Origin of the sequence: Pandoraea apista, assembly GCF_001465595.2 — a bacterium.
Taxonomy (GTDB): Bacteria; Pseudomonadota; Gammaproteobacteria; order Burkholderiales; family Burkholderiaceae; genus Pandoraea; species Pandoraea apista.
The window spans coordinates 3039584-3154926 of sequence record NZ_CP013481.2; the positions used below are offsets into that span (position 1 = coordinate 3039584).

General features: G+C 63.9%; 95 protein-coding genes (2 of these 95 running past the window's edge). 37 read left to right on the forward strand and 58 right to left on the reverse strand.

Annotated elements, in window-relative coordinates:
• Positions 1-168: the beginning of a DMT family transporter gene (locus AT395_RS13975; protein WP_058375206.1), read on the reverse strand. The gene continues 357 nt to the left of window position 1, outside the view; the window shows 168 of its 525 coding nt (coding positions 1-168); the start codon lies at positions 166-168; its stop codon lies beyond the left edge, outside the window.
• Between the two features lie 97 nt (positions 169-265).
• Here AT395_RS13975 and AT395_RS13980 point away from each other — a divergent pair, with 97 nt between their 5' ends.
• Together AT395_RS13980 and AT395_RS13985 are read left to right on the forward strand one after the other, a co-directional pair.
• Positions 266-1174 (forward strand): LysR family transcriptional regulator, encoded by a 909-nt coding sequence (locus AT395_RS13980; protein ID WP_048629525.1) that lies wholly within the window; start codon positions 266-268, stop codon positions 1172-1174.
• A gap of 197 nt (positions 1175-1371) precedes the next feature.
• Entirely contained in the window at positions 1372-2667 is a 1296-nt protein-coding gene (locus tag AT395_RS13985) for a DUF2252 family protein (protein ID WP_053086398.1), read from the forward strand.
• 20 nt (positions 2668-2687) lie between these two features.
• On the opposite strand, the gene AT395_RS13990 is transcribed toward AT395_RS13985, so the two are convergent.
• The 3 genes from AT395_RS13990 to AT395_RS14000 all read right to left on the reverse strand — a co-directional run bounded on the left by AT395_RS13990 (position 2688) and on the right by AT395_RS14000 (position 4849).
• Positions 2688-3152 carry a nuclear transport factor 2 family protein gene (locus tag AT395_RS13990; RefSeq protein ID WP_042118549.1) on the reverse strand — a complete coding sequence of 155 codons (465 nt, stop codon included), beginning with the start codon at positions 3150-3152 and terminating at the stop codon, positions 2688-2690.
• Between the two features lie 127 nt (positions 3153-3279).
• The gene (locus AT395_RS13995; protein WP_048629526.1) at positions 3280-3951 is read right to left on the reverse strand and encodes a glutathione S-transferase; all 672 of its coding nucleotides are present in this window, start codon (positions 3949-3951) and stop codon (positions 3280-3282) included.
• Between the two features lie 136 nt (positions 3952-4087).
• The gene (locus tag AT395_RS14000) at positions 4088-4849 is read right to left on the reverse strand and encodes a sulfite exporter TauE/SafE family protein (RefSeq protein WP_224787431.1); all 762 of its coding nucleotides are present in this window, start codon (positions 4847-4849) and stop codon (positions 4088-4090) included.
• A gap of 162 nt (positions 4850-5011) precedes the next feature.
• Between AT395_RS14000 and AT395_RS14005 the strand changes: the two genes are divergently transcribed.
• Positions 5012-5986 (forward strand): LysR substrate-binding domain-containing protein, encoded by a 975-nt coding sequence (locus tag AT395_RS14005; protein ID WP_048629527.1) that lies wholly within the window; start codon positions 5012-5014, stop codon positions 5984-5986.
• Here the strand turns inward: AT395_RS14005 and AT395_RS14010 are convergent.
• The 8 genes from AT395_RS14010 to AT395_RS14045 form a co-directional block, all read right to left on the reverse strand.
• Positions 5919-6791 carry an AraC family transcriptional regulator gene (locus AT395_RS14010; RefSeq protein WP_048629528.1) on the reverse strand — a complete coding sequence of 291 codons (873 nt, stop codon included), beginning with the start codon at positions 6789-6791 and terminating at the stop codon, positions 5919-5921. The two genes, AT395_RS14005 and AT395_RS14010, sit on opposite strands and share 68 nt — an antisense overlap.
• Positions 6792-6827: 36 nt before the next feature.
• Positions 6828-7634, reverse strand: coding sequence for a trans-aconitate 2-methyltransferase (gene tam / locus AT395_RS14015; protein ID WP_042116063.1), 807 nt, complete (start codon positions 7632-7634; stop codon positions 6828-6830).
• 39 nt (positions 7635-7673) lie between these two features.
• A complete protein-coding gene (locus AT395_RS25915) occupies positions 7674-8582 on the reverse strand; it encodes an anti-sigma factor family protein (protein WP_072632835.1) in 909 nt (302 codons plus the stop codon).
• Positions 8575-9327 carry an RNA polymerase sigma factor gene (locus AT395_RS14025; RefSeq protein ID WP_082164850.1) on the reverse strand — a complete coding sequence of 251 codons (753 nt, stop codon included), beginning with the start codon at positions 9325-9327 and terminating at the stop codon, positions 8575-8577. The genes AT395_RS25915 and AT395_RS14025 overlap by 8 nt, the downstream gene beginning before the upstream one ends.
• 38 nt (positions 9328-9365) lie before the next feature.
• Complete coding sequence (locus tag AT395_RS14030; protein ID WP_072632836.1) at positions 9366-9752, reverse strand: cupredoxin domain-containing protein; 387 nt, start codon at positions 9750-9752, stop codon at positions 9366-9368.
• A gap of 25 nt (positions 9753-9777) precedes the next feature.
• Positions 9778-10677 (reverse strand): metallophosphoesterase family protein, encoded by a 900-nt coding sequence (locus AT395_RS14035; RefSeq protein ID WP_042118559.1) that lies wholly within the window; start codon positions 10675-10677, stop codon positions 9778-9780.
• A gap of 224 nt (positions 10678-10901) precedes the next feature.
• Positions 10902-11834 (reverse strand): M23 family metallopeptidase, encoded by a 933-nt coding sequence (locus AT395_RS14040; protein ID WP_058375207.1) that lies wholly within the window; start codon positions 11832-11834, stop codon positions 10902-10904.
• Positions 11835-12082: 248 nt separating this feature from the next.
• Positions 12083-13234, reverse strand: a complete 1152-nt coding sequence (locus AT395_RS14045) for an acyltransferase family protein (protein WP_048629530.1) — start codon at positions 13232-13234, stop codon at positions 12083-12085.
• A 285-nt stretch (positions 13235-13519) separates the two neighbouring features.
• Between AT395_RS14045 and AT395_RS14050 the strand changes: the two genes are divergently transcribed.
• Complete coding sequence (locus AT395_RS14050) at positions 13520-14200, forward strand: phosphatase PAP2 family protein (RefSeq protein ID WP_042116065.1); 681 nt, start codon at positions 13520-13522, stop codon at positions 14198-14200.
• A 210-nt stretch (positions 14201-14410) separates the two neighbouring features.
• On the forward strand, positions 14411-16348 hold the full coding sequence (locus tag AT395_RS14055) for a PHA/PHB synthase family protein (RefSeq protein ID WP_082164851.1): 1938 nt from the start codon (positions 14411-14413) through the stop codon (positions 16346-16348).
• On the opposite strand, the gene AT395_RS14060 is transcribed toward AT395_RS14055, so the two are convergent.
• Positions 16330-16920 carry a hypothetical protein gene (locus tag AT395_RS14060; RefSeq protein ID WP_042116067.1) on the reverse strand — a complete coding sequence of 197 codons (591 nt, stop codon included), beginning with the start codon at positions 16918-16920 and terminating at the stop codon, positions 16330-16332. The two genes, AT395_RS14055 and AT395_RS14060, sit on opposite strands and share 19 nt — an antisense overlap.
• Positions 16921-16979: 59 nt before the next feature.
• A complete protein-coding gene (gene phbB / locus AT395_RS14065; protein ID WP_048629531.1) occupies positions 16980-17723 on the reverse strand; it encodes an acetoacetyl-CoA reductase in 744 nt (247 codons plus the stop codon).
• A 706-nt stretch (positions 17724-18429) separates the two neighbouring features.
• On the opposite strand from phbB, the gene AT395_RS14070 reads away from it, so the two are divergent.
• Genes AT395_RS14070 through AT395_RS14085 form a run of 4 tightly spaced genes read left to right on the forward strand, consistent with a single transcriptional unit; the run spans position 18430 to position 25023 of the window.
• Positions 18430-19614: an efflux RND transporter periplasmic adaptor subunit gene (locus AT395_RS14070; protein ID WP_042118564.1), complete on the forward strand. Its 1185-nt coding sequence runs from the start codon at positions 18430-18432 to the stop codon at positions 19612-19614.
• Positions 19611-22796, forward strand: a complete 3186-nt coding sequence (locus AT395_RS14075; RefSeq protein WP_042116071.1) for an efflux RND transporter permease subunit — start codon at positions 19611-19613, stop codon at positions 22794-22796. The genes AT395_RS14070 and AT395_RS14075 overlap by 4 nt, the downstream gene beginning before the upstream one ends.
• On the forward strand, positions 22793-24376 hold the full coding sequence (locus AT395_RS14080) for an efflux transporter outer membrane subunit (RefSeq protein WP_048629532.1): 1584 nt from the start codon (positions 22793-22795) through the stop codon (positions 24374-24376). Before AT395_RS14075 ends, AT395_RS14080 begins: the two co-directional genes overlap by 4 nt.
• Positions 24373-25023, forward strand: coding sequence for a TetR/AcrR family transcriptional regulator (locus AT395_RS14085; RefSeq protein ID WP_048629533.1), 651 nt, complete (start codon positions 24373-24375; stop codon positions 25021-25023). Before AT395_RS14080 ends, AT395_RS14085 begins: the two co-directional genes overlap by 4 nt.
• A gap of 30 nt (positions 25024-25053) precedes the next feature.
• On the opposite strand, the gene argE is transcribed toward AT395_RS14085, so the two are convergent.
• The 4 genes from argE to AT395_RS14105 are packed head-to-tail and all read right to left on the reverse strand — an operon-like array spanning position 25054 to position 28610.
• A complete protein-coding gene (gene argE, locus AT395_RS14090) occupies positions 25054-26217 on the reverse strand; it encodes an acetylornithine deacetylase (RefSeq protein WP_042116074.1) in 1164 nt (387 codons plus the stop codon).
• Positions 26210-26887, reverse strand: a complete 678-nt coding sequence (locus AT395_RS14095) for a DUF1028 domain-containing protein (protein WP_048629534.1) — start codon at positions 26885-26887, stop codon at positions 26210-26212. Before AT395_RS14095 ends, argE begins: the two co-directional genes overlap by 8 nt.
• A gap of 9 nt (positions 26888-26896) precedes the next feature.
• Positions 26897-27334 (reverse strand): RidA family protein, encoded by a 438-nt coding sequence (locus tag AT395_RS14100; protein ID WP_048629535.1) that lies wholly within the window; start codon positions 27332-27334, stop codon positions 26897-26899.
• A gap of 10 nt (positions 27335-27344) precedes the next feature.
• On the reverse strand, positions 27345-28610 hold the full coding sequence (locus AT395_RS14105) for a flavin-containing monooxygenase (protein WP_048629536.1): 1266 nt from the start codon (positions 28608-28610) through the stop codon (positions 27345-27347).
• Between the two features lie 191 nt (positions 28611-28801).
• Between AT395_RS14105 and AT395_RS14110 the strand changes: the two genes are divergently transcribed.
• The 6 genes from AT395_RS14110 (at position 28802) to AT395_RS14135 (ending at position 35438) form a co-directional block, all read left to right on the forward strand.
• Complete coding sequence (locus AT395_RS14110; RefSeq protein WP_042116078.1) at positions 28802-29731, forward strand: LysR family transcriptional regulator; 930 nt, start codon at positions 28802-28804, stop codon at positions 29729-29731.
• Positions 29732-29901: 170 nt separating this feature from the next.
• A complete protein-coding gene (locus AT395_RS14115) occupies positions 29902-31050 on the forward strand; it encodes an aromatic ring-hydroxylating oxygenase subunit alpha (protein ID WP_042116079.1) in 1149 nt (382 codons plus the stop codon).
• A 25-nt stretch (positions 31051-31075) separates the two neighbouring features.
• On the forward strand, positions 31076-32257 hold the full coding sequence (locus tag AT395_RS14120) for an ABC transporter ATP-binding protein (RefSeq protein ID WP_048629537.1): 1182 nt from the start codon (positions 31076-31078) through the stop codon (positions 32255-32257).
• Positions 32258-32259: 2 nt separating this feature from the next.
• Positions 32260-33306, forward strand: a complete 1047-nt coding sequence (locus AT395_RS14125; RefSeq protein ID WP_042116081.1) for an ABC transporter substrate-binding protein — start codon at positions 32260-32262, stop codon at positions 33304-33306.
• 23 nt (positions 33307-33329) lie between these two features.
• Positions 33330-34583, forward strand: a complete 1254-nt coding sequence (locus AT395_RS14130; RefSeq protein WP_048629627.1) for an ABC transporter permease — start codon at positions 33330-33332, stop codon at positions 34581-34583.
• 27 nt (positions 34584-34610) lie between these two features.
• Positions 34611-35438 (forward strand): ABC transporter permease, encoded by an 828-nt coding sequence (locus AT395_RS14135; protein WP_042116083.1) that lies wholly within the window; start codon positions 34611-34613, stop codon positions 35436-35438.
• A 47-nt stretch (positions 35439-35485) separates the two neighbouring features.
• On the opposite strand, the gene AT395_RS14140 is transcribed toward AT395_RS14135, so the two are convergent.
• Positions 35486-36739, reverse strand: coding sequence for an MFS transporter (locus AT395_RS14140; RefSeq protein ID WP_042116084.1), 1254 nt, complete (start codon positions 36737-36739; stop codon positions 35486-35488).
• Between the two features lie 298 nt (positions 36740-37037).
• On the opposite strand from AT395_RS14140, the gene AT395_RS14145 reads away from it, so the two are divergent.
• The gene (locus AT395_RS14145) at positions 37038-38297 is read left to right on the forward strand and encodes an NAD(P)/FAD-dependent oxidoreductase (protein WP_042116085.1); all 1260 of its coding nucleotides are present in this window, start codon (positions 37038-37040) and stop codon (positions 38295-38297) included.
• Between the two features lie 92 nt (positions 38298-38389).
• Here the strand turns inward: AT395_RS14145 and AT395_RS25845 are convergent, their stop codons facing one another.
• The 8 genes from AT395_RS25845 to bcsB all read right to left on the reverse strand — a co-directional run bounded on the left by AT395_RS25845 (position 38390) and on the right by bcsB (position 53208).
• A complete protein-coding gene (locus tag AT395_RS25845; protein ID WP_048629538.1) occupies positions 38390-39325 on the reverse strand; it encodes a universal stress protein in 936 nt (311 codons plus the stop codon).
• 46 nt (positions 39326-39371) lie between these two features.
• Entirely contained in the window at positions 39372-40367 is a 996-nt protein-coding gene (locus AT395_RS14155; RefSeq protein WP_042116088.1) for an aldo/keto reductase, read from the reverse strand.
• A gap of 118 nt (positions 40368-40485) precedes the next feature.
• The gene (bcsG, locus tag AT395_RS14160) at positions 40486-42114 is read right to left on the reverse strand and encodes a cellulose biosynthesis protein BcsG (RefSeq protein ID WP_048629539.1); all 1629 of its coding nucleotides are present in this window, start codon (positions 42112-42114) and stop codon (positions 40486-40488) included.
• Between the two features lie 129 nt (positions 42115-42243).
• Positions 42244-44901, reverse strand: coding sequence for a UDP-forming cellulose synthase catalytic subunit (gene bcsA, locus AT395_RS14165; protein ID WP_048629540.1), 2658 nt, complete (start codon positions 44899-44901; stop codon positions 42244-42246).
• A complete protein-coding gene (locus AT395_RS14170; RefSeq protein ID WP_042116152.1) occupies positions 44898-45674 on the reverse strand; it encodes a cellulose synthase operon protein YhjQ/BcsQ in 777 nt (258 codons plus the stop codon). The genes bcsA and AT395_RS14170 overlap by 4 nt, the downstream gene beginning before the upstream one ends.
• 77 nt (positions 45675-45751) lie before the next feature.
• On the reverse strand, positions 45752-49645 hold the full coding sequence (locus AT395_RS14175; protein ID WP_048629541.1) for a cellulose synthase subunit BcsC-related outer membrane protein: 3894 nt from the start codon (positions 49643-49645) through the stop codon (positions 45752-45754).
• Positions 49618-50844, reverse strand: a complete 1227-nt coding sequence (gene bcsZ / locus AT395_RS14180; protein ID WP_053086399.1) for a cellulose synthase complex periplasmic endoglucanase BcsZ — start codon at positions 50842-50844, stop codon at positions 49618-49620. The genes AT395_RS14175 and bcsZ overlap by 28 nt, the downstream gene beginning before the upstream one ends.
• Positions 50845-53208, reverse strand: coding sequence for a cellulose biosynthesis cyclic di-GMP-binding regulatory protein BcsB (gene bcsB / locus AT395_RS14185; RefSeq protein ID WP_048629542.1), 2364 nt, complete (start codon positions 53206-53208; stop codon positions 50845-50847). It abuts the gene before it with no gap.
• Between the two features lie 288 nt (positions 53209-53496).
• On the opposite strand from bcsB, the gene AT395_RS14190 reads away from it, so the two are divergent.
• The 4 genes from AT395_RS14190 (at position 53497) to AT395_RS14205 (ending at position 57806) form a co-directional block, all read left to right on the forward strand.
• Positions 53497-53763, forward strand: a complete 267-nt coding sequence (locus tag AT395_RS14190) for a hypothetical protein (RefSeq protein ID WP_124988600.1) — start codon at positions 53497-53499, stop codon at positions 53761-53763.
• A 6-nt stretch (positions 53764-53769) separates the two neighbouring features.
• On the forward strand, positions 53770-54423 hold the full coding sequence (locus tag AT395_RS14195) for an HAD-IB family hydrolase (RefSeq protein ID WP_048629543.1): 654 nt from the start codon (positions 53770-53772) through the stop codon (positions 54421-54423).
• Positions 54424-54445: 22 nt separating this feature from the next.
• Positions 54446-56422, forward strand: coding sequence for an FUSC family protein (locus AT395_RS14200; RefSeq protein ID WP_048629544.1), 1977 nt, complete (start codon positions 54446-54448; stop codon positions 56420-56422).
• Positions 56423-56642: 220 nt separating this feature from the next.
• Positions 56643-57806, forward strand: a complete 1164-nt coding sequence (locus tag AT395_RS14205) for a methyltransferase (protein ID WP_048629545.1) — start codon at positions 56643-56645, stop codon at positions 57804-57806.
• A 120-nt stretch (positions 57807-57926) separates the two neighbouring features.
• On the opposite strand, the gene AT395_RS14210 is transcribed toward AT395_RS14205, so the two are convergent.
• Positions 57927-59216, reverse strand: a complete 1290-nt coding sequence (locus AT395_RS14210; protein ID WP_072632838.1) for a TIGR03862 family flavoprotein — start codon at positions 59214-59216, stop codon at positions 57927-57929.
• A gap of 313 nt (positions 59217-59529) precedes the next feature.
• Here AT395_RS14210 and AT395_RS14215 point away from each other — a divergent pair, with 313 nt between their 5' ends.
• Complete coding sequence (locus AT395_RS14215; protein WP_048629546.1) at positions 59530-60267, forward strand: class I SAM-dependent methyltransferase; 738 nt, start codon at positions 59530-59532, stop codon at positions 60265-60267.
• Positions 60268-60319: 52 nt separating this feature from the next.
• Here the strand turns inward: AT395_RS14215 and AT395_RS14220 are convergent, their stop codons facing one another.
• The 6 genes from AT395_RS14220 to astD all read right to left on the reverse strand — a co-directional run bounded on the left by AT395_RS14220 (position 60320) and on the right by astD (position 65096).
• Positions 60320-60511 carry a DUF2964 family protein gene (locus AT395_RS14220; protein WP_042116161.1) on the reverse strand — a complete coding sequence of 64 codons (192 nt, stop codon included), beginning with the start codon at positions 60509-60511 and terminating at the stop codon, positions 60320-60322.
• 170 nt (positions 60512-60681) lie between these two features.
• Entirely contained in the window at positions 60682-60891 is a 210-nt protein-coding gene (locus AT395_RS14225; RefSeq protein ID WP_042116162.1) for a DUF2964 family protein, read from the reverse strand.
• A gap of 173 nt (positions 60892-61064) precedes the next feature.
• Positions 61065-61367 carry a DUF1488 family protein gene (locus AT395_RS14230; RefSeq protein ID WP_042118598.1) on the reverse strand — a complete coding sequence of 101 codons (303 nt, stop codon included), beginning with the start codon at positions 61365-61367 and terminating at the stop codon, positions 61065-61067.
• Between the two features lie 202 nt (positions 61368-61569).
• Complete coding sequence (locus AT395_RS14235) at positions 61570-62136, reverse strand: NADPH-dependent FMN reductase (protein ID WP_048629547.1); 567 nt, start codon at positions 62134-62136, stop codon at positions 61570-61572.
• A gap of 70 nt (positions 62137-62206) precedes the next feature.
• Positions 62207-63565, reverse strand: coding sequence for an N-succinylarginine dihydrolase (gene astB / locus AT395_RS14240; protein ID WP_048629630.1), 1359 nt, complete (start codon positions 63563-63565; stop codon positions 62207-62209).
• Between the two features lie 49 nt (positions 63566-63614).
• On the reverse strand, positions 63615-65096 hold the full coding sequence (gene astD / locus AT395_RS14245; RefSeq protein ID WP_048629631.1) for a succinylglutamate-semialdehyde dehydrogenase: 1482 nt from the start codon (positions 65094-65096) through the stop codon (positions 63615-63617).
• A 210-nt stretch (positions 65097-65306) separates the two neighbouring features.
• Here astD and astE point away from each other — a divergent pair, with 210 nt between their 5' ends.
• The 4 genes from astE to AT395_RS25585 all read left to right on the forward strand — a co-directional run bounded on the left by astE (position 65307) and on the right by AT395_RS25585 (position 70209).
• Complete coding sequence (gene astE, locus AT395_RS14250) at positions 65307-66371, forward strand: succinylglutamate desuccinylase (RefSeq protein ID WP_052765641.1); 1065 nt, start codon at positions 65307-65309, stop codon at positions 66369-66371.
• Between the two features lie 372 nt (positions 66372-66743).
• Positions 66744-68522, forward strand: coding sequence for a hypothetical protein (locus AT395_RS14255; RefSeq protein ID WP_048629548.1), 1779 nt, complete (start codon positions 66744-66746; stop codon positions 68520-68522).
• A gap of 132 nt (positions 68523-68654) precedes the next feature.
• A complete protein-coding gene (gene ydiK, locus AT395_RS14260) occupies positions 68655-69824 on the forward strand; it encodes an AI-2E family transporter YdiK (protein WP_224787434.1) in 1170 nt (389 codons plus the stop codon).
• Positions 69825-69951: 127 nt separating this feature from the next.
• Positions 69952-70209, forward strand: coding sequence for a hypothetical protein (locus tag AT395_RS25585; RefSeq protein ID WP_125939987.1), 258 nt, complete (start codon positions 69952-69954; stop codon positions 70207-70209).
• 133 nt (positions 70210-70342) lie between these two features.
• On the opposite strand, the gene fahA is transcribed toward AT395_RS25585, so the two are convergent.
• Both fahA and hmgA read right to left on the reverse strand, forming a co-directional pair.
• A complete protein-coding gene (fahA, locus tag AT395_RS14265) occupies positions 70343-71617 on the reverse strand; it encodes a fumarylacetoacetase (RefSeq protein ID WP_048629549.1) in 1275 nt (424 codons plus the stop codon).
• 100 nt (positions 71618-71717) lie between these two features.
• On the reverse strand, positions 71718-73037 hold the full coding sequence (gene hmgA / locus AT395_RS14270; RefSeq protein ID WP_048629550.1) for a homogentisate 1,2-dioxygenase: 1320 nt from the start codon (positions 73035-73037) through the stop codon (positions 71718-71720).
• A 113-nt stretch (positions 73038-73150) separates the two neighbouring features.
• On the opposite strand from hmgA, the gene AT395_RS14275 reads away from it, so the two are divergent.
• Positions 73151-74056, forward strand: a complete 906-nt coding sequence (locus tag AT395_RS14275) for a LysR family transcriptional regulator (protein ID WP_042116170.1) — start codon at positions 73151-73153, stop codon at positions 74054-74056.
• 25 nt (positions 74057-74081) lie between these two features.
• On the opposite strand, the gene AT395_RS14280 is transcribed toward AT395_RS14275, so the two are convergent.
• From AT395_RS14280 to AT395_RS14315, 9 genes are all read right to left on the reverse strand, one after another.
• Complete coding sequence (locus tag AT395_RS14280; protein ID WP_042116171.1) at positions 74082-77447, reverse strand: hybrid sensor histidine kinase/response regulator; 3366 nt, start codon at positions 77445-77447, stop codon at positions 74082-74084.
• Positions 77448-77491: 44 nt separating this feature from the next.
• Entirely contained in the window at positions 77492-78166 is a 675-nt protein-coding gene (locus AT395_RS14285) for a response regulator (protein WP_039365914.1), read from the reverse strand.
• A 218-nt stretch (positions 78167-78384) separates the two neighbouring features.
• Positions 78385-78954: a hypothetical protein gene (locus AT395_RS25590; RefSeq protein WP_156219755.1), complete on the reverse strand. Its 570-nt coding sequence runs from the start codon at positions 78952-78954 to the stop codon at positions 78385-78387.
• Positions 78955-79362: 408 nt separating this feature from the next.
• Positions 79363-80214: a sulfite exporter TauE/SafE family protein gene (locus AT395_RS14290; protein WP_231606154.1), complete on the reverse strand. Its 852-nt coding sequence runs from the start codon at positions 80212-80214 to the stop codon at positions 79363-79365.
• 258 nt (positions 80215-80472) lie between these two features.
• A complete protein-coding gene (locus AT395_RS14295) occupies positions 80473-81762 on the reverse strand; it encodes a CaiB/BaiF CoA transferase family protein (protein ID WP_048629551.1) in 1290 nt (429 codons plus the stop codon).
• Between the two features lie 254 nt (positions 81763-82016).
• Positions 82017-82994, reverse strand: coding sequence for a magnesium/cobalt transporter CorA (gene corA / locus AT395_RS14300; RefSeq protein ID WP_042116173.1), 978 nt, complete (start codon positions 82992-82994; stop codon positions 82017-82019).
• Between the two features lie 74 nt (positions 82995-83068).
• Complete coding sequence (locus AT395_RS14305) at positions 83069-85774, reverse strand: bifunctional acetate--CoA ligase family protein/GNAT family N-acetyltransferase (RefSeq protein ID WP_042116174.1); 2706 nt, start codon at positions 85772-85774, stop codon at positions 83069-83071.
• Positions 85775-85916: 142 nt separating this feature from the next.
• Positions 85917-86402: a DNA starvation/stationary phase protection protein Dps gene (gene dps, locus AT395_RS14310; protein ID WP_042116175.1), complete on the reverse strand. Its 486-nt coding sequence runs from the start codon at positions 86400-86402 to the stop codon at positions 85917-85919.
• Positions 86403-86522: 120 nt separating this feature from the next.
• Positions 86523-87095: an HdeD family acid-resistance protein gene (locus AT395_RS14315; protein WP_042116177.1), complete on the reverse strand. Its 573-nt coding sequence runs from the start codon at positions 87093-87095 to the stop codon at positions 86523-86525.
• 569 nt (positions 87096-87664) lie between these two features.
• On the opposite strand from AT395_RS14315, the gene AT395_RS14320 reads away from it, so the two are divergent.
• The 4 genes from AT395_RS14320 (at position 87665) to AT395_RS14335 (ending at position 92491) form a co-directional block, all read left to right on the forward strand.
• On the forward strand, positions 87665-88192 hold the full coding sequence (locus tag AT395_RS14320; RefSeq protein WP_042116178.1) for a Csu type fimbrial protein: 528 nt from the start codon (positions 87665-87667) through the stop codon (positions 88190-88192).
• A 15-nt stretch (positions 88193-88207) separates the two neighbouring features.
• Positions 88208-88966 (forward strand): fimbrial biogenesis chaperone, encoded by a 759-nt coding sequence (locus tag AT395_RS14325; protein WP_053086400.1) that lies wholly within the window; start codon positions 88208-88210, stop codon positions 88964-88966.
• 118 nt (positions 88967-89084) lie between these two features.
• Positions 89085-91517: a fimbria/pilus outer membrane usher protein gene (locus AT395_RS14330; protein WP_167370732.1), complete on the forward strand. Its 2433-nt coding sequence runs from the start codon at positions 89085-89087 to the stop codon at positions 91515-91517.
• Positions 91514-92491: a Csu type fimbrial protein gene (locus AT395_RS14335; RefSeq protein WP_048629553.1), complete on the forward strand. Its 978-nt coding sequence runs from the start codon at positions 91514-91516 to the stop codon at positions 92489-92491. The genes AT395_RS14330 and AT395_RS14335 overlap by 4 nt, the downstream gene beginning before the upstream one ends.
• Positions 92492-92523: 32 nt before the next feature.
• Here the strand turns inward: AT395_RS14335 and astA are convergent, their stop codons facing one another.
• From astA to ilvB, 6 genes are all read right to left on the reverse strand, one after another.
• Positions 92524-93588: an arginine N-succinyltransferase gene (astA, locus tag AT395_RS14340; protein ID WP_042118614.1), complete on the reverse strand. Its 1065-nt coding sequence runs from the start codon at positions 93586-93588 to the stop codon at positions 92524-92526.
• A 225-nt stretch (positions 93589-93813) separates the two neighbouring features.
• Positions 93814-95055, reverse strand: a complete 1242-nt coding sequence (locus AT395_RS14345) for an aspartate aminotransferase family protein (protein ID WP_048629554.1) — start codon at positions 95053-95055, stop codon at positions 93814-93816.
• Positions 95056-95267: 212 nt separating this feature from the next.
• On the reverse strand, positions 95268-95990 hold the full coding sequence (locus AT395_RS14350; RefSeq protein WP_042116186.1) for an amino acid ABC transporter ATP-binding protein: 723 nt from the start codon (positions 95988-95990) through the stop codon (positions 95268-95270).
• The gene (locus tag AT395_RS14355) at positions 95974-96726 is read right to left on the reverse strand and encodes an amino acid ABC transporter permease (protein ID WP_039365933.1); all 753 of its coding nucleotides are present in this window, start codon (positions 96724-96726) and stop codon (positions 95974-95976) included. The genes AT395_RS14350 and AT395_RS14355 overlap by 17 nt, the downstream gene beginning before the upstream one ends.
• A gap of 149 nt (positions 96727-96875) precedes the next feature.
• The gene (locus AT395_RS14360; protein ID WP_197088097.1) at positions 96876-97655 is read right to left on the reverse strand and encodes a basic amino acid ABC transporter substrate-binding protein; all 780 of its coding nucleotides are present in this window, start codon (positions 97653-97655) and stop codon (positions 96876-96878) included.
• 196 nt (positions 97656-97851) lie between these two features.
• Entirely contained in the window at positions 97852-99681 is a 1830-nt protein-coding gene (ilvB, locus tag AT395_RS14365) for a biosynthetic-type acetolactate synthase large subunit (protein ID WP_058375209.1), read from the reverse strand.
• A gap of 172 nt (positions 99682-99853) precedes the next feature.
• Here ilvB and AT395_RS14370 point away from each other — a divergent pair, with 172 nt between their 5' ends.
• The 3 genes from AT395_RS14370 to trhA all read left to right on the forward strand — a co-directional run bounded on the left by AT395_RS14370 (position 99854) and on the right by trhA (position 101755).
• Positions 99854-100366, forward strand: coding sequence for an Lrp/AsnC family transcriptional regulator (locus tag AT395_RS14370; RefSeq protein ID WP_048629556.1), 513 nt, complete (start codon positions 99854-99856; stop codon positions 100364-100366).
• 158 nt (positions 100367-100524) lie between these two features.
• On the forward strand, positions 100525-101082 hold the full coding sequence (locus AT395_RS14375; RefSeq protein ID WP_042116189.1) for a peroxiredoxin: 558 nt from the start codon (positions 100525-100527) through the stop codon (positions 101080-101082).
• Between the two features lie 28 nt (positions 101083-101110).
• Positions 101111-101755, forward strand: coding sequence for a PAQR family membrane homeostasis protein TrhA (gene trhA, locus AT395_RS14380; protein ID WP_042116190.1), 645 nt, complete (start codon positions 101111-101113; stop codon positions 101753-101755).
• Here the strand turns inward: trhA and AT395_RS14385 are convergent.
• On the reverse strand, positions 101746-103353 hold the full coding sequence (locus AT395_RS14385) for an ATP-binding protein (RefSeq protein WP_167370733.1): 1608 nt from the start codon (positions 103351-103353) through the stop codon (positions 101746-101748). The two genes, trhA and AT395_RS14385, sit on opposite strands and share 10 nt — an antisense overlap.
• A 409-nt stretch (positions 103354-103762) precedes the next feature.
• On the opposite strand from AT395_RS14385, the gene AT395_RS14390 reads away from it, so the two are divergent.
• Positions 103763-105406, forward strand: a complete 1644-nt coding sequence (locus AT395_RS14390; protein WP_048629558.1) for a methyl-accepting chemotaxis protein — start codon at positions 103763-103765, stop codon at positions 105404-105406.
• Between the two features lie 130 nt (positions 105407-105536).
• Here AT395_RS14390 and AT395_RS14395 read toward each other — a convergent pair whose 3' ends face one another.
• Together AT395_RS14395 and AT395_RS14400 are read right to left on the reverse strand one after the other, a co-directional pair.
• Positions 105537-105821, reverse strand: a complete 285-nt coding sequence (locus AT395_RS14395) for an acylphosphatase (RefSeq protein ID WP_042116194.1) — start codon at positions 105819-105821, stop codon at positions 105537-105539.
• A gap of 104 nt (positions 105822-105925) precedes the next feature.
• Entirely contained in the window at positions 105926-108514 is a 2589-nt protein-coding gene (locus tag AT395_RS14400; protein ID WP_048629559.1) for a PepSY domain-containing protein, read from the reverse strand.
• A 356-nt stretch (positions 108515-108870) separates the two neighbouring features.
• Between AT395_RS14400 and otsB the strand changes: the two genes are divergently transcribed.
• The 3 genes from otsB to AT395_RS14415 are packed head-to-tail and all read left to right on the forward strand — an operon-like array spanning position 108871 to position 111965.
• Positions 108871-109692 (forward strand): trehalose-phosphatase, encoded by an 822-nt coding sequence (gene otsB, locus AT395_RS14405; RefSeq protein WP_082164854.1) that lies wholly within the window; start codon positions 108871-108873, stop codon positions 109690-109692.
• On the forward strand, positions 109689-111110 hold the full coding sequence (gene otsA, locus AT395_RS14410; RefSeq protein WP_042116198.1) for an alpha,alpha-trehalose-phosphate synthase (UDP-forming): 1422 nt from the start codon (positions 109689-109691) through the stop codon (positions 111108-111110). Before otsB ends, otsA begins: the two co-directional genes overlap by 4 nt.
• Before the next feature lie 45 nt (positions 111111-111155).
• Entirely contained in the window at positions 111156-111965 is an 810-nt protein-coding gene (locus tag AT395_RS14415; protein ID WP_042116200.1) for a crotonase/enoyl-CoA hydratase family protein, read from the forward strand.
• A gap of 58 nt (positions 111966-112023) precedes the next feature.
• Here the strand turns inward: AT395_RS14415 and AT395_RS14420 are convergent, their stop codons facing one another.
• From AT395_RS14420 to tmk, 4 genes are all read right to left on the reverse strand, one after another.
• Positions 112024-112698 (reverse strand): ankyrin repeat domain-containing protein, encoded by a 675-nt coding sequence (locus AT395_RS14420; RefSeq protein WP_042116201.1) that lies wholly within the window; start codon positions 112696-112698, stop codon positions 112024-112026.
• Positions 112699-112763: 65 nt separating this feature from the next.
• Positions 112764-113546, reverse strand: a complete 783-nt coding sequence (locus AT395_RS14425) for a TatD family hydrolase (protein ID WP_042118626.1) — start codon at positions 113544-113546, stop codon at positions 112764-112766.
• Positions 113547-113575: 29 nt separating this feature from the next.
• Positions 113576-114616 carry a DNA polymerase III subunit delta' gene (gene holB / locus AT395_RS14430; RefSeq protein WP_042116202.1) on the reverse strand — a complete coding sequence of 347 codons (1041 nt, stop codon included), beginning with the start codon at positions 114614-114616 and terminating at the stop codon, positions 113576-113578.
• A 143-nt stretch (positions 114617-114759) separates the two neighbouring features.
• Positions 114760-115343 carry the 3' portion of a dTMP kinase gene (tmk, locus tag AT395_RS14435; RefSeq protein ID WP_042116204.1) on the reverse strand. Its footprint extends 79 nt past the window's final position, so only the last 584 of its 663 coding nucleotides appear in the window; its start codon lies off the right edge, out of view; it ends in the stop codon at positions 114760-114762.

Genomic DNA, 115343 nt, shown 5'->3' on the forward strand with positions numbered 1-115343 from the left:
GAGACTGACCAGCAGCGAGGCGACCGTCGCCCATAGCGGATGGCCCAGTGCGCGACCCAGCGCGGCATTGCTGCCCGCCTGAAACGGTACGACCGCCCCGGCAAGCACGGCGATGGCCAGCGGCAACACGGCGGCGAACGGGAGCGCAGGGGTAAGGGGGGTATTCATGAGGCGTCCTCTCTATATGCAAATATCGCTTGCCATCAGCGTGCACCATCCATTTGAATAATGGAAATTCTTAATTTGCACACAAACTATTCGTCACATGGATGATCTTCGCCGGATTGATCTGAACCTGTTGCTTACGCTGCATGCGCTGCTGGCCGAGCGGCATGTATCGCGCGCGGCGCTCCGCCTGCATCGCAGCCAGCCGGCAGTGAGTCATGCGCTGGCCCAACTGCGGGGAATCTTCGACGATCCGCTGCTTGTGCGGCGCGACGGCAGCCTGACATTGACGGCGCGTGCGCTCGAACTTCAGCGCCCGCTCGAAGACGCGCTGGATCAGTTGCAAGGGCTGCTGCATGCACCGGCGTTCGACGCGCGCGGCGCCCGGCGCACGTTTCGCGTCGCACTGTCGGACTACGGCTCGCGCGTGGCGCTGCCCGCGCTGACCCGGCGACTGCGCGAACGCGCCCCCGGCGTGGATCTGGCGTCATCGCAAGCGAGCCGCGAGGCCATGCTCACGCAATTGCTCGACGGCGAGATCGACCTGGCGTTAGGGGTGTTTCATGACTTGCCGGGCGAACTGCAAGCGCAAACGCTCTTCAACGAATCGTTCGTCTGTGTGGCCGACCGTGCCACATTGCCCGCACGCGGGGGCCTGTCGCTGGCGGAATGGCTCGCGCGACCGCATGTGCTGGTGGCCATGCGCCCCGGCCCGGACAACGAAATCGATCAGGCCCTCGCGGGAATCGGTCACGCGCGACGCGTTGCCGTGACCCTCCCGCACTGGAGCATTGCCCCGGAATTGATTGCCGGCACCGACCTCGTCCTCACAGTGGCGGAACGCTCTGTCGCGCCATTGCGTCACGACCGGCAGTTGCGCCGCTTCGCTGCGCCCTTCTCGATCCCGCCGTTCTCCTTTCAGGCCGTGTGGCATGCACGCCGCGATGTCGACCCCGCGCACCGCTGGTTGCGCGAGCAGCTTGTCGAGGTGTGTTCCGAGGCCCGTTGAGAAGCAGAGTCGCCCAGCGCCCGTAGACGGTAGGCCGCAGTTCGTGGTTGGTGGTTGGTGGTTCATCGGTCGGAAACGACGCGCTACGACAACACTCGCCGGCGTAGCCCACACGCCGCCGCTTGCCACTCGGCGGACGTTTGGCCGACACTGGGCGCACTGCATCGCCCCGGTGGCATGCGCTCAGGGAGCGTTGAATGGCGAACGGCAAGCGTGTCAAGAAGAAGCAATGGGCCACGCCGGCGACACGGCTGGAACGGCTTACCCGCGAGCGCGAGCGCAAGATGGCGCGCTCTCCCCATGCCTACGTACGCGGCAGCACCGCCCGCTTTTACGAGTGGCTCGACAAGGCCGATGTCAATCTGCCACAAGGTCCCGCCATCTGGATTTGCGGCGATTGCCATACCGGCAATCTCGGTCCGCTGGCCGACGCCCACGGTCGCGTCGACGTGCTCATTCGCGACCTGGATCAGACTGTCATCGGCAATCCCGTACACGACCTGATCCGGCTGGCCCTCTCGCTGGCCAGTGCGGCGCGCGGCTCTGCCCTCTCGGGCCTGACCATCATCCAGATGCTCGAAGCGCTCACTCATGGCTACGCCTCGGCGTTCGAGCGCGACCCAGATGCCGCGAGCGGCGATGCACCGCGCAAAACGAAATCGCGCAAACACCACGCAAAATCGAAGACCGGCAAAACGGCGAAGGAAGAGGAGACGCGCCCGGCCGTCGTCGACCTCATCATGCGCCGCGCGGTCAAGCGTTCGTGGAAGCATCTCGCGCTTGAGCGTATTGAGGATATTCGTCCGAAGATTCCACTGGGCCGCCGCTTCTGGCCGCTCAGCAAGACAGAACAGAAGGACATCGACGCCCTGTTTCAGGTCGACGCCATTGCCAGCCTCGCGACGTCGCTGCGCGACCGCCCCAGCGACGGCCGCGTCGAAGTCCTCGACGCCGCTTACTGGGTCAAGGGTTGCAGCTCATTGGGACGCCTGCGTTACGCCGTGTTGCTCGACGTGGATGGAGGCGTGGTGCAAGGCGACGACCTGTGCCTGATGGATCTCAAGGAGGGGGTGAAGGCGGCTGCGCCGCGCTATGCCGGCGTCCACATGCCGCGCGACAACGCCGAACGCGTGGTCAAGGGGGCTCGCCATCTCTCGCCGTCGCTCGGCGAGCGCATGCGGGCGGCGCGTCTCATGGACCGCTCCATTGTGATCCGGGAACTGCTGCCGCAAGACCTGAAGCTCGAAATCGATACCCTCACCCGCGACGACGCCGCCGAGGTGGCCCGCTATCTCGGCCGTGTCGTGGGACAGGCGCACGCGCGGCAGATGGACAACGCCACCTGCCGCGCGTGGCAAGCCGATCTGCTACGCAACCGATCCAAGTCCATCGACACGCCGGTGTGGCTCTGGAACAGTGTCGTTCAACTCACGAGCGAACATGAAGCGGCGTATCTGGAACACTGCAAGCGGCTATTCTCGGGCGAGGCATAACTCGCCCGTTGGCAAGCCGATCAGAACATCGAGTTGCCGCTGACGGTCTTGGCCGGCACTTGCTGCGCCACATCCCAGTGCTCGACGATCTTGCCCTTGTCCAGTCGAAAAATGTCGACGATAGCAATGGGCAGATCTCCCGGATGGGGCACCTTGCGCACGTGCAGGATCACGTAATCGCCATCTGCGAACGCGCGGACGATATCGCTGTGCGAGTCGGGCTGATTCTTGCGCAGGAAGTCCAGAAACTTGCCGAACCCCTCCACACCGTCGGCTGCGTTCGGATTGTGCTGAATGTACTGGGTGCCGAGGTACTGGCGCGCAGCCTCGAAGTCCTTGCGATTCAGGCCGGCGTCGTAGAACGCCAGCACGGCCTGCTTGTTGGCCGCCATCTGCGCAGCCGACACGGTGGGCGCCGCGCTGGCCGAGGAACTCAGCCCTTCGGCACCGGCGGCCGACAAAGCGGCCCCGGGCACAGGCGGCATGCCTTCGGCGGCATGAGCGGAAACGGTCGTAATGACCGAGGCGGCCGCCGCAATGGCAAGCCACGAAGCGATGGGCGTTTTCATGGAGTTCGAGTGAGGTCGGGTTGACGTTGCATTGGTGATGCGATCAGCTTAGCAGTTCATATGGTCCGCCACGCGCCAGCGCACGTTGATACGCCTCTCGCGCATGGATCCGCTTAAGGAAGTCGTCGATGGCCGGCCACTGCCGTTGTCCGTCGGCGCGTGCGGTCGCGGCTTCCAATGGGAAACTCATCTGAATGTCCGCCGCGCTGAAGCTGTCGCCGACCAACCAGCCGGTCTTCGTCAACGCGTCGTTGACATACCCGAAATGCAGTTTCAATTGCGGGTCCACGAAGCTCGACTGCAACGTCTCGCTGATCTTGCGAGCCACCGGCCGTACGAAAAACGGCATGGGCGCGCTCGCAATGCGCAGCGCCACGAGCTTGAGCAGCAACGGCGGCATGGCCGACCCTTCCGCGTAATGCAGCCAGTAAGTCCAGCGCAGCCGCTCCGGTGTGTCTCTCGGCGGCACAAGCCTGCCCTGACCGTAGCGCTCCACAAGGTACTCGATGATCGCCCCCGACTCGGCCAGCGTCAGTTCGCCATCGGTCACTACGGGCGACTTGCCGAGCGGATGCACCCGACGCAACTCCGGCGGGGCGAGCATGGTCTTGGCGTCGCGTTCGTAACGGCGCAGTTCGTACGGAACGCCCAGTTCTTCGAGCAACCACAATACGCGCTGCGAGCGGGAGTTGTTCAAGTGATGAACCGTCAGCATGGTGTCTGGCTCCGGCGGGAAATCCGCACGCCATTGTCGCCGCAATACCGGGTTTGCGGGAAGCTTGCCAATCGGCCCCGTCGGTCCCGTCGGTCCATCGCGGTTCGCCTATGCCCTGCCCGGGCGAGTCTGTTCTTCAGCGCCACGCGGCGCTGAGCATTACGCCGCCGGAGACGACGAGCATCGTATCGAGCAAGCGCTGAAAGACCGCAGGGGTCAGGCCCAGCACGAAGCGCTTGCCCAGCACGGTGCCCAGCATCAGCGTGAGACCGACGATCAGCCCGTTGGCCCACGCCTCGGGCGGCAATGCGCCAAGGTCGGAGAACATCAGCACCTTGGCGACATAGATCAGCACGGAACTGGCCGATTCCGAACCGAGGAATGCCCCCGCCGACAGGCCGTACGCGGCGAACGCCGGCACGCTGAGCGGCCCGGTGGAAAGCACAATGCCCGTAAGGAAACCGATGAACGCACCGGCGGCCGCCAACTGCCAGAGCGCGAGCCGCCATTGTCTGCGTTGCAGATAATGCCGTGCCGGTACCATGCCAATGAAGAACAGGCCCAGCGCAATATCCACGGCCGTGGCCGGCAAACTCCACAAGGTACGCGCGCCAAGTGCCGCGGCCGGGGCACCTGGCAGCGAATACGCCAGCACGGCGCGCCAGTCGATTTCGCGCCACCAGGCCATCACCTTCGAAACGTTGCCGACGATGGCTGCGACCGCCATGATCGGCACCGCCTGCTTCGGGCCATACGTGTAGACCAGCACCGGCAGCAGCATCATCGACGACCCCGTGCCGACAACCCCACTCACTGCCCCCGCCGCCGTACCGACGACCGCAATCATTGCCATGCCCCACGCGTGTTCCGCGATTTGCCCGAATACCGCTGCCAACATGCACGCCTCGTCGTTTGCCCGCACTCTCACGCCTTATCGCCCCACGTGAGCCATGGGCGTGACAATAAAGCATGATGAAGACTCACACCATCGACAAATTGACAGGGCTTCTGTGATAAAAAGTCACAATTCCACAGTCATTTTCCCGATGAGAGTCAAAATATGTCGCGTCGCCAGTTACCCCCACTGCATGCCTTACGGGTGTTCGAGACGGCGGCACGCGCAGAAAGCCTGAGTGCAGCAGCGCGGGAATTGTCGATCACCCACGGCGCGGTGAGCCGTCAGATCGCACTGCTTGAGGATTGGCTCGGGCAGACACTCTTCGTCAGGCAAGGACAGCGCAACGTTGCGACGGACCACGCGCGCGCGTTCGCCGCCGAGATCAGTGCGGCGTTCGACCGGATCGACGACGCCGCCGTGCGCTTCGGTAAGGCGCCGCAAACGCGCATCGTACGTGTCAATGCACAAACCACGCTCGCGATGCACTGGCTGATCGCGCGGCTGCCCGCGTTTCACGCGGCATATCCCGATGTGCAGGTAGTCGTGACCACATCGAGCAGTGCCGACCCGGCGTTTCGCGGCGGGTTCGACGTCGCGATCCGCCGCGACCCGCCGCCGCGTCCCGAGTGGCTGCCTTACGAGAAAGCGGTCTTGTTCACCGAACAGACGAGTGTCGTCGCCGCGCCTGCGCTATTGAACGCAATACCCCTGCGCCGGCTGAAGGATCTCGCAAAACACGCTTTCGTCGCGACACAAACCCGTGTTGGCGCATGGGAGGACTGGTTGAGCGCCGCTGGCATGCCCGCATTGCGACCGTTGCGATTTCATCGCTTCGATCACTACCATGTGAGTTTGCAGGCGGTCGTGGACGGGCTGGGGTTGGGGATCGGCTGTACGCCGACGCTCGATCGCGAACTGGCCGCCGGGCGTCTGACCATGCCATTTCCGGAGATTCAGGTGGAAGGGGCAACCTACGTCACGCTGGTACCGCGCGACGCCGACAAGTCCCGGCCGTTACGGGACTTCCTGGCGTGGGTGCATGGCACTGCCAGCGCCACGACCGTTGCGCTTACCCCGGCGGCCGCACGCTCCACTTCCCGGGCGACACGCCAAACGCGCGCCGGAAGTGGCGGGTAAAGTGCGACAGATCGTTGAAACCCTGCGCCACGGCAACGTCGGTTGCCGACGCACCTGCCCGCAAGGCGGGCAATGCGCGTACCAGACGCAGCTGATTGCGCCAGGCATGCGGCGCGAGGCCCGTTTCGCGCGAGAACAATCGTGCGGCGTGAAAGGGCGACAGATCGACAGCCTCGGCCAGCGCGGTGAGCGATAACGGTTCGGTGAGATCGGCCGAGAGTCGCGCCTTCATCGTCTCGACGCGCACGGCGTCGCGATGCATCGCCATCTCCGGCACGCGTGCCTGCGCGTGACGAATCAGCATCATCGACATCGCCTCGATCAACACGCTTTCCGCCACTAACGGGTCTGCTCCGTTCTGCAACAGCCGGTGGGCGGCAATCAGCCGCTGCATGGCCTGGTCGTCGTGGATAACGTTCTCGCCAAACCACGGCAAGGCATCGTCGGGTAACACCAAACCCGGTAGCGGGCTGCGCAGCTGACGCTGCACTTCTTGCACGAAACCGACCGGCAGATAGAACACCCGATAGCGCCAGCCGAAATCCGTCTCTCGCGCACCGGTATGGACTTCGCCAGGATGAATGATGGCGACCGAGCCGGCATCGGCCACATGCTCACCGCCCCGGTAGGCGTAACGTTCCGCGCCCTCGACAATGCACGCGACGGTGTATGTATCGTGCCAGTGCGGTGCGAAGGTGTGGTCGTTGTATTCGGCCGTGAGCATGTCGCCGCCCGGCACCAGCGACGAGCGCCAGTACAGGGGAGCGTTACGGAACGGTTGAATCGGTTGGTACAGGGCACTCATGCCCGCTACTTTACACCGGGCGACGCGTCGGTTCGATCAGCGCGTGGCCACCACGAAAAGCCTCGGGAACGGCAGCAATACCGTACCGTCGGCCAGCGCCGGGTAAGCCTTCGCGATCTCGTCGGTATAACGCGTCAAAAACGCCTCGCGCGATGCCTCGTCGAGCTTCGCGAGAAACGGCCGCAATGCGCTGCCTTTGAACCACTCCACGACTGCCGGTGCGCCGCCCGCGAGCGGATGATAGTAGGTGGTGCGCCAGATATCCACGCGCGAGCACTGCGCGCGCAGCAACGGGTAGTAGAACGTTGCCCCATGGCGCGCGGTGCGTTCCGTGCCCTTAAGCGTTGCCGCCCAACGCGGGTCGGCCGCCACTTCACGCATGAGTCGGTGCGCAGGCTCGTCGAGATTGTCCGGGGTCTGCACGGCCAGCGAGCCGCCAGGCGCAAGACAATCGATCAGCCGCGGATACAGGGTCTCGTGATCGGGCAACCATTGCAGCACGGCGTTGGCGAGTATCACGTCGAACGGGCCGTCTTTCCAGTTGGCGATATCCGCAACGTCGAAGCGAAATTTCGGCAGGCGGGCGCGCGCGGCATCGACCATGTCCTGCGAGCTGTCCAGCCCGAGGACTTCCGCGTGCGGGTAACGCGCGGCGAGCACTTCTGTGGAATTGCCGGGACCGCAGCCGATATCGACTACGCGTGCGACGTTGCGATCGTCAAGCGTCGGAATCGCGGCAACGAGATCGCGCACGGGACGCGTGCGCTCATCTTCGAACTTCACATATTGCGCGGCTTGCCACGCAGGATTCACGGGGGCATTCGGCGAGGGGACTTGCGACATGACAGGCTCCGGCGAGGTGAAACAACAGCCGTCACGATATCAGGTCGCGGCCTGCAATGCCTCAACGAACACGCGCAGGTGCGATGCCTCGGCATCGGTAATCGCCCAGTACGTCATGCCACCCCGCCGCCAACGCGCTATGGCATACCCATCTGCGCCGGAGATCGTCGGCGCCGCCGCTCCCTTGTCGCGCGCAGGGAACGCATACAGATCGATCGGATGTTTGTCCGTTCGATAGACGAGCACGGCCACGGTGCGTCCGCCCACATAATCGAGCCGTCCGCCCTCTAGCGGGAAGCCCTTCGCGGAGAGATCCACGACAGGCGGCGCGTAATCGATGCGTCCGTTGAACCACGGCTTGACGGTGTGCTGATCGGTCGAGACCACGTCGATAGGGTGTTGCGAGAGCAGCGCACGCACATGACTCGCCACGATCTCCTGGGGCTGCACGCCGGTCGTCGCCTGTATCTCCTGCGAGTCTTGCGGCGGCGCAGGCGGACGCGCTACCAGCAACGCCATCGCCACCGCCAGCCCGCCGAGCAACGCCCCGCCCGCTCCGCCGAACAGCCACGGCGCCAGGCTCTGTCCCCAGGGGGCTTCCGTGCGCTTTTCGGGTTTTTCGGGTCTGCCTGACCTCGCCGGTCTGACGTCGGTCAGGGTGTCCGGTTTCACGTCCTCCTTTGTGTCCTGCTCAGTACCGGTCACCGGCAACGCCGCCGGCGAAGTCTTCACGCCGGCCGCAGGGCTTGCGTGACGTTCGGCACGCGCCAGTTCATCGCGCAAACGGTCTCGCAACGACTGCGGGGCATCGTTACGCAGCGAACCGTCGCGCAGCATCTTGCCCAGCGTTGTGACCTCGCCAGCGGGGGCGGCCAGCGTCGTGCCGCCCTTCCCCTCAGTCATCTCGGCCGCACGGGTCGTATCGTTGGGCTCATCGGGCTTATTCATCGCGTCCTCCCCGGGTGGTGCCGTCGAGCGGCAGGCGTGCGAGATGTGTGATTTGCGCCGACGGCGCATTCGGCACATTCGGCTCGTTCGATGTCACGGCGGCGGGCTTGTGCGCGGCGTCCTGCGCGGCACGTACGGCAGCGGCCAGCATCTGTCTGCCACGCGCCAGACGCGACATGACAGTGCCCGCAGGCACTCCCACAATCGTCTCGATTTCCCGGTAGCTCATGTCCTCCATCTCACGTAACACCAGCACCTCGCGGAAGACCACCGGCAACGTGGCCAGCGCGTCGCGCACCAACGTACGCTCGTCGCGGCGGACTGCGAGCATCTCCGGGTCGCCGGGCCCCGTGTCATCCCATCCCGGCAGACTCGCATCGCCGTGCAGGCCGTGTGTCGCCTCGTCGAACGGTGTGCCGTCTGCCGCATCGGAGCGGCGGCGCCACTCCGTGAGCCAGGTATTTCGCACAATGGCCAGCAGCCAAGCCCGTGCGTTCTCGCCGCGAAAGCCGTCGAAGAAGCGCAACGCCCGCAGGTAGGCTTCCTGCACGATATCGTCGGCATCGCTCGCGCTGCCGGACAACCATCGCGCAAGGTTGTACGCCGCATCGAGGTGCGGTAACGCCAGAGCTTCGAACCGTCCCGGCGCTTGCGCGCCAGGCTTGTCAGCGTCGGTCACCGGGGCCTCCCGAAGACGGGCATCGCAGTGCCCGAGTAGATCGGTCTGACGTCGCAATTGCGACATCCATGCGCTCATTGAATCACATCTGCCCTGAGTGACGGCTATTTCACGACGATCACGCCGGTCATGTGGGGATGAATCACGCAGTAGTACGGATATGTTCCCGGTTTGTCGAAAGTAAACGAGAAGGTGCCATCGGTGTCGAGCGCCCCCGACGCAAACGCTCGCGGGTTGCCCGAACTGGTCACGGTATGTGGTTCGTCGTCGTGGTTGGTCCACGTCACGCGCGTGCCTGCGCGCACAGTGAGCGTGGCAGGAGAGAACGTGAAATTGTCGATGTGAACGGCATTGGCAGCGTCGGCCGCATTCGCCAGCACAGGCAGCGTCAGCGCGAGGGTGAGGGTGAGCATGCCTGCGGTCACGACGGCCGCAGGCGTCAGCCCTATGCGCCGCAGTACGCTGCGCGCGCTCAGGAAGATCGGTTTCATGGAAGGTCTCCGGGCGCAGCGAATCTCAAGACGCCAATGTGGTGTCGCCGAGCAACGGCGCGCCGTCGAGCGTTGTGAAGTCGACGCGACGAATGCCAAGCGTTTGCCGCAGTTGCGAGGCGTCGACCTTCAGCGGCCCCGGGCCCGGGCCATCGCCCGGCGCGGGTTGCGGGAATGCGGTAGACATCGCGGTCTGCAAACGTACGTTGCCCTCCACCTTCTGCAATACCTGATGGATATGGCCGTTGAGCACCGTGACCGAACCGAACGGCCGCAGTAAGGCCAGCGCGCGCTCGCCGTCGTCGGTGCCCCAGCCCCATGCGGGATAGACCGACCACAACGGCATGTGCGTGAACACGACAAGCGGTGTGCTGTGGGAGCGCCCCTTGAGATCGGCGGCAAGCCACGCGAGTTGCGCATCACCGAGATACCCCATTCCGCCGGCCTTCAGATTGAGCACATTCACGAGTGCAACGAAATGCACGCCCCGTTGATCGAAGCTGTACCAGCCAGAACCGTGGGTGTCCGGTGAAAAGCGCGTGAAGAATGCATGGCCGTCGTCGCCGATGACGTCGTGTTCGCCGGGCACGTAGCGAGTCTCCAGCCCCGCCCCGTTCACGATCTGCTGCGCGATGTCGAATTCCTCGGGGCGAGAGAGATGGCTGACGTCCCCGGTATGGAGCATGAATGCCGGACGCTCGGCCGCCCCCCGAATCCGCTCGATGGCAGACTGAAGCGTGGCCGCAGGGTCGGGATTGGGCGCTTTATTGAAACCGATGTGGCTGTCGCTGATCTGCACGAATGTGAGTGCATGGCTGACCGGCATTTCCGCTGCGGCGGCAGCCCTCCCCAGCGATACGCCGCGCGGCACGCCGCCGTCGAGCGTCCACAAGATGCCGGCGCCCGCCCAAGCGAGACAGGCCATTGCCCTGCGCCGCGATATCGTTGGCGATACCTCACCGGCGGGCACCGGGCGGGCATCGTCAGACGTGACCTCCGGCTTGTCGTTCTCGTTGCGACTCATGACACACCTCCGCCCGATAAATGCGCTACCCGGCCCGCCACCATGACGGGTTTCGGGAGCGCCGTTATCCGTAATACCGGCAGGTGTGTCTTTTTATTCCCGGCAGGCGGGTATCGATGTCGGCGTCAGAGCGGCGAATACTGCCAGCGCTCGGTTGCCCCTGCCCGCCCCGGCGCATGGCACGACAACGGGTCTTCCAGCAAGCCCTGGCAGGCGTGGCCGACGGCAGCATTCGCCTCGCTCGCAAGCGCCGAGCGGCGAAGCAACGGGCGCGGGTCGACAGGCACGCCCCCTCTGCGAAGTTCGAAATGCAAATGCGCGCCTGTCACCATTCCGGTCTTGCCCACCGCGCCGATCACGTCGCCTGCCCTGACCGTCTGGCCGACGCGCAGTCCGCGAGCGGCGGCCGACAAATGCGCGTAGATCGTTTCGTTGTCGTAGCGGTGCTCGATCACCACGTAGCGACCGAACCCCCGACGCTCGTAGCCGATGGTCTTCACCACGCCCTGCGCCACCACGCGCACTGGCGCGCCGTGCGGGGCAACGAGATCGATCCCCGTGTGCGAGTGTTTTACCCGCCGCACGGGGTGGTATCGCGTGCCGTAATCGGACGAGATGCGCGAATACGTCACCGGCATCGCGAGCAATCTCGGTGCACGCGGGGTCAGCGTCGATGTCGTGGAAAGCGGATTCGATCGCGCCGTGAGCGCCACGGTGCGACAGCGCACGGCATTGGCGGTGACCGGCATTGGGTAGAACGACGTTGCCTTGCCGCAGACCGAATAGCGCGGCGTGGTACCGCCGCCCGATAGACTGGCGCTCGGAATGGAAGGTACGGCATGTAAGAGCGCAAATGACGGCGTCAGGCGCGGGTGCAGACGCAGTGGGTCACTCGCGTCGCCCGCGCTGGCCATCGCGGGCAGCGACAGGGCTATGCACAGCCAGACACATGCGGCACGCCAGCGAGAGCGATGGCCCTCGCCCCGCCCCAGCAGGCCTCGCGCACCGTCGTCCAGCGCGGCGCACGTACGCTTGAAGGAAGGAGAAGAGAATGACATCGCTCGAAGAAATGATTTCGGAAACGACGCAGTCTACGGGGCTAACGAGCGGAAATTAACGGGAAATCACTCAATGTTGGGCGCCGCAGCGGCCTAAACACCACCATTTGGGAACGTGCCTAGCGCAGTCGCTGCCCCCTGCCGATGCGAGCGCCCTGAATCGGCATCGCGTCCGCCAGGCATGTGCGCCCGACGGCGGGCCTGGCGGCGTCAACGTAGTCCATCGGCAGTGTCATTCGGACGCAGGACTACACGGCACCGGCCGTCGCCGGCATGGCCTGACGGCGCAGCAGACATCGGGCCGCCGGGCCACTGACATAGCGGTGCAATACGCCGCCGAGAATCGTGCACACCACCAGCACCGGCAGGTAGACGAGGAATGTCCAGCGCATGTCGCCGCCCATCATCGCGAGATAGGCAGGCGTCACGGCCAGCACGACAAACATGTGGCTCAGATAAATCTCGTAGCTCCAGCGCCCCATTTGGGTGAGCCAGCCGAGGCCGCGCGGCACCGCACGCGTCGATCCATGGGCGGCAACGAGCCAGAGTGCGGCGCTTGCGCAGAGCCACAACATGACAAAGTCATGCAGCGCTGCCCACAGCACATCTCCGAAAAAGACCACTGCGATCAAACCGGCAACGCCCACCGCGCCGGCAACCCGCGCGGTGCTGCGCGGCAGCGTGACCCGCTGCATCGCCAATGCCGTGAGGACTCCCCATGCGATCGCCGCCATGCCGGGCAAGTAAGCCTTCTCTTGCCAGATTTCGTTTCCTTGCAGCGCGGCGCGCGTCCACGGCAACGACACGGCCAGTGCCACGAGTGCCAGCACACGCCACGGGCCTCGCAGCACCAGACAGACAAGCGGAAAAGCCAGATAGAAACACGCTTCAATGGACAGCGACCAGAGCACGTCCCACGCACCGGGCAGCCAGTTCGTGCGGCCCTCATACCAGTTCAGCGTCATGGTGAGCGCCGCGCTCAGCGCACCGGCGAGCGATTGCCCCGGCTTATTGACGATGAAGCCCGGCACCGCCATCCAATGCATGACGGCGAGCACCGCCAGCAGCAATAGCAAGAGCGGAAAGATGCGCACGGCCCGTAAGGCGTAGAAGTTGCGCCAGTGCAGCGCGTCGAGCGAACCGTAACGCGCGAGAGAACGGCGTGTGATCACGAAACCGGAAATGACGAAGAACACGAACACGGCTTCGTAACCGTTGAAGCTCAAGCCGTTGATGACGCGCTTCGGCAGCACCTCCCCAAGCAGGCTCGGGCCGAGCGGCAGGCGAAATCTGAGCGCCAGGTGATGCACGACCACGAAAAGTATGGACAAGCCGCGCAACAGATCGATAGCGTCGTTGCGCGTGCGGGGCGGCGTCTCAAGCGCCGGGTGAAAAGCCATGAAATCTCCTCGGACGATGTGTCGGGGCGCCACATCCGCGGCCATCCTACTACGCCGTCGGTACACGAACACCCGTCGAATTCAACAGGGGCTGCCGCCTGTGCAATGCCCCCGTAATACGCATTTTTCCGAACGGCAAAAACGCATCGAACGATCCGCAGAAAGCGGTGTCTGACGGGATCAGCCCGCGCTGCCTTGAGTCGGAATTTGGTTCCGGTGCGGTGGCGCGCGTAAGATAGCGTATTCGCCCGAGGCGCCCTGCCATCGGGCCGTCTCTCGGTTGTCATGTCTAGTTCCTGGATCACTATTACCAATTTCGGCAGCGCCGCCGTGACGGTACCCGCAGCTGCCGCCCTGACTCTTTGGTTGCTCTCCGCCCGTGCGTGGCGCGTGGCGTTTGCCTGGGTGGCGCTGTTCGGGGCGGGCGCGCTTGTGGTTGCGGCCTCCAAGGTCATGTTCCTCGGCTGGGGGCTCGGTGTCCGCGAACTCGACTTCACCGGGGTGAGCGGCCATACGATGCTTGCGGCAACCGTCTATCCGGTGATTGCCTGGCTGCTCCTGCGTCGTCTCGCGTGGCCCTGGCGGGTGCTAGGCATGGCCGCAGCGGTCGCGGGCAGTGTGGCCGTCGGCGCCTCTCGGGTCGCACTCTCGGCGCACTCGATTTCGGAGTCGGTAGCTGGTTGTGCCGTGGGTTTTGCCGTATGCGCCGCGTTTGCGTGGTTCACGCGCCACGACGAAGCACCGAATCTCAAAACCCTGCCCATGGCCGCGAGTCTGTTCGTCCTCGTGATGTGGCTGCACGGAGAGCAAGTGCCAACGCAACGCTGGATCACCCATATTGCGCTGACCCTTTCCGGGCGCGAACAGCCATTCCGGCGGATCAGTTGGCTCGCACGCAAACCCTCGCCACCGCCTGCTGTGCCTGCGCTTCCGCCCGCAACGGCGATCCCCTCGCCCGCCCGGTGAGCCGTCTTCATGTGCGATGACGACACCCGCACGCAACTTGTCGCAGATCACGGAACTCATACGTGCTGTGCGTTATATTCTTCGAAACGCCAGATAGCGCTTTGACGTGACGGCACGGTGCACGCCGCGCATTGCCGTCCTCCCGATCTGCTTTCTTGCCGCACACAGCGCCCGTTCCGATGCCTGCGGCAAGCCCGAACGGAGCCCGCCATGCCTGCTCGCAGCGCCAAGACGTCCCCGTCGAAGTCCGAATCGTCGCTGAGCGCCTCCCGTGCGCGAGGTGCGCCCAAGACGACCCGCTCGCCAACGCGTCGCGCCACGCCGCACGGTCCGGCACCGGCCGACGCCGCAAATACTGTGGCCCCGCCGCAGTCCCTTGCTCCGCCGCCGGAGGCCGCTCCCCAACCACCTGCGACGTCGTTTACCGATCACCTCGATCGGGCCGCGATGGCGACGACCGCCCGCTTCACCGGCAATGTCTCGCCTGCGGCTGTCGCGCTGGCCTGGGCGGACTGGGCCATGCACGCCGCTACGGCACCCGGCCATCAACTCAATGTTTTCAAAGCGTTTGCCGCCATCGAAAAACCCACTGCGGGGCAAGCGGCACAACCGGCACAAGCGGCACAAGCGGCGAAAGCCAGCGGACCACCTGACACGGACCGGCGTTTTCGCGATCCCCTGTGGGACAACCCGCCGTTTTCGTGGTGGCGCGATCGTTTTCTGCGCACCCAGCACTTCGTCGACGAGATGACCGGAGAAATTCCCGGCGTCGAACCACATCACCGCGACGTGGTGCGCTTCATGACAAGACAATGGCTCGACGTCTTTTCACCGAGCAACCTCTGGTGCCTGAACCCCGAAGTGCTCTCCGCCATACGCGAGACCCAGGGCCAAAGCCTTGTGCGTGGCGCCCAGCGTTGGGGGTCCGATCTGCGCGATATTGCGGCGGGCCATGCGCCGGGGGCTGGACCGGAGGCGTGTCAGGCGTTTCGCGTTGGTCACGAGATCGCTGCGACGCCCGGCAAGGTCGTCTATCGCAACGCGTATTTCGAATTGCTTCAATACGCGCCGGCACAGGCTCAGACGTGGCGCGAACCGGTATTGATCGTGCCGTCTTGGCTGCTGAAGTACTACATTCTCGATCTGCAAGCCCAGCATTCCCTCGTGCGCTATCTGGTGGCGCAGGGTCATAGCGTTTTTATGATCTCGTGGCACAACCCCGGCCCGGAGGCGCGTGATCGGGGACTGGAAGATTATCTCGACGAAGGATTGCTCACGGCGCTGCGCGAGGTGGGCCGCTTGACCGATAACGCACCGGTGCACGCCTGCGGCTATTGCCTCGGGGGCACGCTGCTTGCGATTGCGGCAGCCACATTGGCGCGTGAGAAGGGAAAGAACAACGGGCACCCTGCGCTCGCCAGCATCACCTTGCTCGCCGCCCAGACCGACTTCAGTGAACCGGGCGAGTTGGGGCTGTTCATCGACGCGAGTCAGGTGGCCTATCTCGAAGCGATGATGTGGCGGCAGGGATACATCGGCGGGGAACAACTCGCCGGCACCTTCCAACTGCTCAATTCGCGCGACCTGATCTGGTCGCGGCTCATGCACGACTATCTGCTTGGCAAACCGGCGCAGACGACAGACTTCACGGTGTGGAATGCCGACACCACGCGCATTCCTGCACGGTTACATAGTCAATGTCTGCGTGAGTTGTATCTGAACAATGCGCTGGCGACTGGCGCGCTGAAGGTCGGCGGACAGCCGGTGGCGCTTTCGGATATTCGGGTGCCCATGTTCGTCGTGGCGACCGAGCGCGACCACATTTCACCGTGGCGGTCCGTCTACAAGATGCATCTGCTGTACCACGGCGATCTCACGTTTGCTCTCGTCTCAGGCGGGCATAACGTGGGGGTGGTTTGCGAACCGGGACATGCCCGCAGTCATCATCGCGTGGCCACGCGCGCAGCCGGTTCGGCGTATCCCTCCCCCGAGGAATGGTTTGCAACGACACCCGCCATGCCAAGCTCGTGGTGGCCCGCATGGCAGGCATGGCTGCTGGCGCAGGGCGGCGGCAAAGCCATTGCCGCCGCCTGGCCACCGGCACAAGCGCTGGAAGACGCGCCCGGGACTTACGTGCTCGAGCGATGAGGGTGAGCGCCGCCGCGCTTGGGCGGTACCCGGCCGTTGAGCGGCGCCTGTTGCGACACGGCCGCCTCGGTCGCCTGTGCAGCTTCCGTCGACATGCGACGCCACGCATCCATCGTTCCTTGCGTGGCGTCGTTGAACGCCTGGAACCACTTTTGCAGCGGCGCTTCGGCTGCCTTCGCGGCCTCACCGGCAGAGGTGCCCGCCCCGATCAGATCGGGCAGCGTCATCGCGCCGGCCATGCCGTGCTGAAGTTCTTCGCCCGTCTTGCGGCAATGTTCGGTCCAGAGCATTTGATTGTTGGCGCACACCGCCAGCCACTCCCGCCAGAACTCGTTTTGTAGCGCGAGTTGCCCGTTCACGAGTTGCAGATGCGCCGTAAAAAGCGCATTGAAGTCTTTGGCGCCACCAAGCGACTTTGCCGCTTCGGCATGCGCCTTGAGCAATGCGCCGTCGCGCTCCACTTGCAACTGATGCGTGCGTTGCGCAGCTTCCAGAAAAATGCCATAAGCGCCGAGCGCACTCGCAGTACCGAGTTTGACCAGCGTTAGTGCCGGATTCGTTTCCTTGGACATCGTGAATCTCCTGAGTAATGGACTGGGACTAGGACTAGCGGATTAGCTGTCGCGGTGCGTCACTCCATATGCATGCCACCGTTGATGGCAACGTTGCTGCCGGTGATGAATCCCGCATCGTCCGACACCAGAAAGGCGATCAGCGCGGCGACTTCATCCGGCCGCCCCAGTCGTCCGACCGGAATCTGCGGAAGAATGCGCGATTCGAGCACCTCCTGCGGCACGGCAGTGACCATCTTCGTCGCGAGATACCCCGGCGAGATCGTGTTGACGGTGACACCCGCCTTGGCGACCTCCAGCGCCAACGCTTTGGTGAACCCGTGCATGCCGGCCTTCGCGGCCGCGTAGTTCGCCTGACCGAAGGCGCCGCGACTTCCATTGACCGACGAGATGTTGACGATACGGCCCCAGCCGCGCGCGACCATGCCGCCAAAAATCGGCCGGGTCATGTTGAACACGCTATCCAGATCCGTACGCAATACCGACTGCCAATCCTCGGAAGTCATCTTGCGCATCGTGGCGTCGCGCGTAATGCCTGCATTGTTGATGAGAATGTCCACCCGGCCGGTGTCCGACTCGACGGCTTTTGCGCACGCTTCGCAAGACGCGAAGTCGGCTACGTCGACACGATAGGCCGCGAAGTCGCGGCCCGTCTCGCGCATGCGCGAGACCCAGCCTTCGCAATCGCGATTCGAGGGGGAACAAGTCACCGCAACGCGGTACCCGGCGTCGGCAAGGCGCACGCTGATGGCCTCGCCCAAGCCACCCATGCCGCCTGTGACCAATGCTATTCGTGCTGTCATGGCTATCCGTCTCCGGCTAACGTCAATCGTTAAACTTCGGATACATCCAGCATAGTCGTGAACTACCGACTTGCTGCTACGCGAGCTCCCCTTGACACACCTTTCGCTTGATTTCGGTCAACCTCCCGCGCTCACACCGTACTGACTGCGCGAAAAAGCTCGCCGGCGGCCTCTGCTTACGGCGCCGCTCGCGTCGTGAAATGCCGGGATCTTCGCTACGATGTCGCCAGTCATTGCAACTGGCCCGAGTGCGACTCAATGCGTGCGACAACGTTCCTCGGATGTGACAATTTGTCCCGGACGCCACCTCCCCTGAATCGGCGACGCAGCGCCTCGCATGCGTCAAATGGCATGCAATGCCTGCACGCGCCGCGTGTACCTTCCCTAGGTATCGTATTCCAAAATAACTGGGCGGTCGGGCTTTCGCCCATCGTCAAAAACAATCCAATGACGCGCCCCTATCGATAGTCATAGGGTGAGCGAATTTACCCCCCGATGCGCCGTTGCAGAGCGTCGGCAATCCATATATCATCGCCCGTAGATTTTTTCCGGATCGCGCCGTTTTGCCGATCGTCAGGCCGTCAGATGGTAACGCCGGGCGTCACTTTCCTGTGACTGCCCGATTGTCGACGCTTGCCCGGCGAACGTGGCGCGAACTTGTTGTCTTGTCTCCCGGATGTCTCACTTTCAGAGTCACAAGCGCATGATGCCTCTTCCGCCCGATATCGCACCACGCCGCCGGCTCGCGCTGGCCATTGCCACTGCCGCCATTACCGCTGCATCGTTGGCCGCCTGTTCGCGCAAAGCCCCGCCGGAGGCGCCTCCGCGCCCGGTCGTGGCCGTTGCCGCCAAGCTTGCCGAGACGACACCTATCGCGTCGCTGCCCGCGCAAATTGAGGCGCGCTATGCCACGCCGCTGTCGTTTCGCGTCGCGGGCAAGATCATCGACCGGTCGGTGCGGCTCGGCGATGCCGTGAAGGCAGGCCAGGTCGTCGCCCGCCTCGATCCGGCCGATCTGTCGAAGAACGCCGCCAGCGCTCGCGCACAGCTCGACGCCGCCCAGCACCAATTGGACTACGCAACGCAAACCGTCACGCGTGACCGCGCGCAGGCGCGGGAAAACCTGATCGCCCCTGCGCAGCTCGAGCAATCCGAGAACGCGTATGCGAGTGCATTGGCACAGCGCAATCAGGCGAGTCAGCAAGCCGCACTGGCGGGCGACCAGTTGAGTTACGGCAATCTCAAAGCCGATCGCGACGGTGTCATTACCGCCGAGCAGGCGGATACCGGCCAGAACGTGAGCGCGGGTCAACCGGTATATCAATTGGCATGGACGGGCGATGTGGATGTGATTGCCGACGTGCCCGAAGCCGCGCTCAGCGCATTCCGTATCGGGCAAATGGCGACCGTCTCGCTGCCGGCCGTCCCCGGCAAGACATGGCAGGCGCGCGTGCGCGAAATCGCCCCGGCGGCCGATCCGATGAGCCGCACCTATCGCGCCAAACTCTCTCTGCTGTCTCCCGGGCCTGACGTCAAACTCGGTATGACGGCGAACGTCGCCTTCGCACAACCGTTTGCCGCACCGGCACCTGCAACCACGACGGCCTCGGGGGCAGCCGCCCAGCCACCCGTGGCAAATGCTCAGCCGATCACCCTGCCTTCGACCGCGCTCTTCCACGACGGCGATCAACCCGCCGTGTGGGTCGTCAAGCCAGACGACACGCTGGTGCTGCGGCGCGTGAAAATTGCCCGTTACGGCGAGCGCACCATCACCGTCGCAGGCGGCATTCAGCCCGGCGAGCGCATCGTCTGGCAAGGCGTTCACACTGTCACGGCCGGCGAAAAGGTCCGCGTGATCCCGCCCCTGCACGCTGAGGACTTTGCGTCATGAGCACACTGGACGGGAAGCCGCCCGTGCCCCAGCCATCCTCCGCCGAACCGCAGGATTACCGCCACGAAGAAGGTCGCTTCAACCTCTCCGCGTGGGCTCTGCGGCATCGCGCGCTCGTGATCTTCCTGATCGCGATGGCGACGATCTTCGGCATTCTCGCGTACTCGCGCCTCGCGCAGTCGGAAGACCCGCCATTCACGTTCCGTGTGATGGTGATCCGCACGTTCTGGCCCGGCGCGACCGCCAAACAAGTGCAGGAACAGGTCACCGACCGGATTGCTCGCAAGCTTCAGGAAATGCCGTCGATCGACTTCCAGCGCAGCTATTCGCGCCCGGGCGAGTCGCTGTTGTTCTTCGCGATGAAGGACTCGGCGCCCGCGAGCGAAGTCCCCGAGGAGTGGTATCAGGTCCGCAAGAAAGTCGGCGATATCGCCTACACATTGCCGCAAGGTGTGCAGGGACCGTTCTTCAACGACGAGTTCGGCGACGTCTACACGCACATCTTCACGCTCGAAGGCGACGGCTTCGGCCCCGCCCAGTTGCGCGATTACGCCGACTCGCTGCGCACCGTGCTCCTGCGCGTGCCGGGCGTGGCGAAGGTCGATTACTTCGGCGATCAGGACCAGCGTATCTATGTCGAGATCAACAACACGCAACTGACGCGTCTGGGCATTTCGCCGAACGAGATTGCGCAAGCCGTGGGCAGCCAGAACGCGGTCTCGCCGGCGGGCACCATCGAGACGCCCAACGACCGGCTGGTCGTGCGCCCGAGCGGCCAGTTCCGCAGTGTCGACGAACTTGCCGACACACTCATTCGCGTGAACAACCGCACCTTCCGCCTCGGCGACATCGCCACGATCAAGCGAGGTTACGTCGACCCGCCCGTGTCGCAAATGCGCTTCGGCGGCAAGCCGGTTCTCGGCATCGGCATCACCATGCAGAAGGGGCAAGACGTCGTTCACCTCGGCAAAGCGTTGACCCGCACAATGAGCGACCTGCGCGCCCAGTTGCCTGCCGGCCTCAAGCTGACCGAAGTGGCGAGCATGTCGCAGTCCGTCTCGCATTCGGTCGACGACTTCCTGGAAGCCGTGGCCGAAGCCGTCGCTATCGTGCTGATCGTGAGCCTCGTGTCCCTGGGATTCCGCACCGGCATGGTCGTGGTGATCTCGATTCCGGTCGTGCTCGCCGTCACGTCGCTGTTCATGTACATCTTCGACATCGGCCTGCACAAGGTGTCGCTCGGCACACTGATTCTGGCACTCGGCCTGTTGGTGGACGACGCCATCATCGCGGTCGAAATGATGGCGGTGAAGCTCGCACAGGGCTGGAATCGCAAGCGCGCCGCCGCCTTTGCCTACACCAGCACGGCATTCCCGATGCTCACCGGTACGCTGGTGACGGTATCGGGCTTTCTGCCTATCGCGCTCGCCAAGTCGAGCACCGGCGAATACACGCGCTCGATCTTCGAAGTCTCGGCCATCGCGCTGCTTGCGTCGTGGCTGGCGGCTGTCGTGCTCATTCCGCTGCTCGGCTACAAGCTGCTGCCCGAGCGGCCGCGCGAAGCGCATCACGCCGACGATCACGAGCATGAGGTGTACGACACTAAGTTCTACAACCGCCTGCGCGGCTGGCTGACGTGGTGCATCGAGCGCAAGATCGTCGTGCTCGTGATTACCGTGGTGCTGTTCCTGATCTCGATGGCCGGTTTCTCACTTGTGCCGCAGCAGTTCTTCCCGAGTTCCGATCGACCGGAACTGATGGTGGATCTTCGCTTGCAGGAAGGCGCATCCTATCAGGCGACGCTTCGTGAGACGGAGCGTCTGGAGAAAATGCTCGAAGGCCGCAAGGAGATCGACCACACGGTAAGCTTCGTCGGCACTGGCGCGCCCCGCTTCTACCTGCCGCTCGATCAGCAACTGCCCACGCCGAACTTCGCGCAACTGGTGATCACTGCCAAGTCCGTGGAAGATCGCGAGGCACTCGCGCAGTGGCTCGAACCGAAATTGCGCGACGCCATGCCCGGCGTACGCACACGTTTGTCGCGCCTGGAAAATGGGCCGCCGGTCGGCTTTCCCGTGCAGTTCCGTGTCAGCGGCGACGACATCGGCACGGTGCGCAAGATTTCCGAACAAGTGGCGGAGGTCATGCGGGCAAACGGCGACACGCTCGACGTACAGTTCGACTGGGACGAGCCGTCGCAGCGCTCGGTGCGCTTCGAAGTCGATCAGCAGAAGGCTCGTGCGCTGGGCGTGAGCTCGACGGACATTTCGAACTTCATCGCCATGACACTCACGGGGTACGACATCAGCCAATATCGTGAGCGCGACAAGCTGATCTCGATCACGTTGCGTGCACCGAAAGCCGAACGCGTCGACCCGGCGAAGATCGCCACGCTCGCCATGCCCACACCGAACGGCCCGGTGCCGCTGGCCACGCTCGGTCATGTGGTGAACGATCTGGAATACGGTGTGATCTGGGAGCGCGACCGTCAGCCGACCATCACCGTGCGATCGGACGTGCGTGCCGGCAAGCAGGGGATCGACGTGACCGAAGCCGTCTACAAGAAACTGGACGGCATTCGCCGCGCGCTGCCGGTCGGCTACCGCATCGAGATCGGCGGCTCGGTCGAAGAGTCGGCCAAGGGACAATCGTCGATCAACGCGCAAATGCCGATCATGATCATTGCCGTGCTTACGCTGCTGATGATTCAGCTTCAGAGCTTCGCACGCACCATGCTCGTCGTTCTCACCGCCCCGCTCGGCATGATCGGCGTGGTGGCCACGCTGCTGCTGTTCGGCAAGCCCTTCGGCTTCGTGGCCATGCTGGGGGTGATCGCCATGTTCGGCATCATCATGCGTAACTCGGTGATTCTGGTCGACCAGATCGAGCAAGACATCGCTGCCGGTCACCCGCGCTTCGACGCGATCGTGAGCGCCACCGTGCGACGCTTCCGCCCAATCACGCTGACCGCGGCAGCGGCCGTGCTGGCGCTGATTCCGCTGTTGCGCAGCAACTTCTTCGGTCCGATGGCGACCGCGCTGATGGGCGGTATCACCAGCGCCACCATCCTGACCGTGTTTTTCCTGCCGGCGTTGTATGCCACGGCGTTCCGCGTGCGCCACCACGAGCGCGCGTCGCAACCCGCTGCGCCGTCCGGCAGCTCGCAAGGAGACCGCTCATGACGCGCTTCATCCTGCGTGGGCGCTCGCGCTCGCGCCAGTTCATCGTCGCGCGCCTTTCGCCTCTGGCTGCGCTGGTGCCGCTCGTGCTGGCCGGCTGTTCGTTCGCGCCGAGCGACAAACCGCCCGCGATGCCCTCGCCGGCTCACTATGGCGTGAACGCGCTGCCCGCCAACACCGTCAGCGCTCAAGGCACCTCGCAACAGTTCGACGTCGGCGCGCCGCCGGTGAAGGCGTGGTGGCAGGCGTATCGGTCAGACAAGCTCAACGCGCTTGTCGATGAAGGTCTGCGCAACAGCCCTAACCTGGCGTCCGCCAATCATGCGTTGCAGGCAGCACGCGAACAGTTGAAGGCCCAGATCGGGGAGTCGCTGTTCCCGTCGATCGACATCGGCGGCCAGGCGGCGCGCGAGCGCAATCTGGGAATTCCGACGTTCGGCCCGCCGACCGCGCTCTACAACATGTTCGTCGGGCAAATTCAGGCGCGCTACACGTTCGATTTCTTCGGCGCGTCGCGCTTTGCGAATGCGTCGCTGGCGGCCCAGGTCGATCAACAGGCGTTCCAGTTGGAATCGGCACGTCAGGCCCTCGCGGCAAACATTGTCTCGGGCGCGATCGGCGCGTCGGTGCTTGGGGCGCAGGTCAAGGCGACCGAGCGTCTTGTCGAACTGGCGCAGGCCGATGCCACGGACATGGCGCGCCGCGAAGCGCTCGGCGCGGTATCGCGTGCCGATGCGCTGGCGTCGGCGCAAACGGCGGAATCGCTGGCAGCGTCGCTGCCGGGCTTGCGTGCGCAATGGCAATCCACTCGCCACGCACTGGCCGTACTGCTCGGCCGCACGCCGGATCAGGCCCCCGACGATCTCTCGCTGGGCGAACTCAAGGTGCCCGAGAGGGTGCCGGTCGCGGTGCCGTCTACCTTGTTGCAGACACGCCCGGATATTCAGGCAGCCGAGATGGCGTTGAAGGCGGCATCGGCCGAAGTGGGCGTGGCCACCGCCCAGATGTTCCCGAGCCTGTCGCTGACGGCTTCGATGGGCAAAGGCGGCTTTAACTGGCCGACAGTGATGTCGAACGCCGGGTCGCTGTGGAGCATTGCCGGTTCGCTGACACAGCCCCTCTTCCACGGCGGCGCGCTGCTTGCGCAACGCCGCGCGGCAAAGGAAACGTACGAGGCCGCCGTCGACCAATACAAGCAGACAGTGCTTACCGCGTTCAAGAACGTGGCGGACACGCTGGCGTCGCTCGAAGCGGACAATACGTCGCTGCTGCACGCCGACAATTCCAGTGCGGCGGCCGAGCAAATCTACCGCGACACGGCAGCGCGTGTGCGTCTGGGCGCCCTGCCCGTCTCGGCCGCGCGCGCTCGCGAACAGCAGTACTGGAACGCCTATATGACGACAGTGCGTGCAACCGGCGCGCGTTTGTCGGATACTGCGCTCCTGTTTTACGCGATGGGGGTACCGCCGGAACCGGCTGCCGACGCCGCCGCGCCTGCCTCGCCCGAGACGGCGATACCGGCGCGGGCGTCAGCGGCGGACTCGCCGGCGGTACGCCCCGCGCAAGATGTAGCCCGAAGATGACAGCCACACCGATTACGCGGGGCCGACGCCCCAAACACCTGCCTGACGGCCGCGCGGCTTTGCTGAGCGCGGCCATCCATGCCTTCGCGCAGCTCGGCTACGACGGCGCGAACCTGCGCGGCATCGCTCGCGCTGCGAAGGTCGACGCGAGCCTCGTACGCGTGCATTTCGGCTCGAAAGAGCAGTTATGGCGTGCGTGCGTCGACACGCTCGAAGCCGCGCTTGCCGGGCCCGGCGAACATTTGCGTGCGCTGTCGCTCGACACGTCGCGCCCGGTGACGGACCGCCTCAAGGAAGCGATTTCCGTCGTCGCTGCACATGCCATGCATTACCCGGAGCACAAGCAGTTCATCGCGCAACACGCGTCCGAGACCGGCGAGCGTGGTGCGATCCTGCACCGGCATCTGGTCATGCCCGTGTACGAGTGTATGGAGCCGCTGATCACGCAAGGCATGCAGGCCGGCGTGGTACGCGCGGAGCACCCCGAGATGTATTTCTGTCTGCTTGTGCACGCGCTGCATCCGCCACCCGGCTCGCCCGTGCTGATGCAGTTGATCGCCCCGGAAGTGGGGGGCGAGGCGTTTGGCCCCGCGCTTCTCAAGCAGGTCGAAATGGTGTTCTTCGCAACCCCCGACAAGAAGCGCTGACGCAACGGCCCGCGTTCCCATGACAACGCGTCACGATGCCGTCGTCAGATGCGCCGCCAGGCGGCGCAGCATCGCGTCGCAACCCGCCAGTTGCTCGACGCTCACGAACTCGTCGGGCTTGTGGCCCTGATCCATGCTCCCCGGGCCGCACACCACGGTCGGAATCCCTACCTCGTTGAACAGGCCGCCTTCGGTGCCGAACGCCACCGTGCCGAAGTCGTCCGATCCGCTCAGCGTTGCCAGCAAACGCGCGGCGTCGCTGTCGGGTGGCGTCGCCAATCCCGGATAGGCCGACAGCGGAATCAGACGAATGCCGGTGTCTGGCTTGATCGCCTGCATGCGGGGCAACAAGTCCTCGTCGGCGTAGCGTTGCAGAGCGTCCGCGACGCGATTCGCATCGAAACCCGGCAGGGCCCGCACCTCGAAGTCGAACTCGCATTCGGCCGGCACAATATTCAACGCACGGCCACCCTTGATAACGCCTGTCTGAACCGTGGAGTACGGCGGATCGAATCGCGTATCGTGATGCTCCGGTTGCGCGAGTTCGTCACCGATTTCCTCAAGGCAATTAATGAGCTTCGCGGCGTACTGGATCGCATTGACCCCATATGGCGCATACGCGGAATGACACGGCGCCCCCTTCACGCAACAGCGCATCGCCAGTTTGCCTTTATGACCAAGCACCGGTTTGAGGGCCGTGGGTTCGCCGATCAGGCACAAGACCGGCTTGTGAGGGCGCTTCGCGATCTCCGCAAGCATCGGCCGCACGCCCAGGCACCCGATCTCCTCGTCGTAGGAGAAGGCTAGATGCACGGGCATCTGCAATTCGCGTCCGATGAAATGCGGCACTGCCGCGAGCACCGACGCCAGAAACCCTTTCATGTCGGCCGTGCCGCGACCGTAAAGTCGTCCGTCTTTTTCGACGAGGCGGAACGGATCTACCGTCCACGCCTGTCCGTCGACAGGCACCACATCGGTGTGTCCCGACAGCACAATGCCGCCGCGATCCTGCGGGCCGATGGTGGCAAACAGATTCGCCTTGGTACGCTCGTCGTTGTAGAACAGTTCGCTTTGCACCCCCTGCTGCCCGAGGTAATCGCGAATGAACTCGATCATTGCCAGATTGGAATCGCGGCTGACAGTCGCGAATCCGATCAATCGTTCGAGCAGCGTGCGACTCGACAGCTCATTCATCGCCCGGCACTCCGTAGCTCGGCGCGGCCGTGGGATTCAGAGCGCGGGTGATGTAATCCTGCATTTGCGGCCGATACGCCTGCCATAGGCCGTCGAGCTTGCCGATAGGATCGTCGTCGGCCCAATCGACGCGCAGATCGACGATGGGCCACACCAGATCGCCCACGATCTTCAACGCTGCCGAGTGCACCGGCCCGGCCTCCCCGCCGCTGGCCATCGCGGCGTGCATTGCGGCCAGCAATCGGTCTGCCAGTGCGCCGGACGTGCGCTCGAACGCCGGCACCATCGATTCGATGACCGCGCGGCTCGTCAGCATGTTGCCTGCCGCGACACATTGCTCGCCCGCCACGGCGTGATACGTGCCAAGCGCCTGATCACCGCTGAAGAACGCCGTGCGACCTTGCGCGTCGACCACCGCGACCTGCCTGTACTCGCGCCATTCGCTCTCGGCGAGCGCGCGCTGCAATGCCGTTGCCGGGTCGATATTGCCTTGTGCCAGGCGCTCGAGAATTTGAGGCCCCAGCGCGGGCAGCGTAACGTTTTGCGTGGCAACCGCACCGACGTTCGCGCGCAACCACGGACACCGAGCCCCCACGGCAATGCTCGACGAACTGATCGCAATGCCGAGTTGCCCGGTGCGTGCGCACCGTCCCACGATAGAGAAAGTCATATGCGCTCCTTATGCGCCGGAGGGCGTCCATCCGTCGGGAATCACCGCGATGACGTCGATTTCCATCAACCACTCGGGCTGTCCCAGCGCGACGACCGTGAGTCCGGTGGAGATTGGAAACACCCCCTTGAGCCACTTGCCCACTTCACGGTAGACCGGCTCGCGAAAACGCACGTCGGTCAGATAGGTAGTGGTCTTGACCACATGCGACAGGTCGCTGCCCGCCTCTTCGAGCAACTGCTTGACGTTTTTCATCGCCTGCTCGGCTTGAGCACGCGGATCGCCCAACCCCACCAGATTGCCGTCGAAGTCCGTGCCGATCTGACCGCGCACGTAGACCGTATTGCCAGCGCGCACGGCCTGACACAGATCGTTATCGAGCGATTGATTCGGGTACGTATCCTTGGTGTTGAACATGCGGATACGAGTATGCGTAGGCTGGCTCATGGACGGTTCCTCAGTTCGTTGGTGTGTCGTAGTAGGCGAGATATTTGCGTTGGGTGGCAATGTGATCCGCGATATGTCTTGCGTCGTGCCACACCCCCCAAATGAATGACGAGCCGCGGCGCGACAGCCATGGCAGTCCGAGGAAGTACACGCCCGGCTCCTTCGAGACACCGCGTTGATGCCTGGGCTTGCCGTTTTCATCGAAGGCGTCGACCTGCAGCCAGCCGAAATCGACGGCATAGCCGGTAGCCCAGACGATCGACGTCACGCCTGCTTTTTCCAGATCGAGTTCCAGCAGCGGATGCGTGAGGCATGCCGGATCGGCAGGAATGACTCGCGCCTCGGGCTCCTCGGGCAATTCGAGACCGTTGCGCGCGGCATAGGCGTCGGCTGCGTCAAGGAGCGACAGATAGTTTTCGTCTCCCCTGGCGATGTTGTCCGCGAGATCGGCCTGGAACCGGGCAACACCGTTCTCGAACGATTGCGTCAGGCCGGTGAGCGTGACACCCTCGTGCGCCAGCCGCCGGAAGTCCACCGTATGCCCACCGCGCGCACCGCTGACGGCAATGGTCACGTGTTCTTTGCCGGGGCGCATGACTTCCGCATCCCACTCGCCGAGCACGCCCAGCCACCAGCAGAAGTCACGCCCGCGATACCCGCGCGGCGGCCGGTCATGCGGGCCGACCGACAGATAGACTTGCCGGCCGGCGCGGTTCAACTCGTCGGCGATTTGCACGCCCGACGATCCGGCGCCCACGACGATCACGTTGCCGGACGGCAATTGCTCCGGATTCCGGTAGTCGGCGGAATGTATCTGCGTGAGACGCGCGTCTCTGGGCGCGATCGGCGGAATGACCGGACGCTGGAACGGTCCGGTCGCCACCACCACCCGCAGCGCTTCGAGCGTGCCGTCCGACGTCTCGACGGTGAATCCCGGACGCCCTGCGTTGCGCACAACCTTCGTCACCTCCACCCCTGTGCGGATGGGGGCTTCGATCTTGCGCGCGTAGTCGACAAAGTAGTCCGCCACCTGCTCCTTGGACGCAAAGGCATCGGGATCGACGCCCGCAAACGTCATGTTGGGGAACCGGTCGTGCCAAGCCGGGCCATTGGCCACGAGCGAATCCCAACGTCCTGTGCGCCAGCGCTCCGCGATACGCGAGCGCTCCAGCACGAGATGCGGCACGCCGAGCTTGCTCAGGTGCTCGCTCATCGCCACGCCGGCCTGACCGGCGCCCACGACGAGCGTATCGATTGACGTTGTTTGCACTGTCATGGCTTGCGTCCTTCCGAAGGCAGATTGATTGCGACGCCCCACATACGGGTGGGTCATTCGCGGCAATCTACGCGCCTCGACAGAATCCGAAAAATATATTTAAAAAATGCAAGGCATCGGATTTGACTATGCAGACTTTTTTTTCGGTTTCACAATGCCTTCGAACCATGCCGCCCAATGGAGCGATGCCGATGGACAATCAGCCCCTGCGCTACTCGCTGCGTCAATTGCGCTATTTCGTGGTCACGGCGGAGGTTTTGTCCTTCACCGCAGCGGCCAAACGGCTGCATATTTCGCAGCCCTCTATCTCTACGGCGCTCGCCGATCTCGAAGTGTCGTTCGGCGTGCAATTATTCATCCGGCATCACGCGAGCGGCCTGTCGCTCACCCAAGCGGGGCGCGACCTGCTCGGACAGGCCCGCAACCTGCTCAAGACCGCCGAGGAATTGCAAATGACCGCCAAAGAGATGGACGGCGGCATGACGGGCTCCATTGCGCTGGGCTGCCTCGCCTCGCTCGCGCCGCCGCTGATGCCCGGCCTCATCAGTCACTTCACGCAAGAGCACGCCGGCATCTCGTTTCGCACGGTAGAGGCGCATCAGGACGGGCTGCTGCGCGGCCTGCACGACGGCTCGCTCGACATCGTGCTCACCTACAGCCTCGATCTGAGCGAGGACATTGCCTTCACGCCGCTGCTCTCGCTGCCGCCCTACGCCATCTTGCCGCGCACGCACCGGCTGGCGCGCGCCCGCAAGGTCTCGCTCGCCGATCTGTTGCCGGAGCCCTACGTCATGCTCGATCTGCCGCACAGCCGCGAATACTTCGCCGCCTTGTTCGACGCTGTGGGCAATCGCCCCGTGCCCGCGTTCCGGTCCTCGCAGCCGGAAGTGGTGCGCGGCATGGTGGCGAACGGGCTGGGCTACAGCCTGCTGAATTTCCCGCTCAAGTCGAATCGCACGGTGGACGGCGAGGAGTTCGTCGTCAAGCGCTTCAAGGACAACGTCAACGCCACCATGTTGGGTATTGCCCAATCGCGCACGATGAAACCGCGCCGGGTCGTGGAGCGCTTTGCCTCCTTTTCCGAGAACTACATCCGCCGCCTGCACCTGTCGTCGCAATGACACGCGGCGCCGGCGCCCATTGACGGCTGCATAGGGAAAACCTTTGCCCTGTATCCGAAAACAATATTTTGGCTGGCAATTTGGCTTGATAGATTGATGTTCATCTTGAGTGCGGTGCGCTAAGGCCTGGGCTTTGCCTGATGCGTTCCGGCGAATGAACGGAGGGCTTCATGGCTGACCAGACAGAGACGATCGCAGTGCAAACGCTGATCGACGCGCTGCGTGCAGGTGGCGAACGCTCATTCGACGACGCACGGGCCATGCCGCCCGGTGTGTACACGTCGCCTGAATTTCTCGCAAGAGAACAGCGCGACATCTTCGCGCACGAATGGCAGTGCGTGGGCCGGGCAAGCACGCTTGCCGAACCCGGCGACTACCTCAGCGCCCAGATCGGCGACCAGCCCATCGTCGTGGTGCGCGACGAGCAAATGCAATTGCGCGCCATGTCGAACGTCTGCCTGCACCGCATGTCGGTGCTGCTCGAAGGCCGTGGCAACGTCAGGCGAATCATCTGCCCGTATCACGCATGGAATTACTCGCTCGACGGCGCGCTCAAGGGCGCGCCGATGATGGACCAGCAAGCTGGCTTCTGCAAGGAGAGCTATCGGTTGCCGGCCATTCGCTGCGAGCAATGGCAAGGCTGGATCTATGTAACGCTCGATAACGACGCGCCGCCTGTCGGCCAGCAGCTCGCCGGTCTCACCGAGCTGATCGCGCCTTACGGCATGACCGACTACATCGAAACTTTCTATGAAGAGCACGTCTGGGATACGAACTGGAAAATCCTTGCCGAGAACTTCATGGAGAGCTATCACCTGCCGATGCTGCACCGCGCCACGGTAGGCCCGCATTCGAAGCTCGAAGAAATGGAATGCCCGCCCGGCCACCCGGCGTTCAATTACCACTGGATCACCAAGGAAGCCACGCTGCCCATCGGCAACGCGCATCCCGGCAATACACGGCTCGAAGGACACTGGCGCAAGACCACCGCCCTGCTCGCCATCTACCCGACGCACCTCGTCACGCTCACCCCCGGGTACTTCTGGTATCTCGTGCTTCAGCCGCGCGGCGTCGAGCGCGTGCATATCCGCTTCGGTGGCGGCCTTTCACCCGAGTTCATTGCCGATGAGCAGGCCAACGCTCACATGGTCACGCTCAAGGCGCTGCTCGACGAAGTCAACGCCGAAGACCGGCGTGGCGTGGAGGCCGTGTTCCGAGGCGTACACGCGCCGCTCGCCAGGCCGGGGCATCTGAGCCGGCTGGAGCGCCCGAACTACGATTTCGCCCGCTACCTGGCCGCCAAGCTGGCGCAGCCCTAAGTTTCGAAGACAGGACGCAATCACGATGTCGACCTCATCCTTCATTTCGTTCTCGGGCGTGAGCAAGTCTTATGACGGCGTGCAATGCGTTGTCGACGACCTGAACCTCGACGTGAGCAAAGGCGAGTTCTTGTCGCTGCTCGGCCCGTCCGGCTCGGGCAAAACGACAACGCTCATGATGCTCGCCGGTTTCGAGTCGCCCACGCACGGCGAAATTCGTCTGGACGGCAAGCGTCTGGACGACAAACCGCCACACCGCCGCGACATCGGCATGGTGTTTCAGAATTACGCGCTGTTTCCGCATCTGACCATTGCGCAGAACGTCGCCTTTCCGCTTTCCGTGAGGCGGGTGAGCCGCGCAGAGCAAGACATCCGTGTCAAACGCGCACTCGACATGATCGAGTTGTCGCACCTCGCCAATCGGCGGCCCGCGCAACTCTCCGGCGGACAGCAGCAGCGCGTGGCCCTCGCGCGTGCGCTGGTGTTCGAGCCGAGCGTCGTGCTGATGGACGAACCGCTCGGCGCGCTAGACAAGCGTCTGCGCGAAACGATGCAGTACGAGATCATGCGGCTGCATCGCGAACTGTCGCTCACCATTGTCTACGTGACGCACGATCAGGCCGAAGCGCTGACGATGTCGGATCGCGTGGCCGTGTTCTCCGACGGACGCATTCAACAGGCCGCCCCACCCAGTGAACTATACGAGAACGCACAGAACGCGTTCGTTGCCAACTTCGTGGGCGAGAACAATGGCCTGACGGGACATGTCGTGAGCGTGCATGACGGCTGGGCGACGCTTGCCCTGTCGGACGGCAGCCTGATTCGCGGCCGCTGCGAACAAGGACTGGGCGCCGGCGACGACGCGATGCTTGCGCTGCGCCCCGAGCGCGCGCACATTCCCGGACCGGACGGCCTGAGCACCGATCCGCAGAACAACGTCGTACGTGCCCGCGTGGATGAGATCGTGTACTGCGGCGACCACCATCGTGTGCACCTCACGCTTGGCTCGCGCGACGCCATCGTGGTGAAAGTTCCCAATACCCAGCGCCATGCCTTGCCCGGCGCCGGCGACACCATCGACGTGGCGTGGCGTCACGACGATTGCAAGATTCTCGCCGTATGCGCGCCGCGCACGGCACAGACGATCCGTTCTCCCAACCCGCTTTCCCCGTCCCTCATCTTGACCGCACCTGCAGGAGCCAACTGACCATGCGCACTCCCATCAAAACTCATTGCGCCGCCTTCGCGGTCCTCGCGTTTGCGGCCGTCACATCACACGCAGCGGAAACGCTCAGTGTGGTGACTTTCGGTGGCGCCTTCGAAGCAGCCGCGAAGAAGGCGTGGTTCGAGCCGTTCACGCAAGCGACCGGCGTGACCTTCGCCACCGAGTCCTACGACGGCGGCCTGGCCAAGCTCTCGGCCATGGAGCAGGCCAAGAACACGACGTGGGATCTGATCGACCTGGAAACCAACGACGCCATCACGGCCTGCGACGAAGGACTGCTCAGGAAATTCGACAAGAAAACGCTCGGCAAGACCAGCGACTTCATTCCCGGCTCGATCAGCGAATGCGCGGTCGCGAGCATGGTGTGGTCCACCATCTATGCCTATGACACCAGCAAGCTGAAAACGGCGCCGAGCACCGTCAACGACTTCTTCGACCTGCAGAAATTCCCGGGCAAACGGGGGCTGCGCAAGTCGCCCAAGGTCACGATGGAGTGGGCGTTGATCGCCGACGGCGTCGATCCGAAAGACGTGTACAAAGTGCTTGCTACGCCCGCGGGCGTGGACCGCGCCTTCAAGAAGCTCGACACGATCAAGAAAAATATCGTGTGGTGGGAGTCTGGCGCTCAGGCACCGCAACTGCTCGCGGACGGTGCGGTCGTGATGGTGCAGGCATACAACGGCCGCATCGACGACGCGGCCAAGAAGGACAAGAAGCCGTTCAAGGCTGTGTGGGATGCGCAGGTCTACGACTTCGAATGGTGGGGCGTGCCGACAGGGGCAAAGCATGCCGATACGGCAGCGAAGTTCATCGTGTCGGCGTCGCAACCGAAGGCGTCGGCGGATCTGTCGAAGTACATCGCCTATGCGCCGCCGCGCAAAGACGCCGTGGCATTGGTCGACAAGCAGCGTCTGGCCGATATGCCAACCGCGCCGGAGAACTTCAAGCGCGCCGTGCAGATCAACGCGGGCTTCTGGGCCGATAACGCCGACGCGATCAACAAGCGCTTCCAGGTCTGGCTGACGCAATAACGCCACAGCACGAGATGACCGATATGCCCGCATCGATTCACGCCACATCGCCCGGCGCGCCGGCAAGCGCCGAAGGACTCGCCGCTTACCGCAGTGTGCAACGGCGCGCGTCGATGCGGGCGCTGATGCTCGCGTTGCCGTTGATCGTGTTTCTGCTCTCCACGTTCATCGCCCCCATCGCACTGCTGCTGGCCCGGAGCGTGCAGAATCGGGAAATCGCCGACGGCATGCCGCAGTTCGCCCGCGCGCTGGATGCATGGGACGGCAACGGGGTGCCCGGCGAGGCGACGTTCGCCCAACTCGCCGCCGGTCTGAAGCAAGCGAGCGAGAGCGGACAACTCGGCACCATTGCCCGGCGCATGAACTTCGCCCAGCCGGAGTTTCGCGGTCTGCTCATGCGCACGGCTCGCGCCGTCGGCGACGACGCACCGCCCGCCTGGAAGCCCGCGTTGATCGAGATCGACGAACGGTGGGGCTCATCCGAGACGTGGCATTTGCTCAAGCGTGCCGCCACCTCACCCACGCCAGACTATCTGCTCGCCGGCATGGACGCGCAGGTCACGCCGCAGGGCGCCATTGCCTCGCTGCCTGAGAACGCCTCCGTGTATCGCGCAGCGTTCATGCGGACCATTTCCATCAGCGCCACCGTGACACTACTGTGCCTCGTGCTCGGCTACCCGGTCGCGTGGCTGCTGGCGAATCTGCCCGAGAAGCAAAGCAATCGCCTGATGCTGTTCGTGATCGTGCCGTTCTGGACATCGCTGTTGGTTCGCACCACGGCGTGGTACGTGTTGCTGCAACCTGGCGGGGTCATCAACAGCCTGCTGTCGGGTCTGGGCCTCACCACCCACCCTGTGCCGCTGATCTTCAATCGCACGGGGGTGCTGATCGGCATGACGCATGTGCTGCTGCCGTACATGATTCTGGCGATCTACTCGGTGATGAAGAGTGTGCCGTCCGTGTACATGCGCGCGGCGAAATCGCTTGGCGCACATCCGTTCACGGCATTCGTGCGCGTGTACATCCCGCAAACGCTGCCCGGCGTGGGCGCCGGGTGTTTTCTCGTCTTCGTGCTGGCGCTGGGCTACTACATCACGCCATCGCTGCTCGGCGGGGCCGGCGACGAGATGATCAGCCAGCTCATCGCCATGCAAACCAACACGCAACTCAACTGGGGACTCGCGGGTGCGCTCTCGGCGTATCTCGTGATCTTCACGGCGGTCTTCTACTTCATATTCAACCGCATCGTCGGCATCGACCGGCTGCGCTTCGGTTGATTCGTTCGCGTCATAGGAGACACCCCCATGGCGGATAAACGCAATACCGTACTGACGGAGCGCGTGGCGTCGCGCTGGGTGCGCGCACATACGGCGCTCACCCTGTTCTTCCTGATTGCGCCGATCCTCGCGATCGTCCCGCTCTCGTTCAACGCGGGCTCGTACTTCTCTTACCCGCTGAGCGGCTTCTCCCTGCGCTGGTATCAGCAGGCGTTGACCAGCCCCGACTGGCAGCGCGCGCTGCTCAACAGTCTCGGCATCGGTGCGGCATCGACGTTGATTGCAACGTGTCTGGGGACACTTGCAGCGCTCGGCCTGAGCCGTTCGCAGTTCCCGATGCGCTCGATCATCATGCCGATCATCATCTCGCCGATGATCGTGCCCATCGTTGTCGTGGCGGCGGGGTTCTACCTGATTTTCGCGCCGCTCGGACTCGTGAACTCCTACCCGGGCGTGATTCTGGCGCATGCGGCATTGGGCACGCCGTTCGTCGTCATCACTGTCACGGCCTCGCTGCTGTCGTTCGATCAGAGCTTGCTGCGTGCGGCGTCCGGCCTCGGCGCCACGCCCTGGGTCACGTTCCGGCGCGTGACGCTGCCGCTCATTACACCTGCCGTGGCCACGGGCAGCGTGTTCGCCTTCGCCACGTCGTTCGACGAGGTCATCGTGATCCTCTTCATCGGCGGGCCGGATCAGAAGACCGTGCCGCGCCAGATGTGGAGCGGCATTCGCGATTCAATCGATCCGTCGATCCTCGCGGTCGCTACCATGCTGATCGTGTTCGCCGTGCTGCTGTTCGCGAGCATCAACTGGCTGCGAGGACGGGCAACGGCGGCGAGCCAGGCGCTGAACTGATGCGCCGGCGTGTCGTCGTTACCCGATTCGCAGACCTTGTGCGAGGCTTAGCGCACAGTCGACGCGCCCGGCGGCAAACCGTCGGCCGCCGCGTCGCTCCCGGTGCCAAGCACCACACCGCGCCGTTCACGCCCGAAGTAGACCATCACCGAGATCACCACGGCCACCGTGCCGGCCACGAGCGCCATGGCCAACCCGAAATTGCCGTCGTGCGCCTTGGCAATGCTCGCCTGCAGGTTGCCGTTGACCGATGCGAGCAAGTTCCCGAGCTGATAGACGAGTCCCGGGAACGTCGCACGAATCTCGTCGGGCGACAACTCGTTCAGGTGCGCCGGGATCACACCCCACGCGCCCTGCACCGAGATCTGCATCAGGAATGCACCGATCGCGAGCAGCACGGCACCGCTGGAGAACGCCCACAGCGGCAGCACCGGCAGCGCGATGAGCGCGGCGATGATAATGGCCCGGCGACGGCCGATCTTCTCGGAGATTGCGCCAAAGAACAGCCCGCCGATAATCGCGCCAATGTTGTAGGTGATGGCGATCCAGCTCACCGTGTGGGTGTCGAACTTGTGCTGCACTTGCAGAAAGGTCGGATAGAGATCCTGTGTGCCGTGCGAGAAAAAGTTGAACGCCGTCATCAGCACAATGGCGTACAGCGCCAGCTTCCAGTCTCGGGTCAGTACCTGAAGGAAGTTCGCACGCGGCGCAGCGCGCTCCGCCGCCCCGCTCTTCCAGGCAGGCGATTCCGGAACATGCCGCCGGATGTAGAGCACGAGCAGTGCGGGCAGCACTCCGACAAAGAACATACCGCGCCAGCCGATGCTGTCATAGAAAAGCCCGTACACCACCGAGGCCAGCAGGTACCCGCTGGGATAGCCCGCCTGCAAGAGGCCCGAGACGATACCGCGCGCGTGCGTCGGCACGCTCTCCATCGTGAGCGCAGCGCCCACCCCCCACTCGCCGCCCATCGCGATACCGAAGAGCGCGCGCAGGATCAGCAGCACCGTCAGACTTGGCGCGAAGCCCGAGGCAAGTTCGAGCAGCGCGTAGAGCAGCACGCTCGCCATCATGGCCGGCCGCCGCCCGAATTTGTCTCCCAAACGCCCGAAGATAAAGGCCCCCACCGGGCGCATGGCCAGCGTCAGCAACAACGCAAATGCCACGCTGCCCAGTTCGGTATTGAACTCCTTCGCGATGTCCTTGAGTACGAACACCATCAGGAAAAAATCGAACGCGTCTAGCGTCCACCCAAGATAGCTTGCCGTTACCACATGCTTCTGTTCACGTGTCCAGGACATGGCGTCTCCTCCGTCGGTGGCAATGTTGCGCGACGAAATTACTGTACGCCTTAATTCGGGAGACCATGCAAGTCGATGAAAACGGGCCGAAACCCCGCATAAATACTTGAAAGACAGCTTTGCGACGAAGGTTTTACCTGACCAAACACTCCGGATTCCGGTCAGTTTCCGGACGTTGCGCAAATCAGGGGGCATTGCGCCGGATAGCCCGACGGGGCGGCCACCTTCGCGGTATTCAAGACGCCGCCCGTGCGCCGATGCATTACACTGACGGCCGATTTCTCTCGCTCTCATCCTCATGTCCGAACCTACTTCCACCACTGTCATCCTCGGCGCGGGTCAGGCAGGCGGCGAAACCGCCCTCGCGCTGCGTCAACTCGGTTATACGGGCCGCATCGTGCTCGCCGGCAGCGAAACGCATCTGCCCTATCGTCGTCCGCCGTTATCGAAGGCATTTCTGGCCGGTCAGGCCGACGAAGCCAGCTTGCTGATCCGCCCGGCCGATGCCTGGGAGAAGGCCGAGATCGATGTGCGCCTCGGCGTAACGGCCACGGCCATCGATCGCACCACCCGCACCGTGACGTTCGACGACGGCCAAACGCTCGGTTACGACCATCTGGTGCTGGCCCTCGGTGGCCGCGTGCGCCCGCTGCCCATGCCGGGCGGCGATGCGCCAAACGTCTATTACCTGCGCAACATTGCCGATGCCCAGCGTTTGCGCGACGCGCTCACACCGGGCAAGCGTGTCGTGGTGATCGGTGGCGGTTACATCGGACTGGAAGTGGCGGCAAGCGCCGTGAAGGCGGGCACCAGCGTGACGGTGCTAGAAGCGGCGCCGCGCCTTCTGGCGCGTGTCGCGGAAGCCGATCTCGCCGGGTTCTTCGCGACGTTGCACCGCGAGAACGGGGTGGATGTGCAGGTCGGCGTGGGCGTCACGGCGCTGGAACAGGACGCCGCCGGTCAGGTCGTGGCCGTCGTGGCGGGCGACAAGCGTCTGCCGGCCGACGTCGTGGTCGTCGGCATCGGTTTGATTCCGAACACCGAACTCGCACAGGCTGCCGGTCTGGTGGTGGAGAACGGCATCGTCGTGGACGAATTCGCTCGCACGAGCGATCCGGCCATTCTGGCCGTGGGTGATTGCGCGCATCACGAGCATCCGGCGCTGGGCCGCCGTATCCGTCTGGAATCGGTGCCGAGCGCCAGCGAAATGGCCAAGGTGGCCGCGAGCGTGGTGCATGGCGACACGCCGAAGGCCGTGGCGACCGCACCGTGGTTCTGGTCCGATCAGTTCAACGCGAAGCTGCAAATGGTCGGCATGACCGAGGGCCACGACGCGGTGGTCGAACGTCGTCTGCCCGACGCACAAGGCGCAGCCGTCTTCATGCTGTTCTACCTGCGCGATGGCGCCGTGGTCGCTGCGGCGAGTATCAACCGTGCGCAGGAGTTTCTGGCGGCGCGCGAACTCGTGGGCCGCCGTGCTGTGATCGATCCTGCCCGTCTGGCCGACGCCGCCACGCCGCTCAAGACGCTGCTGGCCGAACTTGGCCCCGCGGTCTGACAGCGAACGGACTTATCTCGCGTGACGCCCATCACGCGCCTCACGCGCGTTGGGCACGGTCGCCCGGCGCGCGTCACTGTCTGCCACGCGCCTCACGTTAAAGGCGCATGCGCTGGCAGCAACAATACCGGGCGGCCCGCGTGACGGGCCGTGTCTTCTGCCACGCTGCCTAGCGTGAAGCGTCGGAAGCCTCGGCGGCCATGTGTGCCGAGTACGATGACATTCACGTCGGCGTCCTTCCCGGCGGCGATGATCTGATCGGCAACGCCCTCGCCCACCGGCTGAATCTCGCGCATCTCGATCTCGCCGGGCACCCCGGCCTCATGTAGCCTTTTCGTCGCCCAGCTACGCACCTGCTCTCCTACCGCGCGCACTGCATCGAGCAACGGTTCCGGATCGAAGCCGGCAAGAAACGGTCCCGGCAAATCCAGTACGTGCACCACCCGCAGCAACGCCCCATGCGTGCGCGCCAGCGTCAGCGCATATTCGAACGCGCGACGCGAGGTCTCGCTGTCGTCCAGCGCCACGAGAATGCGCTCGTAATGCCCGCCCGAGCGCAGCGGCAAATGCGGCCGCGCCTCGCCCGCCACCAGCATTACGGGCACCTCTGCGCTGCGCAGAATCTGCTCGGCAATACTGCCCAGCATGGCGCGACGCACACCGCTACGGCCATGCGTGCCGACAATGATGATGTCGGCGCCCCACTCGTAAGCCTCTCGCGTCATCGCCTCGGGAACGGTCTCGCCCGTGGTGCGCAGATCGAGCAGGTGCGCCTGCGCGTCGAACCCCTCCTCACGCAGATACAGCACCGCCCGGGCAAGATCTTCCTCGCCCTCGCGCTGCATGTCGCGGCGCACTTGCTCCAGATCGATGAGCTTGCCGAAAGCCGCCGTCAAAAAGTTGACGGGATCCTCCACCGTATGAATTACGCGGATCGCGTCGCCGTTGCGTGCGAAGGCAGCAGCCTCGCGCAGCGCACGGCGCGAAGATTCGCTACCGTCGGTTGCCAGCAGAATGCGTTTTGTCATGATCGGCCTCGCGTGAGGAGTCCAAGGAACAACAGCGACGCAACGCTTATCGGGCTGCGTCGCCCCAGCGATAGGCATGCGATGCTTCGTCGAGCTTCGCCTTGAGGTCCGGCCCGAGCGTGTAATCGATGGTACCCAGTGTCTCCGTCAGTTGTTCGACGCGGCTCGCCCCGATGATGGCCGAGGTCACGACGGGGTTTGCGAGCACCCAGGCGAGTGACAGACGCGTCAACGACTCACCGGCATCTTTCGCAATGTCCTTGAGCGTTTCGATGGTCTCGAACTCGCGCTCGTGCCAGTAGCGCTGCTGATACATCGCGCCGGCTTTTCCGACCGTTGCCGTGAAGCGGCCTTCGTTCGGCGTAGCGTCGTGCCGGTACTTGCCGGTCAGCAGTCCGCCTGCGAGCGGGTTGTAAGGAATGACGGCCAACCCTTCTTCACTCGCGAGCGGCAACAGTTCGCGTTCGATCTGGCGGAACAGCAGGTTATAGCGCGGCTGCACCGACACGAAACGCGCGACGCGCAGCACGTCGGCACGGCCCAGCGCCCGGGCGAGGCGATACGCGAGGTAGTTCGACACACCGATATAGCGGGCCTTGCCCGATTTGACGATCGTGTCGAGCGCTTCGAGCGTCTCGTCGATCGGCGTATCGGTGTCGTCCGAATGCAGTTGGTAGAGGTCGACGTAGTCGGTACCAAGGCGGCTCAGCGAGGCATCGATGGCGTCCAGCAAGTGCTTGCGCGAGGCGCCCTTGTCCCACGGCGACGGCCCCATCTGCCCGCACGCCTTGGTGGCAACGATGAACTTGTCGCGCCGCCCCTTGAGCCAGCGGCCCACGATCTCTTCGGTGCGCCCGGCGAGCGAGGTATCGGCGCCGAGCGGATAGACGTCGGCGATATCGATGAAGTTGACACCTGCGTCCGACGTGCGGTCGAGAATCGCGTGGCTCGCGGCTTCTTCGGTCTGAAGACCGAACGTCATGGTACCCAGGCACAGGCGAGAAACGGTCAGGCCGGTGCGGCCGAATTTCGTGTATTGCACGGTAACTCCCGGAGTGTTCGAATCAGGCAATAGCAAACGGCGATGCAAGACTGCGCCGCCCGCTTGCGCGGGCGAGACACACAGTATGCGCGATTCCGGAAAAAAACGTGAGCGTGCGTTATTCCAGCGACTTCAGGTCCAGCCAGACGCCGTCTGCGCCACGAATGAGCATCTTGCCGTCGTACTTCATGACGGTGGTTTGTTCGTTTGCAGACACAAAGGCCGTCTGCGGCAGGTCGTTGGCATATTGCGCAAGATCCGGGGTCCCCGCGAACGGATTGTTCGCCACCAGATGCGAGACGAGCGTCATCAAGGCGAGATAGCTCGTGGGCGTGGAAATCGTGATCGGCGAGCCGTGCGCCGCCGTCGCATCGTTGCCGAAACCCACCAGTTTGACCGCGACCGGCACATGCGTGATCTCAGGCAGCGGAATTTCACGCATGCCCGAGATTTGCAGCTTGCTGCCGCGCAACGCAGCTCCGTGCTCCGGCACGAACACTACGACGGCCTTGCGGCCCGACTTCGCAATGGTGTCGATGAACTGGCTGAAGTCGTCGAACATCGCCTTGGCCCGCAGCGGATAGCTTTGCGCACTGGTGAGCTTCGAGCCCTCGAAACGATTGCCGTCATGCAGCGAGATCGTGTTGTAGTAAAGCGCCACGCGCTTGTCAGGCAACGTCGTGCGTTGCTTCCACCACGATTGCAGCACGTCGCCGTCCGAGCGGATCGGGGTTTCGTCGAATGCACGCATGGACACCCGCGTGTGCGTGTTGTCAAACGGCGTAATGCCCTGAACGTTGAAGTTCTGCTGCACTTCCTGCATGAAGTTGTCGAAGTGCCCGTCGTGGTTCATCGCGAGTGTAGGCGTGAAACCAAGATTCTTCAGATCGCTCATCACGTAGCACTGCGGGCCGGCGGGATCGTATAGCGCCTTGTGCGTTGGCTGACCGCAGGCGGCACGCAACACGCGAATGGCGGCCGGGCCGCTGTAACTCGCCGCCGAGTTGAAGTTCTTGAAAACGAAGTCGAAGCGCGAGAGCAGCGGCTGGTTGTTGAGATTGTCGACGTCGAGATCGTCCTGTGCGAGCGAGCAGACGTGCAGAAAGATGATGTCGAAGTCCGGACCCGCCCCGGCCTGCGCCGGCAACGAGACAGCGCGCGTGAGTTCGCGCGTGTAAAAGCTGTTGAGCGCCGCATTCGGGTTCGCTCCCGGCGGCACGTCGCCGTCACCCGTCAGGAACTCGCTTGCCCCCGCGCCTACGGCCGCACCGGCCGCACCAGCCGTTACCGCCGAACTGTCGCCCTGCGCGGCCACCACCGGCGAGACCGATACCAGCGTCCCAACGCGCAACACGCCCGGCACGATCAGGAGGGCCAGCAGCACGAAGGTCGTCACGCGCACCCAGCGATTCACGATCCAGTAGGCAAGCACCATGATCGCGAGCAACAACCAGTCTCTCGCCGACACAAAGCGCCCGAGCAATTCGACGATGTACGAGAAGCGGAATTGCAGCAGTGCAGGCAATTGCTCGATGAAGCGAGCGAACGGCGGCAGGTTGGAGTCGTAGTAAAGCAACGCCGCGCCTGCCGGAATAGCGATCACCTGTCGAGTGATGCGCGCCCAGCGCGGACGCAGCCGGATCGTGAGCAACACCGCGAAAATGAAGTTCGGCAGCACATGAAAGCCGATGATGCCCGCCCACAGCAGCAAAAGCTTCAGGATGAAATAGAGGTTCCAGATGCCCATCGTATGGTTCCTTGGCGCCGGCGTCGTCCGGCTCACGTCCCGCCCGCTTCCGAATGATTGCTTTCCTTCCTTGATGCGTTCCCCACGTTGCTGCGTGTGCCGCCCGCTCCCCTTGCACGCTCTGCCGGCTTACGTCTGACGCACGCCACGCAGGCGATTCTGCCAGCGCGTGACAAGCTTGCTCAACAGATAGTTCGCCAGCACCTGATAGCCGCGCAGCCCCATTGCCAGCATCTCGAAGAGCGCCTTGACCGGCTCGTCGCGAGCGCGCTCGGCGTCCCAGTCGCGCCAGGCATCGGCGCGGCCGAACGTAAATTGCACGAGGTGCTTGTCCTGCTCCGCCGTCAGCGGCAGGAACGAGAGGAACACGTCATGGCCGCGCGCACCGACCACGCTCACCGGAAATCCATATTCGTTCGCGCCGCGCGCCAGGGCGACTTGTGCTTCGCTGCCCACGCTCAGATCGATCGGCACCGGCAGTTGCAGCGCCAGACCGCCGCCCGAGAAGTCGCGTGTGTGGCACGCCAGGGCGCGTCCGTCCGGCAGATAGAGCGTGGCCGGCATGCGCATCGACACCCGGTGCGTGCGGCGTACCTGCTTCACCTCGGTCGCCACTGCCACCGCAGCGCCCAGTACCGCCAGATTGAACGACACCCATGCCAGGTTGAAGACCAACGCTCCGGTCTCGTGCGCCGGTCCGTAGAAGTAGCGCACGATGCCCGCGAGAAAGCCCAGCACATTGAAGCCCAGCAGCACCAGATAGGGTTTGGAGATAGTCCAGTCGAAGAAGCTCTGTTCGATCAGACCGCCCTTGGCCGTCACGTTGAACTTGCCATAGCGCGGGTTGATGAACGCTACGGTTGTCGGCAGCGCCACGTACCACGCCAGCACTGCCTCGTAGACATCGGACCAGAACGAATGACGATACTTGCCCTGAATGCGCGAGTTGGCAATGTTCGCATGGGCAATGTGCGGCAATACGTAGGCACAGATGCTGAGCGCAGCCGCCTGCACAATGTGCAGACCGAAGAACAAGTAACAGATCGGCGCCATCAGGAAGACGATGCGCGGAATACCGTAGAAGAAGTGCAGCATGGCGCTCGCGTAACAAATGCGCTGACCGATCTTCAGACCGCGCCCCACGAACGGGTTATCGACGCGGAAAATCTGAGCCATACCGCGTGCCCAGCGAATGCGTTGCCCCACGTGTCCGGAAAGCGACTCGGTCGCCAGACCGGCGGCCTGTACGACCTTGAGGTACACCGTATTCCAGCCGCGGCGGTGCATCTTGAGCGCGGTGTGGGCATCTTCCGTCACGGTTTCGATGGCCACGCCACCGACGTCATCGAGCGCGGAACGGCGCAACACTGCGCACGAGCCGCAGAAGAACGAGGCATTCCAGAAGTCGTTACCGTCTTGCACGATGCCGTAAAACAGACGCCCTTCATTCGGCACTGCACCGCGTGTCGCGAGGTTGCGCTCGAATGGATCGTCGGAAAAGAAGTGGTGCGGCGTCTGTACGAGTGAGCAGCGTGCGTCCTTTAGGAACGCGCCCATCGTCGTTTGCAGGAACGAGCGCACGGGAATGTGATCGCAGTCGAAGATAGCGATGAACTCGCCCTGCGTCTTACCGAGTGCGTGGTTGATATTGCCCGCCTTGGCATGCCGGTTATCGGGGCGAGTCACATAGTGCACCCCCGCCTGCACGGCAAATTCGCGCATTTCCTCGCGCCGGCCATCGTCGAGCAAGTAAATGTTGAGCTTCTCGGGCGGCCAGTCGATCCCGCAGGCGGCATAGACGGTCGGGCGTACGACATCGAGCCCCTCGTTGTACGTTGGAATATAGATATCGACGCTCGGCCACTCCCGCGTGTCGGGCGGCAGCGGCGTAATGCGACGGTGCAACGGCCAGACCGTCTGAACGTAGCCGAACAGCAGGATCAACCAGGTGTACACCTCGGCAGCGACAAGGGTGTAACCGGCCACGGCTTCGGCCGTAGTATCGAATGCCAGCGACTGGGTGAGGCGCCACCACACGTAACGGATCGTCGAAATCAGCGACAGGCCGATCAACACGAGTACGGAATACTGGCTGTCGAGACGACGGAACACCAGCGCGAGGGTGAGCGTGCAAATCGAGAAGAGTAGTTGCTCGAAAGGCTCGAACGGCGTGGTCACAATCCAGAACACGCCGGCCAGGCCGAGCACAGCGACAACGGCGGACGTCACACGCCACCGCATCACCCGTTCGAGCTGCTTGTCGAAGCGGTGCGCGAGCTGAGCAGGCGTATCGGGCGGAATGCCGAAGAGGCTCTGCACCAGCCACAGCCGCAAGCGTTCGTTGCAGTGCCGGAACGCGAGCCACGCCGTGTAGGGCGGAAACGCGGGACGACGGTCGGCCCGGCGCCAGAACAGCGCGCCCAGGACCTGCCCGAAGCTTGCATCGGCCGGCACATCGATACGACGCGTGACACGCTCGTTGAGCCATGCGAACGCACGGCCCGGATAATCGGGCCGGCCCCGCCGCGCCGGCTGGAACAGCAGGCGTAACCACCAGTCTCGCCACTGGTCGATCTGGCGCACGTCGAGCCGCATCGCCAGATGCGCCACCCCATGATCGCCCGCTCGCGAGATCCACAGCCGGTGACGGGGCGAGCGCACTGTCGCGGCCAGCATCCACTGAACGAGACTCGGCGGGCGTCCGTCCGGTCGTCGGGGCATCTCGAGACGCACCACCAGCGTTTCGCGCCCGAGCCGATAAAGAGAGCGTAGCGCGTCGCTGATCATGTGTCGCCCCTCCCCGCGCCATCCATAGCGTCGCCGGGGGTTGTCGCGCGCAGTAGCCACGCCGTCAGATGGACGAAATCGAGTGCCGCCTGTGAACCGGGGCCGGCAACAGACAACGTCTGTCCGCTTGCCGCCGCCGTACCGACAGCGTCGTCGCGATGAATACGCAGCGGCACGACGGCCTCGCCCCCTCGCGCTTGCATCAGGTGCAAAATATCGTTGTTGAGCGCGGAACTGGCCGCGGCCAGATTCGGCACCATCTGGAGCCCGCGGCCAGCGCCGGCCGCGATCAGATCAGGCTGCGTGACGTAGCCAGTGGACGTCACGGGCAGCACACCCAATACCAGGTCGGCTGCCGCGATCGCCGCTTGCGCCAGCACATCGGGCAAGCGTTGCGTGTCGATGAGTACCCGTGTGCCCGCCGCCAGCCCGAGCGCGTTGAGCTGACGTCGCAAGCCTCCGATGTCTTGCCGCAGCCACTGGCCAAGCGAGGCCAACGTTACCGCGTCGGTACGGCCGGCGGGCAGCAGCGGCACGCCTGCGGGGGTGTCGCACAACACACTGCGCCAATTGTCCGGCGCGACCCCTGGCGTCAGCACACCTTTGCCGCACGTATCTCTCAGCCCGAGCAGTGCGCCGATGCTGTTCTGCGCGTCGAGTTCCAGCACCGCGACCGGATGCGAGGCATGTGCCAATTGCGTAGCCAGATGCGCAGTGACAGTGCTGCGGCCGGCTCCTCCTGCGCTGGAGACAACGGCGATGAGCGTCAGCATGTGACCTCCCCGGCCGCATCGTCGAATGTGGCGGTAACCGCAAAGGTGTGAGCGAAATCGACACGAGCGCTCATGGGTCAGTAACTCCAGATCGGTTTTACCGGCGAAGGCGGCATCGGCACATCACCGCGCCGGGCGTCGAAGTGATAACGCAAGTAGACAAGGAAGCGATTCGGCGCGTAGTAGTCGGAGCGCTCGAACTGCACCTGACCGCCGATGACCCAATGACGATCGACCCAGTACTCAGCACGTCCGAGTATCGAGAAACCGACACCGAAGCCGCCGCCGGAACCGTACGTCAGATTGCCGCTGGCCGCTTGCAGTGCACCATCCGTCGGGAAATACGGCATGGACTTTTCCTGACTCTGAGAGAACGACACCGAGCCGCGCAAGTAATACGACCAGCGCTGCATGCGTCCGTACCACTCCAGTGGCAGTGTCAGCGAAACATAAGTTTGCGGGCTGTAGTACCCGCCGTGTCCGTAAGTGTAGAAGCGCTCGTTCTGCGCAAAGCTGTCGAAGAACAGCGTGAGCCCTGTATTCAGTCTCATGTCGCGCTTGTAGATCAGCGGCAGATCCACCCCCGCGCGCGCCGACACCTCGGAGTTGTTCAGCACATTCTCGCCCGTGAGCCGCGCCACGCTCGCTTCGGCAAATATGCCCCACTTGGCGAAATCGCGCGACGCATGAAACGTAATCGCATCGCGCCGCACGCCGCCCCATTTACCGTCACCGAATATCTCGGGCAACGGCAGATAAGCGCCGGCGTATGACACCATGCTGCCGGTCATCGGCCTGCGAGAGGCGTCAACCCAGTAGTTGTAGCGTCCGAGATTGCCGAACAGTCGAACCCCACCGGTCACGTAAGAAATGGGAAAACCGATGGGCGTATGGCCGATGTCGGCGCGAATCCAGTCGTTTTCGTACCCAAGCATGAGCGCCTGGCCGTGCGCCTTTTGACGCTTCGTGCCGTAGTCGCCCTGCACGCCGGGATTCGCCGCCCGGAACGCCGGTACGTTGAGGAACGGTAGCGTGCCGAACTCCGACGTGCCATTCAACGGCAAGTCGCCGGAATCTGCGCTGACGTAATCCGTCTGGGCGAATACGTGACCGTCGTAACCGAGGGCATATTGGCCGTACACAGGCACCGCGCGCGCGTTGAACATCGAGATGCCGCCATCGCCCTTCTTCTGATCGATTTCGTAGCCCGCCGCAACGTAGCTATTGCGACGCGATTCCAGCGAGTCGATCGCCGATTCGGCGGACGTCATGCCGTCGTAGCCCGGCAGCGCGCCCTGCACGATCTCTTCCTTGCGCGCCTGGTCGTACCATTCCTTCGCCTCGTTGTAATGGCGCTGGGACTGCGCGATACGGCCGCGCTGCACGGTCACGGCGGACGTCTCGGGGAACTGGGCACGCAGCTTGTCATTCAGGGCGATGGCCTCGTCGAAGCGCTCCATCGAGGTGAGCCGCCGCACGACCGCGAGCTGGGTCCACACGTCGTCCGGCGGGGCCTCGGCCAGTGCGCGATCCAGCTCGCGGTTGGCGGCCTCGTCGTCCTGCATCTCGTACAGCACGCGCACGAGCGACAAGCGTGCGTCCTGATCGTTCGGGTCCTGCCGGATTTGCGCTTCGGCGATCTTGCGCGCGTCGTCATAGCGGCGTTCGTCAAAATAAATGTCGCCCAACGTCGACATCGCGCGCTTGTCGGGCGGTTGACGCGAAAGCAGTGGATCGAGCTTCTCGCGCGCGGTCGTGAAGTCGCCCAGCGCCCGCGCCCGATCGGCCTGACGCAGCGCCAGCCGGTCTTGCAAATCCTGCCATTCGTCGCGCTGATCCGCCCCGAGCGTGGCCGGATCGATGCCCGCGAGGAACGTGCCGAGTTCAGCGTCGCGCTCCGCCGTATTGAGCAATTCCGCGTAGCGCAGTTGCGCGTCAGGCTGCGGTTTGTCCGCGTGAGCGGCAAGCCAGTCGCGCATCAGGGCGAGGCCCTGCACCGGCTGCCCCGCCGACACACGCGCACGCGCCACTTCGCCGATCAGTTCCGGATCGTCGCCCGCCATCGCCAGCGCCTCGCGGTAGTGCTGCTCGCTTTGCGCGTCGTCCCCGATAGCGTGCGCTTCGCGCGCCTGACGAGCCACGTCTCGAATCGCGAGCGTCGTTCGCATACGCTGGATCGACGGCGTGACGTTGGCCGCCGGAATCTGGGCGAGCGACGCCCGTGCGCCAACCTCGTCGTCGATCACGTTCAGGTAGATGGCCTGCGCGTAGAGCATCTGCGCACGGTCGTCGGGCTCGAGGGGCTGCCGCATGCCTTCGGCCATCACGTCACGACCAATTTGCGGCAGGCGCAGCTTCCGATAGAGACTCGCGAGCGAATAGCGTGTCCATGCGTTGCCCGGATCGAGTGCGACGGCCCGTTCCAGCGCTGCGAGCGCCGGGCCGTTGTGACCTTCGGCAATCTCGCGCTCCGCGTCGTCGGACAAAGCCGCGGCCTCTGCCTTGTCGAAGCGGGCCTTGTCCTGCGGGAAGCGACGGCGCAGGTCGCCGAGCAAGCTCGCGAGTTCCGTGCGACGCTGCTCACGCGAATACAAGGTGATCATGCCCCGCAGGGCCGTGTCGTTGTCCGGTTCGATCTTGAGCGCCTGTTGGAAGAGGCGCTCCGCATCGTCGTTGCGCTTGGCGTCCAGCGCGATATCGCCCAATAGCGCCAGTCCATCGGGGTTGCGCGGATCGATCGCAAGCGCGCTTCGCACCCGCCGGTCGGCCTCATCGAGGCGCCCCGCATCGCGCGCAGCACGCGCCTCCGACATTGCGCCCCAGAATTGCGATGTCCGCAGCAGTGAACGCCATTTGCCGGCGTTGTCCGGGTCCTTGCGTAACGCCTGCGCGAACAGTGCCTGCGCGCCCTCATGATCGCCCTGCCGCATTTTCACCAGCCCCAGCGAGCCCAGCAGCTCGCCGTCGTTGGGACGCTTGGCGCGTGCCGCGTCGAGGGACTTCTCGGCGTCGCCGAGCCGCCCCTGATCGAGCGCCCGGATGCCAGCCTGCCGTGCCTTGTACGCCGGATCGTTGAGCATGCGCGCACGGGCGGCCTGTTGTGCGTTCAGCTTGTCATAGGCCGCGCGAATATCGGCGTCGTTCGGCGCCAGCGCGAGATAGCGTTGATACAGCGGCAGCCACGCGAGATTGCCGTCCGCCTTGGACAGCCCTTTCTGCCACAGGGGCAGCAAGGCGTTCATGTCGGCGTTAGGCCGTGCCGCGAGTTCCGCCACCATGCGCGTACCCGCGAGCCGGCTCGACGGCCGGTCGATCATCAACTCTGCCAACGCCTGCGACGCCCGCGTGTCCTCCGGCGACACCTTCGCCAGATTCGCCAGTCCCTGCTGTGCCGCCGGCCAGCCGTTGGTGGCGTTCGCCTGCGCGCGGTAGTACTCCACGCCAAGATTGCCGGTGGGAGGGCCGTCGGGAAAGAGTGCCTTGTATTCGGTGAACGCGGCGTCGGCCTGTCCGCTGCGCTGAAGCAGACGGGCGCGCGCAATGCGGGATTTGTCGACGGTGTTGATGCGGATCACATCGGCCAGCGCTTTCGTCGCCGGGGCGTTCGGATAGCGGGCACGCAGCGTCTGCAATGCCTTGTTCGCCTGCTGCGGATGGTTCTCCTCGATCTCGATCTGTCCGAGCAGCGAGAGGGCATCCGGTTGATCCGGTTGCACCAGCAGCGCCTTCTCCAACGCGGAACGCGCCAGATCATTGCGATAGCGCGCATGCCAGAGCGTCGCGCTCGCGAGCAGATTGCTGACGTCGCGATTCGGTGCCACAGCATTGACCCTGGCGTTTGCGCCGCCTGCATTCCCAGCGTCAGGGGCGTTGGGCGGAGGCGCCGCGCGCACAGGTGCGCCACCTGCGGCCATCAGCAGGCACGTCGCGCAGGCGGAACGGATCAGCGTGTCGCGCAAGCCGCCTCCCATGACACATGCAACGCGCCGTCGGCGGCGAAACGGAAGTGTCCCTCCTGCCAGCCCAGACCGAACAGCGAAAGTACCGAGCTGTAATAGCCCGGCGCCGATTGCGCATCGAGCGAGCGGGCGCGGACCACCTGTCTCTGCGCGAGCGCCGTATCGCCAACCGCCTGAAGCAGCGGGACCAGCGCCGCCGAGAACCCCGCCCCCCCGTCCTGATTGGCGGTACCGTCACGGGTATTGACCCGCTCGGGCGGGGCACCGTGGGCTGCCACATATTTCAACATGCCGTCGAAGGTGTGCCGAAGCGCGTGAAAATCCTCGCCTTCGGGTGCGAGCATGCCGGCCCAGAGGTAGACGCGAATCGCGTTGTAACTACCTTCGCCCTGCGTGTCGGGATCGATCTCGAAGCCACGGCCTGCCCGGTACATCGTCCATTCGGGGGCGAATCCCAGCGGCGGCGCGCTCAGCGTGATCTGCTTGAGCGACGACGCAATGAGTTGTCCCCAGCCGCTCTCAGGGAAGCGCCCCGCCAGACGCCGCACCACCTGCATCGGCACATAGCTGGGATTAAGCCGCCACAAATCCTTGGCCGGATGAAAACCCACGGGCGCCGGAAGCAACGTGCGGCCAAGGCCGGGGACGAAATCGGTCTCCTCCGATGCGATACGCCGGGCCACGAGCGCGCCGAGCGCGGTGTAGCGTCGCACATTCCAGAGGCGTCCCGCTTCGCCCAGCGCGTAGGCGATCCACATATCGGCGTCGCTCGCCGGGTTGCTGTCGAGCACGGCCCACTGTGCGTCGTCCTTTTTCCCCCAGAGCCACGCCGGGAGATGGGCAGTGAGATCGCCCTGCGCCAGATTGTTGATCGTCCAGTCGAGCACCTTGTCGAACGTGGCCCGGTCGTTGGCAATCAGCGCGAAGGTCAACGCGTAAGCCTGACCTTCCGACACCGTGCGCTGATCGCTCATGCTGTGATCGATCACACGCCCGTCGTGACTCAGGAACGCCGCTTTGAAGCGTGTCCAGTCGGGCCAGTCGACGGGCGCGCACCCGCGGTCGCCCGTGGCAGGCGCGGAGGCTGCGGAGGCTGCTGATACGGCCTTCGCCGGCGACGTCAGGCTCGCAACTACCGGCGCCGCGCTGCACGCAGCGAGCGCGCGCAACACGGCACGACGGCGCCGGCCGTAAACATCGGCGCGCTTCACTTACTTCTCCAGACGACGCGACGCGCGGCGCTGCAACCAGCCGAAGCACTTGAGCGCAATCGCGAAGGCCGCGAGCAACGCGACCAGCCCGACCAGAACCGGGTGGCTCGAGAGGTGATAGCGAATGCGGGTCCACCAGCTCACGTCGCCGACGAAATACGTCTGGCCAAGCCGGTACGACTCGACACGCTCGCCGTTGACCACCGCAAGATCGCCGTGAATGGCATCGCGCCGAGTGTTGTCGTCGATGGCATCGACCACACTGAGCAACATATCGTCGCTCGACGCATTGATCGCGACCACCGAGCGCGACCGGCTTACCGGCGACTCGAAGCCGACCAGCGCTGCGAGCGGGCCTTGCGAGAGCGCGTCCATTCGCGCAGGGCCGACACGGCTTGCCGCGAACGCCGAGCCCGTGGCGCCGTCCCCCCGATAGCCTTGCGGCTGGGTGTTCAGCACACGACGTGTCTTGTCGATGATCAGCGGCAGATTCTTGCCCCACCGCATCAGCAGGTCGGCGGCGTCCTTGCCTCCCACGACCAGCAAGTCGCGATCCTTGAAGCGGTCCGTTTGCGTCGTGTCGAGCACGGCGAAGCGGTCTGCATAGGTACCGGTCGAGCGACCGAACTGTCCGAGGGCCGAGAACACCGTTTCGAGTTCCGCCGTGTCGGGCGTCTTCGACATGACAATGGCCGTCTGCGCCAGATCGGCGTACTTCGTGAACGGGAAGCCGCTGCCGACGAAGAAACTCAGATTCGGCATCTCCGCGTAGTGCGGCAGACCGCTGAAATCGATGGTCGAGTCCGCGTCGATGGCCGAACGTGCGGCGTTCGTGATCGTCTGGCTGCACATGCCGTCCTTGTGCGGCTCCATGGCGAACTGGAACGACAGAGCATTGCGCGATGCCACCTGGAAGGCAGGAATACGCACTTCCCTGCGGTCGGCCATGGTGCCGTCGGAGAGCAGTTCCACGAGCATGTGGCTCTTGTCTGCGCTCGCCCCCGCCGCGCGCAGACGATAGGCACGCACGAACTGATCGTTGATCGCCACGCTCATTGACGAATCGTCGGGCTTGACCGGCGGCGTATAGCGGTACTTCAGGTCCATCGGCACGCCAGTGTTTTGCCACGTCAGCAAATCGGCCGGCAAATTGAGCTGAATGCGGATCGGCCACGGCATATAGCCGTTTGCCTGAAGATCGCCCGGATTGTCGACCAGTTCCCCGAACTTGACCGGGCGGTCGGTGCGCACCCAGCGCGGCGCGTCGTAGGCCGGGCGCGGGGGCAGCGGCTCAAGCGCATCGATGCGCGTGGTGTCTCCCGAGAGCGCGGCGCGACCCGAGACAAGCGCGAGTGCGGCCGTCTCCAGATCCTTGGTGTCGCGTCCCTGAACGACCAGCAACTTGAGCGACGGATCGTTCGGGTTCGACATCATGCGCAGCGTGGGCGCGTCGACCTTGCCGAGGTTGAGCGAAGACGGCAGCGTGTCGTTCGTGGCAAACACGACGGCGTGCTTCGAGGGCAACGTATTTACGCTGACGGGAAAGCGCGTACGGCGATAGTCACCCATCGCACCGGCCCACGTTGCCACCACCCCGGCCGCATGCACCATCGCCAGCGACGGCGGCGCGCCGAAGACAAACGGCACCGACTGATCACGGTTGTCGTGACGATCGAAGAAAGGGGCCGGCAGCGTAGCCAAATCGTTACGCAGCGTGAGCGGCTGTGTGCTTGTGACGATCTCGCTTTGCGGGCTGATGTCGGCCCATAGGCTGGAGTGCATCGGGTCCTCGCATTCCATCGTGTAATGGCCGATGAGCACAAGGCGAATACGGTTGAAACCCGAGAGCATGCGCGGGTCGAACGCGATCTCGCGGATCAGGTTCTTGCCGCCGTCCTGCTTGTTAAACGGCAACGTGGCGATCAGCTCTTCGTTCAGATATATCTTGAGTTGCGAGAGATCGGGAATCAGTGCGGGAGAATAGGTGTAGCGCAGCCGCAGCAACGCCGAGGCGACGGTCTGATCGAGTCGGATTCCGAAATTGACATCGCCTGCCCCTTCCGTGCCGCGAAGACGCAGACCGTTCGTCTGCCCCAGTTGGGCGAAGGTGACCGTGCGCTGACTCGTGCCGGGCGCAGCCAGCGTGGGCGCAACGGAATTGCCGCCCCCCTCTGGCGAGGCAGCGGCGCCTGACGCAGCGTCCGTTACGGCGGCGGTGCCTGTCGGCACCGGGGCTTTGCCGGTCCTGCCTCCCGCTGGCGCCGCTCCCGCAAGCATGACTCCACCGGGGGCCATCGCCGCGATCACCAGCAGGCAAATGGTTGAGACCTTCGCGTAACGCGACCAAGACGCTCGAAGCTGCATGTGCGATGCCTCATCTGTTCTTGTGCTGCATTATCGCCATCTCTGCACGCGCTCGCCCGATCGACCCGACGTCTCACCACGTCGTTGTCAGGCAATCCTAAGATTGCCCGGGTCCGGCGGGACAGCTCAGCCCGTGCGTCTCGAAATGGCACGTTGCGCCATGCTAGCCTGCCTGAGTACAAGTAATCAAGCAGGCGTACGCCTCCAAACGTCGCAAGACAGGTACATCGGGCGGCCGGTCAGCAGGGCAATTGCGGTGGGTACGACGCAACGTATAGAATGCCCGGCATGAGCCCGAACGAACCCTCGTCTCCCATTGCCGTGGCGAACATCGTGCCTGAGCCGGAAGCGGCCGACGCGATGATCGAGCATCGGTATCCCTCGGACATCGACCGTTTGCGAGAAGCCATCGGCACCGATGTGCTGCCGTTTTATCGTGACGAACAGGCCATCGTTGCCAGCCGGCAGGCGAGCCAGCGCTGGCCGCATCTTGTCGCGGTCGCCGACTCACGTAGCGCAACGCCAGCGTTATCGCCCGCGTTGCGCCAGAGCTGACACCGCATGCGAGATACGTCCATCATTGCTGCATTCGATTTCGACGGGACGATTTCCACCACCGACAGTCTGCGCGTATTCGTACGCCGCACGGTCGGCACACCCCGCTTCCTGACCGGCGCCATGCTCGCGTCGCCGTGGCTCCTCGGTGCCGCACTGCGTCTTGTCGACCGGGGGACTGCCAAAGCGGCGTTTCTGCGAGCGACGATCGGCGGTCGCACACAGGGCCAACTCGAAGACGATGCCCAACGGTTCGTTGCCGGCCCCCTGCAACATCTTCTGCGCCCGGAAATGCTTGCGCGCCTGCGGCAACACCGGGCGCTGGGACACCGCGTCGTGCTCGTCAGTGCGTCGCCGGGTCTGTATCTCCGTCCCTGGGCCAACGCCGTCGGGGTGTTCGATGCCGTGCTGAGCACCGAACTCGCGTTCGACCCACAGGGCCGTTTCGCTGGGCAATTTGCACAACCGAATTGCTGGGGTCCCGAAAAAGTGCGACGTCTCGAAGCGTGGTGGACCCACGCCCCGCCACGCATACTTTTCGCCTACGGCGATAGCCGGGGTGACAAAGAAATGGCGGCGCGCGCCGATCACGCCTGGATTCGTGGTCAGGGCACGCTCATGCCATTGATTGATACGGACACGCCCGAGCGCGCGTCCTGACGACCACCGGCATCCCTTCCCCATGCCCATGACGCCAGAACCCGGTCGCCGCGTCGCGTGGATGTCACGGCTGGCGCGGCTGGAACCCGTGGCGTTCTCCCGCTGGGACGCCGTGCATGCCGGCCTCTCCGTTGCCGTGCCCACCGCCATCGGTGCTGCCATCGGCCACGGCGCCGACGCGTCACTCTTCGCGCTCGGCGCCCTGCCCGTCATTACCGGCGACCGAACCGGCCCTTATCGTGCGCGAGCACGCTCCATACTGCTCACCGTTGCCACCGGTGTCGTCGGCTTCTTCGCGGGCATGCTTATCCACGACGTTGGCGTCTCCAGCCCGTGGCTTGGGCATGTGCTGCTGCAAGTGGCCATATTGCTGTTCAGTTTCATCGGAACCTTCGGCAACGTGGCCTCTGCGGCGACATTGCAGGGTGCCGTCTACCTCATTGTCGGCTGGGGCCTCGCCCTGCCGCCGCCCGAATGGCGGGCGCCGCTGCTACTTGCCGCGGGAGGTATCTTCAGCGTACTGCTCATGGCGGTTCACTGGTTACGGCACCCCGGCGCAGCCGAGCGAGACGCCGTCGCGGCCATCTACCAGCAATTGGCCAACGTGCTCGACGCGAGCGGCACGCCCAGGGTCAGACTCGCGCGCCGCTCGCTGGAAAATGCCATTGCCGCGGCCTACGACACTTTGCTGACCGCACGCGCGAGCACCGCCAGCGGCTGGGACGTTCTCGAACGCCGGGCCGCACAGATTCTGGCTGCCGAGCCCATCACATCCGCAGTCATCGGCCTGGCCCAGGGCGGCCAGCCCTTGCCTGCGCCGCTTGGCCGCGCCTTGTACGGTGTCGCGCGCAGCATTGCGCGGGATCGCACTGTCGACATCGAGGCGGCCATCGCGGTGGCAAAGGGTAATCAGGCGCCCACGCTGGCGTCGGCGTTGCATCGTGCCGAGCCGATGCTCACGGGGACCGTGCATGCCGCCGAGGCGCCGTTGATTGCATTGGCCCGGCATCAGGCACGAGCCACGGCGCATCCGCGATGGATGCCCAAGTGGCCCTGGCCGGACGTGTGGCGTTATCTCGTGCGCATTGGCCTGTGCGTGCTCGTCGCGCAGGTCTTTATTGCGATCACCGCGTTGCCGCGTTCGTATTGGGTACCGCTCATCGTCGTGGTGATATTCAAGCCAAATTACGGTTCGGTATTTGCGCGGGCATTGCAGAGTGGCGTAGGCAGTATCGTCGGCGTGGCCGTTTCTGCAGCGGTGGTCGCGGTCGACCGCAACGGTCTCGTCAGTCTGGCCGTACTCGTTCCGCTTGCGGCGTGTTTGCCGTGGGCTTTGCGGCGCAATTACGGATTATTCAGTGCGTTGTTATTGCCGATCCTGATGTTGGTCATGGGGGCGTTGCAGCCTGGCAGTCAGGACATAGCGATAGCGCGTTTCATCGACGCCGTGGCTGCGTGCGCGATCGTGTTGCTCGTGGGGTACTTGCCGTGGGCCAAGTGGGAGCGGCGTCAATTGGACGAGCGTGTTGCCAATGCGCTCGACGCGCTGGGCCGGTATGCGGCGTTGGCGGACACGCATGACACCGATGCGGCGTTTGCGGCGAGGCGTGTGGCGTACAAGGCGCTGGACGACACGCGTGTTGCGTTGCAGCGAGCCTTGTCGGAGCCGCCGTTGGTGAGTCGCCGGGCGGCGCGCTGGTGGCCGGCGTTGGTGGGATTGGAGCGGGTTGCGAATGCGATCACGGACACGATTCCGCGGGGGGAAGATCACGATGCGCCGGTGCATCCGGGAGCGGCGATCCTTACGCACATGGCGGCGGCATTGAGACATGGCGGCCCGGCCCCGGAAATGCCGCAAGGATCTGCCCCGGGCATCGATCCGGCATTGGAAGGGGCGTTGAGAGAGGTAATTGGCGTGTTATTCGGCCCGCCAGACGACCGTACCGGGGAAGTAAAAACGGCGTCATCAAAAAACAAGACAGAGACAACTTCGGAGTGAGCGGGGGTGACGCGGGCATAGCGCGGGCATAGCGCGGACATAACGCAGGCATAATGCAGGCTTCCGGCGCATCCAGAAGGAAGCGAAGAAGACGGATCGGTGGCCTCTTTCTGCAGCGAGTTGGGTTTATGTTTGAGAGGCGGAAAGGGGCCACCGGTCCGTCTGGGATAGGTATCCCGAGAAAGGCTTTGCGCGCCGCCACGTTTTTAGAAGACATCGCATGAACATTACCCCGACGCTCGAATGGACCGAAGACGGTCGCCCCGTCACAGCCCGTTGGCGTTCAGAGGCTGGCGTAGCTGCGCCGCGCCGAGTAGAAGTCGTTGACGACACGATCACGGCGGATGACGCATATCACCTGGCGTGCGGAGGCACTGCGATGTTATATCGCGGCGACTATCAGAATGCGCGTCAGTTGATGCAGGCGATGGCGCGACGAGTCGATCGGGTGCCGCATCGTCCGCGGCGCAAGCCGGCGGCGAAGGATGGTGCGGTGAGCGTGAGTGCGGCGGAGTCGTTCCACAAGCATCGCATGGCGCAGGCGCAGCGGGCGCGGATTCTGGGCATGGTATTGATTCCGTTGGAGGGCGACTATGGCATTCCGTTGCGTCGTGCGCCGGACATTCGCGAGGCTTGCGCGGAGGTTTGGGGCGCACCTGACGGGGTATCGTCGGTGGCCTCGTTGCGAGAGATTCTGGGGTTGATCGGTGCGCACGAGTGGCGCAAGAAGGGGGTGACGATCCCGGCGTTGGGGGGTTCGATTCACCCGTGGTACGGTGTATTTTCGCCGGTTCGCGGGGAGTATTTGCAGTTGATCGATCAGGCGCCGCTGCCCGCCACGTCGTTGGCGTTCGATATCGGGACCGGCACGGGCGTCATTGCGGCATTGCTGGCGCGCCGTGGGGTGCAGCAGGTTGTGGGGACGGATCGCGATCCTCGTGCGCTGGCTTGTGCGAGGGAGAATATCTCGCGGCTTGGCTATGAGCGTTTGGTGAAGATCGTCGATGCCGATCTGTTCCCTGAGGGTAAGGCACCGTTGGTTGTGTGCAATCCGCCGTGGTTGCCTGCCAAGGCGAATGCGCCTATCGAGCACGCCATCTACGATCCGGAAAGCCAGATGCTCAAGGGCTTCCTGAACGGTTTGGCGGCGCACCTGAGTCCGGGTGGCGAGGGCTGGCTGGTGTTGTCGGATCTGGCGGAGCATCTGGGGTTGCGCACACGCGAGACGTTGCTGTCGTGGATTCATGGCGCGGGCCTCGTGGTGCTGGCTCGTCACGATGTGCGTCCGCATCATCCGAAAGCGGGCGATGCCACCGACCCGCTGCATGCGGCACGACGCGCCGAAGTGACGTCGCTGTGGCGTCTGGGCGTTCGGCCAGCTTGATTTGATCCCGTTTGATCCCGTTGGATCGCTTGATGCCGTCGGATTCGGTAGGCTCGTGCCGCCGGCTCCGGCGCAGACAAGCCCCACACCCAGCGGTTGCACGGCCGATCGGGAACTCTCTCAGCGCAGGGCCCGAAGATAGGCTGCAGCGCCATCTCCCGCCACACACGCGCTGGCAAAGCAGGCCGTCAGCAAATACCCGCCGGTCGGCGCTTCCCAATCCAGCATTTCTCCCGCACAGAACACGCCGGGCAACGCCTTCACCATCAATGCCGGGTCCAGCGCTTCGAGCGCAACACCGCCAGCGCTGCTGATGACCTCGGCAATCGGCCGGGTGCGTAACAGCGTCAACGGTAAGCGCTTCATCCCGGCGGCAAGGGCTGCCGGATCGTTGAACGCCTCGCGCGGCAGGCACTCGCGCAACAGTGCCGCCTTCACCCCCGCAATGCCCAGACGGCTTTGCAGATGACTCGCCATCGAGCGCGATCCACGCGGACGCGCCACCTCCTCTGCCACACGCTCGGCACGCCAGTCCGGCAGCAGATCCAGATACACCTGCGTGCTGCCGTTGGCGCGGATGGCATCGCGAATCGGCGCACACAGCGCATACACCAGACTGCCCTCGATGCCGTGCGTCGAGATGACGAACTCGCCTTGCCGTGTCGTGCCGTCAGGCAACGACATCGACACTGACTTCACCGGCTGCCCGGCGAAACGCTCGCGCAAATGCGGCGTCCAGTCCGCCTCGAAACCCGCATTGGCGGGCAACAGCGGCGCGACATTCACGCCATGATCCTGCAACCAGGGAACCCAGGCGGCGTCCGATCCCAACTGCGGCCAGCTCGCGCCGCCCAACGTCAGCACCACCGCTTTCGCGCGTACCCGGCGTTCGCCGGCGGGCGTTGCGAATCGCAGGTCGTCCGGACCGGCGGCGGCATGCGGCTCCCAGCCCAGCCAGCGATGACGCACATGCAACCTCACGCCGCCTGCGCGCAATCGGGTAAGCCACGCACGCAACAGCGGCGCCGCCTTCATGTCGATGGGGAAAACGCGTCCGGACGTGCCCACGAACGTATCGATGCCCAAGCGATGCGCCCACGAGCGCACATCGTCCGCGCTGAATCGGCGCAACCATTGGGCGACCGTGTCCGCCCGTTTGCCGTACCGGGCCACAAAGGGCGCTGCGGGCTCGCTGTGTGTCAGATTCATGCCGCCCTTGCCCGCCATCAGGAACTTGCGGCCGACCGAGGGCATGGCGTCGTAGACATCAACACGCCACCCCGCCGACGACAGCACTTCGGCGGCCATCAGGCCGGCGGGACCCGCGCCGATGACGGCAACGTCCACGGTCTCTGCAACCGCAGGGGTTGCAACGTCAGAGGGCGAAGGAGAAATACCGGATGGGGACATGCCTGGGAATGTAATCGTGCAAAAACGGCTGTCGCACAGCGCCCGTCTCAGCGACAGACACGGCGGCGAAGGCCATCATTGTCCCACATCGGTATCGTGCAGACACCCGGAGGCGCCATGAATTTCGCATCGCTCGACCGCTGCCGATCCCAGCGGTTGCGCCGTCGAGCATCACTACCAACGACACCGGGAGTAGCGAATCGCCGCCCCTTTGGCGTTACAATCGCTGCCCGCATTTTGCTTTCGCCCTACCGCACCGTCGTCGGCGTTCACCTTAACGGACGCTGCGCGGGGCATCATCCTGGAGTCGCGCATGTCATCATCCGATCCAGCGTCGATAGGACGCACCGCCTACGCAAGTTTCGCTGAACGCTACGCAGAGATTGCCGTCACCAAACCGCATAACGCCTTGTACGAACGCCCCGCCACGCGCGCCTTGCTAGGCGACACCGCTGGCCTGCAAGTACTCGACGCCGGCTGCGGCCCGGGCATCAATAGCGCCTGGCTCGCCGAGCAAGGAGCGACGGTTCACGGCATCGACGTGACACCGGAAATGATCGTGCTGGCCCGCAAGCGCTGCGAAGGTCTGGCGGCAACGTTCGACGTGCAAGACCTCGGCGAAGCCTTCGCAACGCTCGCCGACAACCGCTTCGACGCCATTGTCAGCGCCCTCGCGCTGGACTACGTGGAGGACCTCGGGCCGACATTTCGCGAATTCGCACGCGTCGCCAAACCCGGCGCAACGCTGGTCTGGTCGATGGGGCATCCCATGCGCGACTGGCTCGACGAACGTACGCGTCGCAATCGCAGCTACTTCGAAACCACCCGTTTCGGTATGTTCTGGGGAGGCTTCGGAGAGCCGAAGCCGTATGTGGAGTCTTACCGGCGCCCGCTCGCGGACATTCTGAATGCCGCTGCGGACGCGGGCTGGCGACTCGAGCGCATGATTGAGCCGCTGCCGTTGCCGGAGATGAAATCCGTGGACGGCCGGCTATACGACGAGTTGTCGCAACAGCCCGCCTTCATGTGCCTGCGGGCACGCCTCGCCTGACCGGCGCGCCAAGGCGACCGTCTGACACACACGCCGACTCACCGCCGACGCGTTACGACTCGTCACGCGCGCCCCATGGGATAAGCATCGTGGCCGTGCACGTTGCGCCGATCAGCACTGCCGCCACGCCATAGCGCGACACCTCCGGCAGGTTGAACAGCAGGCCGTGGATCGTGGCGAAAATGCCTCCCAGCATCACGAACGCGGCGATGGAGGCAATGAAGACGCGGGTATCGGAACACATACGTCACCTCACAGCGAGGTCACGCGCGTTGCGAAGCGATTCAAATGAGGAAATCGACGCGACCGGCTTGTCCAGCCGGGCCGCGCGACTTTCGAACGACTTCGGCGGCGTCCCTCGCTTTCCAGTGTAGGACGCACGGCGCCAAACGGTTAGCGCAAGGTTCGCGGGCCTCAGGACTTCGACTTGGTGTCGCGCTCTTCGTCTCGCGGCCACGGGGTGAGCATCACGACAACGAAGAGAATGCCGAACAACACCGTGACCACACCGCCGTTCATGACGTGGGTCTGGTCGTAGAGCAAACCGTGAATGGTGGCAAACGCCCCGGCCAACGTCATGAAGGCCGCAATCGAGGCAATGACGACGCGGAATTCCGAGCCCATGGCGACTCCTTGTAGTGTTCGGCAAGAGTGCCGCTGACGTAACCTCTTTAGCGGCAACACCAGTCTACGCCGATCCCTACGGCCCGCCTATTGAGTCGTATGCCTAACCATCCCAAGCTTTGACGTCGATCAATTCCGATGCCCGGAAACATTCCCGTGATGGGAATGATCAATCAACGCCGCGCTTCCTGACGCTTGGCCTCCCGCACCCAGCGGAAGTGTCCACTGCGCAGCAGTACGGGGCCGGCAAGCCCCATCGTCAGATATTGGCGCGTGAGCGCATGAATATCGTTGCGCCCGTGTTCGAAGGCATGCAGCAGATCGTCGGCACGCGCCGAGTGTGCGCCGAAGTGATCCTCCAGCGCTTCGGCCGACACCGCGCAATCAAACGGCCGGCCATTGACGACGACGGCAAATTCGATCGTCAGATCTTCGTAATTGAACACGGGACGGTGATCAGGAAACTCGATTTGCATGGTGACACCCCCGGGTTGACGAAAAGATGCGATCGACGTGTCGGCCGACACGTTCCATCCAGCATAGTGCATCGCCAGACAATTCGCGTATCGCATCGCTTATCGGTTCGTCACGCTCGATTGCGGAAGGTTCAGTCACATACATGACCAAATGCAATGCTTCAAAACATCCACGCAAGTCTATGTTTTAAAAGAGCTATCGTTACCCGCCACTCTTCTGTTCTTTCAAGAACGCGACAAAGCCGGCGACAAAGGCGGCCAGTTGTTGACGCACGGCATCGTCCTGAAGGTTGCCATCCCCGTCGAAGACCTTGTTCGCATGCGACACCATCAGACGGCCCTGCCACCACGGGGTGGTTTGGAGCGTACGTAGCACGGGCAGCCAGGCGTTCTGGCTGAGAATCGTGCCGAAGCCGCCGGGCGATGCCCCCATGATGGCTACCGGCTTGCTCTGGAACACCCGCGCGCTATCGGCCGGTGGACGCGATAGCCAATCGAGCGCGTTCTTGAACACGCCGGGCATGCCGTTGTTGTACTCGGGGGTTGCCAGCAACAAACCGTCGGCGTTGGCGATGGCGTCTTTCAACGCGCTCACCGCATCCGGAATCCCGTCGCTTGCCTCGACGTCTCCGTCATAAAGCGGAATGCCGTGCAACGTGCGCACGTCAAGCGTCACCCCCGCAGGCGCCAACGTCTTCGCCGCAGCCAGTAACGCGGTGTTGTATGAGCCCTTGCGCAGGCTGCCGGACAAACCAATGATCGTCGTCATCGAGTCGACTCCTTTCGTCACAGATAGGAAGCAATGGCGGCGGGGCAACAGCTCCGCCGGCAGGTCATGTTCACGCGTCGCGCTGGAATGGGTAAAGGCTGCCCAGGCCAAGCAACCGCGTGAGTTCATCGAGCGCCGTGCGGGATTCGTCGAGCAGTGCCGGATCGGCCAGATCGCTCACCGATAGCCGGTCACGATAGTGGCGCTTCACCCAGTCGGTAAGTGTCGCGAATCGCGCCTCGTCAATCCAGAGTCCTGCGTGCGCGGCGCGACGCTCCGCTTCGGTCAGCACCACCCGGAGCCGCAGACACGCAGGGCCGCCGCCGTTGCGCATGCTCTCACGCAGATCGAACACCCGTAGCTCACGAATCGGCCCGCCACTGGCTGCCAGCGATTCGAGATAACGCCAGACTGCGGGGCGCTCGCGGCACTCTTGCGGGACCACGAGACACATGCCGCCGCCCGCCTGTGCGGCGCGCACCAGCAACTGGCTGTTGAAGAGGTAACTGCCGACAGCATCCTCTATCGAGACCTCCGCGTCGGACACCTCGATCACCTGCAACTGCACGCCTCTGGCCGCCAACCGGTCGTGCAGCGTTGCCAGCACGGCCGCCTGATCGACGAACGCCAGCGCGTGGCAAAACAGCACGTTGCCATTGCCCACGGCAATCACGTCGTTGTGGAAGACACCGGCATCGATGGCGTCGGGGTGCTGCTGCGCAAACACTACGTCTTCCTCAGCCAGTCCGTGCAACCGGGCAATCGCCTGACTCGCCTGCAACGTTTGGCGTGCGGGAAACCGGCGCGGCGCCGTTCCGCTCGCCATATCGTCCCGTCCATAGACGAAAAACTCGATGCCCCGCTCGCCGTACGCGCCGCAAAACCGCGTGTGGTTCGCCGCGCCCTCATCTCCCAAGGACGGCCAACCCGGCAGCGCATCGTGATGCGCGAAGTGCGCCTCGCCGGGGAACGCCGCGCGCAGGATCCGCGATGTCGTGTCGTGCTCGATGGCGCGATGCAGCTTGCTGCACAGATTCGCCGCCGTGAAATGCACCCGGCCGTCGGCTGTGTCTGCCGACGGGCTGACAGTGGCGGCATTGGCCGTCCACATGCTCGCCGCCGAACAGGCGGCCCCCAGCAGTGCGGGGTCGGTGCGGGCGGCCTCGCGAATGACAGCGCGGTCGTCGCCAGCGAAACCGAGCGTACGTAACAACGCAACCGACGGGCGCTCTTGCGGTGGCAATACGCCCTGTGCGTAGCCGAGATCGGCCAACGCCTTCATCTTGGCAAGGCCTTGCAGCGCCGCCTCGCGAGGGTTGGATACGCGATTGGCGTTGTTTGCCGAAGCAACGTTGCCGAACGACAACCCCGCATAGTTGTGCGTGGGGCCGACCAATCCATCGAAGTTGGCTTCGAGGGCAGAACGCATCATGTCAATTCCTGAGAAAACCAAAAGTCAGATCAAACCAATACGACGATCAGGCCGAGCCGAAATCCAGCCCGGGGCTGAGCTGTCCGGGCATCGCGACATGCTCGCTTTCCATCGACGCTATCGGGTAGGCGCAGTAATCCGCCGCGTACCACGCACTGGGCCGGTGATTGCCGGACTCGCCGATACCGCCGAACGGGGCCGCACCTGCTGCCCCTGTGGTCGGCCGATTCCAGTTGACGATACCTGCGCGGATCTCCGCGAGAAACTGCTCGTAACGCGCGGGATCGTCGCTGAGCAAACCGGCGGCCAACCCGTAGCGTGTGCGATTGGCAAGCGCGATAGCCTCATCGAACGCGTCGTAGCGCAGCACTTGCAGCAACGGGCCGAAATACTCGTCGTCGGGCAGCGCGTCGCGCGCGGCAATCGACGTGACGTCGATCAACCCCGGTGTCAGCAATGCGGATCGACCGTCGGGCTGCGCCAACGGCAGAATGACACTGGCGCCGAGCGCCATGAGATCGGCTTGCGCGGCGGTCATGCGCCGCGCCGCCTGCAACGACACCACCGCCCCCATGAACGGCTGCGGCTCCGCGTCATAGCGCCCGACGCTGATGCGTCGCGTCACAAACGTCAGCCGATCCAGGAAGGCGTCGCCCTGTGCGCCGTGCGGCACGAGCAGGCGCCGCGCACAAGTACATCGCTGCCCTGCCGAAAGGAACGCCGACTGAACCGTCACATGCACCGCGGCATCGATGTCGGCGGGCGCATCGACAACGAGCGGATTGTTGCCGCCCATCTCGAGCGCAAGGATCTTGCCGGGCCGGCCGGCGAACTGCTGATGGAGCGCGCGGCCCGTGGCGGCACTGCCCGTGAAGCACAGTCCGTCGATATCGTCATGGGCGGCAAGCGCCGCTCCGGTGTCGCGTGCGCCTTGAACGAGATTGAGCACGCCCGGCGGCAGGCCGGCTTCGATCCAGCACTGAAGGGTACGCTCAGCGACTCCGGGGGCCAGTTCGCTCGGCTTGAAAACGACGGTATTGCCCGCGAGCAACGCGGGAACGATATGCCCGTTGGGTAAATGACCGGGGAAGTTGTAGGGCCCGAAGACCGCCATTACGCCATGTGCCCGATGGCGCACGACGTTCTGCCCGTCCGGTACCGCACTGCGCCGCTCGCCGGTACGCTCGAGATACGCTTTCGCAGAATTGGCAACCTTGGCGATCATCGCCGCCACTTCGGTGCGTGCCTCCCACAAAGGTTTGCCGGTCTCGCGACCGATAGCGTCGGCAAGCGTTTCGGTTTTGGCGCTCACGATGGCGGCGAAACGCTGCAACACCGCAAGACGCTCATCGGCACTTCGCCGCGCCCAATCCCGCTGAACCCGGCGCGCCGCCTGAACCGCGGCGTCGACATCGATGGCGTCGGCCGCATGGCCCTTCCACACAACGTCGCCCGACATGGGATCGAGTGAACGGAATTCAGCCCCTTTGGCGGTGCGCCAGACACCTTCGATGTACAGATCGGTCATGAACGGCAATCCCGGAGGCCACGCCCGATGAAACGGCGTGCGATGCGGCTCATGATGACACGGATTCGACAGACGAAACAATGCGCCTGCCTCCAACGCGTCAGCGAACCCCCGTAAACAGGGCGTCACAAGGCATCGACGACGTCATATGACGGTCGCGCGAGCGACACGCATAGAATACCAATCTGAGTTTTTTGGAGAGCTATTATCATGACCGACGTCAATCGTTCGGCCCTGCGCCACTGGCTAAGCGATGTTCGGGAATCGCGCGATGCTACCCCCGATGAAGGCATCGATCCCTGCGGGGTTCGCTGGCAACGGCACGCCGAGGGCGTGCTTGAGTTGACGCCCGCCAACGCAGGCCATTCCGACGACACCAACGCCGACACCGCAGGGAAATCTCGCGGCGGGCGCTTCGACGCCATTCTGTCTTGCGGCATTCATGGCGACGAAACGGCGCCGATCGAAATCGTCGACGGCATACTGCGCGACATCGCCGACGGCCGTCTGACGCTGCGCGAGCGGTTGCTCGTCATTCTCGGCAACCCGGACGCCGTGCGCGCCGGCAAGCGATATCTCGAGTACGACCTGAACCGCCTGTTCCATGGGGCACATGCGAAGCGTGCCGAATCGCCCGCCGTGCAGCGAGCCCGCGAACTCGAAGTGATCGTGGCTCAGTTCTTTGCCGGGGTCGACGGTGTGCGCAGGCAACGCCGGCATGTCGATATGCACACCGCAATTCGCGCGTCGCTCTTTACCCGTTTTGCAGTCGTGCCGGGCACCCCGGAGCGTCCGCCGAGCGATCAGTGGATCGACGCCCTGGCCGCGGCCGAGATCGAGGCGGTCATGCGCACCGACCAGCCGTCCGTCACGTTTTCGTACTACACCTGCGCGCGATTTGGCGCAGAGAGCTGCACGCTGGAGCTAGGCAAGGTGGCTCCGTTCGGACAGAACCGTCTGGCCGATTTCGATGGGATCGACGCCGCACTGCGACGCTGGCTGTCCGGCGGCGAGATGGCACAGCGCGACGATGGCCGCGTTCTGCAAGCGCAACGCTTTCGTGTGGCCGCCGAGATCGTGCGCCGAACCGACGCCTTCGTTCTCGACGTGCCCGCCGATACGCCGAACTTCACGCCCTACGCTGCGGGCACCGTGCTCGCACGCGACGGCGAGAACACCTACACCGTCTCGCACCCCGAGGAGCGCATCGTGTTCCCCAACCCCAACGTTGCAAACGGCTTGCGGGCCGGAGTCATGGTCGTGCCCGACGCCTGACCGGTGCCCTGTGGCGCGGCGCGTAAGGCCCGCCGCGCAGAATGGCGGGCGTTCGCGGATTTCGGTAGCAACGCGGCGGCCGGTGAGGCGGTAAGCCTACGCAGCGTCGCGAATTAACGACTTCAAACGGCTGTCCGGACGTGGCCGCAGCGGGGCGATGCGCGTAGCATCGCCCGCTTCATTTCGTCTTTTCACGCCTGCGGCCCGGCACTTCGCTGTCGGCCGAGTCCCGCTACCGATGCCATGCCCCACGGATGCTTCCCTTGTTTGCCCTCCCATAGCCCCTCCAGCGTTACCTCTTCAGCGCAAGAACCATCGACACCGCTCGCCGAAGACTTCGCCCGCGCTCAGCAAGCGGCAGTGCATGACAGCATGACGGTCAACGCGTTGCCGTGGCTCGCGGCAGCGTTGCAGACGCGCGCTGGCGTTGGCGTGTCGCGAGAGCCTGCGGCATTGACACCGATATCGATGGGGCGCCGGTCGTCGGCCCCGGCCACTCCGTCATCGCGAACGTCGACGGTCGACGCCCCCGTCTTCGCCATCGATATGTTTGTGGGCTGCGACGCCGATCGCGCACGACGCATCTTCGACTCGCTTTGGCAAGACGTTGCCATACCGGCGCTACGCGCGATGGGGACGTCGCCTGCGTCAGACCATTGGCAGGACACCCTTGAGCAGTTCAGGCAAAGGGGGATAGGCGACACGCAGCAAACTGCCGTCAGCCATGCGGCGCATCCTTGGCACGACACGTTGCACATGCATCTGCACAGACACGCACGGAGGCTCGCGCATCAAGGGTTCGATGTGGCCGACGTGACCGACCGGCTCGAAGTGCTGTTACGCGAGCTGCGGCCGGGCTTCTCATGGCGCTCGTTTTACATCGGCACAATGCGCGACGCCATGCCGTTTGCTGTTGGCTCCGCCCTCATGTCGCTGCTGGCCGAATCGACCGACCCCACGCGCTCGCAAGCATGGCTATGGCCGCCCTTGGCTGCGCTGGGCGTCGTTCTGGTCAACCTGATTGGCATGGCCGGTTTCAACACCACGCAAGTGCGATACCGGAACCGGATCGCACGCACGACCCCTGCACCGGGATTGGAGGGATTGAACGCGATTCTGGCGACTCCATATCGGGCGGCCTTCGCACAGGTACTCGGTTTTGTCTTCTGCTACGGCGTTCTGCGTAACGGCGCCCGTTACGGCATCGAGCGTGTCGTGTCGCACCTCTTGCCGGGTATTCTCACGCGCCGCTTCGGCGACACCTTGCATGCGGCGCTCGAATTGCCGCTGACACCGATTCCCGGCCTTCTGCTGCTGCCCATCATCCACCAGTTGGGAATGACACGGCACAGCGCCAGCCTGCAAGTCCTGACACAGCACAACTTCACGGCGTTGATCGAGGCCGCAGGGCACGCGCCTGCGCGGACAGACCGGCGCTCGTCCGTCAACACTTTTTTCCGCGATTTCTCCGCCTTGCTCCAGTCCACCCCGCCCAGACTTATCTGGTTTGCGCTCACCCTCACGTTTTACTATCTGGCGTGGATGGGCGACTACGCAGCGCACACTCACGCCGACGACGTAGCGCCTGATGACGACCCTCAGGCGCGCAACGTGACATTGCCGACCGCCGGGCCCCGTTCCCCGACGGCAGCGGAGGAAGCTCATGTCTTTGCGGTACTTGACGTCCTTTACGGCGTCATCGGTCTCATTTTCTCGATCAGCGAGACCGCCGCGCAACGTGAGGACATTCGCACGGCACACGAGCGGCGCTCGCCACAGCAAAAGATCAGCACCAGCACCCTCGTGACGGTCGCCGATTCGGGCGTGTCCTCGGGAGACTCGTCGCCAAGGCCTCTTGACAGCCCGAGCAGTCCCAGCCGCCCTGATAGCCCCGGTGACAGCGACGTCAACAACAACGGGCTCCGGGGAACATCATTCGGCTTTCCAGAATCGGATGTGCCGGCCGCATCGGGCGCATCGGGTCACCGAGCCGCCAACGTACCCCAATCGCCCTCAAGGCCGTCCGGTGCCCGGCGGCATGGTGCGACCACGGTGCCCGGCGTGTTATGTCGGGCGACGGAGCCCCGTTGGTGGCGCAGTCCCTCGCCAGATCTCACGGACGACGACGTACAGCAATCGACCCCGCTATAAGGCAGCGGCGCGACACACTTGCCGTGCCCGCCTTCGCGTGGCATCGTGTTTCCCATGCGCACACGGTCTGCAAGACGTGTACCGCTGGACGCGTGACAACACGTGTCTGTCCCCCTGCCTGCCGGAGCACCCATGCTTTCCACGACCCCGAGCGAACTCGCCCGAAACTTGCTGATCATCCTTGTCCTCAGTGCGCTGATGATCGGTACGTTATGGGTGTTGCTCCCCTTTCTACCGGCGTTCATCTGGGCCGTGACGATCGTCGCGTCCACCTGGCCATTGCTCATCGGCCTGCAACGACGTCTGTGGGGCAAACGATGGCTGGCCACCACGGTGATGATCTTCGGCATGCTGGTGATCGTTGTCGCGCCCTTGTCCGCCGCCGTCGGCACATTGATCGGACATGCCTCCGATATCAGCGATCAGGTACACACCATCGGTCAACGTGGCCTGCCGATGCCACCCGACTGGCTCGCCCGCATTCCGGTGATCGGCCAACGCGCGAGCGACGAGTGGCAAGCGCTGGCGGTTGCCGGTCCAGGGGGCCTGGTCTCCAAGGTGCAGCCCTATGCCGTCAAAGCCGCTTCGTGGGGTTTCTCAAAGCTCGGCTCAGTCGGCCTGCTCGTAGTTCACCTCGGACTGACGCTCATCATCTCGGGCATTCTTTTCATGCAGGGCGAACGCGCGGCGCGGGCGCTGATTCGCATGGCGAGACGCCTTGGCGGCGATCGCGGAGAGGAATCGGTACGGCTTGCGGGCATGTCGATTCGTGCGGTGGCGCTCGGCATTGTGGTCACGGCGGTGACGCAGTCGTTGCTCGGCGGTCTGGGACTGTGGCTGACGGGTGTGCCGCTGTCCGGCTTCCTGACGGCGCTCATGCTGGTGCTGTGTATCGCACAGATCGGCCCCTTCCCCGTGCTGCTATCGAGCGTTGCATGGCTTTACTGGCAAGACAGCCCAACACTGGCCACGTTGCTGTTGGTGCTCTCGGTATTTATCGGCATGCTCGATAATGTGATGCGTCCGATGCTCATCCGGCGCGGTGCGGATTTGCCGATGACACTGATTCTCGCGGGCGTGCTCGGTGGCATGCTCACGTTCGGTATCGTCGGCTTGTTCGTCGGCCCCGTGATTCTTGCGGTGACGTACACGTTGCTGATGGCGTGGATCAATGAAGGACTGAACCGTCCGCCACTGGCGCCCAGCGGAGCGCCCGCGGCAACGTCATCGGTGCCGGAGACGTCATCGGCGGTCGATACCACCGCCAAACTGCCGGTAACGCCTGACGATAAGCGCCACTGATGTCTGCGTTGGATAACACAGGCCCGTAACGCAAACAGGACACATTTTTCGGACGGCTTCACCTGTCGCTCTGCGTGTCCGCATGGCTAAATATCTCCCGTATCCACGTGATTCCGGGAGATATCACATGCCGCACGCCCCCCCCACCCACGGACCGCTGACACCGAAGACACCACTCACGCCCAAGCCCCCGGCGCGGCGCTCGCTACGCGTGCCCCGCCGCGCGCGGCTCGGCGATCCGCCCCTGTTACGCCGGGTCGGCGATGAACTCGCCTACACTCCCACGCGCTGCCGCGTGAGCGCGGGCCTCAAGGGCCGTGCCGATCCCTGGTGGCAACGCTTGTCACCGTCACGCCCGGGCCACAACAGCACGCCCGAACCCTGAGCGCGGGCACCCAAAGACAAACGCGCCGGCCGGCGAACCGGCACGACGCGTTGTGCGTGCTTGTCTCTGCTGACCCGGCAAGCGTCCGGCGCTATGCCGGCCGGAGGTACCGCGCTTGTCGGGCTAACCGCAGTTACTGCGCCTTTGCAGGCAGAATCTTGCCCGAAACTTCACCGAAGCCAACACGGTAGCCGTCACCCTGACACCAGCCCGCCATCACGACGGTATCACCGTCTTCGATGAACGTGCGCTTGGCCCCGCTGGAGAGCGTGATCGGGTTCTTGCCGTTCCACGTCAGTTCGAGCAGGCTGCCGAAGGAATCCGGCGTGGGGCCGCTGATCGTGCCCGAGCCCATCAGGTCGCCAACGCGAACATTGCAGCCCGAGACCGTGTGGTGAGCGAATTGCTGAGCCATGCTCCAGTACATGTGGCGGAAGTTGGTGCGGCAGATGGACGTCGGTTGCGCGTCGCCTTCGGCTTGCAGAAGCACTTCCAGCTCAATGTCGAACGCGTGCTTGCCTTGCTGCTGCAAGTAAGACAGCGGCTGCGGGTCTTGCGCCGGACCAGCAACGCGGAACGGCTCAAGGGCTTCCATCGTCACGACCCACGGCGAGATCGACGTGCCGAAGGTCTTCGCGTTGAACGGGCCGAGCGGCACGTATTCCCACTGCTGCAAGTCGCGCGCCGACCAATCGTTGAGCACCACCATACCGAAGATGGCCGCTTCGGCGGCTTCCACGCTCAGCGACTCGCCCAGCGACGTGTTGCAGCCGACGATGAAGCCGGTTTCGAGTTCGAAGTCGAGCTTGCGGCAGCCACCGAAAATCGGACGCGGCTGGTCGGGCAGTTTGATCTGTCCGTTCGGGCGATGAATCGGTGTGCCGCTCACGACCACCGAACTGGCGCGGCCGTTGTAACCGATGGGGATCTCCAGCCAGTTCGGCAAAAGGGCGTTGGCCGGATCACGGAACATCGAGCCCACGTTGGTCGCGTGCTCTTTCGACGAGTAGAAGTCGGTGTAACCCGGCACCTGCACGGGCAAGTGCAGCGTGGCATCGGCGAGCGGCACGAGCGCTTGCGCGCGCAACGTAGCGTTATCGCGCAACGCACCGTCACCATCTGCGGCAAGAAGCGAGGTCAGTCGAGCGCGCGTAGCCCGCCAGGCGGCACTACCCAGCGACACGAAAGCATTGATGGCGGACTGCGCGAAAACGGGGGTATCGCCCGCCTTGAGCACCCCGGCGGCTTCAAGAGCTGCCAGGTCGAGCACCTGATCGCCAATGGCCACGCCTACACGCGGCGTGGGTTGCGATGCGGTACTGAATACGCCATACGGCAGATTTTGCAGCGGAAAGTCCGTCACGCCGGTGTTGGCAGACGCGACCCAGCTTTGCGGGAGTGCAGACATGTGGAGTTCCTTGTTCGAGGTAGTGCGTCGGCCGGCCCGGCACATCGCGTGCATGGGACCGGCCGTATCAAAAGTGAGTGGAGTCGCGGCGCGATGCCGCTTACTTCTGGTTCGGATTGAAGTGTTTCTTCAGACCTTGCCAGCACGTGTAGTAGTTGTCCTGCAACTGCTTGCTCTCCAGCGCGAAACGCGTCGGATGAATGACGGCTGGCGTCTCGAACATGAACGCCATCGTGGCATCGACCTTGTGCGGCTTGCTCGTATCGGCCGCAGAGGCTTTCTCGAACGTGTCCGCATCGGGACCATGGCCGGACATGCAATTGTGCAGGCTCGCGCCGCCCGGCACGAAGCCCTCTGCCTTGGCGTCGTACACGCCCTGGATAAGCCCCATGAACTCGCTGGCGATATTGCGGTGGAACCAGGGTGGACGGAACGAGTTTTCCATCGCCAGCCAGCGCGGCGGGAAGATCACGAAGTCGATATCGTCGACACCCGGTGCATTGCTTTGCGATTGCAGCACCAGGAAGATCGAGGGATCCGGATGGTCGTAGCTGATCGACCCGATCGTGTTAAAGCGGCGCAAGTCGTACTTGTACGGCGCGTAGTTGCCATGCCATGCCACGATATCGAGAGGCGAATGGCCAATATCGGCACGCCACAACGCCCCGGCGAATTTGGCCACCAGTTCGAAGTCGCCTTCGACATCTTCGTAAGCCGCAACCGGCGTCAGGAAGTCTCGCGGATTCGCCAGACCGTTCGAGCCGATCGGTCCCAGATCCGGCAAACGGAACAGTGCGCCATAGTTCTCGCACACATAACCGCGCGCCCGTCCATCGAGCAACGTGACCCGGAAACGTACGCCGCGCGGCAGCACGACAATCTCATAGGGTTCGACCTCGAGCACGCCGAATTCCGTCGCGATGCGCAAACGCCCTTCCTGCGGCACGATCAGCAGTTCGCCGTCGGCATTGTAGAAGAAGCGCCCTTCCATGGACTTGTTGGCGGCATACAGGTGAATACCGCAACCGTGCGCAGTGTCCGGGCCGCCGTTACCGGCCATTGTGACCATACCGTCAACGAAGTCGGTCGGCGTATCCGGCATGGGCAGCGGGTCCCAGCGCATCTGATTCGGCGGCGTAGGCACCTCGCCGAAACGGCTCAGCCAGCGCGATTGCTCGATAGCGGTAAACGGCTTGTGCATGGCGGCGGGACGAATGCGATACACCCACGAGCGACGGTTGTGACCGCGCGGTGCGGTGAACGCCGTACCCGAGAGTTGTTCCGCATAAAGGCCGTACGGCGCACGTTGCGGCGAGTTCTGTCCGATGGGCAGCGCACCGGGCAACGCCTCGGTTGCGAACTCGTTGGCAAAACCGGACAGATAGCCCAGTTCCCCCTGAATTTGGTCTGCTTGGCGCATAAATGGCCTCGTCTCCTGATTTCGAATGAAATCATTGTCCGACAAGCGACCACATTTTGCGATATAAATAGACAAATCCACTATATTCACAATACGAATAATATCGCTGCCACATGATTTCCTTACGCGACGTCGATTTGAACCTGCTGGTTGTTTTTCATGCCGTGCTCACGCATCGAAGCATTTCTCAGGCGGCGCGGGAGTTGGGGTTGTCTCAACCCGCCGTGAGTAATGGATTGGCGCGCCTGCGGCAGACGTTCGAAGACGAACTTTTCACGCGAACCGGCAATGGGATGCAACCCACGCCGTTTGCCGAAGCATTGGCCGAGCCGGTGTCGGCCGCGCTTGCCGGTATCTCGCGGGCAATCAATCATCGTGAGGCGTTCGATCCAGCGAGCAGTCAGCGAGAATTTACGTTGGCGATGACCGACGTTGGAGAGGTGTACTTCATGCCTGCGCTGGTCGATCTGTGTACTCGGCTGGCCCCGGGGGTGCGTGTCAGTACCGTGCGCACGACGCTCCCCGAACTGAAAGAAGCCATGGCGGCAGGTCGCATCGATCTTGCGGTGGGCGCCTTCGACGATCTGACCGGGCCATTCTTTCAGCGCCGCTTGTTCAGTCAGCAATATGTGAGCATGTTCCGCATTGGCCATGCGCTGGATACCCCTCGTGCGGGACTGGCGGAATTTCAGGCGGCACGCCACCTGTTTGTGGCCACCGGCGACAACCCGTATGCACGCGTGAATCAACTCCTCGCGCAGGCTGGCTTCGGTGCAGACGCCAATTTCTGGGTTCCCCACTTCATCGCCGTGCCTTATGTCGTGAGCGCCAACGATCTGGTGGTCACCGTTCCGCAGAAGTTCGCGGAGCGCGCGGCCGCGCCGTTCGGCCTGAGATTCGTCAAGCCGCCGCTTCGACTGCCCGCGCTGCAAACGAACGTGTTCTGGCATCGCCGATACCATCAGGACGCCGGTAATCAGTGGCTGCGCCAGTTGATTTCAGAACACTTCGTCGAGTAGTGAGAGGCAGCACCTGAGGCCGCACTCAGGCGTCGGTGGCAATCGCTTGGCCCTGAGCACGCAACCAGTTGTTCCATGCGACGTCAAGCGCTTCCAAGGCCGCTTCCATCTGTCCAGCGGATGCCTGAGGCGCCAGGTGCTCGACCTGCGCCGCAAGCGACGCCAGCGAACTCAGGCCGAACGCCATGAAACCACCGCGCAAGCGGTGGGCGGAGTGACGCAATGTCTCGCGCGACATCTCGGCCAGCGCCACCCGGCAGTTCGCGATGTCCTGATCTGCGATCTTGACGAACGTGTCGTGCAGCTCCGGTAGCGGCAACCGCCAGTCTTTCGTCGGCGCCGCCTCGGGCAGCGCTTCAGACACGCTGTCGATCGAATGCGAAGACGCGGGCAACGGCGCGATCTCCATACAAAGCGACGGATAGCGGGCCCGGACCAGTTCAATGACACGCAACAGCGAGCGCGCGTCAACCGGCTTGTAGACAACGGCGTCGAATGGCGAGTTCGCCTCCCGATCGTGACGCAGCGTGACATCGGCCGTCGCCACCACCACGGGAACGTGCGGCGCACGCGCCTTGATTTCTGTCGCGAGCGCGTGCCCGGAGAGATGCGGCATGTTGGCGTCGGTGATCACCAACATGTGCGATTCCGCGTCGAACGCATCGAGCGCCTCGCGCGGATCGTGATAACAGTCGACCATTGCCCCCAGCCCTTCCAACTGGCGCGACAACAGCATGCCGCTGATCGGATGATCGTCGGCAACGAGCACGTACCAGCCGGCCAGCGGTCTGACGCGCGTGCGGGCACTTCCCGCGGCCGGCAGATCGCTCTCGGCGCCGCCCCGCGACGGCGCAGTGCCGAGCGCGTCCCAAAGCTCCGCTTGCTGGAACATCGCGATATCGCGTGGCCAGAGGGGCACGCTACCGGCCAGATGATCGACGGGTGTGGCGCGCAGCAGATAGACCTCCGCGCCCGCCATGCCGCGTACCGGCCACTCGTCGGCGAACATGAGCAAGCCGGCGTCCTGCTCGCGGCCACTCCCCGAGGACCATGCCACCGCGTCGTCGTATCGGACGGGTTGGTAACCGGCCCGGCGAATCGATGCATCGAGATACCAATGACGTCGGACGAGTGCGCTGACATAAGCAAACGTCTCTCCGGTCGCGGGCGCCTGTACTGGCACACTGTCCAGCGCCCAGGGCAGATGGAGCGTGAAGCGCATCGTGGTACCCGCCCCTTCCTGACTCTCGACCTGCAACGTGCCGCCGAGCATGCCGACGAACTGATGCGAAATCGCCAGTCCCAGCCCGGTGCCGTGTTGCATGCCGGGCTCGTTGGTACTCTTGCCGAACGGCCGGAACAAATCGGCCAGATCGGCCGCCGCAATGCCGACGCCGCTATCGTTCACCGTAAAGACAACGTCGCAGCCCTGCGCGTCGGCGCGTATGACCATCGCGCTGAACGCCACATGCCCTTTCTCGGTGAACTTGATGGCGTTACCGACGAGGTTCGTCACGACCTGCCCCAATCGCATGGCATCGGTGTGCACCGTGCGGGCGAGTTGAGGGTCGATCATCCAATCGAGCGTGAGCCCCTGCAATCGCGCACGCCCGGTGAACGACAGCCCGACAGCCTCAAGCTCCTTGAACAGCGAACAGTCGCGGGCATTTAGCTCGAAACGGCCGACCTGAATCCGCGAGTAATCGAGCAGATCGTTGATGAGATCGAGCAGGTTACGTGTCGAGCTTTCCATCACGTCGACGTAATACCGATGCTCGTCCCCGAGATTCTGCGCACTCAACAATTCGATCGACGCCAGCGTGCCATACAGCGGCGTGCGCATTTCGTGGCTCACGGTCGTCAGGAAAACGTCTTTGGCGCGATTGGCATTTTCGGCGGCGAGGCGCGCCTTGCGCTGCTCAAGCTCGAAGCGGCGTTGCTCAGTGACGTCGGACAGCGTGCCGATCAGCACCGGCTGCTCGCGAAAGACTGTATCGACAAAGCTCACGGCATAGTGGCGCTCCCCGGCATCGTCGAACGCGCTCAACAAACGTCGCACGGGACGCGCCACCACACCGCTATGCAATTGCCGGTACATGCGCGCCAATTCGCCTTCGCCCAGGTGCCGCAACAGATCGACCGTACCTGCGTACGCCGGATTGCTCATCACCATGGCGGGTTCGAACGGATCGATGATCGCCATGCCAACGGGCGCCGTCTCGATCAGTGTTTGTGTGAACGCATCTCGCTCAAGGAGTGCCGTGGTACGACGACGCGCAGGCTCGATAATGCGTTGACGCATATAACGCATCGCCGCATAAATGCCGGTCGCATAGAGCAACAGCAGCAACGTAGCGCCAATCAACAGCGTTGCGCCTTGCTGTAGCAAATCCGCCGGTCGAACGGCATATCGAACGAACCACGGCGAGGAAGCGAGATGGCGCTCGAAGACTACGCGTTCACCGTCGTAACGCAAGACCATTTGCGCGTCGCCGAACATCGGCAGCGTGACAAGCGTACGCATCGGGCCCAACGGCGAGAGTGGCGCTCCGGCGCTCGCCACGACAAACCCGTCGGGCGATACCAACTGGAGCGCTTCGCCCGTGCGTTCGAGCGTTCGCAAACGCGGCGGAATGATTCGCTCGGGCGCCATGCTGGTCCCGACGTAGAGCATGAGATGTCCGTCAAGATCACGGATCGGCACGAAGCTCGAAACGACCGTCTCGTGCGTGATGGAGTTTTCGTAGTTGTAGGTCCAGAACGGACCGTCGTTGCCAGCATGTACGCGCGCAGCGTAACGCTCAACCTTGTTGATCTCCGAGAGCGTCGAATGCGCGTCGCGCGCGAGCGCCTCTGCGCTCACCGACGGCATGTCGGTCTTGGTGCGGTGTGCCGAGAAAGCACCGTCCGCGGAGATGATGAAGGTTTCGTCCTGCCCGCCGAGTGCGCTCCAGAAATTGGCGTCGAGATTCATGAGGCGAAGCGTGAGTCGTGCCAATACCTCGGCCCGCTCGGGCGGGATATCCGCCAACTTGACGATCTGAAATTCATCGTCCCAACCGGCCCCGACAACGCGCTTCGCGGTGCCAACGGGCATGGCGAGCAGCGGCTTCAGAATTCGGTCGGTGAGCGATTGCGTCACGCCGCCAGGCCGAACCGGACTCGCCAGCGTGGCTTGTGCCATATTGCTGGCCTGCTCATTGAAAATTTCGACGTCGCGAACCTCATGCCCGACGGTGGCAAAGAAGGCCGCAGTCTTCTGGGCCCCTTGCCAGACCATGCCGAACAAGCCGTATGAAACCGCCGCAGCCCAGACCGACAAACCGAAAAGCAATGCCAACAAGCCGCCGCTACGAAGCAGGCGGCCGGCAATCGCAATGTCACGCGTCATCGTTCTGTCGGGCATAGACTCCAACGTCGGTTGGCGAGACGAACTCAGACAGCACTCGGCGCTTCAACTTCGCCGTCGCGAGAAAACTGAACCGGGCTCGATACGTGAAGCTTGAACAGTTCCATGTCGGTACGGCAGCCCAGCTTGCTCATCGCCATACGCTTCTGGTTGTTGATCGTCTTGGCGGAGCGCTTGAGCGCATCGGCAATCTGCGACACGTTCAAGCCGTCCAGATACATACGCAGCACTTCCATTTCCTTGGGCGATAGCGGACGTCGCGCGGTCGGCTTGCGACGCATCTGCTCCTCGAGAATCTGCTCGGCTCGCCCGCCGCGATAGCTCATGCCCCGTCGGCAGCGCTCTACGCACACTGTGATCTCGCGCAGATCGTCGGACTTGGTCATCACGCCCAGCACGCCGCAACTGTCGAGCGCATGGATGATCGCCGGCTGTTCGATCGACGTGAACACGATGATCTTCACGTCAGGATACTTGCGGCGCACGCGATTGATCATGACGAGACCGTCGCCGAAAGTGCCACCGGGCATACAGTAGTCGGTAATCAGCACGTCGACCGAATTGGTCTCCAATGCCTTGAAGAGCTCCGTCGAGTTGGTGACGGGGGGAAGTACATGAAACCCCGGGTCCGGCGAGAGCATTTCACGCAGTGTGGAGGCGATGATCGGGTGGTCATCCGCGATAAGAATCTTTACCATCATTTTGCAGAATCCTTTTAAAAGAAGTCAGCCGTGGGCGCGCGCGATCATTCGCCGTGTCTACGCGTCATGGCTTCCCAAAAGAGGAATGTGCGTCGAGTCGACACACGAATTGGTCACGAATGCATGACCTCGTTTGTTACTGTGCGACCGGGACCTGACAGTCCGACGCATCGCAGTCTCCGCCACGCGCTCCGGGGTCGATCCACCGGTATCACTCGTTATCCGGCGGCATTGGCCGCCCTTGGGTTATCTACCGTCGTCCACGCAGAGCACGTCTTGTGGCCCGTGAGTCGAGAGGTCCCCTCGCCGATGACCGGCTTGACGCAGTACCGAATACGCACACCACGCAACCCCGCCGAAGGCATCATTTCCCGGGCGTGTCCGACCACACGAATACGGGTGGGTCCGGCCGCCGCTTCCCAGAGATGCACCGTATCGGTTTCGGGCCAATCAGCCATCCATCGATACGTTCCTCTGACAACACTGCCGACTTGCGGTGTGCCGCTCATCGCGACCGCCGCTGCTACCGGCCTCATACGGGCTTCAACGTCTCGAGGAGGCGGTGGCGCCACGTCGGAAAGCGACGCGCCGGCACTTTCCATCTCATGCGTTGTGCCTGACACCGCAGCAGTCGATGCCTTGTATTCGCTGCATCCCGCGAGTAAGACGATCACGAAGGTGCTACCCAGATTTGCCAGGGTGACGATGGCGCGTCGGCCCATGGCTCGCCTGATGCGCAGGCAATGGGATGAAGAAGTCGAAAGCGTGTCAGCCTGTGTCGTGGTCATCAATGCAAAGCCCTTCGCCTCGCCGCGTGACACATCGACGTTACGCGTCGTCTTGCGACCAGCAGAAATATAGGATAAATCTACAAAGTCCAGCCTATTTGGATCTGCTTATAGGAAATATCCTAGATCAAATTAGGCGGATCACCTGACGGAACCTAAGTGCCACCCGCAACATGCGGTGTTTTCATGCGGGAACAACCCGATTCATGTACCGCTCATGCATGTGCCACGTTCAAATGGACAGGCGGATGACCAAAAGATTCATTCGACGCGGTGTGCGCGTGTCAACCACCATTGACGCTGGGCAAGGTGTGCAGATTCACCGGAGGCAGGACGTCACCCGGATAACGTGGCGATTCCTGATAGTGACGAATGCGCCCCGCATGACAGTGGAATTGCCGTCGGGCGTCAGACGCCAAAGGCCTTGAAGAACATGCCGAGCGCGACGGCAGCCATGAGCATAGAGAAAAGCTGCTGTAGTTTCGATGCCGCAAGACGCGGTGCGAGCGCACGTCCGAGCAACATGCCGATAATGGCACCCGCCACGAACATCCATCCCTGAGTGCCCGGGTGCATGCCGTGCCACCAGGCGTTGGCGACGGTCCCGGCAGAAATCAGTGCAATGACGAAAAGCGATGTCGCCACGACGCCGTGCACCGTGATATCGGTAAAGCGCCGCAACGCAGGGACGATCACGAATCCCCCCCCTACGCCGAGCAATCCCGATGCAAAACCGGATACGGCACCGATGCCGCTCAGTGTGCCCGCGACGCGACGCGTCCAGTGCAGTCGCCCCGTTGCGGGATCCAGACGACACGGCGGCAATGGCGCGCAGTTAGCCGATTCCCCGTTGCCAGCGGCCTTGGCTGCGCCCGAAGCACCGCTGCGCGACGCACGGTACATACGTGTGGCCACGATCAGCATAGCGATGGCGAAAAGGCCGACGAGCCAGCGCTCCGGCAACCGGTGTGCCATCCATGTACCGAGCGGCGCGACGCAAACCCCCACCCCCGCCATCAGCATGGCGGCGCGATAACGCACCAATCCGGCGCGCAGGCCCTGCGCGCTGCCGACCGCGGCGCTCGCACCGACGGCGAGCAACGCGACTGGTCCGGCCTGCGGCACGCCCCATCCCAGCCCGAAGACTAGCGCCGGCACGGCAAAAATGCCGCCGCCAGCCCCCGTCAATCCCAATACAAGACCGACGGCAGCGCCCAACAAGGCGGCCATCGGCGAAGCACCCGAGAGTTCGACAAACATGGGCGGAAATCCGGCAAAAAGTGACTTATCGCTCAAATCACTATTAGTCATAAGCTTATGACCATGAATTATATAGAGATTATGGGCAGCAGAAAAGCCCAGCCCGGCGGGGCCACCGGGCGGAAAACAGGCTTTTGAGATACGGAGCGCAGACCACGGCACTCACGTCACGGCACGACGTTGGCAGACGCAGACCGGCAACGCTATGGCAGCGTCAGCCGTGTCGCACGCTCCGAAACGATTGGAAGAGGAAGGGAATCACTGACTTTTCGGGGCGTCGATGGGTCTCGCCCCCGGCCCATCGCCGGTATCGAGTTCGGCAAGAATGTCGCCCGTATGCGCCCCCGGTGCAGGCGGGTCCACATGGGTGACCGGACTTTGTCCGTTGAGCCGCATCGGAGAGACGATCGTATGCGTTGCCTTACCGCCGGGCAGCACCATCGGCCGCACCCACCCCATGTGCGCCACCTGCGGATCGGCAAGTACGCGAGAGTATGTGCTGATCGCAGTGCATGGCACGCCGACCGCGATCAGCCGGGCTAGCCAGACACCTCGATCCTCGAGTACGAACACCGCTTCCAGCACATCTCTCAACGCGGCCTGATGACGGGCGCGCTCAAGAGCGTTGGCGAATCGGGGGTCGTCGAACAGATCCACACGATGCACCAGCGCGCAGATCGCCTGCCAATGCGCCTGCCCGTCCAGATCCATGCCGAAGTAGCCGTCTCTGGCCCGGAATGTGGGCCACGGAGCCACTGGGCCACCGAAGCGCACCGCGTCGTCCGACGCGAGTGGCGACACTTTGCCGTGCGCGGCAACCTCTGCCTGCCCCGGCCGGGACAGCCCGTCCGTTGGGCCAGACGCCTTCGTAGCCAGACCTGCCGCAGGCACCAGCCCCGCAAGGTGCGCCGCCTGCGCGCCCTCGTCGCCAGCACGCAATGCGGCGATGGCGAGGGTCGCGCCGAGCATCGGCACATCGATATGAACACCACGGCCCTGGAGTTTCGCGGCGACCAGTGCCGCCGACACGGAAAACGCCGCGTAAAGTCCTGCCGCCAGATCGGCCACAGGCAAATCTCGCGGCGGTTCGAGCCCGCTTGGTGCCGTCCCCAGCATACCGCGCAGGGCCTCTAGCGCCGGCACGCCCGGCTGCGCCGCAGAGCGCGGCCCATCCTGACCGAATGCGGAAATCGATACGTAGACCAGATGCGGCTGCACGGCGCTCAATGCGTCGTAGCCGAGCCCTGCCCGCGCGAGCGTGCCCGGCGGCAGACATTCGATAACGACGTCGGCTCCGCGCACCAGCGTGTGAGCGAGGCTACGGCCTTCAAGGGTGAGCAAATCGAGTGCGACGGAGCGCTTGTTTCGCCGCAGGCCGAGCTGCGCCGGCTCTCCCGACAGGGCTGCGCTATCGCTGATGATGTCGTCGACCGGATCGTCGACAAGAATGACGTCTGCGCCCATGTCGGCCAGCAGCAAGCCGCAGTAGGCCCCCGCCGCGCCACGGCAGAATTCGATGACGCGGATCCCCGAGAGTGGTGCGTTCAATATCTGACCCCCAAATTTGCCTGGCCTTTGTTGTAATTCTTGATCCTTGGCAACCGTCTGGCGCGGTGTTGAAGCATTCTAGAGCAAATATTCGACGCCGGTCACTGCGGAAAATAGGAGGCCGCCGCCCCCCGTTGCCATCGGGCAACAGGCGTTCGCGCGGTGACTCTCAGGACATGTCAATGACATAGACGCCGACTGTCATTCAGGGTGACGAAACGTCGTTCTGCGAACCTTTCGCCGCCCGTCCTGCGTCATAGCCAGCCGGCCTTGCGGAATTTCAGGAACAACAGCAGATCGATAACGATCATGACGGCAATACACACCGGATAGCCATACTGAAACTTCAACTCGGGGATATCGGCGAAGTTCATGCCGTAGATCCCGGCAATCATCGTCGGCACGGCGAAGAGCGCCGCAAACGACCCCAGCCGTTTCGTCGTCTCGTTCTCCGACAGCGAGATCATCCCCAGATTGACTGACAACGCGGTCGTGACCATTTCGCGCAGCAGATCGATGTTCTTCGTAATGCGCTGCAGATGATCGAACACGTCGCGGAAATACTCCTGCATGCCGCCGCACAATTTGGGCGCCATCGCACCGAACAGCTTGCTGACCGACTCCATCAGCGGCACACAAGCGTGCTGAAGCGTGATGAGCCTGCGCTTGAGTTGATACAGATCCTCAATGATCGCCCGGCCTTTCGCAGGTTCGTTCGGCGTGAAGATCTGCTCTTCTATCGCTTCAAGTTCTGCTTCAAGATCGTTGAGCACGGGGAAGTAACTGTCGACGATGGCGTCCATGAGCGCGTAGAGCACGAAGATCGAGCCCTGACGCAACAGCAGCGGCTCCTTCTCGGCACGAGCCCGCACCGCACCAAGCCCCTGAGTCGCGTTCGAGCGCACTGACAGCACATAATTGTGCCCGACGAAAATCGCCACTTCGCCGATGGAGAAATCACCCTCGGCGTCCTTGTTCAGCACATGCAGCACGGCAAAAAGCGAGTCGCCGTACTGCTCGATTTTCGGACGCTGGTGGCCGTGCTGCGCATCTTCGACGGCGAGATCGTGCAAGCCGAACTCATGCTGCATCAGCGCAAGTTCTCCCGGCCCCGGGTCCTTGAGCGCCACCCAGACAAAACAACGGGGGCGCTCGAGATAGTCCGAGATTTCATCGGGTTGCAGGTCGGCAATCTTGCGGCCATCCTCATAGGCCACACAATTCACTAGCATTCGTCTTCCTGTGCGAGGCGGCCGCCCTGCCCCGGCGCGAGCGCCAGAGACTTCGGGGGTGCCGGCCACGACCGTCACGCCTTGCGTGTCTCCTGCGCCTGCGCCGTCTGTTGCAGCGGCAGCCGGATATGAAGAATGCCCGCCTCCATTTCCTTGTCTTCGACAAATCCGAGATGACGGGCGAGTGTCAGCATACGCGTATTTGCCGTGAGGACATAGCCGATGAGTTCCCCAGTGCCTCGTTTGCGGCTGTAGTCGACTATGTGTTCCATGAGCGCACGGCCGAGGCCGCGCCCCTGCGCTGCCGGGCTGACCGTCACGGCAAACTCCGCCACGGTATTGTCGGGATCGGCCAGCGCCTGAACCACACCGAGCAGACGCGTATTGCCCGCCTCGTCCTTTTCCGTAGCGACGAAGGTCATTGCCCGGTCGTAGTCGATCTGGGTGACGCGCGCCATCTGCGAATGCGACAACTCCTTGATCAGGCCGAAGTAACGGAACTGCACGTCCTGCGGCGTAAGCGTATGGAAGAACGCGCTGTAGGCAGGCTCGTCCTCCGGCCGGATCGGACGCACGCGCACTGGCCGGCCGCCGGCGTCGATCGTGCTTTCGAGTTCCTGCGGATACGGGCGGATCGCAAGACGTCCGTGCCCCGGCAAGGCAGGCGCACGCGCCACGATACGAGCGTCGAGGGCAAGCACACCATGTGAATCGGCGAACAGCGGATTGATGTCGAGCTCGGCGATCTCGGGCACGTCACACACGAGTTGAGAGAGTTTGACGAGCGTGAGGTAGATTGCCTCGTGATCGGCGGCAGGCCGGTTGCGGTAGCCCGCGAGCAGCTTCGACACACGCGCACGCGCCACCATGTCGCGTGCGAGGTTCAGGTTCAGCGGCGGCAGACCGATGGTGCGATCGGCGATCACTTCGACCGCAGTGCCGCCTTGACCGAACAGCAGCACCGGACCGAACACGCTGTCCGTTGCCACACCGACGATCAGTTCGAACGCTTCGGCGCCATTGGCCATGCGTTGCACCGAGTAGCCGGTCACGCGCGCCCCCGGTTTCGCCGCCAGCGCACGTTTGCGAATCTGACAAGCGGCCTCGCGCGCCTGTTCGGCCGATTCGATATTGAGCACAACCCCGCCCACGTCAGACTTGTGCGTGATGTCCGGCGAGATCAGTTTGACGGCGACGGGAAAGCCAATACCCTGCGCCAACTCGCCCGCTTGTTCCGGCGTCTCTGCGACGAGTGTTTCCACCACGGGAATGCCGTAGGCGGCGAGTACCCCCTTCGCCTCCGGCTCGGAGAGCAACGCCCGCCCCTCGCGCATTGCACTGTCGACGATGGCGCGCACACGCGCCACATCGGGCGCGAAGCCCGGCGGAATCGACGGCGGCGTCTCCATCAGCAGCGACTGGTTGCGGCGATAGTTGACGGCCTCGAGAAACGCCCGCGCGGCGTTCTCCGGGGTGTCGTACGTCGGCAACCCGGCTTCCCGGCAGATCCGGCGAGCGCGCTCGGCTGTCTCACCACCGAGCCAGCAGGTAAACACGTTCTTAGACGGCTTGGGCAGCGCCGCAAGTGCATTCGCAACGTCCAGACTCGGCATGACCGCCGTGGGCGCCTGAATGAACAGCACGGCCGCCGTCTCCGGGTCTTCGCAAAGCGCCGCGAGCGTGGCGGTGTAACGCGCGAGATCGGCATCGCCGCCAATGTCCACCGGGTTGACCCGGCCAAGCGTTTTGGGCAACGCGGCGTCGAGTGCCTCGCGCGTCTTGTCGCTCAGATGGGCAAGCTTGCCGCCATCGAGCACGAGCGCGTCGGTCGCCATCACCCCCGCCCCCCCGCCGTTGGTCATGATCGACAACTTGTCGCCGTAGAACGGGCGCAACCGTGCGAGCGTCTCGACTGCGGCAAACAGTTCGTCTGTCGTATCCACGCGCAACATGCCGGCTCGGCGAATTGCCGCGTCGTAGACATCGTCCGACCCCGCCAATGCCCCCGTATGAGACGCCGCTGCCTGCGCCCCCTCGGGCACACGCCCCGACTTGATGACGACCACCGGCTTGTTGCGTGCCGCGGCGCGCGCAGCGGACATGAATTTTCGCGCATCGCGAATCGATTCCATGTACATCAGAATGGCGTCCGTGCCGGGATCGCTCGCCAGATAGTCGAGCATGTCGCCGAAGTCCACGTCGGCGCTGTCGCCCAGCGAGACGAAATGCGAGAAACCGATTTCACGGGCATCCGCCCAGTCGAGCACGGCGGTCGTCAGTGCGCCCGATTGGGACACAAAGGCAAGCTTGCCCGCGCGCGCGCCCATATGGGCGAAGCTGGCGTTCAATCCGATACCGGGACTCAGCAGTCCGATGCAATTCGGGCCGAGAATACGCAGCACATGAGGCTTCGCGTTCTTGAGCATGCGCTCCTGCAACGTCACGCCCTGACGATCGCGCTCGCGCGCAAGCCCCGAGGTGAGCACCACCACGGCGCGCGTGCCGCGCTCACCCAGTTCGCGAATGAGATCGGGCACCGTCGCCGGCGGCGTGCAGATCACGGCGAGGTCCGGCGCTTGCGGCAAATCGGCGACATCGCGATAGCACCGGAGATTCGCAAGCGTCGAGTACTTTGGATTGACCGGATAAATATCGCCTTTGAAGCCCCCGTCGACGACGTTTTGCAGCACGGTCGTGCCCACGCGCCGTTCGCGATTGGACGCGCCGATCACGGCGACCGATTTCGGCTGGAACATCTGACTCAGATTACGGGTGGTCATGGCGACTCCGGGAGATCGGGAGAAAGGCACGCGAACGCGCACCCCGGGCAGTGCCGGCGCGCGCGTTCGTTGTCACGAGATGAACCGTCGGACTGACGGCAAGGCGAACGGGCCCCCGAACGGGCGCCCGGTGACATGGCGATCAATCGCCTCGCAGGTGGGCTTCGACTTTCCACAGGTGGTCGTCAACGCCCCGCGAGATTTCCGTGAAGACGTCTGACGTGGTGGCATCGCCAATTTCCGCCGAGGCGTCGATCAGGCCGCGAATGATCTCGCCATATGCCGCGAGCGCTTCCGCCAGTGCCGCCGCGTGATCGAGACCTCGTTTGAACTCGTTCTTGTAAGGCGGCAATTCGGTCTTCTGAGAGACGGTTTGCACGCGGCCGTCGGCCACACCGCCCAGCGCCACAAGACGCTCTGCGCAAAGATCGGCCCATTCGATGGCCGCGTTGTAGACCTCGTCGAACAGCAGGTGAAGCTCGATGAAGCCCGGGCCATGTACGTTCCAGTGCGCCTGCTTGGCCTGACGCTGAACGTCGATGCCGTTGACCAGTCCGCGATTGAGCTGGTTGACCGACTCGATACGAATCTTTTCACCGAGGGTGTTACGCGTATGATTCAGAGCCATTTGACACTCCTGACGTCTGGCAGCCCGCAGGCTGCCGGGGGAAAGCCGTCGGCGGCGGACGAAACACTGGCCGCCCGCGCGGACGAAGAGGAACGTGCGTACCCCGGGGCCACAGTCAGACTACGACCGCAGATGCCCTGAAGGTGCCTGCGGTGCACCGTGCGCGACACCCCGCAACTTGAAACCGGCCATCACGAGCAATACGCCCCAGACGATGGCCCAAGACCCGATGGCCCAGATAAGCGCGAGCGCGCCTGCGCCCGGTTGCCACATGATGAAGATGGCGAACAGAATGCTGAACACACCGGAGAGAATGACCCACAGTTCGCCCTTGACCTCGCGACGCAACGCGATGCCGGCGGCCACCTGCAATATGCCGGCGACAAAACTCCAGGCCACGATATAGATGAGCAACGCAACGGCGGTCAACGCCGGGTTGAGATAGGTCAGGACACCGATGACAATGCCCGCAATGCCTTGTAGCAGAGGCAGCCACCAATCGGCATGCTCCTGACGCGCACTCCACGCCGCACCGAGCGAGAAGATACCGTCGACGAACGAAAACGCGCCGAAACACAACACCAGCACCGCAATCGTCACCCCAGGCAATGCAAACGCCGCGATACCGAAAATCACGGCCAGCACACCGCGCAACACTAGCAACCACCAGTATTTCGACAGAAGTCTGAGCATGGCATCCCTCTCGTGAAATATCCGCAGGTAGCGAACACGCGCAATGACCGTCCTATCACACGTTTGGTGTGAATGGCGGCAGGGCGCGTCAAGAGGTCATTCTAGAGACTGCTTTGTTGCGAGATCAAGTGAAATATGTGCGATTGCTTGTGCCATCTGCACGCGCTTTGATTAACGTCATGCCGCTTCGCGCTTCTCGTCTCGCTCCCGTCCCGCTCCCCTCCCCATCTCACGCACGTTGACTGCCCGGGACTGCGGCATGGTGCCGCAGGCGAAATGCGGAACTCGAAACGCGGAACACCGACACGCCACGCGTTGATTCACAACACCGTGCGCACTGCGTCACCCCAAAACGTGCGCTTTGCGCGTATGCAGACGATACTCGGCGGACGGCGCCCCGACAAATCAATAGGATCATTCCGAAAGTCCTGCGACCACGAACATTCCGGGCGAATGCCTTTATAGACTACGTAAAAAGCGTCTTCAAATAACGCGAGTATCACCGTCAGTTACGTATTCCCGATATCACGCCATCGCACGTTAAGGTAGGACTCCAAAGGAGAATGACAATGAATCGATCGCTGCTATATCTCGCCTTTTCCGCGATGGTGTGCGGACTTGGCCAAGCCGCCCCCGCGCACGCTGCCGTCTATTCGAACGGAACCGCAACGGCGCAGATGCGCGTGCAGTTGACGATCCTTCCCGGCTGCACGATCGCGGCCACGCCCATGACCTTCAATGCGGTTCAGGGGTCGGCCACCGGTCCGGTGGCCAGCACGTCGTCGCTCACGGTGATTTGCACCGCGTCGACGGGCTACAACATCGGCCTGAACGCCGGCACGGTTCCCGCTTCGACGGAGACGAATCGTCTGCTCGCCGGCACGCTCTCGGGCAACACCACCACGATTCCGTTCGGTCTCTTTCAGGACTCCGGCTACGGCACACCGTGGGGCAACACGCAGGGCACGAATACGCTGAGCGACTCGGGCACCGGTGTAGGCAAGGTGTACACCGTCTATGGACAGGCCACGCTGTCGGCCACGATGCCCGAGCCGGACGTCTATTCGTCGACGGTCACCGCGACCGTGTATTTTTGAGACGCGGAATCGATCATGACCCCATCGAGACCGGTCGTTCGCCGTCCAACAGCCTACGCCTGCGGCGGCGCGTTCGTGGCCCTGCTCACCCTCTGCGTAACCGACGGTAACGGCGCGACGCTGCAAGTCTCGCCAGTCATCGTCAATCTCCCGCCCACGCAGCCCGCCACCACGCTCACGCTGGGCAACTCCGGCGATCTGCCGGTTCACGGCCAGTTGCGGCTGTATGCGTGGACGCAACGCAATGGCGACAATGTCCTCACACCCACCGACGCGCTCGTCGCCAGCCCGCCGATCGTGCGCATCGAGCCGGGCGAGCGGCAGATCGTAAGGCTCGTACATGTCGCCCGCAAACCCGAGCGCCGCGAGCAGAGCTACCGGCTGCTGGTCGACGAACTCCCGTCTGCCGAGGCCACCGTTGCCGATGGGGTCTCTATTCGTCTGCGGTACTCGCTGCCGGTCTTCGTGCAAGCGAGCGACGCACATGCGCCATCGCTGCGTTTCGACGTGCGCATCGCCCAGGGCGAGGTTGAAGTACACAACAATGGCGAGCGGCATGCGCAGCTCGGCGCAACGCGTGTGCTGGATGCCGCAGGGCGCAGCGTGGAAGTGACCCGTGGGCTGCTTGGCTATGTGCTCGCCGGGCAATCGCGGCGCTTCCCCGTGCGCTGGCCCGCTGGCGCACCGCCCATCGCCCCGTTCACGGTGGAGTCGCGCATCGACACGGTACCGATGCGATTTGCCGCAGGTCCGGCGCCGGATGGCGAGCGCTAGCCGTGCTCGCGTACGCCGCCCCCGTGCCGTCGTCTCCCCCCGCTCTCCCGCTACCCTTGAGCGGTGGGCGAAGGCCGCCTCCGGTGCCGTGGTCACGGCGGCTGCCACCTCAATGACCATGGGCATCACCTCCCTTGGCAAGACAGGCGAGGTGCACGCCGCCTCCCCCACCCCTGTGACAAACGACGGCCGCCCCCCGGCGAGAGATGCCGCCGTCGCCACGCGCCTCGACGATGCCACGCTTCCGGCTGCGAGCGCGTTCGCACCGCCCCGGTTCCCTGGCGTTTCCCATCTGGATGGGCGCTACGTGCTTGACGTGATCGTGAATGGCGAGTCGACGGGACAATTGGCACCCGTCGTGCGCCAGCGGGGGCGATGGTTCGTTCGCGCAGGCGATCTGCGCGCGCTTGGGCTGTCTTCAAGCCGCCTGCCGACAGCCGACGGCACAGAAGTCGCCCTCGATGCGCTCGACGGCGTCGAAGCGACGTACCACGCCGCAAATCAGTCGCTCGCGCTACAGGTGAGCGATGCCTGGCTCACGCCCCACCGGCTTGCCAACCCGCCCCCTGTTCTCGTGAACGCAACGTCAGGCGCGGGCGTACTCGTGAACTACGACGGCTATGTTCAGCGCGACCGCTTCACACGCGCGTCTGTCTGGAACGACATCCGGGGCTTCTGGTCGGGCGGCACGGTGCATCAGACCGGACTCGTCGAGCATTCTCCGTGGCGGCGCGGATACCGCCGCTACGACACCTGGTGGCAACACGACGATCCGGCCCGGCTAACCACCTGGGCGGCGGGCGATCTCATCACCGGCTCACTTTCCTGGACACGCTCCGTGCGTATTGCCGGCCTGCAATGGCGACGCAACTTCAGCCTGCGCCCGGATCTCGTCACGTTCCCCATTCCTGCGTTGCGCGGTAGCGCCGTGGTGCCGTCGTCGGTCGATCTGTACCTCGACGGTGTGCGGCGCATGAGCGGGCGTGTTCCACCGGGACCCTTCGTGATTCAGGAGGCACCGGGGCTCACCGGCGACTTGCAAGCGAGCGTTGTGACACGCGACGCGCTCGGGCGCGAGCAGATCACCACGGTCCCGCTCTACGTCGATCCGCGGCTGCTGGCTCGCGGACTGTCGAGCTTCTCGGTGGAAGCCGGCCTGCCGCGCGACGATTACGGCGTGCGCTCGTTTTCCTACCGCCGTCATCCCGTTGTGTCGATGGCTACGCGTTACGGCGCGACCGACGGCCTCACGCTCGAAGCTCAGGCGCAAGCCGGGCGACGGCTCGCGCTGGGCGGTGCCGGTGCCCTGATGGCGTTGGGCAGACGGGGCGTTGTGAGCGCGTCGGGCGCGGTGTCTGGCGGCCACCGCACAGGCGGTCAATGGAGCGTTGGCTATCAATACCTGTCGCGACGCCTCAGTATCGACGCGCAGATGATTCGGACTGCCGGGCGTTACCGGGACATCGCGTCGCTCGACGGTGTGCCGGCGCCCACCGCCAGCGACCGCGTGAGTGTTTCCCTACCGTTCGCGCGCGGCAGCACGGCGTCGCTCGCCTGGTTCGCGCAACGCGCGCCGCGTCAGCCCGCGACCCGTGTGTTATCGGCCAGCTTGTCACTGCCGGCGGGTACGCGCGGCATGCTTTCCGTGGGCGGGTTTCGCGACTTCGCGCGGCGCGGGTCTCATGGGGTGTTCGCCATGCTCAGCGTCTTGCTGGGTGGTGGCGCGCTCGGGAGTACGTCGTTCAATCGGCAAGACGGGCAGACGCAAACCTGGGTGGCCGCCAGCCGTACACCGGATTACGGCGGCGGCTGGGGTTGGCAGGTGCTGGGGGGACGTGCCTTCTCGCAACGCACCGCGCAAGGCGAATTGCAGTATCTGGGCCGTCACGGCCAGATCTCGGCGCTCGCGCAACAGGTGGGGCATCAGACAGGCACCTCGCTCGGCGTGACCGGCGCGCTCGTCGTCATGAACAACACCGTGCACGCCACGCGACGCACCTACGACGCCTTCGCGCTCGTGAGCACCGACGGTCAGTCCGGCGTTCCGGTACTGCGCGAATCGGTCGCCATCGGTCGTACGGATTCGCGGGGCTACTTCCTCGTGCCGGATCTGAATGGCTTCGAAGCGACGCGAATCGACATCGACCCGACGCATTTGCCTGCCGATCTGGCAGTCGCTACAACGGAGCAGCGCATCGCGCCGCAAGCGGGCAGCGGCGTATTCGTTCACTTCCCCATACGCCGCTACCGTGCGGCACTCGTCACGCTCGTGGACGCCACAGGCCAACCGTTGCCCCCGGGCACCCCGGTGCAACATGTGCAAAGCGGTGCTGTCACCGTGGTCGGCTACGACGGCGAAGTCTTTGTCGACGCCCTTGGTCCGGATAACACGCTTGAATCCCGCGACGGACGCCAGCGATGCCGCGCATCTTTCGACTGGACGGCGCCGCGCGAGGGCCGCATGACCCGCCTGGGGCCGCTGGAATGCGTTGCGTTCGGCACGTTGGCTGACGAGCGCTCCCCGCAAGGCGCGCAGGAGGACCGCTCATGACCGACGTGTCGCGCAGACGACGGGGGTGGCAACGCTGCCTGTGGGCCACCGGCCTCACCCTCCTGAGCGCTGCGGCGCAAGCGCAAACCTGTTCGCTCGGCACGCCGATGCTCGCGTTCCCGGCGTTCAGCCCGATCTCGGGCGCCGCGCTGACAGCCACGGGCACGATCCCTGTGTCGTGCACCTGGCCCCTGCTTGGCGGCAATCCGAACGTCAAAGCGTGCCTCGCGCTCAACGCGAGTCAGCCGCTCTCGCTGAGCAATGCCGGCAACGCCATCACATTCGGAATCTTCACTGACTCCGCGTTCTCGAACACATGGGGCACCGCCCCCAGCAGCGCCATTGCCATCACGATGACACGCCCGCTCCTTGGTGGCACGTTGACACAGAACGTGAATTTTTACGGAAGAATTGCCGCCGCACAGACGACCGTGCCGACGTCCGGCAGCAGCAACACCGTCTACACGCGGGTCTTCACATCGGGGGAGATGAGTTTGCAGTATGCGTCGTACGGCTTGCTGTCTCCCGCCCCCGCCTGCGGCAGCGCCATGACCGCTGCCCCGGGCACCCCCTTCAGCGCCAGTGTGACGGTCATCAACAACTGCACCATTGCCGCCGCCAACATCACCTTTGCAACGCAATCGGCGCTGACCCGTCCGGTCGCCGGCGCGGGGCAGCTCACGGTGCAATGCACGAACAACGACGCGTTTCGCGTCAGCCTGTCCGCTGGGCTGCTGGGCACTGTCACCTCACGCAGCATGACCGGCCCAACGGGCAGCAGGGTCAGCTACCAGCTCTATCTGGACAGTGGCTACGCCACGATCTGGGGGGATGGCACATCGGGAACGTCGCAACTGTCTGCGGTGGGTACCGGGATCGTGCAGTTCATCCCGATCTACGCCCTTGTGCCGTCGCAATCGACACCGGCCCCCGGCATCTACACCGACAGCGTGACAGCAACGATTCAGTTTTGACGGCGTGGCTCAGGCCGGCGACTCGCCGCAGCTCATATCGCCTCGGCGCGCGGCGGTTTGAGCGGCAGGACCTGAATGCGATCGCCCTGCTTGACGCCAAGCGCCTGCGCCGCGAGCGGACTGAGGGTGAACGCGCGCCGCTCGGGACGCCCTGAGACCAACGTGGCGCGGAATCCGTCAAGGGCGAGGCGCGCGACGAGATACGGTTCGGTGTGTGAGACCGCAGATGCAGGGCTGCCGTCGTCGACGGCGTTCGATGCGATATTCACGCTGAGGTAGCGGCTGTCGCGCGCAGCACGGAGGTCGGCAACGCGGGCTTCGAGCACCGGGCCGCTGTCGAAAATGTCGACGTGCGCCCCCGAGCGCATGCCTTCCTGTTCCAGCAAACGTCGCGCCGGGAGGGTGTCTCGATGCGTCACGCCAATGGCGGCTTGCGCCTGCGCGGAGAGAAAGTCGACATAGATCGGATACTTCGGCATGAGTTCGGCGACGAACGACTTCTTGCCGATGGACGTCAGGTAATCCGCCTGATCGAAATCGATCTTGAAGAAATGCTGGCCCAGCGACTGCCAGAACGGGCTCTGCCCATCGTCGTCGAAATAGCCGCGCAACTCGGCACAGACGTGCGGGCCAAAACGCTCGGGAAATTGCGCCATAAACAGGAAGCGCGCTTTCGAGAGCAACGCGCCGTTGCCCGCCCCTCGCCACGCCGGATCGAGCAACAGCGAGCAAAGTTCGCTGTAGCCGGTCAGATCGTTCGAGAGCGAGAGCGTCAACATCCGGGACCAGACGTTCAACTCACGGCTCGCGTGCACGATCGTATCCTTGCGATACGTGTAAAACGGCTGCTCCAGCCCAACGGCGGCCTCCAGCCCGCATACGCCCGCGATTTCGCCGGTCGATACGTCTTCCATCACGAACAGATAGCCCTGCTCGCCCGTGGGCGCGTGCCCTTGCAGCGTAGCCGCAACGCGCGCCAGACGCGCTTCGAGCGCCGCCTGATCCGGCTTGAACGACGTCATGCCCGGCCCGGCCAATGCGGCCAGCTTCAGCAAGGCGGGAAGATCGTCGGGCCGCGCGAGACGCACCACACGCAGTGAGGTCGCCGTGCCGTCGCCCGGCAGATCCGGAGAGACCGCCGGGGCTGATGGCGCTCCCGAGGCCATCGCGGCAGACGCTTGCGGGGAAGTCACCATTTTCGATTGACGGGTCATGAGCGCATCCAGCGAAGTCGGTGAAACAAGGGCCGGAGCGACGTCATCCGCCGGTCCGGCCCGAGGGTCTGTGCGCGAACGCTCAGATCGAGGTGAGGTGAAGCGCTATCAGGCTGCCTTCGCCGTCGCAGCGACGGCCGCCACTGCCTTTTCCAGCGACGCCAGACCGGCATCGATATCGGCGAACGGGATATTCAGCGACGGCGCGAAACGCACCACGTCACCGCCGGCCACGAGCAGCATCAGGCCATTCTTCTCGGCTTCCACCACGATGTCTTTGGCGCGACCGGCAAAGGCCGGCTTGAGTACCGCCCCGATGAGCAGCCCCATGCCGCGCACCTGCTCGAACACGCCATGACGCGCGTTGATACCCTCAATGCCCTTGACGAAATGATCGTGACGGGCCTTCACGCCGTTCAGCGTCTCGGCCGTATTGATCAGTTCGAGCACACGCCCGGCGATGGCCGTGGCAAGCGGATTGCCGCCGTACGTGCAGCCATGCGTGCCCGGCGAGAAGCTGGCCGCGATCTTGTTCGTGGTGAGCATGCCACCGATCGGGTACCCGTTGCCCAGCGCCTTGGCAGTGGTCAGAATGTCCGGCGTCACACCATATTGTTCGTAGGCGTACAGCGTGCCGGTACGGCCCACGCCCGTCTGCACTTCGTCGAAAATCAGCAGGGCGCCGTGCTTGTCGCACAGGGCGCGCAGCCCCTTCAGGAAGGCCGGATCGGCCGGCAGCACACCGCCCTCGCCCTGCACCGGCTCGACGATGACCGCTGCGGTGGCGTCGGAAATCGTCGCCTCGACCGTCTTCAGATCGTTGTACGGCAGGTGCATGATGCCGGCGGGAACCGGACCGAAACCTTCGGTGTACTTCGCCTGACCGCCCACGCTGACAGTGAAGAGCGAACGGCCGTGGAACGAGTTGAAGAACGAAATGATCTCGCTCTTTTCCTTGCCGCCGCGCTCGGCGGCGTGATCGTAAGCGTAGCGGCGCGCGAGCTTGAGCGCGGCTTCGTTGGCTTCGAGCCCCGAGTTGCAGAAGAATGCCTTGTCGGCAAACGTCGCCTCGGTGAGCGCCTTGGCCAGACGCAACACCGGCTCGTTGGTGTAACCGTTGCCGATGTGCCAGACCTTGCGCGCCTGCGCTTCGATGACCTTCACCAGCTCAGGGTTGGCATGGCCGAGCGCGTTGACCGCGATCCCGCCGGTGAAATCGACATACTCACGACCTTGCTGGTCCCACATGCGCGAGCCTTCGCCGCGCACGGGCACCATCTGGGCAGGGGCGTAATTGGGCACCATCACGTCGTCGAACGTCTGGCGGGTCACAGCGATTGGCTGGCTCATGACTACCTCGTGAAATCGGAGTGCAATCTTCGATTGCGGGGCAGGCCCGGACAAAGGTCACTGCCCTGTGAAAAAACCTGGCTGGGGGCTCAGGGTGCCTGCGACGCGCCGTCTGCGAACCACCTTCAGCACGGCACTCGGCGCGCGTACCCTCGCATTGTAATCAGATGCGACGCGCGGATATACCTCTGCGCGCGTCGCAATCGTGAGAATTACAGGACTTTGCGCAAGAATTCGCGCGTGCGTTCGTGCTTCGGGGCCGAGAAGATTTGCTCAGGCTTGCCTTCTTCCATGATCACCCCCTGATCGATGAAGAACACACGGTCGGAGACATCGCGCGCAAAACTCATTTCGTGAGTCACGACCACCATGGTCATGCCTTCGTAGGCAAGCGACTTCATGACTTCGAGCACTTCCCCCACCAGTTCCGGGTCGAGCGCCGAGGTCGGCTCGTCGAAGAGCATGACCTTGGGCTGCATGGCAAGCGCGCGTGCAATGGCCACACGCTGTTGCTGGCCGCCGGAGAGCTGGTTCGGGAACGCGTCGATCTTGTCGATCAGGCCCACCTTGCGCAGCAATTGTTCCGCGATGGTCACGGCCTCACTGCGCTTGATGCCGTTCACCTGCATCGGCGCGAGCACCAGGTTCTCGAGCACCGACATGTGGGGGAACAGGTTGAAGCGCTGAAACACCATGCCCACGCTGGCGCGCATGGCATTCATGTCGGTTTTCGGATCTTCCACATGGAAGCCGTTCACGAGCACCTCGCCCCCGCTCACCTCTTCCAGCCCATTCAGGCAGCGCAGAAACGTGCTCTTGCCCGAGCCCGACGGCCCGATCACACACACGACTTCGCTTTCTTCGATGCGGCACGAAATGCCGCGCAGCACGTGCGCCTCGCCGTACTGCTTTTGCAGGTTATTGACGACGATCACCTTTGCCGTACCTCGTTTCAAGATGTTGAACAAATGCCGACAGCACCAGCGTGATCACCCAGTAAATGAGCGAAATCGTCAGATACGGCTCCCAGTAACGGGCGTAGGCACCGGACACGGTGCGCGCCGCGTAGGCCAGTTCCGCCAGACCGATGGCCGACGCCAGCGACGAGTCCTTCACGATCGCAATGGCGTTATTGCCCAATGGCGGCAGCATACGGCGAAACGCTTGCGGCAGTACGACCTTGCGCAGCGTCTGCATGTAGGTCATGCCCAGCGAGCGGGCAGCTTCGGCCTGACCGCGATCGATCGATTGAATGCCGGCGCGGAAAATTTCGGAAACGTAAGCCCCGGCATTCAGCGAGATCGCCAGCACCGCCGACATGAACGCCCCGTATTGCGAGCGGATTTCACGCGCCAGATCACCGCTCACGAGCAGACCGCCCGACGGGTTGATCAACAGCGGCATCAGCGCGAAGTGGATCAGCAGGATCTGCACGAACAGCGGCGTGCCCCGGAAGAAGCTGACGTAGAAGCGAACCGGGTATTGCACCGCGAAGCGCAGGAAATACTTATAGAAGCCGTGACGCGCTTCGGCCAGACGGCCGACGCCAAGCACGAGCCCAAGTAACGTGCCGGCGATCACACAGATCACCGTGCACTTGAGCGTCATCAGCGTGCCCTCGACGAACAGGGGCATGTACTCGCTGATGATGTTCCACTGGAACCCACCCATGAAGCACCTTTTTACAAAATGAAACGAACCGGCTGCCCGGCAGAAAAACGCTCGCGGCCCGGGGGTTGACGTCGATAAACGACGATCAGCTCACGGGCCGCGAGAGGCCAGATATCTGGCGCGCGTGGCGCGAATCTTACACGCGTTGCTTACTGTTGCGGCAGCGTCGGCACGTCGGCGTCGAACCACTGCTTGTAGATCTTGGCATAGGTGCCGTCAGCCACGATCTTCTTCAGGCCGGTGTTGATCTTGTCGAGCGCCACCTTGTTGCCCTTCTTCACGGCAATGCCGAAGTACTGGCGCTTGAACTTGCTGTCGTAGACCAGCTTGAACGGCTTTTCCGGATGGCTCTTGATATAGAACTTGATCACGCCGACGTCGCCCACTGCGGCGTCCACGCCACCGCGATACAGCTCTTCGAGCATCAGCGGCGTGTTGTCGAAACGGCGGATGGCGGTGCTGGCCTTGCCCAGTTCATCCGAGACGGCGATGTCGCCGGTGCTCGAGTTGACCACGCCCACTTGCAGCTTCTTCAGATCGGCCAGACCCGCGACCTTGGCGCCCGGCGAGGTGATGATGACCTGATCGGCCGGGAAGTACGGGGCCGAGAAGTCGACCATTTCACGACGCTTGTCGGTAATGGTGATACCCGAAATGATGATGTCGCGATCGCCCTGATCGAGCGTAGCGAAGATACCTTCCCACGGCGTGCTGACCAGCTTCACATTGAATCCGCCTGCCTTGCCGATCGCCTTGATGACGTCGATGTCGAAGCCGACCAGTTCTTTTTGCGGCGTTTCGAACTCGAACGGACGATACGTGCCGCCTGCCCCCACGGTGTAAGTGGGATCGGCGGCCTGCGCTGCCGGGACCGCGGCGAATGTCGTCAGAAAACAGGCGGCGGCCAGCACGAGGCGCTTCGTCAACATGTTGATTTCCTTGGCGAGAATTCTTGAAAGAGCGCAATGATACTCCTCGACGCCCCCAAAACGAAAAAAACCCGCCGAAGCGGGTTCTGTCGTTGCGATCTCGCGACGTGGCGCGCAATTCTCACGTAACGAGATCGCGAGCCGGGCATCGAGGACGGCGGTTTCCGTCCCCTCGCCCGAGCGCGCGGGCGGCGCGTCAGAAAGCCCCTGCCGCTATCGGACCGGCGGCTTGCCCGGGACCGAAAACCACATCGCGGTAGGTCTTGCCCGCCGGGATCATCGGATAGACATCGTCTTCGCGAGCAACAAGAACATCCAGCAGATAAGGCTCGTTGGGGTCTTCCAGCATGCGGGCGAGTGCCGCAGGCAATGCCTCGGCGCGGGTGACACGGGCTCCCGCCACGCCGTAACCTGCCGCAATGGTGACGAAGTCCGGATATGGCCGGCCATCGTCCGCCCCGTCGGGCACGTTGGGGTCCACCAGCGACGACGCCACGCGATTGCGCGCGTAGATCATGTCCTGCCACTGCCGAACCATACCCAGCCACTGATTGTTGATGACCAGCACCTTCACGCCCAGCCCGTAGCGGCGGCACGTCGAGAGTTCGTTGACCGACATGTTGAGGCTGCCGTCGCCGTCGATATCGATCACCGGCACGTCGGGCAACGCCACCTTGGCGCCGATGGCCGCCGGCAGACCGAAGCCCATCGTGCCGAAACCCGCGCTGGACAGGAAAGTGCGCGGCTGACGCAGTCGCAGATGCTGCATCGCCCACATCTGATGCTGTCCCACCCCCGTGGTCACGACCGCCTCGGGTGGCAACAGCGCCGCCAGGGCGGTGATGACGTCAACGCCCGTCAGCTCGTTCGCGTCGCCTGCCGTCCCCAAGGCTCCGGTCTGCGCCACGCGCAGCGGATGCGCCTCGCGGCGCTCGCGCAAGTAAGCATGCCAATCCGGCACGTTGCGGCGCTTTGCATGGGCCAGCAGACCGGCAAAGGCATCGCGCAGATCCGCGTGCACACCGAGCGTGACGGGCTTGTTCTTGCCGATTTCGGCGGCGTCGACGTCGACATGAACGATTTTTGCGTGACGCGCGAACGACGACGGGTCGCCGATCACGCGATCGTCGAAGCGCACGCCGAGCGCCAGCACGAAATCCGCTTCGTTCACCGCCACGTTGGCCGCGTAAGCCCCATGCATGCCGAGCGGACCGAGCAGCAACGGGTGATCGTCCGGCATTGCGCCGAGCCCCATCATCGTGAGCGCCACGGGGCAATCGAGCGCCTCGGCCAGCGCCACCAGCCGTGCGCCGGTGCCTGAGGCGATCACACCGCCGCCGGCATAGATCACCGGACGCTCGCTTTTCGCCAGCAACGCGGCGATCCGCTGGGCCGTCTCGTCGCTCATTCCAGCCGGCACCGGCGCCGCGAAACGCTTGTCGGTCGGCTGGTCGGGGCGCGCCTGTTGAATGTCTTTCGGAAAATCGAGCAGTACGGGGCCGGGCCGCCCCGCCAGCGCGCAAGCGGCCGCCTCGCGCACTGCGGCGGGAATATCGCGTGGCTCACGCACCTGCCGGGCGAGCTTCGTCACCGGCCTGGTGATCGCGACAATGTCCACTTCCTGAAACGCATTTTTGCCGAGCCAATGCGTCGCAACGTTGCCAGTGATGGCGAGGACCGGCACCGAGTCGCTTGCGGCGTCGGCAATCCCCGTTACCAGATTCGTCGCACCGGGGCCGGACGTCGCCAGACAAACGCCCAGCTTGCCCGTGGCGCGCGCGTAGCCCTGCGCGCCGAAAACCGAGCCTTGTTCGTGTTCGGTACGTACCAGCGTGATGGCAACGCGCGAGAGCGCATCGAGCATCTCGAGGTTGGCGCCGCCCGGATAGCAAAACACCGTGTCGACTCCAATCTCGACCAGCGTGCGCGCAATAAGGTCTGCGCCTTTGGCAGACAACGGGGCAACGGGCTGGGAGACAGCACCGGTCACGGTTTCGGCAGCGGGCAAAGTCAGATCGAGTTTCATGGGGACGTGGTTTCCTGCGGATTCCGTCGAACGAGAACGGATTGTTGCGGCAAATATGCCTAATAAGCGTCAAGCTTACGGGCATCCGCCGGTAAATGCTTCGCGTATCGTTGACAAAATGCCAGCAATTTCACATGATTTATTCGGATTTTAATTTATCGAGGAATAAATCATGCAACTTGATGAATTCGACGAGAAAATTCTCGCACTTCTTCAGGTGGACGCCTCCCTCTCCGCCGCCCAAATCGGCGAGCGCATCGGCCTGTCTCAGTCCCAATGCTGGCGTCGCATCGACCGACTGGATGCCGAGGGTGTCATCGAGCGTCGCGTCGCGCTGGTCGACCGCAAGAAGGTCGGACTGAACGTGATGCTGTTCGCCCATGTGAAGCTTGCCGGCCACAACCGCAACGCGCTGCCGGAGTTCTCAAAGGCGATCCAGGAATTCCCCGAAGTCCTCGAATGTCATGTCCTCATGGGCAACGTCGACTTTCTGTTGCGCATCGTCACACGCGACGTCGACGCATACGAGCGATTCTTTTTCGAGCGCCTTTCCCAATTGCCGATGGTGCAGGAGGTCAACTCGATGATCGCCCTCTCGCAAATCAAATCGACGACGGTACTGCCCATCGGTAACGGCACAGCCTCTCTCGGCGGAAGTGCCGGATCGTCCATCAGCACTTCATGACACTACGCTGACAACTTCATGTCACGAAACAGGCAGTAGACTGTCGGCCCGCGTGCCGGACATCGACACCGTGCAACAGCATTGTGGAAGTCGCCGGCGCACGTTGGACAGCGCCCCCGCAAGCCTCTATCCTTAAACATCCACTCCGGGAGCCTTGCATGAAACGTTGGTTCGGACTGACTGCCGCAGCCGCCATTATCGGCGTGACGGCCTGGTGCCTTATCCCTGCGCATGCCGCCCTGAAAAACGGCGCTCAAGCGCCTGACTTCTCTGCGCAGGCGTCGCTGGGCGGCAAAGTGTTTACCTTCTCGCTGGCCGATGCACTCAAGAACGGCCCCGTCGTGCTGTACTTCTATCCTGCGGCGTTCACCAAGGGTTGCACGATTGAAGCCCACGACTTTGCCGAAGCGACCGACAAGTTCAAGGAGATGGGCGCAACGGTCATCGGTGTGTCGCACGACAACATCGACACGCTCAACAAGTTCTCCGTGTCCGAGTGCCGCAGCAAGTTTGCCGTGGCGGCCGATACCGACCAGCACATCATGCGTGCGTATGACGCCGTGCTCTCGCTCAAACCCGATTACGCGAATCGTGTCTCTTATGTCATTGCTCCCGACGGCAAGGTGATCTATAGCTACGTTAGCCTCGATCCGGACAAGCACGTTGCCAACACCATGGAGGCCGTCCGCAAGTGGCGTGCCGCACACCCTGCGTGATCGCAGTTCAATCACAGGATGATGCAGCATGAAAGCCATAGCACGTGCACAAACGCGAAGCGAAGAACTCGCCAATAGTGTCAGTCACGGCGTTGCCTGCCTGGCGGCACTCGTAGCGATTCCCTTCCTTTTCACGGCGGTTCGCCCGCCCTCGCCAAGCACGGTTCAGCAGATCGGCATTGGCGTTTTTGCGGTCACGATGGTGGTCGTTTATCTGGCCTCCGCGTTGTATCACGGGCTTCCCGATGGTCGCGCGAAACGCGTATTCATGCGCGTTGATCACTGCGCCATCTTTCTTTTCATTGCCGGAACCTACACCCCCTTTACGATCAAGATTCTCCACGATCCGTGGGGCTGGCCGCTGCTCACCGGTGTCTGGGTCATGGCACTGGCCGGACTGATCGCGAAGTCGCTCGGCCTGCTCGACCGGCCGCTCGTCTCCACCCTGCTCTACATCGGTCTGGGGTGGGTGGCCGTGCTGGTCGCCGGTCCGGTGCTCGCGGCCATTCCTGGCCCGGGCGCCGGATGGCTTTACGCTGGCGGCGTCGCCTACACTGTCGGCGCGATCTTCTACTCGCTCGACGGCCACATCAAGTTCGGACATTTCGTCTGGCATCTGTTCGCCATTGGCGGAACCGCCTGCCACTATCTCGCGGTCTGCCGCTACCTGTGATCTCCCAGTGAGCGCCGGCAATCCACGAGTTTCTCGGATAGCCGATCACATCGCGCGGTGAGCGCCGGGTCGCCAAACATCCGGCACGCCCCGCGCATGCGATGCAGCAATGCCTGCGCGGCGTGAAGATCGGCCGGTCGGCGCGTGGCGATCAATCGGCGAAAACGCGCGAGGTCCTTGGCCATTTCTTCACGCATCAAACGGCGTGCATAGGGATCGTCCAGCAGTGACGGCCGCGTCGTCTTACGGCGCTCGCCGGTATGATCGGAGGCAGTCCGCTGCGGCGCATCGACACCCGCGGGACCCTCAATGCCATCTGTACCAGCCGTACGCTCTGCACCATCCTCTCCGGGGCACGGCCACCGCACCGCCAGCGTCTGGGTGAGCCGCTGTCGTGACACCGGTTTCGTCAGGACGTCGTCAATGCCGGCCTCTCTTGCCGCACGGGCTCCCACGATCGACCCGGTCACAGCAAGCACGACCGGGGCCCGGCGGCCAAGCGCCGGGGCCAAGGCATGGAGCGTCTTCGCCAGCGTCAGCCCGCAAGCGCCGCCGAGCTGCACGTCGGTGAGCACCACGTCGACGTCATGCGAAATCCATTGCAGAAGCGCTTCCGTCAAATCCTCCGCCCGTTCGACCACGCATCCAAGCGACGTCAATTGTTCTGCGAGGATGGCCCGATTCATCACGTGATCGTCGACCACCAGTGCACGGAGCCCGGCGCGCACGTCAATGCGAGCGACAGACCGGGCGACAGGCGCAGGCGCAACTGCGCGTCGCATCACGGCCTCGCGCTGCGCAGCCGGCGCCGGCTGCGCGGACGGCATCGAAAATGGCGATGCGAACGGCAGGGACAACCGGAACCGCGCCCCCGAAGTGGAAGGCGCTACGCTCAGCGAGCCGCCCATACGCTGCGCCCATTGCTGTGAGATCCAGAGCCCCAGCCCGGTGCCGGACACCGAGCGATCCGCACGCGCAAAGGCCGCGAACACTGCGTTTTCCATGCCGGCCGGAATTCCAGGCCCGGTATCGCTCACAAAGATCGTCAACCGCCCCGAGTCAGCATCGCCCCGCGGCGCCATCACGCACGAATCGCGATGATCCGCCACCGGCTCCGGTGCTGCGTCCCACGATACCCGGACTGCAACGCCGCCGCAAACCGTGTACTTCAACGCATTGTCAAGCAGCGTTCGCAGCATCTGACGCAGTCGTGTGGCGTCGCCCCGCATCATGGCAGGCACATCGTCGGCAATGTCGCAGGCCAGCACGAGTCCTTTCGCGTGAGCCATGCCCGCAAAGAGGTCGACCTCCTCGTCGAGGCATGTTCGCAACTCGAAAACTGTCTCGCGCAGCGGCAGATGTACGGCATCGCCCTGCCCCAGTTGCAGCACATCGTCTACCGCGCCCGCCACCACGCCGAGCATGCTTCGCATGGCGTCGAGTCGCTCGCGGGGCGCCGGCGCATCGGCTTCCCCCTCCGGACCCCCTGCACCTCCCCCGCCATCGACACCATTGTCGAGAGCTTCATCGCTGCACAGTGCATCGAGATGCCCCTGCAGCACCTGCAACGGGGCCCGCAACTCGTGCACCAACGCCATTCGAAAAATGCTGACGTCCTCGCGGCCGTCCCTTACATGGCCTTGCGGCGCGAACGATGTCGCTGCAGGCAACCCATCGGGTTCATACCGTCCGGCATCGGCGCCACCGCGCCGGAAATTGGATTTGTCGAGATTCATCGCGTCGTTGACGCCGCATCACGATTCACGCGCTTCGGCGTACTGAAGAACTGCAGGAGCCTTTTAGTCTGGCCTTTTGCTGGACGCTTGCGACTGCGCAAATTCCGATCTTTTTTTGTGAATGCGGCACTTTCGGAATCGCCCGAGCCGAATCATTCAAGTTCTGCCTCTCATCTGCCGATAATCCCTATGCCCCGTCTTGCACTTTCCGACGGGCGGGGAGGCCGCACGCTTTCACGGCGCGACCTGGGCATTCAATCTATCGATCCATATGTATAAGAACATTACGATTCGGACCAGCCTGACACTGGTCCTAGGTTTGCTTGGCGCACTTCTCGTCCTTGTCAGCGTTCTGGGCCTTCAGGCGCTCAGCTCCAGCAACGATTCCCTGAGCAAGATGGCCACGGAAGACACCCCCGCGCTGGCCGAACTCAAGGGCACCGGCGAGCAGATTCTACGAACCCGGCTGTCGATGGCGACCTACGCCTCGTTTGTCAGCCTCGGGGCGAATCCGGAAGAGTCGGAAAAAGTCCTCAACCGTGGCGCCCAATACATCGCCGCCTCGGACGCGCTCTGGAAGGATTATCTGAAACGTCCCAAAGAAGATGCGCACGAAGCGGAGTTGGCCAAGGCTACCGACGAAAAACGCCGGGCCTTTTTCGATAAAGTCGTGACACCGGCGCTCAATGCCCTCAAGCAAGGCGACGTGGCCGGGTTCCATCAGATTCAGGCGCGCGTCGCGCCGTCTGCCTACAACGGTCTCGATACGGCCCTGCGCGAGCTTCAGGACATTCAGGTTGCCCGCCAGAAAACCCGCTTCGAAGCCGCTCAGCAGCGCTACAACGTCATGCGCGTCGCGTTGGGCGCAACGCTGGCCGTGGCTTTGCTGCTTGCCCTGTGGGGCCGCGCGATGCTTGCGCGCGCCGTGCTGCGGCCGATCCGTGAAGTCATCTCCCATTTCGAACGCATGGCTGCCGGCGATCTGAGCCAACGCGTCGAGCAACGTACGCGTAACGAGATGGGCCAGCTGTTCGGCGCCCTCGGCCGGATGCGCGATGGGCTCGCCACCACGGTTGGCACCGTGCGCGAAAGCACGGAAGCGATTCACGCCAGCGCCCGCGAGATTGCCGACGGCAACGCCGACCTCTCGCAACGCACCGAATCTCAGGCGTCGTCGCTGGAACAGACCGCGGCGAGCATGGAGGAGTTGACGGCCGTCGTCAAACAGAACGCCGAGAATGCCCGCGCCGCCAGCCAGTTGGCGGTAACGGCGTCGGACACTGCGTCACGCGGCGGCGAGGTTGTCCAGGAAGTGGTGACCACCATGCGCGATATCGCCGAGGCGTCGCAAAAGGTCACCGATATCCTGACGGTCATCGATGGCATTGCGTTCCAGACGAACATCCTGGCGCTCAATGCCGCCGTCGAAGCCGCACGAGCCGGCGAACAGGGCCGCGGTTTCGCCGTGGTCGCAGGCGAAGTGCGCACGCTGGCGCAACGCAGCGCGTCGGCTGCCAAGGAAATCAAGGGATTGATCGAAGCGTCGGGCAGCCGTGTCGAGACCGGCACCCGCCTGGTGGAACGCGCTGGCGCCACGATGGTGGAAGTCGTGCAGTCGGTCAAACGCGTGACCGACATCATGGGCGAAATCTCGGCCGCGAGTGTCGAACAGTCTAGCGGCATTGAACAGGTCAACCGGGCCGTGACGCAAATGGACGAGATGACGCAGCAAAACGCCGCGCTCGTGGAAGAGGCGTCTGCCGCAGCCGCCGCGCTCGAGTCACAGGCCGCACGTTTGCGCGAATCGGTGGCGCTGTTCCGTCTGTCCGCCCACGAGGCAACGCGTGCACCCGCAGGCAGCACTGGCGAGATCATGCCCAACGCTGCGCCTGGCACGCTGGCTCTCGCCGCTTGATCCCTGCGCCACCGTCGCCGGCCAATCGGGACGCCAGCGTCCCGCTGGCGGCGGCGGAGATCCTCCTACGCAGTCCCGCCGGCAGACGAGCGCGCCGCATACGGCGCCATGCCTGTACCGCTGCATCGCATCAAATGCTCGCGCGTTGCTCGAAACCTTTGAGTGGCAACTCTGCGACCCACGCCTTGTCGACGTCGCACGACGATACCTGCGCCCCCGGCGGCCCCTGACGCATCCACTCGCACAACGCCAGCAATTGCGCGGCCTCACCCTGCGCGATGACCTCGACCGCACCGTCGCGGCGATTGCGCACCCATCCCACCAGCCCGATCCTGCGCGCTTCGGCCACGCACGCGGCGCGATACCCGACTCCCTGAACCAGGCCGTGCACTACGATCTGCCACGTTGCCGTCATTGCCCCTCCCTGCCGCAATCGATGGATGGATGTACGAAACCATGAAAAGGGGCTCGATTTAATTCGAGCCCCGTTCACTACGTTAGCACACGGCCGGAGGACGTCTAGTAGATGTCGCGCCGATATCGCCCCTGTGCCGACAAGTCGAGCAGAACGTCCGCGCCGAGCGCATCGGCCAGCGCGGCATCCACGGCTGGCGCCATGCCCGCGAGGCTGCCGCACACGTAGATCGATGCGCCGTCGGCCACCCATCCCGCAATGTCTCGCGCCGCTTCGCGCACCCGATCCTGCACGTAGATGCGTTGCGCCTGATCGCGTGAGAATACGAGGTCGACGCGGGCCAGGCCGCCCTGCGCCTGCCATTCGCGCAGGGTCGCGTCGTGGAAACGGTCGTGGGCCGCCTGACGTTCACCGAAGATCAGCCAGTTCCGCACATGTCCCTGCGCAATTCGCTCGGCAAGGTGCGCACGCAGTCCGGCCAATCCTGTGCCGTTGCCGATCAGGATCATGCCACCGGCGTCCGACGGGCCATGGAAGCCCGGGTTCGACCTGACACGCATCGTCACGCTCCCGCCCAACGGCACGCCGTCGGTGAGCCAGCCGGAGCCAAGTCCCAGCGAGCCGTCGGCATTGCGCGTCTGGCGCACGAGCAACATCAGCTGGCCCTCGTCCGGTGTCGACGCAATCGAATACTCACGCTCGGGCAGTGGCGCCAGACGATCCAGCCAATCCTGAAGATCGATCCCCGCCGGCGGGGCAGCCTCGGGCAACACGCGCTCGCGCAGCGCTTCGCCCAACGTCGCCTCTCGCCCGGCGATGCTCACGCGCACGTCGGCCGTCCAGACACTGCCGGCGAGAAAGGCATCAATGCGCGCCGCCGTATGCCGCGGCAGCACCTCGACCAGATCACCCGCCACCCATTGGGCGTCTGGGGGCGGCGTGAAGGCCAGGTGATAGGCCGGCAAACCGGTGCTGCCGGGATTGAGTACGTTGCGCTCGGTCAACGTCCACGACTGGAAGCGAGGGCCGTCGGTGAGCTTCGACGACACCAACGGGCGCCCTAACCATTCGCCAAGGCGCTCTTGCCAGCGAGTCCACGCGCCCGGATCGCCCCGGTCGACTTCGATGGGTTCGAATGCCGCGACGCCGCCCTGCGCGCGCAGCCACCCGTCGAGCTTGCGGCCGAACCCGCAGAATCGGTCGTAATGGCTGTCGCCCAGTGAGAGCATGGCGAAACGTAATGTCGGCAGCGCCATCGCCTGATTCATCAATTGCTGCGCAAACCGGCGCGCGCTGTCGGGCGGCTCGCCGTCGCCGAATGTGCTGACGATGAACAACGCCCGCCTGGCCGTGCCCAGTTGGGCCTGACCGATGTGCGCCAGCGGCTGAATCTGCGCCGGAACGCCCGCGCCCTGCAACATACCGGCCGTCTGCCAGGCAAGCCCCTCGGCCACGCCACTCTGGCTCGCGTAGCCGATCAGCACGCCCTCTTCCGCAAGCGGTGTACCCACGGGTGCGTGTGCGCCATGCTTCACCGTGGCCGGGCGCGCCGCCGCCAATGCGCGCTTCTTCTTGCGACGGTCGAGATACAGCATCCAGCCCGTGACGAAGAACACCGGCATCATGAGACTCGAGAGCAACATGACGATGATGCCTGCCTGACCGAAGAAGCTGCCGCGATGCAACGCGTAGATGCTCGTCATCAACTGGCCGCCCGTCGTTTTCTCCGCGTAACGATCTTCGTTGCGAATCTCGCCGGACACCGCCTCGATATCCATGCGGCTGAACGCCCGCTCATGCGGCGCGGACTTGTCGAGCCACGTCACCTGAAGCGCCCCGCCCGGCTTTTGCGCCGGGCGCAGATAAACTTTGGTGTAGTCAGGCACTCGGGCCGTGAAGCTGTTCCACACCGTGCCCATGTCGTTTGCCGGCGTCGAGGCCAGATCCGGCAACGCCGCCTTCTTGCCCTCGCCCTTCTTTGCCATCTTCGGCTGGGCGGGAGGCTTGTTGCGCACAGGCTGGGGCACACCGGCCACCGAAAACAGCATGCCGCGCCACCAGTCGTACGACCAGTAAAGCCCCGTGGTGGCCGAGAGCAGATATGGCACCAGCACCACCGTGCCAATGACGGCGTGAAGATTCCAGAGGAACGGCCGGCCGCGCTTCTTGAAATCGATATGGAACCAGGCGCGCCAATTGCCAATGCGTCGGGGCCAGCGCAAATACAGACCGCTCAACGCCAAAAGGAAGAGCAGTAGCGTAGCCGCCGCCGTGATCTGTTTGCCGATCCCGTCCACCGTCAGGAAACGGTGGATGTCCATGATGAAGCGGAAGACGACATCGGCTTGCGAACGGCCAAGCATTTGCCCCGTATAAGGGTCGACGAAGTACGTCTCGCCACGCGTCCCGTCGCCGATCGACAGGCGAACGCCGACGGCGTCTTCCGGCGCGCGCGTCACCGTCATGAGCAAAATGCGCCGGTCGGGCACCGCCTCATGCACCCGCGAGACCAGCTCGGGAATGGGCAACGGCGGCGTATCGCGCACGGCCACGGTCATCACACCGGGACTGAAGGCCCGGGTGAGTTCTTCGTAATAGGAAAGCAGTGCGCCGGTGAGACCGACCACTGCCAGCACCAGCCCGGCCGTAATACCGAAGAACCAGTGCAACTGAAACCACAGTCTTTTCATCATTGTTGTCGTCCGACGCACGTCCGTGCGCCGATGGTGGCGCGTGCGTGGCAGGTGTGCCGTGCCGCGATCCCCCCGATGGAGCACTATGCGGCAATTATCGAATGGTATTGCAAACGATTCTCATATTCAATACCCACTTAACTTTCCATACCTTGTAGGCCTCATCCGACAGGAATTTCATAGAAAGGACGACCCCCCGTCGCTTTTTGAACGGTTAGGATGAATTTATCGGCGCGGATGTCCGCGCTCCCGCCCACCGAAACGCCGCAAGTCACACCTCGTCCACCTTTCCCCGGCGCCTGTCGCTCGGCCCGGAAACGAACTTTCGACCTGCGGCACGACAGCGACGGAGTGCCATGCAACCCTTAGCGTCTTCCCTCAACGCCCCGTCGACGACGACACCGGCCGATACTTGCGATGTCGACGTTGCCACGGTGGCATTCTTTTTCGATCTCGACGGCACGCTGGCTCCCCTGGCGTCCCGCCCCGATGCGGTCAGGCTGCCGCGCGACACCGCGAGCGTGCTGGCCCGGCTGTTCGAGCGCACGAATGGCGCCGTTGCGGTCGTCTCCGGGCGGGCTATCGACGATATCGACGGGCTGCTCGCTCCGCTGCGCGTCGCCGCTGCCGGGCTGCATGGTGCCGAAATCCGCCATGCCGACGGAGAATGGGTTCGCGCCGAGGGCCATGCGCTCGACACGGCCCGGGTCGCCGAGATGGCGGCCCCGCTGCGCGCGCTCGTCGCGCAGCATCCCGGCCTGTTGCTGGAGAACAAAGGCAGCGCGCTTGCGCTGCATTACCGCAATGCGCCCGAACTGGCGGGCGTCGCGCGCGACACCATGCGCGTGCTGGCCGATCTGCATGCCGATAGCTTCGCGTTGCAGCCCGGCAAGTTTGTCTTCGAACTGCGGCCACGCCACGTAAGCAAGGGCCGCGCTATCGCCACGCTACTGAAGGAGGCTCCGTTTGCCGGGCGAACGCCGCTGTTTGCCGGCGACGATCTGACCGACGAGGCCGGATTTGCCGACGTGAATGCGCTGGGTGGCATCACGATCAAGATCGGCGAGGGAGACACGTGTGCGCATCATCGTTTGCCGTCGCCGGAAGCCCTCACGGCCTGGCTGCTGACGCTGCGCCACACCGCCCTGCGCCAACCCTCACAGGAGAATGGAGAATGAGTCGCTTAGTCATCGTGTCGAACCGGGTTGCCCCGATCACCGAAGGCAAACCTACCGCCGGCGGTCTGGCCATCGGCGTGTTCGACGCGCTCAAAGACACTGGAGGCATGTGGTTCGGCTGGAACGGCGAAATCAACGCCGAGCCGGCGAGCGCGCCCGAGATTGCCCATCGCAATAACGTCACTTTCGCCACCGTGCCGCTCACGCGCCGCGACTACAACACCTACTATCGCGGCTTTTCGAACGCCACCCTGTGGCCGACATTTCACTATCGCGACGACCTCACCCGCTATCAGCGCGACGACTACAACGGCTACCGCCACGTCAACGCGCGCTTTGCCGCGCTGCTTGCACCGTTGCTCAAACAAGACGATCTGATCTGGGTTCACGACTACCATCTGCTGCCGTTCGCGCAGGCGTGTCGGCAGATCGGTTTGAAGCAACGACTTGGCTTCTTCCTGCATATTCCTTTTCCTTCTCCGCAAGTGCTCATGACCGTGCCACCGCACGAAGCGCTGGTGCGGGCAATGTGCGAGTACGATCTCGTCGGGTTTCAGACGGAAACCGATCGCACCGCCTTCACGGACTATCTGGTTCGCCATGCCGGAGGCACTTTGCACGACGATGGCACCGTCACCGCCTACGAGCGCACGTTGCGCACGGGCGTCTATCCGATTGGTGTCTATCCCGACGAGATCCAGCAGCAAGCGACCGCCCGCGCCACGGTCAAGCACATCCTCGACCTGAAGCAAGGGTTGCAGGAACGCAAGCTCATCATGAGCGTGGACCGCCTGGATTATTCGAAGGGGATGCTAGAGCGATTCCGCGCCTTCGAACGTCTGCTCGAACTGTGGCCGAATCAGCAAGGGACGGTCAGCTTCGTGCAGGTCGCGCCGCCCAGCCGCTCTGACGTGGCCGGATATGGCGAGATCCGCCGGCAGTTGGAGACCGAGGCGGGGCATATCAACGGGCGCTTCTCCGATCTGGCGTGGACACCGCTTCGCTACATCAATAAGCGTTACGATCACGAGGTGCTGATGTCGTTTTTCCGCGCGTCGCAGGTGGGCTACGTCACGCCGCTGCGCGACGGCATGAATCTCGTTGCGAAAGAGTACGTCGCCTCGCAGGATCCGGCAGACCCCGGCGTGCTGGTGCTGTCATGCTTTGCGGGGGCTGCACAGGAACTTGACGGTGCGCTGATCGTGAATCCGTACGATATCGACGGGATGGCCGAGGCGCTGCGCACCGCACTGAACATGTCGCTATCCGAGCGGCAAGCGCGCCACGCCACCATGATGCTGACATTGCGCGAGCACGATCTGTCGGCGTGGCGCGACCGCTTTATCGCCGACCTCCGCGCGCCGAAAGGTGCCGCCAAACCCGCATTGTTACGGCGGCCTCAACCGGCTGCCGCCTGATCGGCCTGACGAAAGCGGCCGCCCAAGCCCGCAAGGAGTCCTGCCATGAGCCAACGCGATCATGCTTCGAGCGCCCCGTGCGTCGAGGTCGAGACCGACGGGCCCGTGACCATCGTCACACTTGCGCGCGCAGCGCGGCGCAACGCCGTTGACCGGCACATGGCCGCCGCGCTGCGCGACGCCTTGCTGGCCTTCGAGCAAGACGACAGTGCCAGCGTTGCCGTGCTTTGCGGCAAAGGGGCGGCGTTCTGCGCAGGCGCCGACCTCTCGGCGTTCGACGACCCGGAACGCCGCAACGAGGTCACGCGCGACGGCAGCGGCGACGGCCCAATGGGACTCACACGCCGGCATCTGGACAAGCCCGTGATCGCGGCCGTGAGCGGACACGCCGTGGCAGGCGGGCTGGAGTTGGCCCTGTGGTGCGATCTGCGCGTGGCAGACGTGTCGGCAACGTTCGGCGTTTTCTGCCGGCGCTTCGGCGTACCGCTCATCGACGGCGGCACGGTGCGGCTGCCGAGACTGATTGGCATGAGCCGTGCGCTTGACATGATTCTCACGGGGCGCGCTGTCGGCGCACAGGAAGCCTACGAGATCGGACTGGTGAACCGGCTGGTGCCGGAAGGCATGGCGCGTCAGGGCGCGCTCGCACTGGCGCAGCAACTCGCCGCGTTGCCGCAAGGCGCCCTGCGGGCGGATCGGCGCGCAGCCTATGCACAATGGGATATGTCGCTGGAGGCCGCGCTGCGTCAGGAAGGCGCCGCCGGACATGCGGTGGTGTTCTCCGAGGGCATTGCCGGCGCTCGCGAATTTCTCGGTGGCGCCGGCCGCCACGGTGCACCGCGCGACAAATCGTAATCAATCCTGCGGTCCCACGGCCTCGACGCAATAGGGCTGCGGCGAGGCCCGGGCCGCCTTACTTGCCCGCCGGACGCGACGACTGCACCTGCTCAAGGCGCTTGCGCAGGCCGTCCGCGATTTCCTTCTGATTCGCCTGCGTGGCGAAGTCGATCGCCGTCAAACCGATCTGGTTCTTCAGGCGCACGTCTGCGCCACCATCGAGCAGCACCTTGCACGTCGTGATGTGGCCGCCGCGCGCTGCCATCATGAGCGGCGTGGTGCCATTGGGCGATTCGGCATCGACGTATGCCGAAGCATCGAGCAGCATCTGCACGATGTCGTCATGCCCGTTGGTCGCCGCGTAATGCAATGGCGCCCAGCCCTTCTTGTTGACCTCTGCATCCTTGTCGATCAGCAGCTTGACCATGGGCGCCAACCCTTGCAGCGACGCAATCATCATGGCGTTTTCGCCTGCCGCGTTGGTCGCGTCGAGATCCGTGCGCTTGTCTTCGATCAGCAGACGCGCCACGTCGACCGACTTCTCGCGCATGGCGATGACCAACAGAGGATTGCCCTTCTCGTCTGTCGAGTTCGGATCGACGCCCGCTTTCAGCGCTTGCGCCACAGCCTTCGTGTCGTTGAAGACAACCGCCTTCACCAGCGCGGTATTGGACGTGGCCGCAGTGGCACACGCCGTCAGCCAGAGCACACTAAGCAACATCCAGGCTCGGATCATCGGAAATTTGCGCATCGGGGGCTCCTGTCGGTAGTCCGTTGAATTACGTAGAACGAATTCGGTCAATCGGGTGATGCAGGTCAGGGCTTTGCCGTTGCGAACAGGCGGAAGAAGTTCTCCGTCGTCGCTTCGGCAATCTTCTGCAACGGCTCGCCGCGCAGGTCGGCGATGAACTCCGCGACATGGCGCACGTAGCCGGGTTGATTGAGCTTGCCTCGATAAGGCACGGGAGCAAGATACGGTGAATCCGTCTCGATCAGCATGCGCTCCAGGGGCACGCGGCGAGCCACGTCCTGCAAGTCTCGCGCGCTCTTGAACGTGACGATGCCCGAAAACGAGATGTAGAAGTTCTGGTCGAGCGCGCCTTGCGCGACATCCCAGCTTTCAGTGAAGCAGTGCATCACCCCCGCCGGCTCGCCCGCCTGCTCTTCTCGCATGATGCGCAGCGTGTCGGCGGCGGCCGAGCGCGTGTGAATGATGAGCGGCTTGCCCGTGGCGCGCGCTGCGCGAATGTGGGTGCGAAAACGCTCGCGCTGCCACTCCATTTCCTCGATGCTCCGGCCTTCCAGACGATAGTAGTCGAGCCCGGTCTCGCCAATGGCCACAACCTTCGGCGTGGCTGCGAGACGCACGAGATCGTCGACACCAGGCTCGGGCGTATCTTCGTAATCCGGGTGCACCCCCACTGAGGCGTACACGTTCTCGTGCTGTGCAGCGATCTCGAGCACTTGAGGAAGCGTTGGCAGATCGACCGAGACGCACAGGGCGTGGCTTACCTTGTTCTCGCGCATGCGCGCGAGCAGGTCGGGCATCTGCTCGGCCAGTTCCGGAAAATTGATATGACAGTGCGAATCGATGAACATGATGTGTGATCGGTTGCCGACGGCCTGCATCAAAGCGATGCCGGTCCGCCAAACAACTGTTTGTATTGCAGGAAAAGCGCCTCGAGCAGCACGCGCGTATTGAGCGGGTGGTTCTGCACCTGCCGTTGCTGCGCAAGCTCACGCAGGAAACCCAGCAAATGGACGTCGTCAGTCGTGTCGCCGCAATGGCGCAAGGCCTGCGCGTGACTTGGGAAGAAGCGGACGGTGCCGGCCATGCGCTCCGCCAGCACGTCGAAGCACCATCGCTGCAACGTCTCCAGAATGCCCGGCAGGCTGCCCTTGTGCAATTGCTCGGCACAGGCGAAGGCATCGATCGCCGCGCCCTGCGCCAATTGACCCAGCAGCCAGTCGCGCCAGCCGCGCTCTTCGGGTTCGGCCAGCGCACGCGCCGACAGCGGTGCGCCTCCGGCCTCGGCTAGCACGGCGGCAGCCTTGGCGGCATCGAGCCCTGCTTCCGCCATGAGCCATTTCGACGCCTGGGCGCCGTCCGGACGCGTGAGTATCAGGCGACGGCAGCGCGACAGGATCGTCGGCAAAAGCCGGTCGGGCTGCGTCGTCACCAGCAGAAACACCACCCCTTCGGGGGGCTCTTCGAGTGTCTTGAGCAGAGCATTCGCCGCATGCACGTTGAGCGATTCCGCCGGATACAGCAGCACAACGCGCAGCCCCTGACGGTGCGAGCCAACACTTGCGAAGTCGATCACTTCGCGCACCTGCTCGATCTTGATTTCCTTGCTCGGTGTCTTGGTCTTCTTGTCGCCATCGGCTTCGGCACGCGCCTCGGCGCCCGGCAGGCTGTCCGCCAATATCTCAGGGCAGATGGCGCGAAAGTCCGGGTGATTGCCGCTCGAGAGCCACTGGCACGCTCCGCAGGCGCCACACGGCAGATGGTCGTCGCGCGGCGACTCGCACAGCAGCGCCTGCGCGAACGTACGGGCAAGCTCGATCTCGCCAATGCCCGGCACGGCTTGCAATAGCAGCGCGTGCGGCATCTGGGCGCGCAGGTCGTTAAGGCGTGTCCAGTCCTGTGACTGCCACGGAAACAGCATGTAGGCTCCTTGGCCGGATGAGGCGTCTCGTGCGGAACGGCGAAGTGCTCAGACTGGGGGCCCCGGTCGTCCCGGCGACACGCCGCAGATGTCCCGCACGTCGATGGAATAAGCGGATTATCGCGTATCGCGCGCCGGCACGCTCAATGCCCGGGCAAGCCCAGACGGGCGAATACGCCTGCGAGTTGGCCGGCAATCGCTTCTATGCTCTGCGCGGCGTCGATCACGACAAAACGGCCACCCGATGCCTCGGCGCGGCGCAGATATTCCTCTCGCACACGCGTGAAGAACGCGGCCGATTCGCGTTCGAACTTGTCTGGGGTCCGGGCGCCGGCCAGCCGCGCGGCGGCAATCGCCGGATCGAGATCGAACAGAATCGTCAGATCGGGCTGACGCGTGCCCTGCACCCAACGCTCGAGCGTCGTCAATTTGTCGAGCGACAGGCCACGTCCGCCGCCCTGATACGCGAACGTCGCGTCGGTAAAGCGGTCCGAGACGACCCAGTCACCGCGTGCGAGCGCCGGCTCGATCACTTTGACCAGATGTTCCCGGCGCCCTGCGAACATCAGCAGCGCCTCCGTCTCGATATCCATCGGTTCGTCGAGCACGAGCTTGCGCAGCGCCTCGCCCAGCGGCGTGCCGCCGGGTTCTCGCGTGGCGACGACCGTGCGTCCCACGCTGGCGAGGCCCTGACGCAACGTGTCGACGAAAGCGTTGACGTGAGTGC

Coding starts and splice junctions, on each gene's coding strand:
- AT395_RS13980 (WP_048629525.1), top strand. CDS start 266: ATGGATGATCTTCGCCGGATTGATCTGAACCTGTTGCTTACGCTGCAT.
- AT395_RS13985 (WP_053086398.1), top strand. CDS start 1,372: ATGGCGAACGGCAAGCGTGTCAAGAAGAAGCAATGGGCCACGCCGGCG.
- AT395_RS13990 (WP_042118549.1), bottom strand. CDS start 3,152: ATGCCGCCTGTGCCCGGGGCCGCTTTGTCGGCCGCCGGTGCCGAAGGG.
- AT395_RS13995 (WP_048629526.1), bottom strand. CDS start 3,951: ATGCTGACGGTTCATCACTTGAACAACTCCCGCTCGCAGCGCGTATTG.
- AT395_RS14000 (WP_224787431.1), bottom strand. CDS start 4,849: ATGTTGGCAGCGGTATTCGGGCAAATCGCGGAACACGCGTGGGGCATG.
- AT395_RS14005 (WP_048629527.1), top strand. CDS start 5,012: ATGTCGCGTCGCCAGTTACCCCCACTGCATGCCTTACGGGTGTTCGAG.
- AT395_RS14010 (WP_048629528.1), bottom strand. CDS start 6,791: ATGAGTGCCCTGTACCAACCGATTCAACCGTTCCGTAACGCTCCCCTG.
- tam (WP_042116063.1), bottom strand. CDS start 7,634: ATGTCGCAAGTCCCCTCGCCGAATGCCCCCGTGAATCCTGCGTGGCAA.
- AT395_RS25915 (WP_072632835.1), bottom strand. CDS start 8,582: ATGAATAAGCCCGATGAGCCCAACGATACGACCCGTGCGGCCGAGATG.
- AT395_RS14025 (WP_082164850.1), bottom strand. CDS start 9,327: ATGTCGCAATTGCGACGTCAGACCGATCTACTCGGGCACTGCGATGCC.
- AT395_RS14030 (WP_072632836.1), bottom strand. CDS start 9,752: ATGAAACCGATCTTCCTGAGCGCGCGCAGCGTACTGCGGCGCATAGGG.
- AT395_RS14035 (WP_042118559.1), bottom strand. CDS start 10,677: ATGGCCTGTCTCGCTTGGGCGGGCGCCGGCATCTTGTGGACGCTCGAC.
- AT395_RS14040 (WP_058375207.1), bottom strand. CDS start 11,834: ATGTCATTCTCTTCTCCTTCCTTCAAGCGTACGTGCGCCGCGCTGGAC.
- AT395_RS14045 (WP_048629530.1), bottom strand. CDS start 13,234: ATGGCTTTTCACCCGGCGCTTGAGACGCCGCCCCGCACGCGCAACGAC.
- AT395_RS14050 (WP_042116065.1), top strand. CDS start 13,520: ATGTCTAGTTCCTGGATCACTATTACCAATTTCGGCAGCGCCGCCGTG.
- AT395_RS14055 (WP_082164851.1), top strand. CDS start 14,411: ATGCCTGCTCGCAGCGCCAAGACGTCCCCGTCGAAGTCCGAATCGTCG.
- AT395_RS14060 (WP_042116067.1), bottom strand. CDS start 16,920: ATGTCCAAGGAAACGAATCCGGCACTAACGCTGGTCAAACTCGGTACT.
- phbB (WP_048629531.1), bottom strand. CDS start 17,723: ATGACAGCACGAATAGCATTGGTCACAGGCGGCATGGGTGGCTTGGGC.
- AT395_RS14070 (WP_042118564.1), top strand. CDS start 18,430: ATGCCTCTTCCGCCCGATATCGCACCACGCCGCCGGCTCGCGCTGGCC.
- AT395_RS14075 (WP_042116071.1), top strand. CDS start 19,611: ATGAGCACACTGGACGGGAAGCCGCCCGTGCCCCAGCCATCCTCCGCC.
- AT395_RS14080 (WP_048629532.1), top strand. CDS start 22,793: ATGACGCGCTTCATCCTGCGTGGGCGCTCGCGCTCGCGCCAGTTCATC.
- AT395_RS14085 (WP_048629533.1), top strand. CDS start 24,373: ATGACAGCCACACCGATTACGCGGGGCCGACGCCCCAAACACCTGCCT.
- argE (WP_042116074.1), bottom strand. CDS start 26,217: ATGAATGAGCTGTCGAGTCGCACGCTGCTCGAACGATTGATCGGATTC.
- AT395_RS14095 (WP_048629534.1), bottom strand. CDS start 26,887: ATGACTTTCTCTATCGTGGGACGGTGCGCACGCACCGGGCAACTCGGC.
- AT395_RS14100 (WP_048629535.1), bottom strand. CDS start 27,334: ATGAGCCAGCCTACGCATACTCGTATCCGCATGTTCAACACCAAGGAT.
- AT395_RS14105 (WP_048629536.1), bottom strand. CDS start 28,610: ATGACAGTGCAAACAACGTCAATCGATACGCTCGTCGTGGGCGCCGGT.
- AT395_RS14110 (WP_042116078.1), top strand. CDS start 28,802: ATGGACAATCAGCCCCTGCGCTACTCGCTGCGTCAATTGCGCTATTTC.
- AT395_RS14115 (WP_042116079.1), top strand. CDS start 29,902: ATGGCTGACCAGACAGAGACGATCGCAGTGCAAACGCTGATCGACGCG.
- AT395_RS14120 (WP_048629537.1), top strand. CDS start 31,076: ATGTCGACCTCATCCTTCATTTCGTTCTCGGGCGTGAGCAAGTCTTAT.
- AT395_RS14125 (WP_042116081.1), top strand. CDS start 32,260: ATGCGCACTCCCATCAAAACTCATTGCGCCGCCTTCGCGGTCCTCGCG.
- AT395_RS14130 (WP_048629627.1), top strand. CDS start 33,330: ATGCCCGCATCGATTCACGCCACATCGCCCGGCGCGCCGGCAAGCGCC.
- AT395_RS14135 (WP_042116083.1), top strand. CDS start 34,611: ATGGCGGATAAACGCAATACCGTACTGACGGAGCGCGTGGCGTCGCGC.
- AT395_RS14140 (WP_042116084.1), bottom strand. CDS start 36,739: ATGTCCTGGACACGTGAACAGAAGCATGTGGTAACGGCAAGCTATCTT.
- AT395_RS14145 (WP_042116085.1), top strand. CDS start 37,038: ATGTCCGAACCTACTTCCACCACTGTCATCCTCGGCGCGGGTCAGGCA.
- AT395_RS25845 (WP_048629538.1), bottom strand. CDS start 39,325: ATGACAAAACGCATTCTGCTGGCAACCGACGGTAGCGAATCTTCGCGC.
- bcsG (WP_048629539.1), bottom strand. CDS start 42,114: ATGGGCATCTGGAACCTCTATTTCATCCTGAAGCTTTTGCTGCTGTGG.
- bcsA (WP_048629540.1), bottom strand. CDS start 44,901: ATGATCAGCGACGCGCTACGCTCTCTTTATCGGCTCGGGCGCGAAACG.
- AT395_RS14170 (WP_042116152.1), bottom strand. CDS start 45,674: ATGCTGACGCTCATCGCCGTTGTCTCCAGCGCAGGAGGAGCCGGCCGC.
- AT395_RS14175 (WP_048629541.1), bottom strand. CDS start 49,645: ATGGGAGGCGGCTTGCGCGACACGCTGATCCGTTCCGCCTGCGCGACG.
- bcsB (WP_048629542.1), bottom strand. CDS start 53,208: ATGCAGCTTCGAGCGTCTTGGTCGCGTTACGCGAAGGTCTCAACCATT.
- AT395_RS14190 (WP_124988600.1), top strand. CDS start 53,497: ATGAGCCCGAACGAACCCTCGTCTCCCATTGCCGTGGCGAACATCGTG.
- AT395_RS14195 (WP_048629543.1), top strand. CDS start 53,770: ATGCGAGATACGTCCATCATTGCTGCATTCGATTTCGACGGGACGATT.
- AT395_RS14200 (WP_048629544.1), top strand. CDS start 54,446: ATGCCCATGACGCCAGAACCCGGTCGCCGCGTCGCGTGGATGTCACGG.
- AT395_RS14205 (WP_048629545.1), top strand. CDS start 56,643: ATGAACATTACCCCGACGCTCGAATGGACCGAAGACGGTCGCCCCGTC.
- AT395_RS14210 (WP_072632838.1), bottom strand. CDS start 59,216: ATGTCCCCATCCGGTATTTCTCCTTCGCCCTCTGACGTTGCAACCCCT.
- AT395_RS14215 (WP_048629546.1), top strand. CDS start 59,530: ATGTCATCATCCGATCCAGCGTCGATAGGACGCACCGCCTACGCAAGT.
- AT395_RS14220 (WP_042116161.1), bottom strand. CDS start 60,511: ATGTGTTCCGATACCCGCGTCTTCATTGCCTCCATCGCCGCGTTCGTG.
- AT395_RS14225 (WP_042116162.1), bottom strand. CDS start 60,891: ATGGGCTCGGAATTCCGCGTCGTCATTGCCTCGATTGCGGCCTTCATG.
- AT395_RS14230 (WP_042118598.1), bottom strand. CDS start 61,367: ATGCAAATCGAGTTTCCTGATCACCGTCCCGTGTTCAATTACGAAGAT.
- AT395_RS14235 (WP_048629547.1), bottom strand. CDS start 62,136: ATGACGACGATCATTGGTTTGTCCGGCAGCCTGCGCAAGGGCTCATAC.
- astB (WP_048629630.1), bottom strand. CDS start 63,565: ATGCGTTCTGCCCTCGAAGCCAACTTCGATGGATTGGTCGGCCCCACG.
- astD (WP_048629631.1), bottom strand. CDS start 65,096: ATGACCGATCTGTACATCGAAGGTGTCTGGCGCACCGCCAAAGGGGCT.
- astE (WP_052765641.1), top strand. CDS start 65,307: ATGACCGACGTCAATCGTTCGGCCCTGCGCCACTGGCTAAGCGATGTT.
- AT395_RS14255 (WP_048629548.1), top strand. CDS start 66,744: ATGACGGTCAACGCGTTGCCGTGGCTCGCGGCAGCGTTGCAGACGCGC.
- ydiK (WP_224787434.1), top strand. CDS start 68,655: ATGCTTTCCACGACCCCGAGCGAACTCGCCCGAAACTTGCTGATCATC.
- AT395_RS25585 (WP_125939987.1), top strand. CDS start 69,952: ATGCCGCACGCCCCCCCCACCCACGGACCGCTGACACCGAAGACACCA.
- fahA (WP_048629549.1), bottom strand. CDS start 71,617: ATGTCTGCACTCCCGCAAAGCTGGGTCGCGTCTGCCAACACCGGCGTG.
- hmgA (WP_048629550.1), bottom strand. CDS start 73,037: ATGCGCCAAGCAGACCAAATTCAGGGGGAACTGGGCTATCTGTCCGGT.
- AT395_RS14275 (WP_042116170.1), top strand. CDS start 73,151: ATGATTTCCTTACGCGACGTCGATTTGAACCTGCTGGTTGTTTTTCAT.
- AT395_RS14280 (WP_042116171.1), bottom strand. CDS start 77,447: ATGACGCGTGACATTGCGATTGCCGGCCGCCTGCTTCGTAGCGGCGGC.
- AT395_RS14285 (WP_039365914.1), bottom strand. CDS start 78,166: ATGATGGTAAAGATTCTTATCGCGGATGACCACCCGATCATCGCCTCC.
- AT395_RS25590 (WP_156219755.1), bottom strand. CDS start 78,954: ATGACCACGACACAGGCTGACACGCTTTCGACTTCTTCATCCCATTGC.
- AT395_RS14290 (WP_231606154.1), bottom strand. CDS start 80,214: ATGTTTGTCGAACTCTCGGGTGCTTCGCCGATGGCCGCCTTGTTGGGC.
- corA (WP_042116173.1), bottom strand. CDS start 82,994: ATGCTAGTGAATTGTGTGGCCTATGAGGATGGCCGCAAGATTGCCGAC.
- AT395_RS14305 (WP_042116174.1), bottom strand. CDS start 85,774: ATGACCACCCGTAATCTGAGTCAGATGTTCCAGCCGAAATCGGTCGCC.
- dps (WP_042116175.1), bottom strand. CDS start 86,402: ATGGCTCTGAATCATACGCGTAACACCCTCGGTGAAAAGATTCGTATC.
- AT395_RS14315 (WP_042116177.1), bottom strand. CDS start 87,095: ATGCTCAGACTTCTGTCGAAATACTGGTGGTTGCTAGTGTTGCGCGGT.
- AT395_RS14320 (WP_042116178.1), top strand. CDS start 87,665: ATGAATCGATCGCTGCTATATCTCGCCTTTTCCGCGATGGTGTGCGGA.
- AT395_RS14325 (WP_053086400.1), top strand. CDS start 88,208: ATGACCCCATCGAGACCGGTCGTTCGCCGTCCAACAGCCTACGCCTGC.
- AT395_RS14330 (WP_167370732.1), top strand. CDS start 89,085: ATGGGCATCACCTCCCTTGGCAAGACAGGCGAGGTGCACGCCGCCTCC.
- AT395_RS14335 (WP_048629553.1), top strand. CDS start 91,514: ATGACCGACGTGTCGCGCAGACGACGGGGGTGGCAACGCTGCCTGTGG.
- AT395_RS14345 (WP_048629554.1), bottom strand. CDS start 95,055: ATGAGCCAGCCAATCGCTGTGACCCGCCAGACGTTCGACGACGTGATG.
- AT395_RS14355 (WP_039365933.1), bottom strand. CDS start 96,726: ATGGGTGGGTTCCAGTGGAACATCATCAGCGAGTACATGCCCCTGTTC.
- AT395_RS14360 (WP_197088097.1), bottom strand. CDS start 97,655: ATGTTGACGAAGCGCCTCGTGCTGGCCGCCGCCTGTTTTCTGACGACA.
- ilvB (WP_058375209.1), bottom strand. CDS start 99,681: ATGAAACTCGATCTGACTTTGCCCGCTGCCGAAACCGTGACCGGTGCT.
- AT395_RS14370 (WP_048629556.1), top strand. CDS start 99,854: ATGCAACTTGATGAATTCGACGAGAAAATTCTCGCACTTCTTCAGGTG.
- AT395_RS14375 (WP_042116189.1), top strand. CDS start 100,525: ATGAAACGTTGGTTCGGACTGACTGCCGCAGCCGCCATTATCGGCGTG.
- trhA (WP_042116190.1), top strand. CDS start 101,111: ATGAAAGCCATAGCACGTGCACAAACGCGAAGCGAAGAACTCGCCAAT.
- AT395_RS14385 (WP_167370733.1), bottom strand. CDS start 103,353: ATGGCGTTGGTGCACGAGTTGCGGGCCCCGTTGCAGGTGCTGCAGGGG.
- AT395_RS14390 (WP_048629558.1), top strand. CDS start 103,763: ATGTATAAGAACATTACGATTCGGACCAGCCTGACACTGGTCCTAGGT.
- AT395_RS14395 (WP_042116194.1), bottom strand. CDS start 105,821: ATGACGGCAACGTGGCAGATCGTAGTGCACGGCCTGGTTCAGGGAGTC.
- AT395_RS14400 (WP_048629559.1), bottom strand. CDS start 108,514: ATGATGAAAAGACTGTGGTTTCAGTTGCACTGGTTCTTCGGTATTACG.
- otsB (WP_082164854.1), top strand. CDS start 108,871: ATGCAACCCTTAGCGTCTTCCCTCAACGCCCCGTCGACGACGACACCG.
- otsA (WP_042116198.1), top strand. CDS start 109,689: ATGAGTCGCTTAGTCATCGTGTCGAACCGGGTTGCCCCGATCACCGAA.
- AT395_RS14415 (WP_042116200.1), top strand. CDS start 111,156: ATGAGCCAACGCGATCATGCTTCGAGCGCCCCGTGCGTCGAGGTCGAG.
- AT395_RS14420 (WP_042116201.1), bottom strand. CDS start 112,698: ATGCGCAAATTTCCGATGATCCGAGCCTGGATGTTGCTTAGTGTGCTC.
- AT395_RS14425 (WP_042118626.1), bottom strand. CDS start 113,546: ATGTTCATCGATTCGCACTGTCATATCAATTTTCCGGAACTGGCCGAG.
- holB (WP_042116202.1), bottom strand. CDS start 114,616: ATGCTGTTTCCGTGGCAGTCACAGGACTGGACACGCCTTAACGACCTG.